Source organism: Nocardioides sp. InS609-2 (assembly GCF_023208195.1).
In the GTDB taxonomy this organism is placed as follows: domain Bacteria; phylum Actinomycetota; class Actinomycetes; order Propionibacteriales; family Nocardioidaceae; genus Nocardioides.
The window spans coordinates 2,067,561-2,180,366 of sequence record NZ_CP060034.1 but is presented as its reverse complement, the minus strand read 5'-3'; the positions used below and the strand labels follow the sequence as shown (position 1 = coordinate 2,180,366).

Genomic DNA, 112,806 nt, shown 5'->3' with positions numbered 1-112,806 from the left:
GGCTGCTGCGTTCTGCTTCTCGCTGTGGGTGACCACGATCGTGGCATCGACGTCGAGGACCACGACGTCGCCGAGGTCGGTGCCGGCGACCTTCGAGGCAGGGATGCCGTCACCGGCCGCCAGCTGCGACCAGACGTGGCGCCGAGCCCGGGCGCGGGCGACCGCGATCTGCTTCAACCGGCCGGGCGTGACCGCATTCAGAGTCCGCCACACCGTCGGCGGCGACGCGACCGCGCCGAGCACCGGTGCTTGATGGCGGAGCACGTCGATGTCGGCGATCGCCTCACCGCCGTCAGCGAGCATCACCGCGACGTCGACCAGCACCCGGCCGCGTCGTGGACCGGGGCGAAGGAGCGACGCGACATCGCCGCGGACAACTCCGTCGTGAGGCCGGTCCGGTCGGCCATGAGACGCAACGCGACGCTGCCCGCGTGAGCCACCACGCCGACACCATCAGCGGACACAGACAAGCCAGTCGACCACGAAGTACGCTTCACCTACGGAGTGCCTTCCAAGCAGAGAAACTTGAACCGTCGCAAGTCCAAGTTTCCCCTGCTGGGCAGGCACTTCCGTGCTTCTACACGCCGATCAGCCCACGGGCCCGTGAACGATCCGGGCTAGTGCGTCTATTCGCCGCGTAAGCACCCATATCTGCGAGCCGCGGGCTCTTGGCCAGCGGCGAGTGCTACCCCGCAAGCAGGACGAGTGCGAGCTTGGCGAGCCTCGTCGAGGACGTCGTTCGCCGGCCGCTCCTCGCGTGTGATCCATTCGTAAGCGGAGGCGTTGAAAGCGTCGGCAAGGCACATGGTCGTGGACCTGAAGTCGTGGTCGGTGATTTCGCCCCGTGCGAACGCAGGTCGGGATGTTGACTCGATGAAGGCGACTAGGGAGTCGGTTGACGAATCCCTGCCCATCAACAATAGTTAGACGTGTGCCTAAGTATTACGACGAGCTCGATTCCGTGCTCCGCGCTCTCGCGGATCCGACGCGCCGGGCCGTCGTGGAACGGTTGGCGCAGTCCCCAGCCGTCGTGTCCGAACTCGCGGCACCGTTCTCGATGGCGTTGCCCTCGCTCATGCAGCACCTGCGCGTCCTCGAGAACGCGGGACTGGTCACGTCGCAGAAGCACGGACGCGTCCGCACCGTGACCCTGCGACCGGGCGCCCTCGACGTCCTACACCTGTGGCTCGGCGAGCAACGAACCCACGCAGAACGCCAAGCCGACCGGCTCGGCATCCACCTGACCCGCACCCACCCGAAGGAAACCTGACATGACCCGCGTTCGCATCGACCTGTTCGCCTCACTGGACGGCTACACCTCGACGACCGACCACGCCCCCGAGAATCCGATGGGTGAGGACTGGGGGCGCCTCACGGCGGCCTACGCCGCGACCCGCACGTTCCACGAGCGCGTCCTCGGCGACACCAGCGGCACCGGCACGACCGGCATCGACGACTCCCACACCGCCGCGCACTTCGAGGGCATCGGCGCCGAGATCATGGGCGCGGCCATGTTCGGCCTGCACACGTTCCCCGACGATCCGGACTGGAAGGGATGGTGGGGTGACCAGCCGCCGTTCGGCAGCCCGGTCTACGTCCTCACCCACACCGCACCGCGTCCGTCGATCCCGATGCAGGGCGGAACGACGTTCCACTTCCGCAGCACCGCAATCGAGGACGTGCTCGCCGAGGCGACCGAGGCCGCCGGCGGCCTGGACGTGCGCGTCGGCGGTGGCGTCAGCACCGCGCGCGACTTCCTGCGCGCCGGCCTGGTCGACGACCTGCACGTCATGATCGCCCCGATCCTGCTCGGCCGGGGCACTCGACTGTGGGACGACCTGCGTGGCCTCGAACTCACCCACAAGGTGACGACCGAAGTGGCCGAGAGCGGCACGACCCACGTCACCTTCACGCGATAGGACCTACACATGACGACCGAACGCCGCCTCGCCCGCGCCGGGTTCACCCTGACCCGCGACTACCCCGTTCCCCCCGACCGCGTCTGGGCCGCGTTCGCCGAGGAGGACCAGAAGCTGGACTGGTTCGGCGCCGGCGACACCTTTGAGCCCGGCGAGTGGGCGTTCGACTTCCGCGTCGGCGGACGCGACGTCGCCGAGGGCACGTTTCACGACGGTCCGGTCTCGCGGTACGAGGCCACCTACACCGACATAGTCGAGCACGTCCGCATCGTCACGACCTACGACATGTGGCTCGACGGGGTCCACATGTCGACGTCGGTGGCGTCGTTCGAGTTCGAGCCGATCGACGAGGGCACCCGGTTCACGCACGTCGAGCACGGCGTCTTCCTCGACCAGTTCTGGCCCGACGGCCCGAACCGCGAGGAAGGCAGCCGGGGACTGCTCGACGCGCTGGGCAACCACCTCGCGTGACGCACCTCCCGCGATTGGGCGGTGGCTGAGCAACCAGTCCGAGCCGATTTCTCGGCCCATATGGTTGCTTGGCACCGCTCAACCTCACTTGACCCGAATCTCAGGAGCTAAGCCTCGATCCACCGATGGGCAGGGCTGAGCGTCCGCGGTCGCTGACGCGGAGTCCTCGAGTGTGTGGGCGTGGCCGGCCGTCTGGCCTCGCTGCCAGGTCGTTCCAGGTTGGTCCTCGTGCCGGTGGCGGCGGGGGTCAGGTCGTCGGTGCGGGTGGTGGTCCGCAGGCCCGGTTGAACAGGTCAGTCCAGGCGGTCTCCCAGGGCCATCCGGTCGGGAGGTGCAGCGTCACTCTTCGTGCCGATGACGCGACTCGGGCGGGCACGGCGATCAGCTTGCGGCGGATGGTCGCGGTGGTGGCCTTGGCGAGTCCCGGGCCAGTGATGGTCGCGGCTGCTCGGGTCAGGTTGAACGCCATCACAGCCAGCACGAGCCAGGCCGCGTTCGCAGTGAACTTGCCCGAGGGCAGGTGCGCCAGCGCTGCGTGCTTCAGGTCGGCGTGGACCTGTTCGATGATCGCGTGAGCGCGGTGGGTCTTGTCCGCGGCCACGGTGTCAGCAGTGTTCGGGTCTGTGGTGGTGAAGAAGGCGTGGAAGCGCCAGGTGTCGAACAACGTCTCCTGTCCGTTCTTGGCGCTCGGGTTGAGGTCGGGGATCCTGCGGACCACGAGCCGTCCGGTGACCTGATCGGCCTTCTTCTTGGAAGTGAACGCGGTGAACGCAATCTCGGCGACCTCGGCGCGGGAGACCCACGTGCCGGTGGGTTCATCGAAGACGGCGTCGGTGTAGGCGATGGGGGTCCACGCCCGGTCACCGATGGTGGCGATCGCCGCCTTGACCTTGGGATCCATTCGCACGGTGACCGAGACATCGGCGCCACCACGCAGGACGGCGTTGACGACCTCGGCGCCGTAGAACGCGGAGTCGGCGCGCACCAACGGGCGCAGATCGGACTCAGCGGGCAGTTTGCTGGTGGTCTTCAACGCGTCAGCGACCAGCCGTTTCGCGCCCCGCGGTGAACCACACGAGCCCTTCCGGAGCCGCTGGGCCACGATCACCGGCGCCGAGGTCTTCGTGCTCGCGGTGGCGAGGAGGGCGTTGAGCCCCCGGACGCCGGAGTAGCCGTAGCCCGAGCCCTGCTTGGCGTAGCCGTGGACCTCGATGATGGTGTCGTCGATGTCGATCATCACCCGCTCGCGGGTGTCAGTTGAGGTCGCGATCAGCGGTGCCTGCTCGGCCAGCCGGGCCAAGAACCTCGAGGCGACCGCGTCGAGCTGGCGGACGTGACCGAAGCTGAACGCGCGTAGGAACGAACCCAGCGTCGATGGCGCGTAGGCACCTACGAACACCCGGCCCATTCCGCCATGGCGGAGCAGGGCCATGTCATCGATGCTGTCCGCGCCGGCGACCATCCCGGCGACCAGGGAGGGCACCTTCAACCCAGCATTGGCGCCCTTGTCGGTCGGCACAGTGAGGTGCTGTTGGGCGAGCTCGTGGAGTCCTGCGGATCGGGCCAGCGTGAGAATGCCCTTACGTGCTGGGAAAATCGGACTTCTTCAGGGTCCCAATTTCACCAAGACGAAGGGCATCTCGTAGATGCAACTTTGCCACACGTCGGCCGCGACCTCAGCGGTGTTCGACGATCCGAATCTCGTGTCGTCGGCCGGGCTGGTCCCAGTCCTCGCTCTGGCCCGGTCCGCAGGACTCCAAGAGCTCGCCCAGAAGCATCTGAGCGTGCCGACCGACAAGGGCGCGAACGCCGGGTTGAAGGTGTCCTCGCTGGTCGCGGGGATGGTCGCCGGGGCGGACTCCATCGATGACATGGCGCTGCTGCGCCATGGCGGAACGGGCCGGGTGTTCGTAGGTGCCTACGCGCCATCGACGCTGGGTTCGTTCCTGCGCGCGTTCAGCTTCGGTCACGTCCGCCAACTCGACGCGGTCGCGTCCCGGTTTCTGGGCCGACTTGCTGCCCAGACACCGCTGGTTCAGGTCAGCGACGCGGTGCAGGAGCGGGTGATGATCGATATCGACGACACCATCATCGAGGTCCACGGCTATGCCAAGCAGGGCTCGGGCTACGGCTACTCCGGTGTGCGCGGCCTCAACGCCCTGCTCGCCACCGTGAGCACGAAGACCTCGGCACCGGTGATCGCGGCCCAACGACTCCGGAAGGGCTCGTGCGGCTCACCGCGGGGCGCGAAACGGTTGGTCGCCGACGCGTTGAAGACCGCCAAGCAGTCGTCGTCCGGGTCCAACCCGCGGCCGCTGGTGCGAGCCGACTCCGCGTTCTACGGCGCGGAAATCGTCAACGCCGTCCTGCGTGGTGGCGCCGACGTCTCGGTCACCGTGCGCCTGGACAAGCGTGTCAAAGCCAGCATCTCTTCGATCCCCGACGACGCCTGGACCCCCATCGAGTACACCGACGCCGTCTTCGACGAAACCACCAGCACGTGGGTCTCCCGCGCCGAGGTCGCCGAGGTCGTCTTCACCGCGTTCACCTCGAAGAAGATGGCCGATCAGGTCCCCGGTCGGCTCGTGGTCCGCCGCATCCCCGACCTCAACCCCGGCGCCAAGAATGGTCAGGACACACTGTTCGACACCTGGCGCTTCCACGCGTTCTTCACCACCACCGACCCCGAGGTGGCCGACACCGTGGCCGCGGACAAGACCCACCGCGGCCACGCGATCATCGAACAAGTCCACGCCGACCTCAAAGCATCCGCGTTGGCACACCTGCCGTCTGGGAAGTTCAACGCCAACGCCGCCTGGCTCGTCCTGGCCGCGATGGCGTTCAACCTGACACGCGCCGCCGCCACCCTCGCCGGCCCCGCATTGGCCAAAGCGACCACCGCCACGATCCGCCGCAAGCTGATCGCAGTCCCCGCCCGGATCGCATCCTCGGCCCGACGGGTCACCCTGCACCTACCGACCGCGTGGCCCTGGCAGGACGCCTGGCTACAACTCTTCGCCCACAGCCACGGCCCGCCGTTGACCGCGGCCAACTGACCACCGCCGACACCGGCACGACCAAGGACCCCAAGGACAACCCGGCAGCGAGGTCGGCGTTCAGCCACGCCCAGAATCTGCGCAGCCGCCGTCAACACCGCCGACTGACTCCCTCACAGCCGATCGGTGGATCGAGGCTAAGCCTCGATCCACCGATGAGCTTGAGGTTGTGAGCGCGTCGTGAAGTGAGAATGCCCTTACGTGCTGGGAAAATCGGACTTCTTCAGGGTCCCAATTCTCACCAAGACGAAGGGCATCTCGTAGATGCAACTTTGCCACACGCCCCGTGCCACGTCGGCAGTGTTCGATGATCCCAATCTCGTGTCGTCGGCCGGGCTGGTCCCGGTCCTCGCGCTGGCCCGATCCGCGGGACTCCAGGAACTGGCCCAAGCCCACCTCACTGTGCCGACCGACAAGGGCGCGAACGCGGGGTTGAAGGTGTCCTCGCTGGTCGCCGGGATGGTCGCCGGCGCGGACAGCATCGATGACATGGCGCTGCTCCGTCACGGCGGGATGGGCCGGGTGTTCACGAACGCCTACGCGCCCTCGACGCTGGGTTCGTTCCTGCGCACGTTCAGCTTCGGCCACGTCCGCCAGCTCGACGCTGTCGCCTCGAGGTTCTTGGCCGGGCTGGCCGAGCAGGCACCGCTGATCGTGACCTCACCTGACACCAGCGAGCGGGTGATGATCGACATCGACGACACCATCGTCGAGGTCCACGGGCACGCCAAGCAGGGCTCTGGCTACGGCTACTCCGGCGTGCGTGGGCTCAACGCGCTGCTCGCTGTCGTGTCCACGAGCCAGTCCGCGCCGGTGATCGTGGCCCACCGGCTCCGGAAGGGATCATGTGGTTCACCGCGGGGCGCGAAACGCCTGGTCGCCGACGCGTTGAAGACCACCAGCAAACTGCCCGCCAAGTCCGATCTGCGCCCGATGCTGCGAGCCGACTCCGCGTTCTACGGCGCCGAGGTGGTCAACGCGGCGTTGCGCGGTGGCGCCGACATCTCGGTCACCGTGCGAATGGATCCCAAGGTCAAGGCGGCGATCGCCACCATCGGTGACGATGCCTGGACCACCATCGAGTACACCGACGCCGTCTTCGATGAACCCACCAACACGTGGGTCTCCCGCGCCGAGGTCGCCGAGATTCCGTTCACCGCGTTCACTTCCAAGAAGAAAGCCGACCAAGTCACCGGACGGCTCGTGGTCCGCCGGATCCCCGACCTCAACACGTCCGCCAAGAATGGTCAGGAGACGTTGTTCGACACCTGGCGCTTCCACGCCTTCTTCACCACCACAGACCCGGCCGTGGCCGGCACGGTGGCCGCGGACAAGACCCACCGCGGCCACGCGATCATCGAACAGGTCCACTCCGACCTCAAGGGCTCCGCCCTCGCGCATCTGCCATCGGGAAAGTTCGCAGCGAACGCCGCCTGGCTCGTGCTGGCCGTCATAGCGTTCAACCTGACCAGAGCAGCCGCGACCATCACCGGCCCGGGACTCGCCAAAGCCACCACCGCGACCATCCGCCGCAAGCTGATCGCCGTGCCCGCCCGGGTCGCCTCCTCGGCACGAAGAGTGACTCTGCACCTCCCGACCGGATGGCCCTGGGAGACCGCCTGGAGCGACCTGTTCACCCGGGCCTGCGGACCACCACCGGCACCGACGACCTGACCACCCCCAGCCGACACCGGCACAACGACCAACCCGGAACAACCTGGCAGCGAGGCCAGACGGTCGGCCACGCCCACACACTCGAAGACCCCGCCTCAGCGACCGCGGACGCTCAGCCCCTGCCCATCGGTGGATCGAGGCTAAGGCATGAACGTCTGCTCGGTCATCGGCCGCCTGAGCGCCTGCGTCATCTCGCCGCGACACGCGCCGTCGGCCCTCCCATCGGCTGGCCGCGATTCGCGACGGCGTTAGGTTGGACCGGTGGCGCAGCTGGACGGGATCTGGTGGTCGGAGGCGGGCGATGGTCCGGCGGTGGTGGTGCCGAGACTCAACGTCGACTGGACCGAGATGAACCTGTCAGCGCTGACTGACCGGTTCCGGATGGTGATTGTGGCACCACAGGGCTTCGGGCCGAGCGCTCGGCCGGGCTCATATCGCGGGCCACGATTCGTCGCTGACATCCGGCGCGTTCTGGATCACCTCGAGATTGGGCGCTATGCCACGTTCGGGTACTCCATGAGCGGTGCGATGGCCGCGCGGCTGGCCGTCGGCAACCCGCGCGTTTCCGCCGTCGCCTGTGGCGGTTTCCCGCTCACCGCCGACCTCACCGACATGGCGGAACGGGCGCGCGGGCGCAACGCAGCTGCGCGCCAAGACCCGGAGGCTTGGGCGGAGCTGATGGCGGCCTACGACCCCGAAGCCGCGGTCGCGTTCTGGGACGACGTCGGACGACTGCCCCACGCAGCGCTGGCCGAGGTCGACTGCCCGGTCAGAGCCTGGTGGGGCGAGCGGGACGCGGTCTTGTCCTCACTCCTGTCCCCTGACGAACTGGGGCGCGACCTGGCCTCACGTGGCGTCGAGTACGACGTCATGCCCGGGCTCGACCACACCGGAATGCTCGACCGGCTCGACCTGGTCCTGCCGACCATCGCCTCTTGGCTCGCCGATCAGTCCAGTCGGTAGCGCCGCTCCACCGGCCGACCATCACCGCGCCTGCCAGGCAACGCCATCCGCCTCGGCTGCTGCCGGAAGCGTCTTGCCGCCGCGATACACGGTGAACTCGAAGTTGATCCAGCCGCGCACGAACGAGCCCATGGACACTGGGTGTCGGTGGCGGAACCCATGCTCGGGCGGCGAGTTCATCAACCTACTAAGCCTTCTCGGAGCGCTCGCCTTCGTCCGAAGCCATCCGCCTCTGTCGCGGGCCCCGCGCTCGAGGACGTGCATCAACCAAGCCGCGAGCTCGTGCGCTCCGCGCCGTCCCGCGCACGTCGGCGAGCTGAGCCGGTGCGCGCTGCCCCGACAGGTTTAAGAGACCGAAGAGCAGGGTCTAGCGTCTTCGCGCTCAGAGGAGTAAGCAGGGATCAACCGGCGGTGCCGGACCGGGCACTGTCCCGTCCCAGAGAGGAGTGGGCCGTGTACGCACGTTCCACCACATTCCACGGAAGGCCCGCCAACATCGATGCGGGCACTGCGTTCGTCAAGAACGAGGCTTCACCCATGCTCGAAAAGATCGAGGGCTGTCGAGGCCTCTCGATGCTGGTCGACCGCGAGACCGGGCATTGCATCGCAACCAGTTCATGGGAGAGCGAGGCCGCCATGCGCGCCAGCGACGAGCAACTTCGCCCGATCCGCGAGCGCGGGCGCGAGATCCTCGGCGGCTCCGTGGAGATGGACGAGTGGGAGATCGCCGTCATGCACCGCACCCATCACGGCGAATGCTGCCGAGTCAGCTGGCTGCAGGGTGACCTCGATGCCATGACAGAGACGTTCCGGATCGGGATCCTTCCCGAGCTCGAGCAGACCCCTGGATTCTGCAGCGCCAGTCTGCTGGTGAACCAGTCGGCCGGCTTGGGCTGCGCCACCACGGCCTGGGAGACGCGCGACGCGATGGAAGCTAGCCGCGTCTCGGCCGACGACATGCGCCGCCGGGCCGCGAGCGACGCAGGCGGCAAGATCGTCGACGTGCACGAGTTCGACCTCGCTTACGCGCACCTGCACGTCCCCGAGATGGCTTGACGACCGTCTACCTCGACCGAGCCCGTTTCCCTGCGGGCTCGGCCACCGCTAGTGGTAGCGCCGGCTGCTGGCGCGCGTCGCGCGGCCGGCGATGCATGCCTGGAGGAAGGCGAAACCCGGTCGGATACGACGCCAATCCGTTCTCAGGCCCGGCCGCGGCGACGGGTCGTCAGCCGCCGGGGTTGGGGGTATGCCGGACTCCGGCCACTTCTGCAGCGCGGCCACGAGCGAGGCGATCGGGCGGCCGTGCTCCTCGCGGAAGATCCGCTGGACGGCCGCCGTTCTGCCCAGCATCGATCAGTCGTCGGTCGGGCCGGCTCAGGCGAGGCCGTCGAACGGACGGACCTCGACCTTGCCCCGGCACGCCTTGGACCCCTCGGCCGCGAGCTTGAGCGCCACGTCGAGGTCGGGCGCGTCGATCACCCAGAAGCCCCCGATGAGCTCCTTGGTCTCGAGGTAAGGGCCGTCGGTCATCACCGGAGTCTCGCTCTGGCCGTCGACGACGGTCGCCGTCGACGCCGGCTGGAGTCCACCGGCGAAGACCCAGTAGCCATCGGCGTGCAACTTGTCGTTGAAGGCGCCGGTCGCGGCGAACGCCTCCTCCATCTCCTCCTTGGAGCCATAGTTGCCGAACTCGTTCATCTCGGCGGGGCCGTGCACGGTCAGCAGGTAGTGCGTCATCTCAGTTCTCCTCAGTTTCGGGGCGGTCCCGATGACCGCCTTCCACCATCACCACGAACGGCATCCCACCGATACGACAACCTGCCACAGCAACTTTGCGATCGGGTTCCTCCTAGGGAACTGCCCGTTCGATGCCCTGGCGCAGAAGCACCGGACGCTCTTGTGCGGGCTCCGCCACGACTTCGTCCAGGGCATCGCCGACGGGACCGGTTGCGCCGGGCGCCGCCGGGACTCGCCCCCGACCCGCCCCAGAACTGCGTGACCGCGCGTCGACCCGTTGAACGTTTCGTCTCGCGACCTGTCGGATCGGGACCCGCCCGTTCGTGGAGGGGGTATATGCGGGTCGCACCGGGCGGCCAGCCGAGGAAACGGAGCCCGACATGTCCATCACCCGCAGGTCCCCACCCACGTCACCACCACCGCGCCGGCGTCCACTTCCGAGCGGCAGCCGGTCTGGAAGCACGGCGTCGCCGTGGCCGTCGTCGCCTCGGTCGCCACGACCGTACTGGCGGCGGTCGCGTCGGCCGCCGGGGTCTCGTTCGCCGACAGCAAAGGCGCGAGCATCCCGATCGCCGGGTTCGCGCAGCTGACGCTGGCTTTCTCGCTCGTCGGCGTCGGCATCGCTGCCGTCATGGCGCGCAGGGCGCGCCGGCCACGGCCCACGTTCGTGCGGACAGCGGTCGCGCTGACCGCGCTGTCCTTCGTCCCGGACCTCACGTTCGGGTTCGACGCCAGCTCCGCGGCCACCCTGATCACGCTGCACACCGTCGCCGCAGCCATCGTGGTGCCGACCCTGGCGAGGCGGCTCACGCGCACCCGCTGACCAGGCTCGATCCGTGCCACTGCCCTTCTGCCAGCTCGACGCCCTCAGACACGTGGTGCCCGCTGGAGTTTGGAAGTACAACTCGTGGGGCGCTCGGACGCCGAAGGACGACCTGCGTGTGCTGCTGGCACGGCAGCCCGGCATGGTCGACGCAGGCCAGGAGGTCGCACCAGCCAGGCGGAAGGCACCCTCACCCGCGGCTGGATGCTCCGGGGCGCCAGCCGCGTGGGCGGCGACATGGTTCTCCCGCTCCGGCGCTCGCTCGGGGTGGTGTTCCGGAGTTGGGAACGGCAAATCGATCAGTGCCCGCCAACGTGTTGTCATGCCGCGATGAGGTGCGCCCTTCCGCCGCGAATGGTCCGGTCGGCGTCTCCTAGCCGCACGCAGAACGGGCAACGGCCGGGGGGCAGTCGCAGAGGAGCTCGACCAGCTCGACCACGCTGTCGCTGTCGACATGGTCGGCACGCGCGCCGAGCGCACCGGCGGCGGTGTACGGCGTGTGCATCCACGCCTCATTACCATCCGACGGTGTGTGTCCAATGAACGCTCGACCCTTCGCAGTGCGGGTCATGCCGCCCCTTGACATCTGGACCGACCCAGGAGCACTCTCCTAGTCATGTTAGGTACGCCGAACAGAGATAGGGTTTCCGAACGTCGTCAGGCGACCCGACGAGAGATCCTGGACGCTGCCTGGGACATGGCGCGGGAACACGGGCTCTCCCAGATCACACTCCGTGACGTCGCCGCCCGGGTGGGGATGCAGGCTCCTTCGCTGTACTCGCACTTCGCGTCGAAGAACGCCATCTACGACGCGATGTTCGAGCAGGCATGGACCGACTGCTACGAGACGATGCTTGCCATCCAGGACAGGCGCGCCAAGACACCGCGCGCCAAGCTGCGTCTCTACGCACACACGTTCTTTCGATTCGCCGTCGCTGACCTCGCACGCCACCAGCTGATGAACCAGCGGACGATTCCCGGCTTTGAACCCAGTGCTGCGGGGTACGCACCTGCGGTCGCTGTGATCGAGAGGCTCCGGGAACGACTGCGGGCGATCGGAATCACGCGCGACGAGGACGTCGACCTCTACACAGCACTGGTGGGCGGGCTGCTCGACGCGCAGTTCGCCAATGACCCCGGCGGCAATCGCTGGGCACGTCTGGTCGACCGCGCGGTCGACATGTTTGCCGACAACGTAGGCCTCCCCCGCGACAGTAGGGACACCAACCAGCCATGAGCAGCACACCGATCCAGGGCTCTCAGAAGGCCCCGTACACCCCCACCCTCGACCACGACGTCGCGATCCAACTGGCCACGACCGAGTACGAACGGGTGGTGACCACACTCGAACAGCTCACCCCAGGGCAGTGGGCGTCCGCCACCGACTGCTCCGCCTGGGACGTCCGCGCGATCGCTGGTCACGTCCTCGGGATGGCCCAGATGGCCGCCTCGATCCGCGAGACGATGCGCCAGCAGCTGACGGCCAAGCGACGTGCCAAACGCGACGGCGAACTGATGATCGACGCACTGACCGCGCTTCAGGTCGAGAAGAACGCGTCCCTCAGTCCGGGCGAGATCGTGGCGAAGATGCGCACCTACGGACCCAAGGCCGCCCGCGGCCGAGCACGTACGCCGGGCTTCGTTCGCAAGCAGACCGCAGCGCAGGAGGTGGACGGCCGCGAGGAGTGGTGGACCATCGGGTTCCTGATGGACACGATCCTGACCCGCGACCCGTTCATGCACCGGATCGACATCGCCCACGCGACCGGCGTCCTTGCGCCGGCGACGGCCGAGCACGAAGGCGTGATTGTCGACGACGTGGTCCGCGAATGGGCCCGACGCCACGGCGGGGCGTACACCCTCGAGCTCACCGGCCCGGCCGGGGGCACCTGGTCCCACGATGGCGGAGCCGGGCCGATCTCCATGGACGCCTTCGAGTTCTGCCGGGCGCTTTCCGGCCGCGCGCCTTCGCAAGGGCTGTTGAGCCAGCAGGTGCCGTTCTAACACACGCAATCTCGTCGACGCCGCCGTGGCATGGCCGTGTCATCGTCCTGAGCAGCGACAAAAGCGAACGGCGCGTCCGGACACTGCCTCGAGCGACATGACCTCGTCGTTGCGAAGCTTGTGACTGGGCGGATTAAGGACCTGGAATTCGCCGACGCACTCCTTCACGCGAATCTCATAGACGCTACGTTCTGCTTGCACGGGCCCAGATGCTCGAGCTGCCGGTCGCTGCAGGTCGGGTCACCAGGTGGGTCGTCGGCTGGATGCAGAAGCACCGATCGTGATCTCTGCCCCGGGCTAGTGGCGCCCGCCTGAGGCGTCGCCGCCCACTCACACCACGGATGATGTGGGAGCAGGCCGGCTAGGCCCCGTAGCCCGCCCGCTATTCCCGCCGATTGCGGGTGTGCGAGAGGCGCGCCATGCCACCGCGAATGCCGGTTAGAAGCGACGCCGGACGAAAGCCCCCGTCAGACCGGCCTGGCGAACCACAGCGTGCGGTGGCTCCAGTCGCCCGGCCCGCGTCGTACTCCCGAGCAGACGATGATGACCAGCTGCGGCGGCCCTTCGGTGCTGTAGATCTCCGGCATCCGGGTCTCGGCGGTGACCTCGTCGCGGCGGGCGACGTCGTAGCAGAGGTGCTCGCCCGTAGCGCCGCGGACGATGAGCCGGCCACCCGTCTGGAGGCCTTCGAGCAGCCGGTTGCCGAGCGCCGAGCCGTCGGGCCAGGTGTGGGCATCGAAGAGGGCCACTCCGGCCGGGCTGCCAGGGGCGACGCCGGGCTGGTCCCACGCGAACTGGGTCTTGCCTTCACTGGTGACCGGCGGCACCCCCAGCACACCGTTGCTGCCGCGGGGGACCGCAACGACGGGCGAGCCAGTGGTCACGCCGGCGATCGAGATGCTGGTGGGGGTGATGGCGTCCGACGTGGCGAGGCACTCGAACGGCGTCTTCGGCGGTTGCTTCACAGGCGTCGGAGAAGGCGTCGGAGCAGGCGTCGGAGCAGGAGTCGGCGTCGTCGGACTCGCGCTCGGGACCTCGGTGTCGACCGCAACCGGCCCGGCGGGCTCGTCGCCGTCGTCGAGCCAGGCCACCGCTGCCACAACCAGCACGGCGACCACGATCAGCGACACCAGCAGGCGCCGTACGGAAGAGCTCACACCCACACGCTATGCCTCCAGGGCAACGATCGCCTCGTGGATGCCGAGCGTGCGCTGGGCGGACTCGACGTGCAGGCTCTCGATCATCCGGCCGTTGTAGGTGACGACGCCGGAGCTGCGCGCCGCCCACGCCTCGAGGATGCCGCGGGCGTCCTCGACGGCCATCGAACTCGGCGCGAACGTCGTGTTGGCCCCCTCGACCTGGCCGGGGTGGATCAGCGTCTTGCCGTCGAAGCCCATCTCGCGCCCCTGCTGGCACTCGGCGAGGAACCCGTCGGTGTCCTTCACGTCGTTGTAGACGCCGTCGATGATCACCTTCCCCGTCGCGCGTGCGGCCAGCAGCGCCAGGCCGAGACCGGCGAGCAGCGGCTGGCGGCCGGGCACGTGCTCGGCGTACAGCTCCTTGGCGAGGTCGTTGGTGCCCATCACCAGCACGGTCAGCCGGTCGGCGGCCGACGCGATCTCCTCGGCGTGCAGCATGGCGTACGGCGTCTCGACCATCGCCCACAGCTTCGTGTGCTCGGGGGCGTCGTGCCGGGCCATCGCCTCGACGAGGGCGAGGACAGCGTCGGCGCTGTCGACCTTGGGTACGACGATCGCGGCCGGCCCGGCCTGGCAGGCTGCGGCGATGTCGTCGGCGTGCCACTCGGTGTCGGCCCCGTTGACACGGATCGTCACCTCGCGGCGGCCGTAGTCACCACTGGCCGCGGCGGCGCACGCGGCGTCGCGGGCCGCGGGCTTGTCGTCGGGGGCGACGGCGTCCTCGAGGTCGAGGATCAGCCCGTCGCACGGGATCGACTTCGCCTTCTCGAGCGCCCGTTCGTTGGAGCTGGGCATGTAGAGGACGGAACGGCGGGGCACGAGCTCCATGTCAGGCCTCCAGCGAGATCGCGTCGTACTGCTTCTCGAGCTCGGGGTCGATCGCGGCCAGCTCCTCAGCGAGAGCCACCATCACCTGGCACTGCTTGACCGACGCGTCGTCCTCCATCTTGCCGTCGAGCATCACCGCTCCGGTGCCGTCGCCCATCGCGGCGATCACGCGGCGGGCGTGCGCGACGTCCTCGACACTCGGGGAGAACACCCGGTTGGCGATGGCGATCTGCTTCGGGTGCAGGCTCCATGCGCCGACGCAGCCGAGCAGGAAGGCGTTGCGGAACTGGTCCTCGCAGGCGATCTCGTCGGCGATGTCGCCGAACGGCCCGTAGTAGGGGTAGATGCCGTGCATCGCGCAGGCGTCGACCATCCGCGCGATCGTGTAGTGCCACAGGTCCTGCTGGTACGTCGCCCGGTGGGCGTCGTACTGCGTCTGGCCGAGGTCGCCCTTCGGCGCGTCCTGGCGGACGAGGTAGCCGGGGTGACCGCCGCCGACGCGGGTGGTCTTCATTCGGCGGTCCGCGGCGAGGTCGGCCGGGCCGAGCGAGAGGCCCTGCATGCGCGGGGAGGCGGCGCAGATCTCCTCGATGTTGGCCACGCCGCGCGCGGTCTCGAGGATCGCGTGCACCAGCAGCGGCTTCTCGAGCCCGGCCTTCGCCTCGAGCTGGGCGAGCAGGCGGTCGACGTAGTGGATGTCCTCGGCACCCTGCACCTTCGGCACCATGATCACGTCGAGCTTGTCGCCGATGGCTGGCACCAGCGTGGTCAGGTCGTCGAGGGCCCACGGACTGTCGAGGCTGTTGATGCGGGTCCAGAGCTGGGTCTTGCCGAAGTCGGTCTCCTGGCCGATCCTCACCAGCCCCTCGCGCGCGATCTCCTTGTTCTCGGCCTTGACGGCGTCCTCGAGGTTGCCGAGGAGCACGTCCACCTTTCCGACCATGCCCGGCACCTTGTCGGCCATCTTGGGGTTGCCCGGGTCGAAGAAGTGGATCGCGCGGCTCGGCCTGGCCGGCACCTCGCGGACGGGAGCCGGGGCACCTACGGCGAGCGGGGCGAAGAAGTCCTTTGCTGAACGCATGCGTCGGAACTTATCGCTCCGTGACGCCGCACGGGTATGACGGATCCCACGGGGGGCTCGTCTCATGTAACGCGGAGTTAGGGCAACTGAGCGCCCGGTCTGCGGGGGTCCCAGTGGACTTAACTCCGCGTTACAAGGGGCGGTTCAGTCGTCAGGCAGCCCGAGGAGCTCGCCCGGCGTACAGCCGAGGGCTTCGCAGATGGCGGTCAGGGTGGAAAACCGGACCGCCTTGGCTCGGTTGTTCTTCAGCACGCTCAGGTTCACCACCGTGACGTCGATGGATTCGGCGAGCGCGGTCAGCGTCATGCCGCGCTCGGCGAGCAGGTCGTCGAGGTGGCAGACGATGCGGTGCGGCTCCTCGACGGGCACTAGACGAGCCCGGCGGTCTCATCCGCGAGGCGTCTGCCTTCGCCAAACGCCCGCGCAAACGCGGCCAGCAGCGCAGCCGGCAGGAGCCAGGGCACGACGCTCAGCCAGTCCGGTTTCCACCCGAGCCCCGACATCATGCCGCCCGCTTCCGCCGCCGCGTCGTACACCGCGACATCGGCCCACGAGGAGAGCATCGGGTGGGCCAGCGCGGTGACCAGGACGACGACCGAGCAGATCCTCAGGCGACGGGCAGCGTTGACCTCGAACGGGATGGCCCGCTGCACGTCGACGACGACGAACAGCAGCAGCCAAGCCGCGATGCCGACGGCCAGCACCACCAGGATGTCGGGCGCCAGGTTGGTGAGCGCGAGCCTCGTCGTCGGGTCATCGATGATGACTTCCGCGTTGCCGTTCCACCGGAATGAGGCTCCGGGCGCCGCAGGGATCACCTCCCCGGGGATCCCGTTCGCCTCGCTGAAGAAGCCCGTGTAGAAGTCTCGCCTGAGGTCCTGGCCGGTCAGGGCCTGCACGATCGCCAGAGGAATGCCCAGCACGGCGGACAGGACGCCGACCCCGAGGAGTCCCCGGGCGGCGATGAACGAGAGGGGCGTGCGACGAGACATTCGGGCTCCGAGCCGGCGGGGTGTCCCGGGACGAACACCCATCGAATCTCGATACTATCGAAATTCGATGTATCTTGCACGCGGTTTCATCAGGGTTTCCCTTGCCACCAGCGCCGGCGGGGCTCCGGCTGCTTCTCGGCGAGTGCCGCGCGCTGGGCCTCGACCCGCGCCGTACGACGCTCGCGCCAGGCCTCGACCTCAGCCTCGACGTCGCGCCGCTTCGTGATCACCGGGGGCGCGGTCGGTCCGGTGGGCGGGGTGTAGATGGCCTTGCGCACCCGTTCGTTGAACTCCTCGACCTCGCGGCGTACCTCGCGCTCGGTGGGGACCTTGTCGAGCCGGCCGTCGAGCTCGAGGTCGTCCTTGCGAATCGCCAGGGCCGGTGGCAGGACGCCGGTGATCTGCTCGCGCTCGATCAGCTTCTTGACCCACCAGTCGGGGTCGTGGCCGCTTCCGAGGTCGATGGGCTTGCCGCGGCCGGGCAGGTCGTCGAACTCGCCACGCTCCATCGCCTGCTGCACCTGCAGGTCGACCCAGCGGGACTGGTTGTGGATTCGGGCTGCGGCGGCCGATCGGCCCGTGCGTTCGTCACGCTCGGGCGAGCGGTCCGGCGCGGTGGGCTTCCGCTCCTCGCTCATGTCACGAGGGTACGTCGGCCGCCTGATCACGCGTGTCCGAGAACGCGTGCCGTGGAGCCGCCAGGAGGGCCAGTGCGGCAAGCAGGGCGGCACCCGCGCAGACGGCCCAAACGGTGAGGTAGCCCGACAACGGCGCCTCCGCCTGGGTCGCTCCCTCGATGGATCCGGTCGACGCCAGGGCGATCGCGAAGACCGCCGACGCGATGGCGGCGCCGAGAGTCTTGGTGCCGTTGGTGAGGCCGGTGGCGATGCCGGTGCGGTCGGGCGGCGCGGTCGCGGCGGCCGCGGCGGGCAGCGACGCGACGAGCGCTCCCGAGCCCACCCCGGCGATTGCCATGTTGGTCAGCGCCTGCCACGTCTCGTCGTGGAAGGGGATCCACAGGGCGTAGCCGAGGGCCACCAGCAGGTGGGCGAGCACCAGCGTGCGTCGTACTCCGAACCAGCGGGTGGTCAGCGGCAACGTGAACGCGCCGACCGCCAGCGTGATGACGTAGACCCCGATCAGGGTAGACACGAACGCCGAGTCGGCGCCGAGGCCGTAGCCGCGGACGGCCGGGTCGGCCTGCGCGAACGTCGACAGCGGGATCTGCCCGCCCAGCACCGGGATGCCGAACAGAAACGCGGTCAGCTGGATCGGCCACTGGCCGGGGGAGGCGACCAGGCGGACGTCGATGATCGGGTCGGGATGGCCCAGCTCGTAGCGGACGAAGGGCACGAACGCGAACAGTCCGAGCGCGACGAGAGCCCAGCCCAGCAAGGATCCAGCACCTTCGAGGCGGATCACGATCAGGCCGGCCATCAGGATGCCGATCGCGGCGGTGACGAGTGCCAGCCCACCCCAGTCGATGCCGCCCCGCGCGTCGCCGGGGGTGTCCTCGATGCCGACCCAGATGAGCAGGAGCACCACCGTGATCACGGCGGCCGGGACCGCGAGCACCACGGTCATGTCGAGGGACTCGACGACGGCGCCGCTGGTGAGTGCGCCGACGATGACGGCCAGCTCGAGGGCGCCGACGAGCACCGCGGCGCCGCGTCGGGTGAGCAGCTCCTGGCGACCGGAGTCGCGGGTACGACGGTGGATGATCGCCACCTCGAGCGGCAGCCAGATCACGGCCGCGCCCTGCAGCGCCCAGCCGACGAGGAACGTCGTGAACGACGGCGCGATGACGGTGATCCACGACCCGAGGGCCGTCACCGCGGTGGCCAGCACCAGCACCTTCTTGTGCCCGATGACGTCGCCGAGCCGCGCCAGGAGCGGGATGCAGAGCGCAGACAGGATCAGCTGTGCAGCCTCGAACCAGTTGATGTCGCCCTCGGAGATCGAGAGGTGGTCGGCGAGCTGCGGGAAGATCGGCGTGTAGTAGCCCTGCAGCACGCCCGATGCGATCTCGACCGCCACGAGGAACCCGACGATCGCGGCCAGCCCGGGAATCTTGACCGGCGGGCTAGAGATGGTGGTCACGCGATCCCCTCGATCAGGCGCTGGTACCAGAGCACGCCGTCGGCGAAGTCGTCGAGCCCGATGCGCTCGTCGTACGAATGGATCGACTCGCGCTGCTCCTTGGTCATCCGGAACGGTGCGAAGCGGTAGACGCGGTCACAGATCCCGGTGAAGGTGCGGCTGTCGGTGGCCGCCATCATCACGTACGGCGCGGGCACGGCGTCGTCGAAGGCGGCCCGGATGGTGCTCTCCAGCAGGGCGAACGCCTCGTCGTCGACGTACGGCGAGACGGGTGACGGCTCGTTGGCCTCGACGACGTCGATGCGCACACGGTCGTCGTGGATCGCCTTGCGGATGTGGTCGAGGACGCCGGCAACGGTGTCGCCGACCATGATCCGGATGTTGACGCCCGCAGTCGCGGTGGCCGCGATGACGTTCAGGGCGGGCGAGCCGGACAGCGTCGTGACCGCAACAGTCGTGCGCGTCATCGCCGCCGACTCCGGTCCGGCGGCGAGCAGGGCGCGGGTCAGCAGCGGCTTGATGCGCTCGGCGTTGGCCATCAGCGGCCGGAGCGCCCGAGGTGCGTGCGGAGCGATCCGGCGCATCAGCTCGAGGGTCGGTGCGGGCGTCGACCCGGGAACGGCGACTTCTCGAGCCGCATGATCGCCCGGGCGATCCGGGCCGTCGGGCCCATCTTCGCCGGAGTGGACGCGTGGCCGCCGCGGCCCTCGACCGTGAGCTCGAGGGAGGTGACGCCCTTCTCGGTCACGCCGATGACGCCGATCGGAGGATTGACGCCGGGGAACGCGTCGTAGGCGATCGCGCCGCCCTCGTCGAGCACGAACCACGGCCGGACGCCGCGTCGTACGAGCTCGGCAACGGCCTGGGGAGCAGCCTGCCCGAAGACCTCCTCGTCGCAGCCGAACGACAGCCAGATGTCCTGCGCGGGCGTGAGGTCCTGCTCCAGCAGGCGTTCGACGGCTTCGCAGATGCCGGCCAGGCAGCCCTTGTCGTCGAGGGTGCCGCGTCCCCAGAGCACGCCGTCCTCGATGACGCCGTCGAAGGGCGGGTGCCGCCACTCGCCTTCAACAGGTACGACGTCGAGGTGGGCCATCAGCACCACCGGCCGGTCGTCGGCGCGGCCGCGCCAGTGGAACAGCAGGCCGTGGGTGTGGATGCGGGTGAGGTCGAGGCGCTCGTGCAGCAGCGGGAACTGCGCGGCCAGCTCGACGACGAACGCGTCGAAGGCGTCGGTGTCGACCAGAGTGGGATCGCGGTGGGAGACGGTCGGGATGCGCACCAGCGCCTGGAGCTTGGCGACCGCACGGTCGCGAACCACGTCGAAGTCGGCGTCCCGCAGGGTCACTGGCGCAACCTACTCCGACCAGCCCCCGCGATGGACGACTTCCGACAGCGGAGTACGACGCCGTCGCCTCGGTGAGCCGGTCGCGCTGCCGTCGGCCCGGTGGCCGATCGTGATGGCGGCGATCGGCTCGTGCGTGTCCGGGATGCCGAACTCGCTGCGCACCTGGTCCAGCCGCTCCGGCGGGATCCCGAAGAAGCAGGCACCGAGGTCCTCGTCCGTGACCGTCTGGAGGATCAGCAGCGAGGCCATCGCGGCGTCCAGGTGCCAGAACGGCATCGACCAGCGGCTCTCGTCGCGGTCGGTCCAGCCCTTGTCGGGCTCGGTGTAGCGGTCGAGGTAGGCCGCCTTGCTGGAGCACGGGAGTACGACGATCGGGGCGCGCATCATGCCCGCGAGCCACGAGCTCGGGGCCGAGGGATCGGCCGTGCACTTCCAGAACCGGTCCACGCCGTCGGGGTCGTCGAGCACCACGAAGGCCCAGCCCTGGCTGAAGCCGGCACTCGGGGCATGGATGGCATTGGTGAGGCAGCGCTCGATGACCGCCGGGTCGACCGGACGGTCGTCGTAGCTGCGGACCATGTGTCGGCGTCGTACGACGTCCTGGAACTCCATGCGTGAAGCATGCCGTGTCGGACCTAGTCTCGTATCCGAGAGCCACGTCCCGGACGCGTGGTTGCCCGCTGGGCATCGAGAGGGTGGACTGCTGGAGTGAGCTTCGAACGCATGTGGCGCGACCTACGTCCGGTCGGCCGCGACGAGCGCAGCGGTGGCTACTTCCGGCAGCCGTGGACCAGCGCCGAGACCGAGCTGCGGGTGTGGTTCCGCGAGGAGGCGACGGCGCGTGGCCTCGACCTCGAGGCCGACGGCATCGGCAACATGGTTGCCTGGTGGGACCCCACCGGCCGTGGGCGTCGCGGCGGACTGCTGACCGGCTCTCACCTGGACTCCGTGCTCGACGGCGGGGCGTACGACGGCCCGCTGGGCGTCGTGTCCGCGCTCGCGGCGCTCGACCTGATGCGCTCGCGCGGCGACTCCCTCTCGACGCCGATCGGGATCGGCGTGTTCGTGGAGGAGGAGGGCTCGCGGTTCGGGCTGGCGTGCCTCGGATCGCGGCTGGCGACCGGAACCATGTCATGGGCCAAAGCTCGCGAGCTGCGTGACCGCGACGGCATCTGGCTGTCCGACGCGCTGTCCGACGCTGGGCTCGATCCGACCAGCGGGTTCGTAGACCTGTCCTCGGTGAGCTGCTTCGTGGAGCTGCACGTCGAGCAGGGCCGCGACCTTGTCGACCGTGGTGCGGCCGTCGGTGTGGCGAGCGAGATCTGGCCACACGGGCGTTACCGCTTCGACTTCCTGGGCGAGGCCAACCACGCCGGCACCACCCGGATGGAGGACCGCCGCGACCCGATGCTGACCTACGCGATGACCGCGCTGGCCGCCAACAAGCAGGCCCGGCTCGCCGGCCACCGGGCGACGTTCGGCCGGGTCGAGGTCACCCCCAACGGCACCAACGCCGTGCCCTCGCAGGTGACCGCGTGGCTCGATGCGCGGTGTGACACCGAGACGTCGCTCGCTGCTCTCGTCAGCGAGATCGAGCGACAGGGCGTCGACCGAGCCGGCCGCGACGGCACCCACCTGCGTGTCACGGCCGAGTCGGTCTCGGGTGCGGTCGGCTTCGACTCGTCGCTTGCTGCCCGCATCGCGGCAGACCACGAGGACGGCGACTGGCCCGTCATCCCGACCCAGGCCGGCCACGACGCCGGCATCCTGTCAGCCGCCGGAGTGCCCACCGCGATGCTGTTCGTACGCAACCCGACCGGCATCTCGCACTCGCCCGACGAGTCCGCCGACACCGCCGACTGCCTGGTCGGCGTCGAGGCACTGGCCGACACGCTCGCCCGGCTGGCCCGATGACTTCCTACCTGCTCGAACGGGCCTGGGTCGACGGCGCCGTGCGCGACGACGTACATGTGGAGATCGAGGACGGGCGGTTCACTTCCGTCACACCGGACTGGCAGTCCCTGAACTTGTCGGGGGGTGCACGGGCCGACAAGTTCAGGAATCCCCGGTCGACCGGGGATTCCGAACGACTCCCCGGCCTCACCCTCCCCGGCCTCGCCAACTGCCACAGCCACGCGTTCCACCGCGCCCTCAGGGGCCGCACGCAGCGCGAGCGCGGCACGTTCTGGACCTGGCGTGACCAGATGTACGCCGTCGCCGGGCGCCTGGACCCCGACTCCTACTACGCCCTGGCGCGGGCGACGTACCGTGAGATGCTCGCCGCCGGGATCGCCAGCGTGGGGGAGTTCCACTACCTCCACCACCAGCCCGACGGCACGCCGTACGACGACCCGAACGCCATGGGCCACGCCCTCATCGCCGCCGCACGCGATGCCGGGATCCGGATCGCGCTGCTCGACACGTGCTATCTGAGCAGCGGATTCGGGGAGCCGCCCACCGGCGCCCAGGTGAGGTACGACGACGGCAGCGCCGCCGCCTGGGGGGAGCGCGTGGCCGGGCTGAAGGACGAGGACGGCGTCACGATCGGTGCAGCGATCCACTCCGTGCGTGCCGTGCCGAAGGACCAGCTCGCCGACGTCGCTCGAGGGGCAAGAGGCAAGCCCCTGCACGTCCACCTCAGCGAGCAGGTCGCCGAGAACGAGGCCTGTCTCAACGCGTACGGCGTGACCCCGACGAAGCTGCTCCACGACGCAGGCGCACTCGGCCCGCTGACCAGCGCCGTCCACGCCACCCACCTCACCGACGACGACATCGCGCTCCTCGGCAGCACGCACACCGTCTCCTGCTTCTGCCCCACCACCGAGCGCGACCTCGGCGACGGCATCGGCCCGAGCCGCCGCCTGCACGACGCCGGCAGCCCGCTGAGCCTCGGCTCCGACAGCCACGCAGTCATCGACCTCTTCGAGGAGATGCGCGCGACCGAGCTCGATGAGCGACTCGCCACCCAGCGGCGCGGCCACTGGACCGCCGCCGAGCTGCTCGACGCTGCCACCCGGCACGACAGCCTCGGGTTCGACGACGCCGGCACGATCGCGGTCGGACATCGTGCCGACCTGGTCACCATCGCCACCGACACTCCGTCGACGGCCGGCACCGGCGCCGACGAGAACACCGCCGCCTTCGCAGCCACCGCCGCCGACGTGACGCACGTGGTGGTCGACGGCCGCGTCGTCGTACGACAGGGTGATCGCGACGAGATCGGCCGCGCCCTGGCCACCGCTATCGAGAGGGTGTGGGCATGACCACCACCGTGCTGACCCACATCGGCGAGCTCGCCACCTTGGACCCCGCGCGCGACGGCCTGCTCGGCCTCGTCGCCGACGCCGCGGTCGTCATCGAAGGCAGCCGCATCGCCTGGGTCGGCCCGTCCGACGAGGCGCCCGCGGCCGACCAGCAGTACGACGTGGGTGGCCGCGCCGTTCTCCCCGGCTTCGTCGACTCCCACTCCCACCTGGTGTTCGCAGGCGACCGGGCGCCGGAGTTCGCGGCCCGGATGACCGGCGAGGCCTACTCCGCTGGCGGCATCCGCACCACGGTCGCGGCCACTCGAGCGGCCACTGACGAGCAGCTCACCTCCCACGTCGCCCACCTCGTGCAGGAGATGGCCCGCCAGGGCACCACCACGCTCGAGATCAAGAGCGGCTACGGCCTCAGCGTCCACGACGAGGCGCGGAGCCTCGCGGTCGCGCGGCAGTTCACCGAGGAGACGACGTTCCTCGGCGCGCACGTCGTGCCTGCAGGCACCGATCCCGCGGCGTACGTCGACCTCGTCACCGGCCCGATGCTCGCCGCCGCCGCGCCACATGCGCGCTGGATCGACGTGTTCTGCGAAGAGGGTGCGTTCGACGCCGACCAGGCCCGCACGATCCTCGCTGCAGGGGCCGCGGCCGGCCTCCGCGGTCGCCTCCATGCCAATCAGCTCACGTACGGCCCGGGCGTGCGGCTCGCCGCCGAGCTCGGCCTGGTCGCGGTCGACCACTGCACCTACCTGGCCGACGAGGATGTCGACACGCTCCGCGACTCCGGCACCATCGCCACCCTGCTGCCCGGCGTGGAGTTCTCGACCCGCCAGCCGTACCCCGACGCCCGCCGGCTCATCGACGCCGGCGTGCGCGTCGCCATCGCGTCGGACTGCAACCCCGGCTCGTGCTTCACCAGCTCGATGCCGTTCTGCGTGGCGCTCGCCGTGCGCGAGATGCGGATGAGCCCCGCCGAGGCCGTGTACGCCGCCACCGCAGGCGGTGCCGCGGCCCTCGACCGGGACGACGTGGGCATGGTCGCGCCGGGCATGCGTGCCGACCTGACCGTGTTGGACGCCCCCAGTCACGTGCATCTGGCCTATCGCCCCGGCGTACCCCTCGTTTCGGGCGTCTGGCAGGCCGGGCGTCCGCTCATGTAACGCGGAGTTAGGGCAACTGGGACCCCCGCAGACCGGGCTCCCAGTTGCCCTAACTCCGCGTTACAAGGGCGCGCGACGCTCTCTGAGGTAGCCAGCCACCCACATCTGAGGTAGCCGGGCCGGCGTAGATAGGGCACGACCCCGATGTGCGGGGCTACCTCAGCGACGGAATCTCTACTCACTGCAGAAAGCAGCACTGAGAAGGGAACAAGATGTACACCACCGAGAACTACCTCAACGCCGAGATCGAGTACCGCGCCAACCGGGTGCGCAGCTCCTGGGGCGGGCGCAAGCGCCGGGGCGAGAGCAGGGACCGCATCCCTTCCACCCGCCCGGTCCCGGGTGAGTCCACCCGTACCACTCGCTGACGCGGGGCGCCACTCATGGCAAACCAGGCGACGCTGTCGGTGGGTCACGACATGATGGACACCGTGCCCACTCGCAGCGCCGATCTCGTCGGACGCGATGCCGAGCTGGAGGAGCTGAGCTCCCGGCTCGGCATCGTCACGTCCGCGCGCCCCAAGGGCGACACGCAAGACCAGCAGGACCAGCAGATCGTCCTTCTCGCCGGTGACGCCGGAGTCGGCAAGACCCGACTGCTCACCGAGCTCCGCGACCGCGCGCACGCAGCCGGCTGGCAGGTCGTCGCCGGCCACAGCCTCGACCTGGGCGACAGCGCGCTGCCCTACCTCGCCTTCTCCGAGATCCTCGGGCGCCTCGTGGTCGACCAGCCCGGCGTCACCGCAGACACCCTCGAGGACCACCCCGCTCTCGCTCGTCTCCAGCCCGGCCGCCGCATCCGCACGCTCGACGACGGACGCGAGGACGGAGGGCTCCATCGGGCCGACCTGTTCGAGGCGGTGCACGCGCTGTTGACACGCGCTGCCGCCGACGCGCCCCTGCTCGTCGTCGTCGAGGACACCCACTGGGCCGACCAGTCGACCCGCGACCTGCTCAGCTTCCTGTTCACCCGGCCCTTCGGGGCGCGGGTCCACCTCGTCGTGTCCTACCGCTCCGACGACCTCCACCGCCGCCACCCGCTCCGCCGCCAGGTCGCCGAATGGGCCCGCCTGCGCGGTGTCGAGCGCATCCAGCTCGACCCGCTCGCTGCCCCGGACGTACGCCGTCTCGTGCGCCTGCTGCACCCCGACCCGATGGCCGAGTCCGACGTGGTCGACATCGTGTCCAGGGCCGAGGGCAACGCCTTCTTCGTGGAGGAGCTGGTCGGTGCCACCTGGGCGACCGGCGGGGTGCCGGCCGACCTGGCCGACGTACTCCTCGTCCGTCTCGACCGCCTCGACGACTCCGCTCGCCAGGTGGTGCGCACCGCCGCGGTCGCCGGGCGCCAGGTTTCCCACCACCTGCTGGCCGCGGCCTCCGGCGTCGACCCGCGGGCCCTCGACGGCGCCCTGCGCGACGCGGTAGAGATGAACGTGCTGGTCCCGGTCCGTGAGGCCTACGCGTTCCGGCACGCGCTGCTGGGTGAGGCTGTCTACGACGACCTGCTGCCCGGCGAGCGGGTGCGCTTGCACGCGTCGTACGCCGCGGTGCTGCGCACGGGCGAGGCCATCGGCACCTCGGCCGAGCTGGCACGGCACGCGCGTCTCGGGCAGGATCCGCGCACCGCGCTGTTCGCCAGCATCGAGGCCGGCAACGACGCGATGCGGGTGGGTGGCCCCGAGGAGGCCGCGCAGCACTACGAGGCAGCGCTGACCCTGATCTGCGACCCGGCCGTCGGCGACCTTGCCGAGATCGATCTTCCCGACCTCGTCGTGCGCACCGCCGACGCACTCACCGCCGCCGGTCACGTGCCGCGCGGCAACGCCGTGCTGCGCGAGCAGCTGGAGCAGCTGCCTGCCGACGCTCCCAACGCCGACCGCGGTCGGCTGATGACCAGCCTCGCGCTGGGTCTCGCGATCACCGACCATCCGCTCGACGAGCTCGAGATGGCGCGCCAGGCGGTCGACCTGGTCGCCGACGCGAGTCCCAAGCAGCGGGCCCGCTCGCTGGCCGGCTACGCCCGCATCCTCAGCGCCCACCTGCGCCACGACGAGGCCCGCGACGCCGCCACCGAGGCGCTGGCCCTGACCCGCCAACTCGACATGCCTCGTCTGAGTGCCGACATCCACACCACCCTGGCCGGGCTCGACCGCCGCGCGCTCGTCGACGAGATCGGTGTCTCGCTGCGCGAGGTGATCGAGCAGGCCCGCGCCGCGGGCGCCGTCAACGCCGAGCTCAGGGCGCGATACCTGCTCGGCCGCTTCCACCAGGACCGCGCCGAGTTCGACGAGTCCGTCGCCGCGTACGCCGCCGCCCGAGGCCGCGGTGTCGAGGTCGGCACGCCCTGGTCGCCGTACTCGTTCGAGAGCCGCTTCATGGAGGTGGTGGTGCTCTTCGTCGCTGGCCACTGGGACGCCGCCGCTGACCTCGCCGACATGTCCGGCGAGTCACCGCCGCCGGTCTCGGAAGCGATGCTCACTGCCGTGACCGCCCAACTGATGGCGGGCCGCGGCGAGCCCGGCGCGAGCGAGCGCGCGCGCTCGGTGCGGGGCTACTGGCCGAAGGAGGGCATCGTCGCGATCACCGCCGCCACCGCCCTTCTCGAGCTCGCGGAGCAAGCTGCCGACGTCGGCCTCGCGATGACGACCTACGACGACATCGTCGGTGTGCTCTCGAAGACCTGGCACGACCGGTTCCAGGCGCGGCTCCGGCTCGCGAGCCAGGCTCTCGGCGTGCTCGGCACGGCTGCGGCTCGCCTGAGCGCGTCCGAGCGTGACGACCTTGCCCCGGTGGCCGCCGAAATGCTGGCCGACGGGCACCGCGTCTACGACTACCACCGCGAGCTGGGCATCGACTTCGGCCCCGAGGCGCTGGCCTGGATCGTCCGCCTCGACGCCGAGCACCTGCGCTGGCGCTGGGCGGCCCAGATCGACCCGCCCGACGAGGACCAGCTGGTCGAGGCCTGGCGTGAGACCGAGGCGAAGTTCGCCGTCTACGCCCACGCCCACGAGCTGGCGCGGGTGCGCGCCCGGCTGGCCGCGATCCTGCGGGGCAGCGACCCGGCCGCCTCTCGTGAGCTGGCCGACGCCGCCCGGGCCAACGCCCGCGAGCTGGGTGCCGCGCCCCTCGTTGCCGAGCTGGTCGCCCTCGGCTCGCAGGCCGTACGCCGCGAGCCCGCCGCCGTCGACGCGCTGACCCCGCGCGAGAAGGAGATCCTCGAACTGGTCGCCCAGGGCCGCAGCAACGGCGAGATCGGCAAGCAGCTGTTCATCAGCGCCAAGACGGTGTCGGTGCACGTCTCCAACATCCTCGGCAAGTTCGGCGCCGCCTCGCGCACCGAGGCCGCCGCCATCGCAAGGCGCCGCGGGCTGCTCGGCTGAGCGAGGCCCCCCGGCCGTTGTTGGAACGTTCGCGCAACGCCGGGTGGACGAACGTTCCAACAACGGCACAGACCTCACGCTCAGCGGACCGCACCGCGGACAGCGCCGACGCTCGCCCTGCCTCCCCGGGACTTCTCCTCACGGGTCAGCAGGGCGAGGCCCACGAGCACCAACGACGCCACCGACGCGCCGGTCCGGACGGCGTGCAGCCCGTTCCACGGCCCCTCGAAGTCGCTCCGGGCGGACGCCACCTCCGCGTCGCTCGCCGACGCGACATCGACATCGGCCAGCCGCTCGTTCAGGGGCACGTTCCCCGCCATGGTCACGCCCACCACGCCCACCACGCCGAGCACGTACACCGCCGACGCCGCGGCCAGGAGCCGGAAGCGCCCCCGCTCCTGCCGGTGAGCGGCGGCCGCCGCAACGACGAACGCCGCGCCGCCGAGGAAGGTGCCCCAGATGAAGAGCGGGTTCATGATCGCGCGGTCGAGTGCCTGGAACGCGCTGACGAACTCCCGGTCGGGGAGCTATCCGAGGCCGGGCATGACCGCCATCTGCCAGTCGAACATCACCCCGGACGTGAGCCCCACCGTCGTCGCGGCCAGTGTCATCAACGCCTTCCTGACCGTGCTCACGACACGGTCCAGACGCCGGTCGGGGCAGCCTGCACCGCGAAGTCGGCGAAGTCTCGGGCGGGCCGGCCCAGCGCTTCCTCGACGCCGGAGGCCAGCGATGAGTTGTGGCCGTCGAAGATGTCGGCGAACAGTGCGCCGAGCATCTCCGCCTCGTCACCCGGCACACCGGCCTCCTTGGCCGCGACGACGTACTCCTCCGTGCTCACGGGCAGGTAGGTGATCGTGCGACCGATCGCCTTGCTGAGGTCATCGGCCATGTCCTGGAAGGTCATCAGCCGCGGACCGGTGAGTTCGTACACCCGTCCCGACGGCACCTGACCGAGCAGGGCCGCGGCGGCGACCTCGGCGACGTCGTCGACGTCGACGATCGGCTCGGTGACGTCTCCCGCCGGCAGGGCGACCACCCCGTCCTGCACGGCGTCCACGAGGAAGTGCTCGCTGAAGTTCTGCGCGAAGAACGCGCAACGCACGATCGTGGTCGCCACCCCGCTGTCGGCGAGTGCGGCCTCGCGGGCCTGCGCCTGCTCCTCACCGCGCCCGGAGAGCAGGACGAGATGCTCGAGGCCCTGGTCGCGGGCCGCGACTCCGAACGCGGTGATGATCTCGATCGAGCCGGGCACGGCGAGGTCAGGCTGGAACGTCACGTAGGCGCTGCCGGTCCCGTCGAGCGCGGCGGTCCAGGTCGACTCGTCGTGCCACTCGAAGCGTGGGGTGGTCGACCGCGAGGCGACTCGCGTGGCCCGGCCGGCTGCGGCGAGCCGTTCGGCGACCCGACTGCCTGTCTTGCCGTGCCCGCCGATGACGAGGGTGATGGGTGGGTTGTCGGTATGTTCGCTCATGGGGCTATCAAGCCGGAGTCGCGTGAGACCTTCCATAGCTGTGATGGTCAGATACCTCTCTTATCGTCTACAGTACGACGATGGACCCGCTCGCCGGCTTCCTCGAAGGGCCTCGCGCCCGCAGCGCCTTCGTCATGCGGATCGTGCTCGAGCCCCCGTGGTCGATGCGGATCGACGACGAGGCGCCGCTCTCCGTCGTCGCCATCACCCACGGTTCGCAGTGGCTCCTGCCCGCCCCGTCCTGGGGTGGGCCCCAGGAGCCGCTCGAGCTGCGCGCCGGCGACGTGCTGATCATCCGGGCGTCCGAGCCGTACGTCGTCGCCGACCAGCCCGCAACAGAGCCCAGCATCGTCATCGACCCGGGTGGGCAGTGCCGCACGCTCGACGGCCGCAGCCTGGTGCAGTCGATGGAGCTGGGCGTTCGCACCTGGGGCAACGCGGCGACCGGCTCCGACGTGATGCTCGTCGGGACCTACCAGTCCGAGGGCGAGGTGAGCAGGCGGCTGCTCGACTCGCTGCCGCCGCTCGTTGTCCTACGAGCCGCCGACTGGGACAGCCCGCTGGTCGGCCTGCTGGCCTCCGAGATCGTCAAGGAGGAGCCGGGCCAGCAGGTCGTCCTCGACCGGCTGCTGGATCTGCTGCTCGTCAGCGCCCTGCGGGCCGCGTTCGCTGCCGAGAAGGTGGCCGTGCCGGCGTGGTTCCGGGCCGACGCCGACCCGACGGTCGGCCGGGTGGTCCGGATGATGCACGACGCCCCCGGCCACCCGTGGACGGTCGCCGAGCTGGCGGCCGCCGTCGGCGTCTCGCGGGCCTCACTGGCCCGACGCTTCCACGAGGTCGTCGGCGAGCCGCCGATGACGTTCCTGACCGGCTGGCGGATGGCCCTGGCCGCCGATCTCCTGCTCGCCGACGGCGCGACGGTGACGGCGGTCGCGCGGGCGACCGGCTACGGCAGCCCCTTCACGTTCAGCACGGCATTCAAGCGCACCTTCGGATCGAGCCCGCGGGCCTACCGCGACCAGGCACGGGCCGAGACCGGTGCGGTCGCCGTCGTCAGGTAGCCACGGGCCTCTTCATCGTCACCGGTGTATCCCGCCCTTGACGGGCGGGGTAGTACTGGTGACAGCGGTGGATCGGCCGCCGCGAATACCTAGGAGACAGCGATGACGACTCCCCAGAACCCCACCGGTGGCCTGAGCGACGACGAGATGGCCACCTCCGCAACCCCGGAGGCGGGTTCAGTGCCGAGTCCGGCAGACGCCGACGGCACTGATGGCACTGATGGCGGCGACGCTGACGGCACCGATGGCGGCGACGCTGACGGCACCGACGGTGACTCGACCGACGGTGACTCCACGGACGCTGACGGCACCGACGGCACGGACAGCTGAGGTCACTGTCCTGAGCGCTCTCGACCTGCTCAGCGGTGATGCCCAGGCCTTCGCGCACAAGGTCTGGGCGTCCCGCGTCCACCTGCACCAGACCGACCCCGAGCGGCTGGTCGGCATACTCTCGCTCGACGACGTCGACGCGCTGCTGACGAGTACGGCGATCCGCACGCCCGCCGTCCGGCTGGCCCACAACGGGTCGGTGCTGCCGGAGTCGTCGTACACGAAGGGCGGCACGTTAGCCGGCAAGCCGCTCACCGGGCTCGTGGACCCCCGCAGGCTCTTCGACCTCGTCGACGACGGCGCCAGCGTGGTGCTGCAGGGGCTCCAGCGTTACTGGCCACCGCTCACCCGGCTGGTCGGCGAGCTCGAGGCCGAGCTCGGGCACCCCTGCCAGGCCAACGCCTACCTCACGCCGCCCGGCTCGCAGGGGTTCGCGGTCCACTCCGACTCCCACGACGTCTTCGTCTTCCAGACCCATGGCAGCAAGCGCTGGGAGGTGCACACCGACGACGGCGTGCAGGACATCCTGCTCGAGCCCGGCCTCGTCATGTACCTCCCCACCGGCACTCCGCACGCCGCCCGCGCCCAGGACACCGTGTCCCTCCACGTCACTCTCGGCATCAATCAGCTCACCTGGCGTCATCTCGTACGCCGTGCGGTCACACCGCTGCTCGACGCCGTCGACGACGGACACCTGCCCGCGGCGTACGTCGACCAGCCGGGCACGCTGGGCGCCGGACTCGCCGACCGGCTGACCGCCCTGGCCGCCGCCGTCCGCGGACTCGACGCCGACGCGCTGGCCCGCGAGCAGGCCGAGGGGTTCCTGTCCTCACGTCCGATGTCGCTGGCCGGGGGGTTGCGCGACCGGTTCGCCCTGCCGGGTGTCAGGAGCGAGACCCTGTTGCAGAGACGCCGGGGCCGGCCGTTCACCCTGGTCGATGCACCGGAGGACAGGGTGCGGGTGCTGCTGGGCGACCGGCACCTCGACGTACCCGCCCGGTTGCGCCCGACCCTCGAGCGGGTCGCCGAACGACACGAGCTCCGCCCGGCCGACCTGCACGACCTGCTCGACCCCGAGAGCGCGCTGGTGCTCTGCCGGCGGCTCGTGCTCGAGGGCGCCTTCACGGTGCACGGGTGAGCCGCTGCTCGGCGGCGAGTCTCGAGCGCGGCGACGAGCTCGCGGGCACCGCGTCGACGGTGCGGGCTTTCCTCCTCGTGGAGGATCCCGGCCCGTGGGGCACCGCGATCCTGCGCGACAGCCGGCTCCCGGCGGACGTCCGGAAAGCACTCGGCGCGGTGCGCGGAGTGCGACCCCTGCTCATCCGGCGCACCGGCCGTCGGCAGACCGACGGAGTGCGGGTCTTCGGCGTCCGCGTCAACGCTGCCGGCGGTTGGGTCGAGTCGGCCCGTCTCGACTCGGTGCGCGACGTCACCACGCTCGACATCGCAAGCCTGGCCGCCGGCCGTTCGATGGGACTCACGCCGTACGACGACCCGCTAGTCCTGGTCTGCACCCACGGCCGGCACGACGCGTGCTGCGCCGAGCTCGGCCGGCCCGTGGCCCTCGCGCTCGCGGCCGCGGGCATCGACTCCTGGGAGTGCTCGCACGTCGGCGGTGACCGGTTCGCCGGCAACGTCCTGGTGCTGCCGGACGGCGTCTCCTACGGCCGCGTCGAGCCCGAGTCAGCGGCCGCTTTGGTCCGCGCCCACCTCACGGGCCACCTCGACCTCGACCTGATGCGCGGTCGCAGCAACCTGCCGATGTCGGTGCAGACGGCGGAGATCGCGCTCCGCCGCGAGCTGGGGGAGACGCGGGCGGGCCTTGTCCGCCATCTCGCGCACGACCACACCGACCTGCCCGGCGGCGACTACGTCGTGACCACGCGTTTCTCCACGCCCGATGGGGAGTTCAGCGTGCGCGTCGAAACGACCCACGGACCCGACCAGGCCCTCCTGACCTGCCAGGCGGGGCAAGCGTCTCGGGTGCTGCGTCATCGGGTCGCGCTCATCTCGCTAACGGAGTGAGTGCATGGGTGCGCGCCGTACCCATAGTATGCAAAACATGACTACTCGGATCGAGACCGACGAGGTCGCTGAGCTCGCGGCCCAGCGCTACCGCTCGATGAGTCCGTTCGGCGGGCGCATCCTGCCACCGATCGACCGCAGCGCCCTGCCGCCGGGCCCGGCGTGGCCGGTGTTCCTGCAGAGCCTCGGCCTGCTGCGCTTCCGGCACCGTTTCGTGCCGTGGCTGCACCGGCGCTACGGCGACGTCTTCACCGTCCGGCTGATCCCGCAGGGCCGGCCGCTGGTGCTGTTCACCCGGCCCGAGCACGCGAAGGAGATCTTCGCGGGCGACCCCGAGGTCTTCCACGCCGGCAAGGGCAACGCGATCCTCGGCCCGATGATGGGCGAGCACTCGCTGCTCCTCCAGGACTCCGGCGAGCACAGGCGCGCTCGTAAGCTGCTGATGCCGGCCTTCAACGGCCACGCCCTGCACGGGTACGCCGCCCTCGTCACCGAGGTGGCACGCGCGGAGGTCGGGTCGTGGCACCGCGGCCAGGAGCTGCGCGCGCTCGACCGGATGAACTCCCTCACCCTCGAGGTCATCCTGCGGGTGGTCTTCGGGGTCAGCGACGAGGCCCGGCTGACCGCTTTGCGGCCGCGCGTCAACCGCAGCGTCGACATCTCCCCCGTCGTGCTGCTCGGCTGGGGGTGGCCGAAGCTCCAGCGCTTCGGGCCTTGGAAACGGACGGTCGACAACGCCATCGAGCTCGACCGGCTGATCTACGCCGAGATCCGCGAGCGCCGCCAGGCGCCCGACCTGACCGAGCGCACCGACGTGCTCTCGCGCCTGATCTGCATCGAGGACAGCGGCGACGCGCTCACCGACACCGAGCTGCGCGACCAGCTGGTCACCCTGCTGCTCGCCGGCCACGAGACGACGGCTACGGCACTGGCCTGGGCGCTCTACGAGATCGGCCGCGACCCGGAGCTGCGGACCCGGTCGCGCGAGGCCGCGCGCAGTGGCGACGAAGTCTGGCTGGACGCCGTACTCAAGGAGTCGATGCGGCTCCACCCCGTCATCCCGATGGTCGTGCGCACCCTGATGAAGCCGGTCACGATCGGCGGCTGGGAGCTGCCCGCCGGCACCACGATCGGCCCGTCGATCCTGATCGCGCACTCGCGTGACGACAACCACGCCGACCCCGAGGTGTTCAGGCCGGAGCGTTTCTTGGGCCAGAACCCGCCCACCAACACGTGGATCCCGTTCGGCGGTGGAGTACGCCGCTGCATCGGCGCCGGCTTCTCGCTGATGGAGGGCGTCGCGGTGCTGCGCGAGGTGCTCACGGCGTACGACGTCGCCGCGGTCGGCGACGACGAACCGAAGGTCCGCAACATCACCAGCGTGCCACGCCGAGGCGCCCGCATCCGGCTCGGTTGAGACCGGTCAGCGGGTGAAGCCGATGGGCGGCAGCATCCTGAGCTGGGCGCCGTCAGTGAAGCGCGAGACCCGGACGACGTAGGCGCCTGGCTCCAGGCCTTCGGTGTCGAGCAGTAGCGCCTCGCCCTTCTCGCGGGCCTCCCGGATGACCGAGCCCTCGCGGTCGAGCAGTTCGATGCGCAGGTTGTCGGCCACTCCAGCGAAGGCCAGCAACGGCCCCTCGCCGCGGTCGCTGCCGACCTCGTGGAGGTAGTGGGTGATCGGGTCGAAGAGCTCGACCGGCGGCGGGTCGCCCCACCACTTCGGGATGAGTTCGAGCTCCTCCTCGAAGGGACCGGGGATCTTGGTGTGGTCGGCGGTCATCCGGGTCGAGATGCGATAGCGGGTGACCTTCTCGCCCGACACCCGCAGATAGCACGTGGTCCCGGGTGGCGGATGTTCGGTCATGTTGCGCACGCCCCTCCACGAGCGGATCACTGTGCGTGACGCGTCGTAGAGCTCGACGTCGACGGGCTGATCGGCGTCGAACACCGAGACCGTCGGCTGGCTGAAGATAAGCGCCGCAGGCACCTCGAGCCTGAACCAGTCGTCGTTGGTGCCCAACGTGATGCCGCCGCCGATCCAGGGCGACATGAACCGCTGCTGGTGGAGCGTCGCGTCATAGGTGCCCGGGCCCCAGGTGCGCAGCAGGAATGGCGACCAGTTCGACGCCTGGAACAGCATCCGGGCGGCGGACTCTAAGGAGTCGTTCACCTCGAACTGGTCCCGCGCCAGCGTGGCACTCGCCCGCATGACCTGGAGCCGGTAGCCCGTGACGCCGGTGCCGCCCACGCGCACTCGGTAGCCGCCGGGTGGCAGGAGCCCGGACAGCGTCGTCTTGCCGGCACCGGTCGACCCGCCCCTGGTCATCTCGTCGGGGCCGCGGGCGTCGGGGTTGTCCGACTCGACGGCGACGAAGAGCGTGCCGAGCCGCTCGTACCAGTCCACTGCGACGGTGACCGTCGAGAACCGGTCGACGGTGAAGTGCCAGTAGTCCGGGTCGTTGGCGGTCGACCTCGCCGTGAACGGACCGAGGCCGGGCTGGAGCGCACCGCCCGGGCCGGTCGGGATGAGCCCCCGTGCCGTCGCCGGGGTGTTGTTCGGTTCGCTGTCGTCGGGGAGGGTCTGCTTCACGGCGGCGAAGAGCGCGGCGTACGCGTCGAGGCCCTTGCCGACCGGCCCGGAGCCGTTCCACCCCGTCTCCACCAGCAGTCGCCGGATCTCGTGGGCGTTGAGCGCCGGGTTGGCACTGCGCATCATCGCTGCGACTCCCGCGACGATGGGTGAGGCGAAAGACGTGCCGCTCGGCCGGGAGCCCGCAGGGTTGTTTCCGTCGGGTGCCACCGGAATGGCGGTACCCGGTGCCCAGAGGTTGATCGAAGATCCGTGGTTGGAGAAGCTCGCCTTGTTGTCGGCCGCGTCGAGCGCCCCGATCGTGAGCACGCCAGGGGTGCGGGTGGCGGGCCGGACGTTTCGGTCATCGGGCAGGTCCAGGTTGTCGTTGCCGGCGGCCGCGACCATCACGACGTCGTTGTCGGCGGCGAACTGGAAGGTGTTGTTCCAGCTGCTCGTCGGAAACCACAGCTCGGTCTGGCCCCACGTGCCGATGCTCATGTTGAGTACGTCGATGCCCCAGGCCGCGCACATGCGCACGCAGCGCAGGATCTGGTCGATCGAGATGTCGGTGAGGAACAGCATCGGGGTGGCCACCGTGCCGCCGCTGCCGGCCGCTCCGGCCGCGTTGTTGACGAGTCCCGCGCTGGAGCTGGCCACGGCGTTGCCGTGCCACGCCATCCCGCTCGGGGCCATCCCACCAGCCGGAGTGCCTTCGTCGTTGAGGTTGATCTGCATGACCCCCGCACCGAGATCGGATGCGGGCTGGCCGGGCGCCACGTTGGGCGCGCCGGCGGCATCGAGCCAGAAACCGCGGTCGAGCACGGCCAGCACGACGAAGGGGTCCGTGCGCAGCTGCCGGATGGAGTCCATCAGCTGCCAGGCTTCGACCATCCGGGACCGTCCGGCGAACGCCGTCCAGGCGAAGGGGTTCGCCCCGACCCCCGGCACGTTGCCCTCGGTGGCGGTCTCGAGCGGCATCGACAGCGGCTCGCCGAGCAGGTTGAGGCCGATCGGCCGCTCGTCGAGGGCGAACTGCGTGACGACTGCGGCCACGGCGGCACCGATCTCCGAGGTGGCAACGACCTGACCGTCCACCTCGCGCCCGTCGCGGACGGCCCGCTGCAACAGATCGTCGCGGCCGTCGACCCGCGGCGGTGCGCTGAACCGCAGGCGGACGACCTGGGGAGCCTCGTCGGCTACGCCGCGCTGCTCCACGTGCAGCTGCTCCGGCGGATCGGGGAGCTCGCGGTCGGCAACGACCTCGGCGCCGTAGCGACCGACCAGCTCCTCCACCAGGTCGCGGTCGTCGCCGTCGCCGTCGACGATGACCTCGTCCGCGACGTACGACGTGGCGCTCAGATCTGCGGGCCCCAACGCAGCGATCTGACGTCCGGTCGTGCGACTGCGCCACTGCGCGTAGCGCGCCAGCAGTCCGTCCTCGTCGACGAGCACCCGCTCGTCCCGCGATCCATCACTCATCTGCGCCACCCGTCTCGCTGCCCCTCGAAACGCGGTGCGCCGGCGCGAAGAGTCGCGTGGAACCGGCGCATGCGGTGTCGGCATGGGGACCTGTATGGCCTTCAGAGTCTTCCTGACCCACGCACCCCGTCAAGAGCTTGATCCGACCTCGCGCGACCCCTTAGGAGCCGGCGAGCGGGCGCACGACGCTCGGCGGCCGGTCGGGCACGACCGGCTCCCAGCGACCGTCGACCCAGCGCGCCCTGGTGGCGCCGCTCGAGTGCTCGCCGGCATGCGGGTTGTCGGTCGCGAAGATGATGGTGCCGTGGCCGTCGGGACCGAACGGCTGCCAGTGGGCGTGCACCCACTCGCCGAGCTTGTTGCGGTGCCCCTCGATCCACTGGGCACGGGAGTCTGAGTCGAAGCGTCCACCCTCGTGGCGGCCAAGAAGCGCAGCGGCAACTTGCGACGGGACCTCCACCGGCGCGATCCTGTCGTGCATGACCGGGTTCTCGGGCAGCCCGTCACCCTTGTCGTGATGGGTGTCCGGGATCCACGCCCCCGCAGGCACGGAGTCGCGGGCCCACTCGCTGTAGCCGTAGTGCGCGATCGCCTGGACCCAGTCGTCGATGCTCTGGTGGTACGACGCGTCGACGGCCGCGCGGCGGGACGTGAGCTGGTCCCAGGCCCGCCAGCCCTGCACCAGCGCAGGAGTGTCCTCTCGGCGAACCGCGTTGTCGGGTGGGTGGATCGCGTCGCTGGAGACGACCAGTCCGCCGGTGTGGGCGATGGCGACCATCTCGTCGAGGAGGATGGCGATGTCGTGGGCGTCTCGTGCTGCCTCGCCGGCTGCCTCGCTGAGGTGGCCCATGTTGGCGCGGAGCTCTGCCGCAGCCAGCATGCGCGCCTTGCACTGGGCACGGAAGCTGTCGCCGGCCTCGCCCTCGAACTCGCGTCGGTCGAGGTTGAGTCCCACGGCGTAGGCGTCCTCGGTCTCGCCGGCGGCCTTGCCGAGCTCGCGCAGCTCCTGGGCGTAGGTCCTGGCGGGACCGGGCTCGCACCGGTACTTCCCCAGGTAGATCGCCTCGAAGGTCATTGCTGCCACCCCTTGTCGATGAACCGGTCGGAGATGAAGCCGTCCATGGCCTCGGCCTCCACGAGGAACATGTCGATGTCGGTCGACATCGCCTCGGCGTTCGCGCCGATCGACCGCGCGACCTGCTTGATGTTGGCCAGTGAGTCCTCGACGTACGGCAGGGCGAAGAGCTCACAGGGGGCGGCGATCCTCGCCGCCTTGGTCACCGAGGACCCGGTGACGTCGAGCTGGCGGGCCACGTTCTTCATGACCCCGGGACTGATGCGCACGATGTCTGTCATGCCGAGAAGTTTCCCGAGCAGCGCGGCCCCGAAACTGGCCGACGCTGGCCTGTGGACAACCGGTGTGCGCGACCGCCCTTGGCCATCGGGGACAATGGCGCCGTACGTGCGTCGAAGAGAACCTGGAGACCACCGTGGCGGACCGCCCGTCTGAGCCCACCGAACGACCCGTCCTGACCGGCCTCGTTGCGCTGGTCGGCGTCGGGCTCGTCGTGGGCCTGCTTGCCGGGCTGACGGCACTGATGGGCACCAAGGTGCTCGGCATCGGCGGGGGAGACGACGACTCGACCGAGCAGGCGTCGTCCGGCCAGTCGCTGTTCCTCCCGGACCCGGTCGAGACCGAGAAGCCCGCCGATCCGCTGCTGACCCTCGACCCCAACCTGCCGACGCCGTCGATCACGCCGAGCGGCGCCGCGTCCTCTACCCCGCCGGCAACTGGCATCACCTTGTCGGTCGGCCAGACGCAGGTGGCGGCGATGGGTCAGATCGACCTGACCGGCGTCTACCCCCAGGGTGACGGCGCGATCCTCCAGGTCCAGCGGTTCGAGGACGGCGCGTGGACAGACTTTCCCGTGACGGTCTCGGTCGGCGAACAGACGTTCTCGACGTACGTCATGACCAGCCGTTCCGGCAAGAACAAGTTCCGCGTCGTCGACACCGACACCGCCATGGAGTCCAACGAGGTCGTCGTCACCGTCGGGTGACGGCCCCTACCAACGCAGGCTCTCTCGGGGGGTCGAGCGGAGCTGCCGGCTCCTGGGTACGCCGCAGCAGCGCCACCACGGCTGGCTGCCCGGCCAGCACGCCACCGAGCACGAGGAGCATCCCGAACACCTGGGTGAGGCCGAAGGCCTCGGCGGCGAACGCGACCCCGAGCACGGTGCCGACGACCGGGTTGACGAGGCCGATCAGCGCGGTGCCGCCGGCGGGCATCCGGGTGAGGCCGCGGAACCAGCAGAAGTAGGCGAGGCCGGTGCCCACGATCGCGAGCCAGGCGTAGCCGAACGCGGCGCGGCCGTCGATGGCCGGCGGCGCGCCCTCGATCAGGAACGCGACCGGCAGCAGGAAGAGGCCGCCGACGACGAGCTGCCATGACATCAGCGTGAGCAGGTCGACCGGCGCCGGCCAGCGCTTGACCAGCACGAAGCCGAGGGCCGAGACCAGCACGGAGCCGAACGCGCCGGCGAGCCCCAGAGGCGTCACGCCGTCGGGGCTGCCCAGCACCAGGAAGGCAACACCGGTGAGTCCGACCAGGGCGGCCAGCACGCGAAGCACCCCGGCTCGCTCGCCGATCAGGAGCCAGGCGAGCGCCATCACAGCCAGCGGCGACAGCGCCTGGATCGTGGCGGCCAGGCCGCCGGGCAGGTAGTAGGCGGAGACGAAGATCAGCGGGAAGAACGCGCCGATGTTGCACAGCCCGAGCACCACGGCCTTCCACCACCAGTCGCCCTGCGGGAGCTGGCGGCGCCAGGCGAGGAGCACGAGGCCGATGGGCAGCGCCCGGACCAGCGCGGCGAACATCGGCCGGTCGGGCGGCAGGAACTGCTCGGTGACGATGTACGTCGTGCCCCAGGCCAGGGGAGCGACCGCAGTCAGCAGGATCGTGGAGAGTCCGGCGCGATTAGTTTCCATGGAAGAGATAATATCTTCCGAAGAAGATATAGTCCAGTCATGGAACCCGACCACGTCGCCAGGATCATGCAGCAGTGGCACGTCGAGCGCCCCGACCTCGACGTCTCCCCGATGGGCATCATCGGCCGCCTGCACCGGCTGTCCGACGCGCTGCACGAGCAGCTGCGCCAGGTGTTCGCCGCGGCCGGCCTGTCCGACGGCGACTTCGACATCCTGGCCTCGCTGCGTCGCTCCGGGGCGCCGTACGAGCTGACGCCCGGTGAGCTGAGCGCCACCACCGTGTTGACGTCAGGGGCCGTCACGAAGCGGCTCGACCGCCTCGAGGGTGCGGGCCTGCTCACCCGCGAGGTGTGCGCAGACGACGCCCGGTCGCGGCGGATCAGGCTCACCACGGCCGGGTTCGAGCTCGTCGACAGACTGGTCGGCGAGCACATGGCCAACGAGCACCGGCTGATCTCCGATCTCAGCGACCTGGAGCGCAGCCGGCTTGCCCACCTGCTGGAGCAGTGGGGCAGGAGCAGTCAGCTCGGAATGTAGTCGAAGACGTCCGGGTTCGGGCCGAGCCGGCCCGCTTCGCCGCGGTCGAGCTCGTCGAGGGTCGACATCGCGTTGGGCGACAGTTCGAAGTCGAAGATCTCGAAGTTCTGCTTCATCCGCTCCACCTTCGTCGACTTCGGGAAGATGACGTCGCCGCGCTGGATGTGCCAGCGCAGCGCCACCTGGGCCGGCGACCTGCCGACCAGAGTCGCGATCTCGCCGATGGTGTCGTCGTCGCTGACCGTGCCCTGCGCGATCGGCGACCACGCCTCGGTGACGACGCCGTGCTTGGCGTTGGCCGAGCGGACGCCCTCATTGGCGAAGAACGGGTGCACCTCGACCTGGTTGACCACGGGTACGACGCCTGTCTCGGCCACGATCTTGTCGAGGTGGTCGGGCTGGAAGTTCGAGACGCCGATCGAGGCGGCCCGACCGTCCTCCACGAACTCGCCCAGCGTCTTCCACGTGGAGACGAAGTCGCCGTCGTACTGCGTGGGCATCGGCCAGTGGATGAGGAACAGATCGATCCGGTCGAGACCGAGACGCTCCAGCGTCTCGCCGAAGCCGACCCGGGCGTCCTCGGGCCGGTGGAAGCCGGTGTTGAGCTTGGAGGTGATGTAGAGCTCGTCGCGGGGGATACCGGCGGCACGGATCGCCTCACCCACACCCGCCTCGTTCTCGTACATCTGCGCGGTGTCGATGTGGCGGTAGCCGACCTCGAGGGCCTTGCGGACTGTGTCGGCGGTGTCCTCCGGCGACACCTGGGCGACCCCGAAACCCAGCTGGGGGATGGACGTGCCGTTGATGAGCTCGATCCTTGGGACAGTCATACAGGGGCCTACAACGACCGGCGGGGAAACATTCCCCGCGGCGCTACTCCTCACTCAGCTCCGCGTCGGAGATCACGCCGATGGCGCGGTCGAACTCCACGACGTGGGTGCTGAGCGCCGCGACCGTGTCGACCGCGTGCAGGTAGTCGCGCACCTCGGGGCGGTCGTCGACGTCGACGCCGGGCGCCCCGGCAAGGACGCCCGCCAGGTCGGCGACCGCCAGCGGGGCCTCGCGCCGGGCGGTCGCGAACTCGCCCTCCAGCTCCGGTGACAGCTTGGTGGTGTGGTCGCGCTCGAGGGCGTGCAGGCGGTCGGCCTCGGCGCCGGCCAGGCTGCCGCGCGGGTCGACGTCGTACAGGTCGTACTGGAGGCCTTCGAGCCTTCTCCAGTGCTGACGGAAGGCCTTGAGCCGGGTCTGGCAGCTGGTCGCTCCGGCGTGCTGTCCGAGCCGGCCGGCCTTCACGTAGCGCGCCTTCCAGCGCTGGCTGAGGGCCGGCACCGGACCGCCGGGGTTGCCGTTCTCGCCATGGAAGGCCCGCAGGTCGATCCACTTCGACCGGCACTGCTTCGCGGTGAGCTCTGGCGGCGGGGCATCGGCGGAGCGCGCTGCCAGGCTCGCTGCCGGGGTGAGCAGGGCTCCGGTGAGGGCGAGGGCGACGACCAGTCGGGGACGCATGCGCGCCACCCTAAGCCCGTGCCCGTGCCCGCGCCCGCCGCCGGGCTTCAGTCGAACATCAGCCGGTCGTCAGTGAGACGTCGTCGACCACGAAGCTGGTCTGGAGCGAGGCGTCCTCGTTGGTCAGGAACTTCACCGACACCGTCTTCCCCTTGTACGACGACACGTCCAGAGTCTTCTGCACGTAGTTGCCCGTCGCGTTGGCGTTCGAGTACGTCCCGAGCGTCGAGGTCGTCGTCCCGCTGACCACCTGGACCTTGGTGGTGTCGTAGACCGTGGACCCCGACTCGGCGGTGTCGATGCGCACCCAGAACGACAGGGCCGCGGTGGTCGCAGAGGCCGGGATCGCCACCGACTGGGTGATGTTCTCGGTGGTGGTGCGGCCGTTGCCGCCGAGCCAAGCCTTCCACGTGCCAGTGCGCGCGGGCCGGCCGGTGTTGGTGGTGATCGCGCCCGAAGTGCCCGTCCAGCTCACCGCGCCGGACTCGAAGCTCGGGTTCTTGACGAGATTCTCGCCGGTCGGCGGCAGCGTCGTGCCGTATGTCTTCTGCGCGTAGCTCCACACCATGTGGCCGATCGCGTCGATGTTGCGATCGAGCGCGGTGGTGTTGACGTTGGCCCGGGTGTCGCAGGACGCGTGGTAGCACGGGTCGAACGGCGCGTTGGCCGTGCCGCCCCACTTCTGTGCCTGTGCCGCGGTCTTGTACTCCTCGGCGCCGGTGTAAGTGCCGGCGGTCGGGATGCCGTACGTGCGGAACGCCGCGTGGTCGGAGCGACCCTGCACGTCGATGTACTCCCACGGCACACCCACGGAGTCGAAGTACGACGTCAGGTCGTCGCGCGCTCCGTTGCCGGCCGCGTTGTCGTCGTACACGAAGTAGCCGGGGTTGGGCGAGCCGATCATGTCGAAGTTCAGGTAGAGCTCGATCTTGTCCTTCTCCGCGGTCGGCAGGTTGGCCATGTAGTTCTTCGAGCCGAGCAGGCCTTGTTCCTCGGCGCCCCAGAACGCGAACTTCACGCGGTTCCTCGGCACCTGGCCGCTCGCCGCCCACGCCAGCGCGGTCTCGAGGATGCCGGCCGAGCCGGTGCCGTTGTCGTTGATGCCCGGCCCCGCTGACACGCTGTCGAGGTGGCCGCCGGTCATCACGACGTGGTTGGCGTCGCCGGCGGGCCACTCCGCGACCAGGTTGTACGACGTGCCCGACGAGGTCGAGAACTGCTGCACGGTGGTCGTGTAGCCGGCGGCGTCGAGCTTCGACTTCACCCAGTTGACCGAGGCGAGGTAGCCCGGCCGGCCGGTGGCGCGGTTGCCGCCGTTGGCCGTAGCGATGGCCTGGAGCTGGTCGAGGTGGGCGGCGGTGTTGGTCACGGAGATGTCCGGGCCGGCGAGGGCAGCGGGGGTGGCCGGGACGGCGGCGGTGGTAGGCACACCGGCCGCGACGAGGGCCGTCGCGGCCGCTGCGACGGCGAAGGTGGTGCGGAGCGGGAGGCGCTTCATGGGTTCTCCTGGTTCGTGGAGCACAGGTGCGAGGACGACGAACGCCGGCGGCTGCTGCCCGAGCAACAACCGCCGGCGTTCGAGGTGAGGTGGATCAGGTCACGACACGTTGACCGCGGTGTCGTCGACCACGAAGCTCGTCTGCAGCGACGAGTCCTCGTTCATCAGGAACTTCACCGTGACCGTCTTGCCCTTGTAGGCGAGCAGGCTGTGGCTGAAGTTCGTGTACGTCGCGTTGGTGCCCACGTTGCTGAACGTCTTGAGCGTCGTGGTGACACCGTCGACGACCACCTGGACGCGCATCGTGTCGTAGGCCGTGGAGCCGGACTCGGCGGTGTCGGTGCGGATCCAGTAGGACAGCGCCGCCGCGGTGGCGGTCGAGGGGACGGTCACGTTCTGGGAGACCGTCTCGGTCGACGTCGAGCCGTTGCCGCCCAGCCAGGCCTTCCACGTGCCGGTGCGGGCCGGCCTGCCGGTGTTGTTGGTGATAGCGCCGGTCGTGCCGGTCCAGCTCGTTGCGCCCGACTCGAAGCCCGGGTTGAGCAGCAGGTTGCCGCCGGTGGGGGGCGGGGTGGTGCCACAGGTCGGGTCAGCGGTCTGCGCGGGCACCGAGACGGCGTCCCAGGCGGCCTTGACCTTGTTGAAGTTGGTGCAGTCGGTGGGCGTCAGGTTCTTCGCGGCCTGCAGCGTCCAGGTGCGGTACTTCAGGTAGTTGGCACCCGAGGTCTTGAGCAGCATGGCGTTGTAGAAGATCTTGCCGGCGGTCTGGATGCCGATGCCGGTCAGGCCGGTGGAGCCGTTGCAGGTGGTGCTGGCAGGCTTGCCGGAGGGGTTGGTGCCCTCGGCGAGCAGGTAGAACCAGTGGTTGCCCGGGCCGGCTGCCGCGTGCACCTCGGTGCTCGGGATCGAGCTCGAGTAGCAGTTGGGGTCGCCGACGGCCGACGGGTTGTACATGTTGCGGATCGGGCCCTGGCCGACGAGGTCGATCTCCTCGCCGACGGTGTAGTCGGGCACGTCGTACGAACCGGTCTGGTTGGAGTAGGCCTCGGTCAGGGCGCCGAAGACGTCACCGACGAACTCCTGCGTGCCGCCGCCGGAGATGCCGCCGGGGGTCTTGTCGTCGATGCCGTGGCCGTACTCGTGCGCAACGACGTCGAGCGAGCCGATCCAGTTGCCGGCCTGGCTGTGGCCGATCTGCACCTGGGTGCCGTCGTAGTAGGCGTTGATGTCGTTGAGGCCGACGCGCATCGGCACCCAGCCGCCGCTGCCGTTCTCACCGTTGCGGCCGAGCCAGGTGGTGAGCATGCCCTTCATGTCCTGCGTGGCCTTGAACGCGTCGACGCAGCCGGTCTCGCGGCTGGTGGCGACGCCGTTGCCCCAGACGTCGTCGGTGCCGGAGAAGGTCTGGTTGTTGGCGGCGTCCTGGCAGACGCGGGTCGTGGAGGCCGGGTCCGTCATCGAGTAGGTGCTGCCGGACAGGCTGGTGTTGAGGGTCAGCGGGTTCGGGCCGCTGTACGCCGCGTTGCCCTGGCCGTAGATGACGTGTTCGGTGGTGCTGAGCACCTTGGCGTCGCGGGCGTCGACGTAGACCGACTGGCGCGAGGCCTCGCCGTTGTCGGTGCCGCGGACGATGGTCTCCCAGGCCAGCTTGGAGGTCGCGCCGTCCTGTACGACGACGAGCCGGCTCGGCTCGGCTCCCTCGACGGTGTCGAGCTGGCCGCGGGACACGTCGGCAGCGCGGGCCGCGTCGACGGTCGCGGTGGTCGAGGCGACGTCGACGGTCTGGGTCTGCGCCACGGAGCTGCTGATGACCTGGCCGGCCTTGTCGGTCATGACCACGAAGTCACCGCCGATGACCGGCAGCCCTTCGTGGGTGCGCTCGTAGGCGACGGCAACGGTGCCGTTGTCGCCCCGGTAGGTGCCGGCCTTGCGGAACGCGTCGCCGTCGGCTCGCTTGAGCTTGGCGTCGTGCTTGCCGACCCAGGTCGACACGGCGTCCTGGGCGCCCTGCAGGGAGATGTTGTCGTCGGCCGCCTGGGCCGAGGTGGCGGGCAGGCTGAGGCCCAGGGTGGAGGCCGCGAGTGCGAGCGCCGCGAGGGCGCCCGTCTTGCGGACAGGTGATGTGGTCATGTGCATGTCTCTTCCGAGAGGCGGGTCGATCAGACCCGGGTGGGTGTCCCCGCTATAAGGGTGCGCGGGTCCTCTGCAGAAACTCGCAATCAACCGACGTGGCGTCAACGAACGCGTCCCCACAGGTTTGCGCAGTGCACGAACTTGCAACATGTTCGAGCCTCGAAGCCGATGCCGCGAACGTTCCACAGGGCGCCTTCCGCACCTCGACAGACTCCAATCAAGTGGATATAATCGAACATACGTTCGCATGCGCGGAAGCCGTTGAGGAGTTGCCGATGATCGACCAGCTCACCCGCCCTGTCCTGGGCCGCCTCGCCACTCTCGAGGCCGACGTCGCCGATATCGCGGCCGCGCCGGTTCACCTGCTTTCCGTAGCCGAAAGACGCGAGGCGTTGCTGCGACTGACCCGGCTCTGCGACCAGATCGCGGCCGCCCGGCTCCGGGTGATGGCAGCCGGAGATGACGTCGCCGCGGTCGATGGACACCACGGGATTGCGTCCTGGCTGGCGGCGCGCACCCGGGCCGACCGGGCTCGGCTGGCTCGCGAGACCCGGCTCGCCCAAACTCTGGACCGACGCTGGCCGCTGCTCGGAGCTGGGTTTGCCGATGGCGCGGTCAACCTCGATCAGGCTCACGTCCTGGTCGCGGCCCTCGATGCCCTGCCCGGCGACCTGCCCGCCGACACTGTCGAGCTGGCCGAAACGCACCTCGTCGCCCAAGCCGCCCGGTTCGGGCCGACCGACCTTAAGCGCCTGGGCCGCCGAGTCCTCGACGTTGTCGCACCCCAGATCGGCGAAGACCACGAACGCCGCGCCCTGGAAGTCGAAGAAGCTCGAGCCCGGCAAGCGGCCACGCTCTTCACCCGCCGGGTCGGTGACGGCACCACCGTGGTCAACATCCGCCTAGCCGACACCTTGGCTGACCGGCTCCTGACGTGTCTGAACGCCTTCACCTCACCCCGCCAGGCAACGGGTCAGCCCGGCGAGAAGGTGCCGCACTACCGCAAGCTCGGCAGCGCCTTCGGTGCCCTGATCGAAACTCTCGATCCGCACCGACTCCCCTTGCACGGTGGCGACGCCACCACCGTCATCGTCACCATCGACCACCAGGCGCTCCTCACCGGCCTCGGGGCCGCCGACGTCGGAGCCACCGGCCGGATCTCCGCCAGCGAAGCCCGCCGGCTCGCCTGCACCGCAAACCTCATCCCCGCCGTGCTTGGCACCGCGTCGGAGGTCCTCGACCTCGGCCGCACTGCCCGCCTCTTCACTCGGGCGCAACGCAAAGCCCTCGCCGTCCGCGACAGGACGTGCCGCGCCGAAGGCTGCACCATTCCCGCACCCTGGTGCGAAGCCCGCCACCGTGATTCATGGTCCCGAGCGGGCCCGACTGACCTCGCCAACGGAGTCCTCTACTGCTCCTGGCACCACCACCGCGCCCACGACCCCGGCTACACGCGCACCACCATGCCCAACGGCGACACCCGCTTCCACCGCCGCGAGTGAGGCGCGGCGCCGGCGTCACGCACTCTCGGCCCGTTGTAGGACTTGTGTCGAACTGTCAGGCCGGTGCCGCTCGCGGCGGGTACGGTCACACGATCGCGTCGGCTGCTGAAGCTGTGCGCGGACATCGGACTAGGGGGCGGCGTGGCCGAAGAGTCGTGGCATGAGGCAAGGCTGATTCCGACATCGGGCATCAACGGAGCCGAGGAGCAGGAACGACGCGCGACCTCGGCGCTGCTGGCGGTGCTCGGCGCTGTGAAGGAGTTCGGGCGCGGGTTCCTGAAGCCCTTCGGCGCACCGGCAGGCAGCCTGGAGTGCTACATCGAGGTCCCGTTCCTCCTCGGCGAGCAGCGCCTCTATCCCGATGGCCTCATCCGTGTGACTCGCGGGAGCACGTCCTGGACTGCGCTGGTGGAGGTCAAGACCGGTCCCAACCGCTTGGCCACCCAGCAGCTCGAGAACTACCTCGACATCGCCCGCAACGAAGGTTACGACGCGGTCATCACCATCTCCAACGAGATCCCCGCGATCGCCGGTCAGCACCCCACGCACGTGGATCGACGCAAGACCAAGAAGGTGGAGCTGCATCACATCTCCTGGTCGCAGGTGTTGGCCGATGCCGTCATGCAGAAGGAGTTCCGCGGCGTTGTCGACCCTGAGCAAGCGTGGATCTTGGGCGAGCTCATCCGCTATCTGGAGCACGGCAAGTCCGGGGCGCTGGAGTTCGACGACATGGGCGAGGCGTGGGTCACGGTTCGCGAAGCCGTCGCCGCGGGCACGTTGCGCCCTGGAGACAAGTCCATTCCAGAAGTCACCTCACGCTTCGACGCTCTCTTGCGATTCGCCAGCCTGCAACTCGGACGCCAGCTCGGAACCGAGGTCGTTCCTGTCCTGACTCGCAAGGAGATGGCCGACCCCGAACTCCGCAGCCAGGCGCTCGCCGAGTCTCTGTGCCAGACGGGAGTGATGTCCGGCCTGATCCGGATTCCGGACACCGTGGGCGCCTTGGTCGTCACGGCTGATCTGAGGGCGTCCACAGTCACATGCCACGTCGATGTCGACGCACCTGCCGAAGGGCGCGCGACGACCCGGGTGAACTGGCTTCTGCGACAGCTCAAGTCGTCGCCAGACGGGACTCGTGTCGAGGCGTTCGTTACTCACGGTCGGGGCTCGACGAGGGCTGCCCTTCTCGCTGCCGTGCGGGAGAACCCGACACTTCTCATTGCCGACCCCATGCGAGATCTGCGGGCGTTCCGGGTGGCGGCGACGAAGCCGCTGGGCAAGAAGCGCGGCCGCGGTCGTGGCAGTTTCATCGACTCGGTCCTCGACTCCGTCGATGGCTTCTACGCCGAGGTGCTCGGCTCGCTGCGCGCATGGTCCGCAGCCCCACCCAAGCTGCGCCCCACCCATGCGGCTCCGCCCGAGGTTGACGAGACGGTGCCGGCCGCGCTGAACTCGACTGACTACTCCTCGCAGGACGGCGCAGTCGATGCGCCTGCCCTGCATGTCGTTCCTGACCTGCCTGCGACCTCAGTAGCCACGAACGAGTTGGGCGACTATCCGAGCGGCTCGTAGTCGATCTCGAGGAAGTCCTCGACCTCGACAGCCCACCGGTCGGCGACGAACGCCGTGTGTGCCGGGTGCTCGTTGTAGGCGTCGTACGCCGCCTGGTCGGCGAACTCCATGGAGAAGCCGAACGTGAAGTCGTTCTTCGCGCTGGTCTGGCGTAGCTGCTCGAAGCGCTCGACGCCTGGGATGTCGGCGAGGGCGAGTGCGGCGTCGAGAAAGTCGGTCTCCCGGGCCGAGCCTGCGGGTGCTTGAGCCGAAATGTGACCGTGTGGCGGATCGCGTGCCGAACTCAAGTGCGGCCACCGGGAACAAAGACCGATCACCCATGCGTTGAGCCCCGTGAACGAACTTGAGTTGATTCGGCTCAACTTGTTTGCCAGACTCGCCGCAGCGGCGCAGGATGGCCGCATCCACAGACTCACACCGGAGGTAACCCATGGCTCGCGCGGTCGGCATCGACCTCGGTACGACGAACTCTGTCGTATCCGTCCTTGAAGGTGGCGAACCCACCGTCATCGCCAACGCAGAAGGCGCCCGCACCACCCCGTCGGTGGTCGCGTTCGCGAAGTCCGGCGAGGTACTCGTCGGCGAAGTGGCCAAGCGCCAGGCCGTCACCAACGTCGATCGCACCATCCGTTCGGTCAAGCGCCACATGGGCACTGACTGGAAGGTCGACATCGACGACAAGTCCTTCACCCCCCAGCAGATCAGCGCGTTCGTGCTGCAGAAGCTCAAGCGGGACGCCGAGGCCTACCTCGGTGAGCCGGTCACCGACGCGGTGATCACCGTCCCGGCGTACTTCTCCGACGCGCAGCGGCAGGCCACCAAGGAGGCCGGCGAGATCGCGGGCCTCAACGTGAGCCGCATCGTCAACGAGCCGACCGCGGCCGCGCTGGCATACGGCCTCGACAAGGGCGACGACCAGACGATCCTCGTCTTCGACCTCGGTGGCGGCACGTTCGACGTGTCCCTGCTCGAGATCGGCGAGGGCGTCGTCGAGGTCAAGGCCACCTCGGGCGACAACCACCTGGGTGGTGACGACTGGGACAACCGCGTCGTCGAGTGGATGGTCAAGAAGTTCAAGGACAACAACGGCGTCGACCTCGCGGCCGACAAGATCGCCAAGCAGCGCCTCCAGGAGGCCGCCGAGAAGGCGAAGATCGAGCTGTCGTCCTCGAGCGAGACCACGGTCCACCTGCCCTACATCACGCACGGCGAGTCCGGCCCGCTGCACTTCGAGGAGAAGCTGACCCGCAGCGAGTTCCAGAAGATGACCTCGGACCTGCTCGACCGCACCAAGTCGCCGTTCCAGAACGTCCTCAAGGACGGTGGCGTCGCCGTCGACAAGATCGACCATGTCGTGCTTGTCGGTGGCTCCACCCGGATGCCAGCCGTCAGCGAGCTGGTCACCGAGCTCCTCGGCGGCAAGCAGCCCAACAAGGGCGTCAACCCCGACGAGGTCGTCGCCGTCGGCGCGGCCCTGCAGGCCGGCGTGCTCAAGGGCGAGGTCAAGGACGTCCTGCTCCTCGACGTCACCCCGCTCTCGCTCGGCATCGAGACCAAGGGCGGCGTCATGACCACCCTGATCGAGCGCAACACGACTATCCCGACCAAGCGGTCCGAGATCTTCACGACAGCTGACGACAACCAGCCGTCGGTCGAGATCAAGGTCGCCCAGGGCGAGCGCCAGATGTGGGCGCAGAACCAGCCGCTCGGCAACTTCGAGCTCACCGGTCTGCCGCCCGCGCCGCGGGGCATCCCCAAGATCGAGGTCACTTTCGACATCGACGCCAACGGCATCGTGCACGTCTCCGCCAAGGACCACGCGTCCGGCCGCGAGCAGTCGATGACGATCTCCGGTGGCTCGGCGCTCGGCAAGGACGAGATCGACCGGATGGTCAAGGAGGCCGAGCAGTACGCCGAGGAGGACGCCCAGCGTCGCGCGGCCGTCGACGCTCGCAACCAGGCCGACGGGCTCGTCTACTCGACCGAGAAGTTCCTCGGCGAGAACGACGAGAAGATCCCCGAGGACGTCAAGACCGAGGTCCAGGCCGACGTCGACGCCCTCAAGGCGACGCTCGAGAACGCCGAGGCCTCCGGTGACGACATCACCGCCGGTGTCACCAAGCTCAACGAGTCCAGCCAGAAGATGGGCGCCGCGATGTACGCCGCCGCGGAGGCCGACCAGGCCGCTGCCGGTGGCAACAGCGAGGCCACGGGCGACGCCGACGACGATGTCGTCGACGCCGAGATCGTGGACGAGGCCGAGGAGCCGGCCGGCGACCGGCCCGCCGAGGGCGCGTCCGACGCCGAGGGTGAGAACAAGTGACCGATTCGTTCGGTGACGCTGCAGCCGAGATGGCTAATGAGTCCGAGGTCGAGGCGCCCGTGGATCCGTCCACGGGCGCCCCGGCCCGGCCGGGCGCCGGCGACGACACCAGCGGCGTCGACAACTTCCTCGAGGAGGGTGCTCCCCTGGAGCCCCAGGACCTCGCGGAGTTGGAAGACGTCGAGAGTGTCGAGTCGGCGGCGCTGGCCGAGCGCACCGCCGACCTGCAGCGGCTCCAGGCCGAGTTCCTCAACTACAAGCGCCGCGTCGACCGTGATCGCGACCTGATCCGCGAGAACGCGACGTACGCCGTGCTCGCACCGATCACCGAGGTGCTCGACACCATCGACCGCGCGCGTGAGCACGGGTCGCTCGACGATGGCTTCCAGACGGTGGCCGACCAGCTCGAACGGGTCGTGACCGGGCTCGGGCTGACGAAGTTCGGGACCGTGGGCGACCCGTTCGACCCGACGATCCACGAAGCACTCAGCCACATCGGCGAAGATGCCGAGGTCGAGGTGACCACCTGCAAGGTGATCGCCAAGGCGGGCTACAAGATCGGCAACCGCGTCGTACGCGCGGCGCAGGTCCTGGTCGTCGACCCTGCCGGCCCGGCCTGAAGCGCAAGACAGACGTGACGACAGCGAGGGGAGGCGCGCATGAGCGCAACTGACGGCATGCGTGCCGACTGGGCGAGCAAGGACTTCTACGCCGTGCTCGGCGTCAAGAAGGACGCCACGGCCGACGAGATCAAGAAGGCCTATCGCAAGCTGGCGCGCGAGAACCACCCCGACTCCAACCCGGGCGACGCGGCGAAGCACGACAAGTTCAAGTCCGTCGCCGAGGCGTACGACGTCGTGGGCGACGCCGAGAAGCGCGCCAAGTACGACCAGATGCGCGAGCTCTACCGCTCCGGAGGATTCGCGGGCGGCTCCTACGGCGAGGCCGGCGGGACCGGCTTCGACATCAACGACTTCCTGCGCGATCGGGGCGCTGGCGGTGGTGGCGGGTTCGGCGAGATGTTCGGCGACATCTTCGGCAACCGTGGCACCCGCACCCGGGCGCAGGAGAGGCCCCGCAAGGGCGCCGACGTCGAGACGACGGCCACCATCGGCTTCACCGACGCGATCCAGGGGGTGACCGTCTCGCTGCGGCTCACCTCCGACGCGCCCTGCCCCGACTGCAACGGCACCGGTGGCAAGCCCGGCACCCGACCGCACGTCTGCCCCGAGTGCGAGGGCGCCGGCTATGTCGTGGCCTCGGTCGGCGGGGCGTTCTCGATGAACGAGACCTGCCCCGCGTGCGGCGGTCGCCAGCTCGTGTACGACGAGCCCTGCCCGACCTGCCACGGCAACGGGCGCGGGCTCTCGGCGCGCACGATCCAGGCGCGCATCCCGGCCGGCGTGAAGAGCGGCCAGAAGATCCGCGTCAAGGGCAAGGGCGCCGTCGGCGAGAACGGCGGCCCGCACGGTGACCTGTTCGTGGTCGTCAAGGTCAGCGGTCACCGCCTGTTCGGTCGCAAGGACGACAACCTCACGATCGACGTACCCGTGTCGTTCGCCGAGGCCGCCCTCGGCGCCGAGATAACCGTGCCGACCCTCGGCGGCTCGCCGGTCACCCTGAAGATCCCGGCCGGCACGCCCAACGGGCGCACGTTCCGGGTCCGCGGCAAGGGTGCCACCCGCAAGGACGGCACGCTCGGTGACCTGCTCGCGACCGTGCAGGTGCAGGTGCCCGCCACTTTGGAACCGGCTGCGCGTGAGGCGATCGAGGCCTACCGCACCGCGACTGCGCGCATCCCGCTGCGCGCCAACCTCTTCGAGTCATGACCGGGTTCGCGGCGCCGCTGCCCGACGCGGCCGTCTACGTCATCTCGGTGGCCGCCGAGCTCACCGGGCTGCACCCGCAGACGCTGCGCACCTACGAGCGGATGGGGCTGATCACGCCGGGCCGCACCGGCGGCGGCGGGCGGCGCTACTCCCACCGCGACCTCGAGCTGCTGCGGCTCATCGCCAACCTGACGTCGCAGGGCATCGGCATCGAGGGCGTACGCCGGATCCTCGAGCTCGAGGACCAGGTCACCGCGCTCCGCGCTCGCAACGCCGAGCTCGCCGCCGAGCTGGGGTCCATGCGCGACGCGCTGCGTCGTACTCCCTCGGCGGTCAGCGCTCCCACCAGCCGGCTGCCGGTGCTGCGCACGCCATTGACCAGCAACCAGATGGTGGTCTGGCGCCGCCAGCGCTAGCCCCAGTGGCCCGGCCGCGACAGCCCGTCGGGCAGCCGAGTGTCCGCATCGCCGCGGGTCGCGTTGACCTGCGGCTGGGTGAGAAAGAGAGCGCCCGAGAGGTCGGCCCCGCAGACGTCGGCGCCCCGCAGGTCGGCCCCTAGCAGGTCCGTGCCCGTGAGGTCGCAGCCGGACAGGCCGGCGCCGAGCAGCAGGGCGCTGCGCAAGGTGACGAGACGCAACGGCACGTCGCGGAGGTCGTGGCCGGACAGGTCGGCGCCCGTGCGGTCGGTGCCGGCTTCGCCGCGGATGCGTGCACTGGCCGACCGCAGCTCTGCGGACACCTCGGCCAGCAGTTCGTCGATGTCGATGGCCAGCACGGCTTCGGGCGGCTGCGAGGTCATGGTGGTGATGCGCTCGACGAGCCGGGCCGCGACCGGTGACGGCGAGGTGCGCCCGACCTCGGTGAGGTGGACGAGCATCTCGTGCAGCTGGCGCATCACGGAGAGTACGGCGGCCATCTCGCCCAGGTTGTCGCTCTCGCGCCACGACGTGCCGGCGTACGTCACCTGCGAGACCTGCTGACCGGCGCCGAAGCACTCGAAGACGGTGCAGCCCGGCCAGCCGCGATCGCGCAGGTCGTCGTGGATGCCGCAGCCGTCGTCGGCGCCCAGGTGGCCGCAGGGGGTGCCGCTCTGCTTGTCCTCGCCGAAGCCCGACTCGGCGCGGAACGGCAGCAGCACGCAGCAGAGTCCGAAGCAGCGCGAGCAGTCGGACGCGAGCTCTAGCTGGGTCACCCGGCGGTAGGGGAGGTCGGCTCGACGTAGTCGCGGCCGAGCGGGTAGGGGCGCACCGGGCGCACGGGGCCGGCCTGCGCAACCCGGTGGAGGTGCGCGATCAGGGTCTTCGCCGAGACGCCCTTGATGATGTAGGCGTCGGCTCCCGCGTCGAGCGCGGCCTCGGTCATGTGGGTTGCGCTGATCGCCGAGCAGATGACGATCTTGGAGCGCGGCGACTGCTCCAGGAGCAGCGGCAGCACCTCGAGACCGGTCACCTCGGGCATGGCGAGGTCGAGCAGGATGATGTCGGGCTGTCCCTCGCGCACCACCTCGAGCGCGGCCATCGCGTCGGCGGTGTCGCCGAGGATGTCGAAGCCCCGCGACTCGAGCGCGATGCGCAGGACGCCGCGCAGGTCGTCGTCGTCGTCGACCACGACCACTCTGATCGGCTTCTCCTCGACCGGGGCGGGTGCCTCGACGGGGGCATCGACAGGACTCGCCTGTTTGCGAAACAGCTTCACCATCATCCTCCAGCCTGGACTGCGTGGTCATGCTAGTGGTCGTGGGTGTCCGTCGTGCGCTGTCGGGGTGCGCGCGCCCGATCTGATCGAGCCCAGAGTTGAGTGGAATGGACTCAACTTGTGGCGTGTTGAGCCGAGTGACGAGAGAGTGACCCGGGGGCACGCATGTGCCGCCGGTACGACAGGAGCAGGAGCCGCATTGAGCCAGTTCGGAGCCGAGAAGTTCACCACCCGTAGCCGCGAGGTCATCGAGGCCGCACAGCTCGCCGCCACCACGGCGGGCAACACGGTCACCGAACCCGTCCACCTGCTCGTGGCACTGCTCCGGCAGGACGGCGGTACGGCGCGGGCGCTGGTCACCAAGGCCGGCGTCGACGCCGACTCGCTGACCGCCCGGGCACAGGCCGGGCTGGACGCGCTGCCGCGCGCCACCGGCTCCACCGTGGCCCAGCCCTCCGCCTCCGCCGCTCTCACGCGGGTGCTGGCCGGGGCGCTGGACCTGGCCTCGTCGATGAAGGACGACTACGTCGCGACCGAGCACCTGCTCATCTCGCTGGCGACCGTCGAGTCGTCGGCGATGAAGGTGCTCACCGACGCCGGGCTCACGGCCGACGGACTGCGTGAGGGCGTGACCGCCGTCCGCGGCAACCGCCGGGTGACCAGCCAGGAGGCGGAGTCGACGTACGAGGCGCTCGACAAGTACTCCGTCGACCTCACCGAGGCCGCCGAAGAGGGCCGTCTCGACCCGGTCATCGGCCGGGACGCGGAGATCCGCCGGGTCATCCAGGTGCTGTCGCGGCGTACCAAGAACAACCCGGTGCTGATCGGCGAGCCGGGCGTCGGAAAGACCGCCGTTGTCGAAGGACTCGCCCAGCGTGTCGTGGCCGGAGACGTCCCCGATTCGCTCAAGGGACGGCGCGTGCTCAGCCTCGACCTGGCCGCGATGGTGGCGGGCGCGAAGTACCGCGGCGAGTTCGAGGAGCGGCTCAAGGCCGTGCTCGAGGAGATCAAGGACGCCGGCGGGCAGGTCATCACGTTCATCGACGAGCTGCACACGGTCGTCGGCGCTGGTGCCGGGGGCGACTCCGCGATGGACGCCGGCAACATGCTCAAGCCGATGCTCGCGCGCGGTGAGCTGCACATGATCGGCGCGACCACTCTCGACGAGTACCGCGAGCGCATCGAGAAGGACCCCGCCCTCGAACGCCGCTTCCAGCAGGTGTTCGTCGGCGAGCCGAGTGTCGAGGACACCATTCAGATCCTGCGCGGCATCCAGGAGAAGTACGAAGCGCACCACGGCGTGCGCATCACCGACGCCGCGCTCGTCGCGGCCGCGACGCTGAGTGACCGCTACATCACCGGCCGTCAGCTGCCCGACAAGGCGATCGACCTGATCGACGAGGCGGCCTCCCGGCTGCGGATGGAGATCGAGTCGTCGCCCGAGGAGATCGACCAGCTCCGTCGGCGGGTCGAGCGGCTCAAGATGGAGGAGTTCGCGCTGGCCAAGGAGTCCGACGACGCGTCGGTCGAGCGGCTGGCCGTCCTGCGCGCCGACCTTGCGGACCATGAGGAGGAGCTGCGTGCCCTGGAGGTCCGCTGGGAGCAGGAGAAGTCCACGCTCGAGGACGAGGGCGAGCTGCGTCGCCGGCTCGACACGGTGCGCGTGCACGCCGACAAGCTGGCGCGCGAAGGCAAGCTCGCCGAGGCCAGCGAGATCCTCTACGGCAAGATCCCCGAGCTCGAGAAGAAGCTGGCATCCGTCGAGGTGACCGAGAAATCCGACCTCGAGCCGCTCGTCGGCGAGGAGGTCGGCGCCGAGCAGATCGCCGAGGTGGTCGAGGCCTGGACCGGCATCCCTACCGGCAAGATGCTGCAGGGCGAGACCGCCAAGCTGCTGGAGATGGAGGGCGTCCTCGGTGAGCGGCTGATCGGGCAGCGCGAGGCCGTCGGCGCGGTGAGTGACGCCGTACGACGCTCGCGGGCCGGCATCAGCGACCCCAACCGGCCGACCGGTTCGTTCCTGTTCCTCGGCCCGACCGGCACCGGCAAGACCGAACTCGCGAAGGCGCTGGCCGACTTCCTGTTCGACGACGAGCGGGCGATCGTGCGGCTCGACATGAGCGAGTACTCCGAGAAGCACTCGGTGGCCAGGCTGGTCGGTGCACCTCCCGGCTATGTCGGCTACGACGAGGGTGGCCAGCTGACCGAGGCTGTCCGTCGCCGGCCCTACTCGGTGGTGCTGCTCGACGAGGTCGAGAAGGCTCACCCCGAGGTCTTCGACGTCCTGCTGCAGGTGCTCGACGACGGCCGGCTGACCGACAGCCAGGGCCGCACGGTCGACTTTCGCAACACGCTGCTGATCCTGACCAGCAACCTCGGCTCGGCGTTCCTCGTCGACCCGACGCTCGACCCGGTGGTCAGGAAGGAGTCGGTGATGGGCGTCGTCCGCGCGCACTTCAAGCCGGAGTTCCTCAACCGGCTCGACGAGGTAGTGCTGTTCGACGCGCTGAGCCGCGACGACCTGGCCCACATCGTCGACCTTCAGCTGGTGCTGCTCGAGAAGCGGCTGGCCATGCGGCGCATCACGCTGTCGGTGTCCGACGACGCCCGGATGTGGCTGGCCGAAACCGGCTACGACCCGGCGTACGGCGCCCGCCCACTGCGTCGGCTGATCCAGAGCGCCATCGGCGACCCGCTCGCCCGGCTGCTCATCGGTGGCAGCGTCCAGGACGGTGGCGCGGTCGCTGTCGAGCGGGGCGACGACGGGCTGGTGCTCAGCTCGGCGTGACCGTCCTCGCGCCGATTTTCCGGCGACGTTGGGGCCGCGCGCGTAGCAGGTCGGGTCTCGGCGTCAAGAGTTCCCTGCGGCGCCTTCGGCGCTCAAGACTTCGAGCCTCTCCCGACCTGCTGGTGCGGCGCACGGGGCGGCGGCAAGCCGCTGCCCCGTGCAAGCGCGGGCCCTCAGCATCCCTGGAAATGACACCCAACGATTGGGCGCAAACCGCATGGATCCGACGAAGTTTCATGCGGTTTTCGACCATTCGACGGGGTGATTTTGCGACCGCGGGAGGACGACGACACTAGCTCAGCGTCGCAGCGGGCCCGACCTGCTACGCGCGCCGGCGCCAGTCCCCCGAAAGGTCGGCCCGTTCGGCGGACGACGCAGCAGGCCACCCGCCCACAGGGCCCAGAGCACGAGCACTGGCTGGAAGAACAGCCGGATCAGTCGTGCGCGATCGGTGTCGAGGCCGAACGCGTCGGCGCCGTCGACGTACTGAGCGACGTTGCCCGGAAAGATCGCGACGAAGAACGCCGCGAGCAGCCCGCCCACCAGGCGCTGGTGCTTCGGCAGTGCCACGAACGCGGCGCCGAGCGCGATCTCGACGACGCCCGAGGCCACCACGGTGAGGTCCTCGTCGAGGGGGAACCAATCGGGAACCTGGGCGCCGAACTCCTGGCGTTGCGTGGTCAGGTGCAGCACGCCGGCGCCGACCATCGCCGATCCAAGCAACACGCGCGCGAGGGTCCGGACGGCAGCGGGCACCTGGAGAGCCTAGGGCCGCCGTCACCCCAGCGGCAGGACCTTGCCCAGGTTGTAGTGCAGGTTGCCGTCGCCGACGTGCCCGTAGGTCACCAGCCGTATGCCGGGGACCAGGTCGGTCAGCGCCCGCGGCCGCCCTTCGACACGGCGCTCCTGCAGTCACGCGTCGTGCTGCGCGAACCGCTGATGGCCATCGAGCCTGCCGACCATCCGCTGGCCTCCTTGAAGCGTCCGCTGACTCCGCAGGACTTCGAGGGCCAGCCCGTCATCGCTTACGACCCGCAGCAGTCGCGCTACTTCGACGAGCTCTCGGTGCGCTTCCTCGCCAACGCGCACCCGCGGATCGAGCAGCGCGTCCACCAGGTCCTCACCGCGATGCTCCTCGTCGCCGCCGACCGCGGCCTCGCCCTCGCGCCCGCATCAGCCGCCTCCCTTGCCGTCCCCGGCGTCGTCTTCAAGGAGCTCGTCCACGGTGGTGGCGACACCGCGCTCGACGCCGACCCCGAGCGGCCTGTTGAGCTGTACGCCGTCTGGTCCCGCGAGTCCGTGTCTCCGGTCGTACGCCGCGTGCTGGAAGTCATCTCCGCCAGGTTGAGCGATCCCGCTGTCAGGTGCAGTTCATGGACGCGGCGCCCCGCGAGTGCCACCGTGGACTCATGGCCCGCACCCTCGAAGCCGACTATCTCGTGGTGGGCGCGGGTGCCATGGGGATGGCCTTCACCGACGCGCTGATCGACCACGCCGACGTACACGTGGTGATGGTCGACCGGCGCCATGGTGTCGGTGGGCACTGGCTGGAGGCGTACCCGTTCGTCCAGCTGCACCAGTCCTCGGCGTTCTACGGCGTCGCCTCGACCCTGCTCGGTGGGGCAAAGCTGCAACAGAGTGGACCTGAGGCGGGGTTCCAGGAGCGCGCGTCCCAGTCCGAGATCACGGCCTACTACGCGCGGATGCTCGACCGGATGCTGAGGTCGGGCAAGGTCGAGTTCTTTCCCAACAGCGACTACCTCGGCGACCGCACCGTCGTCTCGCGCATCTCGGGCGAACGGTTCGAGGTGCCCGAGTCGTGCCGGATCGTCAACGCCCACTACCTGGCTCCGAGCATCCCCGCCGAGAAGCCGCCGCCGTTCGACGTTGACGGTGCCCGGGTGCTGCCGGTCAACGGCCTCGCGAGGCTGGAGGAAGCGCCGAGCCAGTACGTCGTCGTCGGGTCGGGCAAGACCGCGACGGACGCGTGCATCTGGCTGCTCGCCCGCGGTGTCGACCCCGATGCGATCTGCTGGGTGCGGCCACGCGACCCGTGGATGCTCAACCGGGCCCTCATCCAGCCCGATCCGGCGATCTTCCTCGGCATGGCCGCCGACACGATGCAGGCGGCCGCGGGGGCGGCCTCACTCGAGGGCCTGTTCCTTCAGCTCGAGGAAGCCAGCATCATGCTGCGCATCGACCGCTCGATCACGCCGACCATGGCCAAGACGCCCACCCTCGCCATCTGGGAACTCGAGCAGCTGCGCACCATCGAGAACGTCGTACGGCGCGGGCACATCGAGTCCGTCGGCCGCGGCAAGCTCAGCTTCGCCGACGGCGCGGTCGCCGTGGCGGACGACGCCCTCGTCGTGCACTGCGCCGCGGACGGCCTGAAGTACCCGCCTCTCGTCCCGGTCTGGCGCCCCGAGGACATCACGCTGCAGCCGATCAGGAGTGGGTTCCCGTGCTTCGGCGCGGCACTGGTCGGGTACGTCGAGGCGACCCGCGACGACGACGACGAGAGGAACCGGCTCTGCCCGCCGTCGGGCTACGGCAACTCCATGGCCGAGTGGGCGGGCATGAACGTGCTGGGCACCCGCGCCGCGCGGTCCTTCTCGGCCGAGCCCGACATCAAGGAGTGGTCGGACGGGGTTGCGCTCAACCCCTCGCGTATTCCGCCGGGGTACCCGCCGTCCGCGGCGTTGGATGACGCGCGCGAGCGGCTCGCCACCCACACGCGGCCCGCCTTGGCGAGACTCGCCGAGTTGATGTGAGTCAGGCTGAACCTGGTCCCGGCCGCGCATCCCGCGGTCCCTGGCCGCACGTGCATCGCGGCGATGGGACGCAGACGCGGCGGCCATGCGGTACCTCGTCGAGGGCTGGACATTCGACCCTAGGAAGCCCGCGCTGATGCGGTGACCCTTGGGTCGCAATGATGCAATGGGCCTGTGAGCGAGCCCGGGAAGACCCTGCCGCGGCCCCGTCAGGTGACGATGGCCGGCTGGATGATCATGCTCGGATCCGCGTTCGTGGTCGTCACCGGTTACGAGGTCATCTCCGGGCTGCGGTCGTTGCAGTCGCGCGACGCGGTCGAGAAGTTCCTGTCCGAGCCTCCGGGCGACGGGCTGGGTCTCTCGGTCGAGAGCGCGCTGTCGATCCTCCACGGCAGCGCCATGATCGCGGCCGGTTGCGCCACCGCTGCCGGAGTGCTCGGGTTCCACATCCTCAAGCGAAACCGCGGCGCCCGCATCGCACTCACCGTGCTGGCCGTGCCGTTGTTCCTGGCGGGCATCGTCACCGGTGGCTTCATGTCGTCACTGGTCGCGGTGGCTTCTGTGATGCTGTGGCTCCAGCCGGCGCGTGACTGGTTCGACGGCAAGGCGGCTCCACCGGTGGAGCGTGCACCCGAGCAGCGGGCGCCCGTCTGGCCGCCACCCGTGCCGCCGACCGAGCAGCCACCTGCTGACCCGCGCGCGTTCGACGGCTTCGGCAAGACGCTCACCGCCCCGTTCAGCACCGGTGCCGGCAAGCCCGTCACCGACGTACGACGCCCCGACATCCTCGTCGTGGCCGCGATCATCACCTGGGTCTTTGCCGGGTTCGCGCTGATCTCGTCGGTGATCGGGATCGCTGTCGTGGCGTCCTCACCCGACGTCCTGCTCGACCAGATCTCCGAGCAGAACCCCGAGCTCGCGAGCCAGGGCGTCACCGATGCGACGCTGATCGCGTCGACCTACTTCATGGGTGCGGTGACGGTGGCCTGGTCGGCCCTCGCCTGCGTCTGCGCGGCGCTGATGCTGCGTCGCAGTGCCCGGGCGGCACTCGCGCTGCTGGTCCTCTCGGCCTTCACCGCCGCAATCTGTTTCGTCTCCACCCTTGCCTCCGTCGTGCTGGCGCTGCCCGCATTGGCCGCGATCGTCGTGGTCGCACTGCTGCGCCGGGCCGACTCGCGTGCCTGGTTCGCGACCGGACCGAGCCCGGTCAGGCCGACATATCGGCCACCCGCAGGCGGCTGAGCCCCTCCTCGATCACGTCGGGCTGCTTGCAGAACGCCCAGCGCACCAGGTGGCGACCGGCCTCCTGGTCATCGTGGAAGCCCTGCGTCGGGATCGCCACGACTCCCGCACGCTCGGGCAGGGCGCGGCAGAAGGCCAGCCCGTCGGGCCAGCCCAGATGGCGGATGTCGGTGGTCGCGAAGTACGTGCCCTCCGGGACGCGCGGGGTCAGCCCGACCTCGGCCAGCCCGGCGCACAGCAGGTCACGACGTTGCTCGAGGGACGCGGCGAGCTCGGACGGGAAGTCGGGCTCCTCGGTCAGAGCCAGGGCCACCGCCGGCTGCAGCGGGGACCCGGAGGTGAAGGTGAGCCACTGCTTGGCCGCGAGTACGGCGCCGACCAGGTCCGCCGGACCCGTGGCCCAGCCGACCTTCCAGCCGGTGAAGGAGTAGCTCTTGCCCGCACTCGAGAGCGTCAGCGTCCGCTCGAACATCCCGGGCAGCGTCGCGAGAGGCACGTGCGTGCTGCCGGTGAAGACGAGGTGCTCGTAGACCTCGTCGGTGATGACGACTAGGTCGTGCTCGATCGCCACGTCGGCCACGGCCTGCAGCTCCGCACACGTCAGCGCGGTGCCGGTCGGGTTGTGCGGGCTGTTGAGCAGCACGAACCGGCTCCGCGGCGACACCGCCGCGCGGAAGGCATCGATGTCGAGGCGGAAGTCTGGGGCGCGCAATGTGACGGGTCGTCGTACTCCTCCGGCCATCTCGATCGTCGCCACGTAGGAGTCGTAGTAGGGCTCCAGCACGATCACCTCGTCGCCGGGCTCGACCAGGCCGAGCATGGCCGCGGCGATCGCCTCGGTGCAGCCGGTGGTGATCACGACCTGGCTGTCGGGATCGAGATCGAGGCCGTAGTGCCGGGCCTGGTGGGCGGCGACGGCCTGCCGGAGATCGGGAACTCCGATGCCGGGCGCGTACTGGTTGCGCCCGCCGTGCAGGGCGTGGACGGCTGCGGCGATCACCGACGGCGGGCCGTCGACATCGGGGAAGCCCTGGCCCAGGTTGACGGCGCCGGTCCGCACGGCAAGCGCCGACATCTCCGAGAAGATCGTCGGTGGGACATTGCGCAGTCGTGTGGCGACGGGTCGAGGCGTCTTCGCAGACATGCCCGCGAGACTAACGACCATCTGCCTATCCTTCTCGCATGTCCACCAAGCCCTCGGCGGCCCCGCGGCGCCGGGGCCGGATCCTCACCACCATCGGCCTGCTGATGGTCGTGGCCGGGGTGGCGATGCTGGGCTGGGTCGGCTGGCAGATGTACGGCACCAACTGGGTGTCGGCACGCAAGCACACCGAGCTCGTAGAGCGGGTCGAGACGACCTGGCGGCGGGGCAACGACACTGTCAAGGCGCCCGAGGGCAGCGTCGAGGCCGTCGTACGCATCCCGCGGTTCGGCAGGGGCTACGCCGTCCCGCTGATCGAGGGTGTCGCGGATGACGCGCTCGCGGCCGGCTTCGGGCACTTCAAGAGCTCGGCGTCGCCGGGGGGCAAGGGCAACTACGCGCTGGCCGCCCACCGCGTCACCCACGGTGAGCCACTACGTCGGATGCCGGACCTCGTGCCCGGTGACAAGATCATCGTCGACACCCGAAAGTGGACCTACACCTACCTCCTTGACACCGGCGGTGACGACCTGGTCGTGCCGTTCACGCAGACCTGGGTGATCGACCCGCTGCCCAACAACCCCGACCAGGGCGGCGTACAGCCTGCGCAGGAGACCGGTCAGCGGCTGATCACGCTGACGACGTGCGCGGAGCTCTTCCACACCGACAACCGGATGATCGCGTTCGGGCACCTGCTCACGAAGGAGCCGCGGACGACCTGAGCCGGTCGAGGCGGCGCGTCCAGTAGGTCACCCACCCGGTGCCTGCGATTCCGATCGCGCCCAGCGCGAGGCAGGCACCGGCCAGCGGCACCACCAGTGTCAGCGCGCCCAGCAGCACGGGCGCCGCGGTGTTGCCGAGGTCTCCGCACAACCGCCACCCGCCGAGAAACTGGGCGCGTCCGGCGGCGGGCGCGGTGTCGGCGCCCATCGTCATCACGATGCCGGAGCCGAGGCCGTTGCCTGCTGCGATGAGTACGGCGACCGCCAGCACCGATCCGAACGAGTCGGTCAGCGGCAGCAGCAAGGCGCCGGCCGCGACTGCGGCAACGACCGGGAACGCGACCCAGGCCCGCCCGTGCCGGTCCATCACCCAGCCAGCGGGGTAGAACAGCGAGACATCGACGGCGGCGGCGAGCCCGAAGACCAGCGACGTGGCCGAGCCCGAGAGACCGATGTGGTCGCACCACAGCGGGAGCAGCGCCAGCCGCAGGGACCGCGATGCCGAGATGACCGCGACCGCGCTGCCGAGCGTGACCAGCACGCGCCGGTGCTGGCGCAGCACCGACCACACCGACAGCGGGCCGTCGACGGCCTGCGCAGCCCGGGCGTCCGCACTCAGGTCCGGCATCGACTGCACCAGCGCCACTGCGGCGAGGCTGGCGACCGCACCCAGCGCAAAGACCGCCGACAGGCCGTAGACGTGGATCAGCAGCGCCCCGAGCAACGGCCCGGCGAGCATGCCGATGCGATGACTCCCGCCGAGGGCCGAGAGAGCACGTGCCCGGAGGTGGATCGGCACCGCGTCGATGATGTAACCCTGCCGGGCCAGCAGGAAGACCGTCCAGGCCACGCCGGTCAGCAGCACCAGGACCGAGAAGAAGACCAGGCTGTGGGTGCGCCAGGCGAGCAGGAACACCACGCACTCCACCAGCCCGGTCACCGTCAGCGCCCGCCGTTCGCCGATACGCGCCACGATCGCGCCGGCCGGCAGCGACATCACCAGCTGGCCGATGCCGACCAGCGCCACGATGAGCGCGGCCTGCCCGACGGTCGCGCCGAGTTCGCGCGCGTGCAGCGCCACGATCGGCAGAATCGCGCCGTGCCCCAGCCCCTCGACGATGCTCGGCCCGTACGCGGGTACGGCGATCTGGCGCAGACGGAAGTCGGAGGTGGAGGTCATCTGAGCATCGATCCTAGGAGTGGATAACCTGACGGGCATGAGCAACATCGACCCGCAAGACGCCAGCCCGTCCGACTCCGTTGACGCGTTGGCTGCCGACATCGACGCCTGCTGCCGGCTCCACGGCGAGTTCACGCTCCGCTCGGGCCAAGTCGCCAGCGAGTACTTCGACAAGTACCTCTTCGAGTCCGACCCGGCCCTGCTGGCCCGGGTCGTCGACCGGATGGTCGACCTGTTGCCACCCGACACCCAGCTCCTCGGCGGCCTCGAGATGGGCGGCATCCCGATCGTCGCCGTGCTCAGCGCCCGCACCGGCCTGCCCGCCCTGTTCGTGCGCAAGAAGGCCAAGGAGTACGGCACCTGCAAGCTCGCCGAGGGGCCGGAGGTCGCGGGCCGCCGGATCACGATCATCGAGGATGTCATCACGACGGGCGGCGCCGTACGCGATGCCACCCGTGGCCTGCGCGAGCGTGGCGCCACCGTCGGGACGGTCGTCTGCGCGATCGACCGCAGCCCGGCCGGCGAGAACCCGCTGGCCGACGTGGACCTCGAGGTCCGCCCGGTGTTCACCAGGGCACAGCTCGACGCTGCCCGCGCCGGCTGATCGAACGAGACCTACTCGACGTCCTGCCCGGCGATGTCGCGATCGGGCTGGTCGTCGTGGTCGCGGTCGGCCGCCTCGGGAGCAGTCGTGCGCTGGTGCCGCCACCACTCCCACACGATCGGCACGACGGAGAAGGCGAGGATCAGAATGATCGCGTAGTCGATGTTCTCGCCGAGCCAGGGGATGGCCGCCCCGAGGAAGTAGCCGAGCAGCGTGATCAAGACGACCCAGGCAACGGCCCCGACGAAGCTCCACAAGAAGAAGCGCCGACGATCCATCCGCGTCACGCCAGCCACGACCGTGATGTAGGTGCGGACGAACGGCACGAACCGGCCGATCACCAAGGCCTTGTTGCCGTGCTTGTCGAAGAACGCGGTTGTCTGGTCGAAATACTTGCGCTTGAGGATGCGGCCATCGCGTTCGTAGAGCGGCGGCCCGATGGCGCGCCCGATCTCGTAGCCCGCGACGTTGCCGCCCACGGCCGCGACGGAGAACAGCACGAGCGCCAGCAGCAGGTCGAGCGAGTGGTGGCCGGGCAGGATGCTGATCTGGTCGCCGGCGATGAACAGACCCATCGCGAAGAGCAACGTGTCACCGGGCAGGAACGGGAAGAAGAGGCCGCACTCGACGAAGATGATCGCCAGGCTGAGCCAGAACAGCGTCTCCCCGAAGCGGTCCAGCAGCCAGTTGGGATCCATCCAGTCCATCCCGAGCAGGAGGGGGTGGAGGTCCAGCAGTACGGTCACGCGCGCAGCCTAACCGGCGCATCCACATACCCTGCGGGCATGGACGACGAGGAGCGGGCGCCGTACGACCCGATGCCGCACGGGCCGCCGGAGGTCGGGGTCGGGCCATGGTCCGGACCGTTGCCGACAGGTCCCGGCAGCGAGGTGTACGACGCGGTGCTACTGGCCGAGGGCGACCGCCGCAACGTGGTGGACCGCTACCGCTACTGGACGATGGCCGCGATCGTCGCCGACCTCGACACCCGGCGCCACGACTTCCACGTCGCGATCGAGAACTGGCAGCACGACTTCAACATCGGCACGATCGTGAGGTCCGCCAACGCGTTCATGGCCGCGGAGGTGCACATCGTGGGCAACCGGCGCTGGAACCGGCGCGGCGCGATGGTGACCGACCGTTACCAACACGTCCGGCACCACGAGACCGCAGCCGACCTGGCGGCGTACCTCCACGAAGCTCCCGGTGGCGGAGTCCGGCTGCTCGGCATCGACAACCTGCCCGGCTCCGAGCACCTCGAGACCATGGACCTTCCGCGCCGGGTGTGCTTCCTCTTCGGGCAGGAGGGGCCAGGTCTTTCCGAGGGCGCGCGCGAGGCCTGCGACGGCACCTTCTCGATCGCGCAGTTCGGCTCCACGCGCTCCATCAACGCCTCCGCCGCCGCGGCCATCGCGATGCACACCTGGATCAGGGCGTACGCCGACCTCGACGACGGCGCCTGGCGTGGCTAGACCCCTCTAGTAGTCGAACCGCACATCGGCGTAGAAATTGACCCCACGATCTACCCGCTTGGGGAACCGGCTCTTCGACGAGAACACGTAGCGACCGTTGTCGGACCTGTCGGCTCGCAGCGGTCCCGACTTCCACGCCTTCTTCTTGTAGAAGTCGGGCGTGCGGGCGGCGCTGCCGGCCGGCAGGTGGTACGACGCGACGTAGGACCGTCCCGCCCGCATTGTGACCGGGTCACCGAGGACGACGGTCCGCCAGCCGGCCTTCTTCGACTTGGCGCCTTTGCGTGGGATCTTCGCGCGGGCCAGCTTGGCACCCTTGTCGGACCAGAGGGTCACCGATCGCGGGGCCGTTCGACCGCTCACCTGGAAGTAGCGGACCGCCACCACCGAGCCGGCCCTGTTCGGGGTGAACTCCACACCCAGCTCGATCCCTGCCCTGGCCCTGAGCGTCCTGCGGGGCTTCCGGCCACCGAACAGCGTGGCCGTGCGGACGTTGCCCGGGGGTCCGACACGAGGCACTGCCGCCGTGGTGAACGACCAGGACAGGGGTGCGAGGTCGATGCCCTCGGTGGAGGTGACGCCGCCGAGACTCGCGGTCACGCCGGTCGCAGGTGGCAGTGCGGCAGCCGGGGTGAACCTCAGCGTGCGCCCACCGTCGGAGGCAGCGACGGTGCCGGGGATCGGCGTCGAGCCCTGGCTCAGCGTCAGCGAGGAGCCGGGCTCGACCGGCGCCGAGAAGCCGACGGTCACCGTGGTGTTGGTGGGTACGCCGGTCGCGCCAGGCGCGGGCTGGCGGTTCGTCACGGCGAGGGTCGGCGTCGGGTCGGGCGGCCCACCCGCGTTGAAGAGCACGTCGACGTAGTAGTTGGAGTTGCGTCCGCCGACGGACTGGTTCGGGAAGCTGCCCGGCGAGGCGTAGACGCCCGAGTCGGGGGACGCGAAGCCCCCGGGGACCGACAGCGGGTCGGCTTCGACCCCGAGCAGCTCGAACGCGTCGTACCGGAGGGCGTAGCGGCCGGACGGGGCGGTGTAGGAGACGACGTAGGTCTGGCCGGCCTGCACGGCGACCGGGCTGCCGAAGGTCACGGACTGCCAGCCGGTGCCCGTCTCGCCGATGAAGGTGGCCCGGGCAAGCTGGTTGCCGCTCGCGCTCCACAGCGTTCCGACGTGGGTGCCTCCATTGCCGGCGCCCTTGTAGAAGCGCACCCCGGTGACCTGCCCGTCGCGCATCGGGACGAAGCGGAGTCCGAGCTCGGTGCCCGACGCGTCGTTGACGGCGGGGACGGCTGGCACCTCGGCGCCGAAGATCGAGCACGGGCAGCTGGCCTCGGGGTACCGGACCTCGTCCGGCCCGATGTTGGCGCTGTCGTCGACGGCACGTACCCGCACCGCGCGGGCACCATACCCGTGCTGCGTGTAGGTGTAGTTCCAGCTCGTCGTGCCGGTCGCCGGGTGCCAGGTGACGGCCTTGTCGGTGGACACCTCGACGGCGGCGACCTGGCCGCCGCCCACGTCCTGGGCGGTGCCTCCGATCGTGACGCGGGCGCCGTTCGGTTGGGGTCCGCCGGGAGAGGTGATGGAGACCGTCGGCCCGACGGAGTCGGGCGAAGCGGTGGCGGGCGTCAGCCCAGGCATCAGCGTGGCGGGTTGGGCGCCCATGTCGGCGAGCAGGTTGACCTGGGCCTGCTGCATCGCCGGATCGGGTGCGGGAGGGGCGCCGGGAGCGTCGTGCGTGCCGTCGAGCCCCCACGTCCACTGGATGCTGCCAGCGCTGAAGACCAGCGCTCCGCTGGCAGCCCGGTACATCGTCAGGTGGTGGGTCGTGGTGCCTGGCACGACCCACTGCAGGTTGCCGAACCCGGGGACGTACTCCGGCGTGGGGCCGACAGTCGTGGAGAGCCTGATCAGACCCGGCGGACGGAAGCCGTTGTCCAGGTCCTCGTTCGACTCGTATCCCACCGTGGACGGGGTGAGTTGACGTGACCCCCCGGCAGGCAGGTTCGCCAGTGCGGTGTTGCGCCACAGTCGCAGCCGGCCTTCGCGTGCGTCGACCGTGACCGCCAGGTCGTTGAGGTTTGCCATGAACATCGTGCCGGTCGTGGCGTTCTCCGGCACACCGGCACCGTTCGCCTGCGAGGCGTAGCGGGGATCGCGGAACGTCCCGGTCCATTCCGCCGCGGGGTCGACCTTGGCGTACTCCCACGTCTCCTTGTAGCTGGTCATGGTCCGGTACGAGGCACCGGTGACGTCGTTCTGCCAGCGGACCCGCCAGTACATCTCGTTGCCGGAGAGGAACATCAGGTTGACCCCGGCGTCGCGCGCAGCTTCGACGTTCGCGCGTTGCCGCCCGCTCCAGTACTCGTCGTGACCGACGGAGAGGTAGGTCCCGTGGTTCTGCAGCAGGTTCCCGCGACGGTCGGTGTCGGGGCCGGCGATGTAGGAGACGTCGTAGCCGTTGCGCTCGAGGAAGCGCACCAGCGGGAACTCGTTGGCGAAGTAGTAGCCGCGCCCCCACGGCACCGCGCTCCGCGTCACCATCGGCCGGTTGTAGGAGACCTTGTAGGCCCGGGCGGGTACGCCGCGCGAGCCGCCGCCGTAATAGTCCGCGCTGTACCTGTTGTAGGCCTGCCACGTGGTGTCGGAGGTCTGGAACACCAGGTCGGAGTGGCTGGCGTCGTCGCGCACGATGAAGGTGATGTGGCTGGCTCCTCCGGTGTCGGACCGGGTCAGCCTGGCGATGTAGACGCCGGAGACCGCGTCCGCCGGCACGTTCCACGAAGCTGAGACGGCCCAGTTGCCGCAGTCGACGAGGTCGGTGGCGACGTCGTTGATGCACTGTGGCTGGGTCTGCGGCAGGACGGCGCTCGGGCTGACGGTGCCGACCTGGCGCGCGCCCAGGCCCTGGTAGTAGCCGGTCCGGTAGATCTTGATCGTGTACGCCGCGGCGTTCGTGGCGATCTTGAAGTCGACTCGAGTGCCACGGTTGACCGAGATCTCGGTGGCGAAGCCCTGAATGGTGGCGTCGCCGGCGCCGCTGATCTGCCAGACCCTGGGGTCGGTGCCCGGGAGGGCGTTCTCGCACGCGATCTCATTGGCACATGCCGCGGCGGCGGGCGGTGCGACGGCTGCATGAGGTATCGCGAGCAACGTCACCGCCAAGGCGACCACCAGCAGCGTCGACGACCATCTGATTCGGGCTAGCCCACCCCTGAGCCCCCCGAGGCTCTCACTCACCGGTTGATGGCAACACGAACCCGGGCGCGGCGAATCCCCACAATTGATGGATCGTCAGACCGACGGCTCGGCCTGGGCCTGCTGGAGTGCGTTCGGGCCGCGCGTGGAGGAGATCGTCATGGTGCCTTCGCCGATGCCGGAGCACGACCACCGTGCGTTGCTTCCCCGGCAAGAGCTGATGCTTTCAGGACTGGGACTCGGCGAGCGCCGCCTTCAGCTTCTCGACTCCGCGTGACGTGTGGCTCTTCACCGTGCCTTCGCCGATGCCGAGCTCGTCGGCGGTCTCGGCCACCGACAACCCCAGCCAGTGCCGCAGCACCACGACCTTGCGCTGCATCAGCGGCAGCTGCTGCAGGGCGTCGAACAGCGCCGACCGCTCCTCTGTGGGCAGGTCCGCGCGAGCCACCGGGTCGTGCCCGTCGAGGCCGGCCACCTCTCGCCGCCACGGTCGCCGGGTCTCGTCGATGTGGGCGCGCACCAGGATGCGGCGTACGTAGGCCTCCTCCTTGCCCTGGTGCTGCACGCGCGGCCACGCGACGTACAGCTTCACCAGTGCGGTCTGCAGCAGGTCGTCGGCGCGGTGCCAGTCGCCGCAGATCGCATACGCGATGCGCCGCAGATGGGTCTGCCGGGCGGCCACGAAGTCCGTGTACGCCTCGTCGCGGGAGCTCATCGCAGCCCCTCGCCGCTGGCACCCTGGGCAGCCAGGTGACGCAGGAATGCCGCCATTGTCGGAGCGTCCAGGACCGCGGGATCCACCACGGTGGTGCCGGAGGGGCCGGTGTCCTCGAGCACGAGCGCGAAGCGGATCCGCCCGTCGGGGAGGCGGATCTTCGCCGCGACCGCGTCCTCGACGGGTCCGTAGGCGGCGGCCTCGGCCGGTGCCTTGACCTTCTCGAGGAGCGTGACACCGGCGGTGACCGCGAGTGACCCCATGGCGATCGAGACGGGCGACTTCTCGAGCGCACCCTTCTGGAACTGCACCTGATCGGCAAGCCAGTCGTCGAAGGTCGCGAAGCGTTCGCCGGCAACGTCGGAGGTGGTGAAAGCCGTCCGGCCCTGTTCGTCGGAGCCCATGAGGAACCACTGCTCCTCACCGTCCTTGACCATTCTGAGACCCACCGACCTCGAGGGCGCCGCGTAACCCAGCGGGTTCTCCGTCCTCTGCAGGATGGTCGTGCCGGGTTGGAACGCGATGCCGCCGGGCTCGAACTCCGCCCACGGCCCCATCGCGGTGATGGGTTCCGAGGCGGTGCCCTTCGACGGGGCAGGGTCCGGTGAGGGCGAGGTGGCTGTCGCTGGGCCGGGCGGCTCGATGGCCCGGTCGTTGCCGCCCGCCAGGGCGTACGACGACCCGACGACCACCACGACGGCGAGGGCCGCGAGGCTCGTGCCGATGCGCCGTCGGAACAGAGCCCGGTGGCCGGCGACGAGGCGGTCGTCGAGCGGCCGGTGGGAGGGACCGTCCCCGAAGGAACGGCCGAGACGATCGCGCAGGTCTGCGTCGAAGCGGTCGGTGTCCATACCTCTCCTACGGAACCGGACGAGGAACGGTTGTCACGCCCGGAGGGTCGCTACTGGTGCAGTAGGGCGATCGCGTACAGCACTCCGCCGACGACGGCCACCGCGCCGAGCACGGCCCCGACCTTGCCGATCGGGGCGTTGAGCGGGTCGCGCAGGGCGGCCGCCTGCAGGCCGAGCACGAGCGCCGCGGCACCGATCAGCACGGGCACGCCGCCCATCACGATCGTGAAGAGGTCATTCGGGTAGCTGGAGCTGTCCGAGGCGTATACGAGCCACTGCGCCGCCGTACCGACGACGCCGCCGCCGAGGGCACCCAGGACGCCGAGCGCCAGGGCGAGGAAGGCGTTGAACCGCTGGCGCTGGGCAACGTCGCCGTACGTGTCGACGCTGCCCTGGGTGATGATCTCCGGCTGGTCGTCGTTCATGTGATCCCCCGATCGGACGCGAGCGCGCCTCGCGTGCTGGCTCGACCTTAGCCAGCCGGAGCCGACCCGCGGGTAGCCACTAGGGTTGAAACGACGCCCAGCAGACGTTTTCGCCTGACTTCGAGGAGCTCCCGATGCCCATCGCCACCCCCGAGCGCTACGCCGAGATGCTCGATGCGGCCAAGGCCCGCTCGTTCGCCTACCCGGCCATCAACGTGTCGTCCTCGCAGACGCTGAACGCCGCGCTGCAGGGCTTCGCCGATGCCGGGTCCGACGGCATCATCCAGGTCTCGACCGGCGGCGCGGAGTACCTGTCCGGCCCCGGCGTGAAGCACATGGTCACCGGCTCCGTGGCCTTCGCGGCGTACGCCGCCGAGGTGGCCAAGAACTACCCGGTCAACATCGCGCTGCACACCGACCACTGTCCCAAGGACAAGCTCGACGGTTTCGTGCGCCCGCTGATCGACATCTCGGTCGAGCGAGTTGCGCGCGGCGAGGCGCCGCTCTTCCAGTCGCACATGTGGGACGGCTCGGCCGTGCCGCTCGACGAGAACCTCCAGATCGCGCAGGAGCTGCTCGCCAAGTGCGCGGCGGCGCACATCATCCTCGAGGTCGAGATCGGTGTCGTGGGTGGCGAGGAAGACGGAGTGGCCAACGAGATCAACGACCAGCTGTACACCACCCCGGAGGACGCGCTGGCCACCGTCGAGGCGCTCGGCAACGGTGACAACGGGCGCTACATGGCGGCCCTGACGTTCGGCAACGTGCACGGTGTCTACAAGCCCGGCAACGTCAAGCTCCGCCCCGAGATCCTCAAGGACTGCCAGGAGGCCGTGGCCGGCAAGCTCGGCCTCGACGCCGGCGCCAAGCCCTTCGACCTGGTCTTCCACGGTGGTTCGGGCTCGACCGCCGAGGAGATCTCCGCCGCCGTCGACTACGGCGTGATCAAGATGAACGTCGACACCGACACCCAGTACGCCTTCACCCGCCCGGTCGCCGCCCACATGTTCGCCAACTACGACGGCGTGCTCAAGGTCGACGGCGAGGTGGGCAACAAGAAGGTCTACGACCCTCGCGCCTGGGGCAAAGCCGGCGAGGCCGGCATGGCCGCCCGCATCGTGGAGGCCTGCGAGAACCTGCGCTCCGCCGGCACCACCCTCGGCGCCTGACCGCTGCCGCCTCACCGCGCATGTAACGCGCGGTGGGCTACAAGCGGTGGGGCCGGCGCGCGGGGGTCGCCCAGCGAGAGGTCGGTGGCCCGAGCCCTCAGCCCTGCGGCGCGAAGTGCCGCGGGCGCTCGAAGAACACCACGGCCAGCAGCCCGAGGGCGAGCACGACCGGCACGAGCAGCAGCGACTGCGACATCGCATCGCTGAACGACGTGGCGAGTCGGGCGGGCAGCTCGCCGGCGGCGGAGGGTTCGCCGCCGGTCGCGCCGAGGCCGTTGGCGGCCAGCCGGGCGTCGATGAGTACGGCGATCGCGGCGGACCCCAGGACGGCACCCACCAGGCGGTTGGCGTTGTAGACCCCCGCGCCCGCACCGGCCTGCTGGATCGGGAGGTTGCGGTTGGCGGTGGTGCTCAGCGGCGCCCAGAGGAACGAGCTGCCGGCGCCGAGGACGGCCAGCGCGAGCAGGATCTTCCACAGGGCCGCGTCGGGCGCCATGAACCACGAGAGCAGCATCATCGCGGCCATCAGGAGGAGGAAGCCCGCGACGGTGAGGATGCGCGGGTGCACCCGGTCGCTGAGGTTGCCCACCCATGGCGCGAGCGCGATCGACACCAGGGCCATCGGCACGAGCAGCAGACCCGACTCGGTGGGGGAGTAGCCGCGCACCACCTGGGCCCACAGCATCAGCGGGAAGCCCATCGCGGTGAAGGCGAAGCTGACGGTGGCGATGCCGAGGTTGGCCAGCGAGAAGTTGCGGTCGGTGAACAGCCCGAGCGGCATCAGCGGCTCGCGCTGGTTGCGGGCCTGCCACCACACGAAGGCGACCAGGACGATCATGCCGACGACGATCAGCCGCCAGACGGTGATGGGCCCGGTGATGGTTGACCAGTCGTACTGGTGGGCGTCCTGGATGCCGAACACCAGCAGGAACATGCCGGCGCCGCTGAGCGCGACACCGAGCCAGTCAAACTTGTGGGCGTGCGTCTCGAGCCTCGGCACCAGCCGCAGCGCCAGCCCGAAGGCGATCAGGCCGACCGGCACGTTGACGAAGAAGATCCACTCCCAGCCGAGAGAGTCGACGAGCACGCCGCCGAGGATCGGGCCCACCAGGGTGGCCACACCGGCGGTCGCACCCCACAGCGACATGGCCCGGCCGCGGTTGTCGCGCGGGAAGACGCGGGTGATGATCGCCATCGTCTGCGGCGTCATCATCGAGGCGCCGAAGCCCTGGAACACCCGGGCCACGATCAGGCCCTCGATCGAGTTGGTCAGGCCGCACCACAGCGACGCGGCCGTGAACACCACCAGCCCGATGAGGTAGAGCCGGCGCGGACCGAAGCGGTCGCCCAGCCGGCCCGTGATGAGCACCGGCACGGCGTAGGCCAGCAGATAGGCACTGGTCACCCACACCACGGAGTTCACCGGAGCGTTGAGGTCGTCGATGATCGCCGGCGTCGCGACCGAGACGATCGTGGTGTCGACCAGGATCATGAAGAATCCCAGGCAGAGCGCGAACAGCGCCGGCCACGGGCTCTCGCTCGTCTCGACGGGGGACTGTGTGCTGGCTTCGGTCATGTGGGCACTCAACCACGCGCCGCCGACACCGATTCCCCGCGCACTAGTGTGACCTTCATGAACCACCTGGACCTGATGGCCGGCCCGCCCCCCACCCACCTGCCGGTCGACCCGGCCGCCGCCGAGGTCGACCGCGGTGACGCCCCGATCGACGTCGTACGCCGGCACCCGGCGTCGCCCGTCGCCTGGGCCGCCCTCGCGGGGCAGGCGCAGGAGCAGGGCGCCGACGACGTGACCGTCTACGCCTACGCCCGCGTGGGCTACCACCGCTCGCTCGACATGCTGCGCCGCAACGGCTGGAAGGGCCACGGCCCGGTGCCGTGGGAGCACGAGCCCAACCGCGGTTTCCTGCGCGCGCTGGCCCTCCTGGCCTCGTCTGCACGCGCCATCGGCGAGGCCGACGAGTGGGAGCGCTGCTCCGAGTTCCTGCGCGACTCAAGCCCCACGGCGTACGCCGCGCTGCTCGGCTGAGGCAGGCCAGCTAGGGCTGGCCGGCCCCCAGCAGCTCACGCACGCGTTCCATGCCGAGCGCGACGACCAGCGTGGGCAGCCGGGGGCCGCGGTCCTTGCCGACGAACAGGTTGTAGAGCAGCCGGAAGAAGTCCTTCTGGTCACTCTTCACCTGGTCGGTCGGTGCGTCGTCGAAACCGAGCCCGCGGGCGACCTTGGGCGTGCCGTAGACGACCGACGTGACCTCGTCGAGACCCATCGAGGCCGGCAGCCGGTCGAGGAAGATCCGCAGCCACAGCTCCTCGTCCTCCGACAGCGCGGCGAGCCGTTCGGCGTCGGGCGCGTCGCGCACGATCGTGCGATCCTCGTCGGGCACGAACTCGGCGGTCCACTGCATCGCCTTCGCCAGCCGGGGCTCGAGGTCGTCGACCGAGTCGTGCTCGTGGCCGACGTGCGAGATGACGGCGCTGATGAGGTCGGCCGAGCCTGCGGTCACGTCCGCGACCGACGACAGAGTGCGGAACGGCACCACGACCTGCGGGGTCGGCAGCGCGCCGGCTGCCGCGGTCATGGAGGCCCGTTCCCATGCCAGCACCGCGAGGTCGCGCTTGGCCGGGTCGCCGGCCTTGCGACCGAGCGCGTCCCACTCGTCGTACAACCTGACGACCTCGGGCCCGAAGTCGATGGTGAACGCCTGCTTGGGCTGCCGGCGGACGTAGAGCCAGCGCACGATCGGCGCCTCGAGCACCCGCAGTGCGTCGGCGGCGGTGGGCACGCCCCCGGCGGACGACGACATCTTCTGCACGCCCGCGAAGCCGACGAACGCGTAGGTGACCCGCGACGGCGCCCGCCAGCCGAAGATCGTGCCGACCAGCTCCTGGCCGACGGTGTACGACGATCCGGGGGTCATGTGGTCGAGACCGGCCGGCTCGAAGTCGACCTTCTCGAAGGCCCACCGCATCGGCCAGTCGACCTTCCAGACCAGCTTGCCGCCGTCCTCGTGTGTGAGGTTGGTGCTGCCAGTGTGGCCGCACACGTCGCAGGTGTAGGCGAGATCGGTCGTCTCGTCGTCGTACGACGTCACGGTGGTGGTGTCGCGCCCGCACTCGGCGCACCACGGCTTGAACGGGAACCGGGCCAGGTCGCCCGAGCCGGTCGACTCGTCCTCGTTGGCGACCGAGTCGGCCAGCGCCGAGGCCTCCTCGTCGGACTCGGCCGACGCTGCGGCCGAGGCCTTCGTGCGGTGCCCGGCCAGCACGTCCTCGATCTCGTCTCGGCGGCGTACGGCGAGCAGGATCTGCTCGCGGTAGGTGCCCGCGGAGTACATCTGCGTCTGGCTGATCTCGTCCATCTCGACGCCCAGCTCGACCAGCGCCTCGCGCAGCGGAGCCTTGAAGTGCTCGGCCCACGACTCGTGGCAGCCCCACGGGTCCGGCACAGCGGAGAGCGGCCGGCCGATGTGCTCGGACCACGAGCCGTCGACGCCCTGCGGCACCTTGCGGAACCGGTCGTAGTCGTCCCAGCTGTGCAGGTGGCGCACCGCGATACCGCGCCGGCGCAGTTCCTCGGCGACGAAGTGCGGGGTCAGGAACTCGCGCAGGTTGCCCAGGTGGATGGGGCCGGACGGCGAGGCGCCGGAGGCGACCGTGACGAGGTTGCCCTCGCCGGCGTGCCGGATCGCGTCGTCCGCGGCGCGGGTCACCCAGTCGACGGGCTCGGACTGACTCTTGCCTCGTGCCATCGGTGGTGGGCCCCTCCCGGATCGTGTGCAGATGATCGGGCGGTCACGCTACCTGGGAATGGTTGCCGGGATATGGGTAGGGCGTCGGAATCGATCCCCTGCGACGATCCCGACGCCCCGCGATTGTGGTCGACGAGTCGAGTCCCCCGATCCGCTCGTCGGCACATTCATTGCCGAGTGTGTCAGGCGGGTTCGTGCGGCATGTGGCTCCAAATGGCCAGTGGCATTAACCTGCCACCATGCCCATGCGCCCCGTGGCGGCGGCCCTCGGGATCCCGCCCGCCGTCGACCGCCTCTACCGGCAGGTCTACGCCGCCCGCGGCACGCCCGTCGACGACGTCGCCCGGAGCCTGATGCGCACCCGCGAGGAGCTGCTGGCCGAGCTCGCCGCCATGATCTCGTCGGGCGTCGTACGCATCGAGAACGACGTCCTGTACGTCGCGTCGCCGGCCGAGTCGCTCGGGCTGATGGTGGCCAAGGAGAGCCGCACGGCCCAGGCGACGGCGAGCCGCCTCGAAGCCCTGTCGCGCGCGGTGCCGTTCCTCGGCGAGGGCGCCTCCCAGGTCCAGGAGGCCGCCGACTCGCTGGCCATCGACGGCGAGGTCTTCACCGGCGGCAACGTGCCGCAGACCCTGGTGCGGTGGATCGAGGAGACGTCGGGGGAAGTGCTGTTCCTCCGGCCCGACCAGTGGCGGATGTCGAGCGAGTCGATGATGTTCCAGGCCACGATGAGCGCGGTGCGCGCCGGCCGCGTGGTCCGCGCGATCTACCCGGCCCGGGCGCTCGAGGAAGCCCCCGACGTGCTGGTCGGCCGCGCACGCGCCGGTGAGCAGATCCGCGTCGTACCCGAGGTGCACACCCGGCTCGCCATCGTCGGCGCCGCCCGCGCGATGCTGCCCGACCCGCCCGGCGTGGCCAACGACCGCCGGCTGGTCATCCGGCAACAAGGGCTGGTCGAGATGCTGGTCGCCTACTTCGACGCGCTGTGGGACTCCGCCGCCGCCGTACCCCATCTCGACACGGGCGACGCGCGCCCCGACCTCAGGCGGCTGCTGCTCACCCAGCTGGCCGCGGGGTCGAAGGACGAGCAGATCGCGCGCACGCTGGGCATGAGCCTGCGCACGATCCGGCGCCGCATCCACGCGCTGATGAGCGACCTGGGCGTCGATACGCGCTTCGCGGCCGGCGTCGAGGCCGTCCGCCGCGGCTGGATCTAACTAGGGCTGGTCCTCCGGGGCGACCCCGTGCCCTGCTGCCGGCAGCACCATGGAGTACGCCGCCCGCTCGACGCGCCACGAGCGCGACCGTTCCGGCCCGTAGATCTCGCCGTCGGCCGAGACGTAGAACGGCTCACCGGCGACCGTGATCGTCGTCCCCCGCAACGTCTGCACGTCATCGCGCTCATGGTGCTCGCCGCGGCGCAGGGCCAGCACGTAGCCGAGCTTGGCCATCGGGCGTACGGCGCGGGAGATCATCACCTCGGCCGTGCCCGTCTCGGGGTCGGCGTCGGGCGTGAGCTCGGTGCCGCCGCCGATGAAGGCGCCGTTACCGACCGCCACCATCAGTACCGGGTGGGCCAGGTCGTTGACGACCTCGCCGTCGACCTCGACACGCACCCGCAGCTGGGGCGGGTGGAACGCCGCGAGCGCGGTGCCGATCGGGTAGCCGACCTTGCCGAGGTTGACCTTGCCGATCCCCACGGCGTGCAGTCGCCTCTTCCAGCGGTGGCCCTTGCGGCTGGCCTGGGCCCCGGTGCCGACGTGCACGTTGTTGACCACGACCTCGCCGGTCTCGTCGACGATCAGGTCGACCGGTCGCACCTCGCCCTCGAGCACCAGCCGGGCCGCCGCCTCGATGTCGATCGGGATGCCCGCGATGCGGGCGAAGTCGTTGCCGGTGCCGAGGGGCAGCAGGGCGAGCACGCTGTCGGTGAGGTCGTTGCGCCGGTGCAGGGCCGAGACCACGGCGTGCAGGCTGCCGTCGCCGCCGGCCACCACGATCCGGCGGGATCCGGCCCGGTGCAGGACACCGTCGAGCTCTCCGGGGTTGGCCGTGGACGCGACCTCGATCGACGCACCGTCCCGGAGGATGGCGAGAGCCAGGTCCAGTGCTTCCTGGTCGGCCGTGCCAGCGCCGCTGTTGGTGATCACGAGGAGGGGGTCCACCGGCGGGACACTACCCGGCTGTCCCGACCGCCCTTTGGTAGCGTTGCGATGCAAGAGCCCCCGCGGACAAGTTGGAACTTGTGGCGGGGCCCTTTGTGTTTGCAGAGTGCTTTCCAGATGCCATCCGATGAGGCCCGACGGAAGGGGCTGCGATGCCCGCGATCATTGTTCTGGGTGCCCAGTGGGGCGACGAGGGCAAGGGCAAGGCGACCGACCTGCTCACCACGACCGAGACGATCGACTACTGCGTCCGCACCAGCGGCGGGCACAACGCAGGTCACACGATCGTGGTCGACGGCGAGAAGTTCGCGACGCACCTACTGCCCAGCAGCATCCTCACCGAGGGCACCACGTCGGTGATCGCCAACGGCGTGGTCGTCTCCCCGGAGGCGCTGTTCCGCGAGATCGACGGCCTCGAGGCGCGCGGCGTGCCGGCCGGCGAGCGCCTGGTGGTCTCGGCCAACGCGCACGTCATCGCGTCGTACCACTCGACGGTCGACAAGGTCACCGAGCGCTTCCTCGGCAAGAACAAGATCGGCACCACCGGTCGCGGCATCGGCCCGGCCTACGCCGACAAGATCAACCGCCTCGGCATCCGCATCGCCGACCTCTTCGACGAGAAGATCCTGCTCGCCAAGGTCGAGGCCTCGCTCGAGATGAAGAACCATCTGCTCGCGAAGGTCTACAACCGCCGCGCGGTCGAGGCCGAGGCGGTCGTCGAGGAGCTGCTGTCGTACCTCGACCGGTTGCGCCCGATGGTCATCGACTCCTCGCTGCTGCTCAACACGGCGCTCGACGACGGCAAGACGGTGCTGTTCGAGGGTGCCCAGGCGACGATGCTCGACGTCGACCACGGCACATATCCGTTCGTCACGTCGTCGAGTGCGGTCGCCGGTGGCGTGTGCACCGGCGCCGGCGTCGGCCCGACCCGCATCGACCGGGTCATCGGTGTCATCAAGGCCTACACCACCCGCGTCGGCTCGGGCCCGTTCCCGACCGAGCTGTTCGACGCCGACGGCGAGAAGCTGTGGAAGGTCGGCGGTGAGGTGGGCGTCTCCACCGGTCGCGACCGCCGCTGCGGCTGGTACGACGCCGTCATCGCCCGCTACGCCACCCGCGTCAACGGTCTCACCGACCTGTTCCTCACCAAGCTCGACGTGCTGTCGAGCTGGGAGACGGTGCCGGTGTGCGTCGCCTACGAGATCGACGGCGTGCGCCACGACGAGATGCCGATGACCCAGACCGAGTTCCACCACGCGAAGCCGGTCTACGAGCACCTCGACGGCTGGTGGGAGGACATCTCCGGCTGCCGCACGTTCGCCGACCTGCCCAAGAACGCGCAGGCCTACGTGCTCGCGCTCGAGGAGATGTCGGGCACCCGCATCTGGGGAGTCGGCGTCGGCCCGGGCCGCGAGCAGACACTCGTCGTGCACGACTGATCGGAGTCAGCCAGTGAAGATCCTCGTCATCGGCACGGGCGGCCGCGAGCACGCGCTCGCCCTCGCGTTGTCCCGTGATCCCGGCACCACGGAGGTGCACGCAGCCCCCGGCAACCCGGGCATCGCCGAGGTGGCCACCCTCCACGAGGTCGACCCGATGGACGGTGCTGCTGTGGCCGACCTGGCCGAGACACTCGGGGTCGACCTGGTGGTCGTCGGCCCAGAGGCGCCGCTGGTCGCCGGCGTCGCTGACGCGGTCACCGGCCGTGGCATCGCCTGCTTCGGTCCGTCGCAAGCAGCAGCCCGACTCGAGGGTTCCAAGGCGTTCTCCAAGGAGGTCATGGCCGCCGCCGGCGTGCCCACTGCAGCGTCATACTCCTGCAGCAGCGCCGACGAGATCGAGGCCGCGCTCGACGCCTTCAGCCCGCCGTACGTCGTCAAGGACGACGCGCTTGCAGCAGGCAAGGGCGTCGTCGTCACCACCGATCGCGACGAGGCCCTGGCCCACGCCCTCTCGTGCGACCGAGTGGTCATCGAGGAGTTCCTCGACGGGCCCGAGGTCTCGCTCTTCGCGGTGTGTGACGGCACGACCGCGCGGGCGCTCCAGCCCGCCCAGGACTTCAAGCGCATCTTCGACGGCGGCCTCGGCGCCAACACCGGCGGCATGGGCGCCTACTCGCCGCTCCCGTGGGCGCCGCCTGACCTCGCCGAGCGCGTGCTCGCCACCGTCGTCCAGCCGACCCTCGACGAGATGGTGCGCCGCGACACCCCCTTCGTCGGCACGTTGTACGTCGGCCTGGCGCTGACCGCAGCCGGCCCGCGGGTGATCGAGTTCAACTGTCGCTTCGGTGACCCCGACATCCAGCCGGTGCTGGCGTTGCTCACCTCCCCGCTCGGCGCGCTGCTCAAGGCCGCTGCTGACGGCCACCTTGGCGTGGCACCCGCCCCGAAGTTTGCCGACGGGGCGGCGGTGACCGTCGTGATGGCGAGCGCCGGCTACCCTCAGTCGTCCTCGGCGGGCGACGTCGTCGTCGGCACCGAGACGCTGGCGGGGGAGCCCGACGTCCAGGTGATCCACGCCGGTACGTCGCGCACCGACGACGCGCTCGTCACCGCCGGTGGCCGGGTGCTCGCCGTCACCGCGACCGGCACCGACGTGGCCGACGCCCGCGCGAAGGCCTACGAGGGCATCGCCTCCATCTCGTTCCCCGGCGCCCAGTGGCGCCGCGACATCGCCGCCGAGCCGTTGGGTGTCGTCGAGGGCGCTTCCCTGACCCAGGAGTCCACATGACAACGACCCCAACGGCTGTGCCGAATGTCTTGGCCGCCCGCTACGCCGGCGCCGACCTTGCCGCGATCTGGTCGCCGGAGCACAAGATCGTGCTCGAGCGGCAGCTCTGGATCGCGGTGCTCAAGGCCCAGCGCGACCTCGGCATCGACGTGCCCGACGGCGTCGTCGAGGCCTACGAGCAGGTCGTCGACAAGGTCGACCTCGACTCGATCGCCGCGCGCGAGCGGGTGACCCGGCACGACGTGAAGTCCCGCATCGAGGAGTTCTCCGCCCTCGCCGGCCACGAGCACATCCACAAGGGCATGACCTCGCGAGACCTCACCGAGAACGTCGAGCAGCTGCAGATCCTCTCCTCCTTGCGGCTGGTGCGCGACCGCGCCGTCGCCGCGCTGGCCCGGCTCGCGCGGCTGGCCGCCGAGCACGAGTCGACCGTGATGGCCGGTCGCTCCCACAACGTCGCCGCCCAGGCCACCACCCTCGGCAAGCGCTTCGCCACCATCGCCGACGAGATGCTGGTCGGACTCCAGCGCGTCGAGGAGCTGATCGCCCGCTACCCGCTCCGTGGCATCAAGGGCCCGGTCGGCACCTCGCAGGACATGCTCGACCTCCTCGACGGCGACGCCGCCAAGCTGGCCGACCTCGAGTCGCGGATCGCGGCACACCTCGGCTTCGAGCAGGTCTTCACCAGCGTCGGGCAGGTCTACCCGCGCTCCCTCGACTTCGACGTCGTCTCGGCCCTCGTGCAGCTCGTCGCGGGCCCGTCCAACCTGGCCACCACGATCCGCCTGATGGCCGGCATAGAGCTCGTCACCGAAGGCTTCAAGGACGGGCAGGTCGGCTCGTCCGCCATGCCCCACAAGATGAACACCCGATCCTGCGAGCGCGTCAACGGCCTCGCCGTGATCTTGCGAGGCCACCTCTCCATGGTCGGCGAGCTGGCCGGTGACCAGTGGAACGAGGGCGACGTCTCCTGCTCCGTCGTACGACGCGTGGCACTGCCCGACGCGTTCTTCGCCGCCGACGGGCTCTTCCAGACCTTCCTCACCGTGCTCGACGAGTTCGGCGCCTTCCCGGCGGTCATCCAGCGTGAGCTCGACCGCTACCTGCCGTTCCTCGCCACCACCAAGGTGCTGATGGCCGCGGTGCGCAACGGCGTCGGCCGCGAGGTCGCCCACGAGGCGATCAAGGAGGCCGCGGTCGGCGTGGCGCTCGCCATGCGGCAGGGCCAGGCCGTCAACGACGTCTTCGAACGGCTCGCGGCCGACGAGCGGCTGGCGCTCAGCGCCGAGCAGCTCGCCGCGCTGGTCGCCGACCCGATCACGTTCACCGGTGCGGCCGTCGACCAGGTGCAGACCGTCGTACGACGCGTCGAGGAGGTCGCGCTGCGCCACCCCGACGCCGCGGCGTACTCACCCGGCGCGATCCTCTGAGCCGCGCATGAGCTGGGCGCCGGAGCCCCGCCTCATCCTTCCCGGCCTCGGCTGGGGAGCAGCCGTCGGCGTGCTGAGTGCGTGGACGATGTTCGGCTGGTCGTTCCTGACCGGGGGAGCCGCGTGGCCCGACGTGCTGCCCCTGCTCCTGGCCGGTCTCGTGTACGGCTCCACCCCGACGAGCGTCCCGACCAAGGTGCCGGTCACGATCACCACGGCCGGCCAGCCGACGGCCCCGACCGCGCCGGTGCCGTCGGGGATGTCGTCGGGGTCGAGCCGCTCGTCCATGGTGGCTAGTCCGCGGTCCGGGCGGCCAAGCCGACACTCGCGGCGAGCACGAGTCCGACAAGGATTATGCCGGCCAGTAGACGCCCTCGCGTCGGCTCAAGAGCTGTCGCCTCGCATCGCCTTGCGGATCTCATCGTCCTGCCGCGCGACGATCTTGCGGGCAGCATCAAGAGTTGCCTGCTCGCCTGCTGCTGGCAGCATGCCCGGACCGATTCGAAGCATGGCGTCTCCCAGATCGTGTCTGTCCCCGGCATCTCGACCTTGGCTTCGAGACGAGCGCCAGAGCGCTCACCTCAATCGAAGCTCAGAGGTAGTTCCCCTTCTCCTCCTCCTCGTCGAGGAGGTCCTCCCATGCTTCGGCGATCTCGAGCTCGTGCTCGGCGACGAGCCTAGAGAGGTTGTTCTGGAGGAGGGCCCCGTTGGGTGACTCACCCGAGAAGACGGCGTCCCAGGTGTCCTCGCCGTCCTTGACCTTCGTCACCAGCGCCGTCATGTCGTCGTCGAGCTCGCCCTTCTCGGCCAGCTCCTCGAGTGCCTTGCGCTCCTCGTCGGAGAGCAGTGGCTGTGCGCGCATCTTGTCGAGGTGGGACTGCAGATCGGCCTGGGCGACGTTGAACTCGGCGTGTGCCTTGGCCAGTTCGGCCAGGATCTCTTCCTCGCGGGTCATGCCCGAAGGCTACTCAGGCGGTGGCGGTCGACGAGGGCAGTTCCTCGGGGTTGAAGAAGTCCTTGACCAGCTCGATGTAGCTCTTGATGGTCTTGAGGATGCTGAGGAACTTCTTCAGCACGTTGAGCGCCTTCATCAGTGCCTGGAATGCCTGGTAGCAAGCCTGTACGACGCGGGCCCACCCGACGCCGGGGATGCTCATCGTGGCCAGCGCCGACGACACGGCCTGCACAGCCGACTTGATCGTCTCGACCACGCTCATCGCGGTCTGCCAGGCGTCCTTGCAGATCTGGACGAGGTTCTGGCCCATCTCGACCATCTTGCCGGCCTGCGAGTTGAGCGCGCCGACCCACTGGCCCATGTTGTTGCGGGCGGAGGTGGAGGCGGTGCCGCTCCACGTGCCGGAGATGGTCTGGCTGCCGGAGTCGAGGTTCGTGGCGACGGAGCTCACGGAGTTGCCGAGGGAGCCCCACGAGGAGCCCTGGGTCGAGGCGCCGACGGTGTCACCACCGATCTTCTCGGCCAGCTCGGCGCGGATGTCGAAGCCCGTGAGCATGGCGATCAGGTCGCACACGATGTCGTAGGGCTGGCCGAAGCTCACCTTGGGCAGCTCGCCCTGCGTGGCCTTGGGACGGGCGATGGTGGTCTCGACCGCATCACCGAAGGCAGTCGACCCGTCGCGACCGTCGTGGGCCTTGGCGCCGTAGGTCTGCGAGACACCTGCCTCGGTCAGGGTGAAGTCGCGCGCGGTCGCCTTGAGGGCCTCCGCGTGGTCGGTCATCCGGGTGCCGTTCTCGTCGAGGGTGTTGTGCACCTTCGGGACGAGAGAGTTGTAGGAGCCCATCATCAGCTCGAGGATCGGCCCGAAGTCCGACTGGGTGACACCCGACGAGGCGCTCGACTTCACGGCCTTGAGGTCGTCGCTCGCTCGCTGCACCAGTGCGACGTAGCCGTCGAGCTCGGAGAGGTCGACCTGCATCTCGCGGCCACCGCGGAGGCTGCTGTCGAGCCGCCCGTCGTGCTGGGTTCCGACGTAGTTCTCGAGGGTGGTGTCGTACTTCATGGAGGCCTCCGACTCAGGACTGGTGACCGCCTCCTGCCCCGGTCGTGCCGGCTCGAAACCTCCGGGCAGACCCTTTCTCCCGCGGCGTCGATATGGTTTCGGCATGCCTGACGTCTCGCTGCCCCCAGCACCGGCCATCGCAGGGGCCACCCACCTGCACTCGGGCAAGGTCCGTGACCTGTACGTCGTCGACGAGGGCGGCCACTCCGGCGCGCTGCTGATGGTCGCCTCCGACCGCATCTCCGCGTTCGACCACATCCTCGACACGGAGATCCCGGACAAGGGCCGGATCCTCACGGCGCTGTCCCTGTGGTGGTTCGACCAGCTCTCACACCTGGTGCCCCACCACGTGCTGTCCACCGACGTGCCGGCCGAGGTTGCGGGCCGCGCCGTCGTCTGCGAGAACCTCACGATGTTCCCGGTCGAGTGCGTGGCGCGGGGCTACCTCACCGGCTCCGGTCTGCTCGACTACCGGCGGACCGGTGAGGTGTGCGGCATCGCGCTCCCGGCCGGGTTGCAGGACGGCTCCCGGCTGCCCGAGCCGATCTTCACGCCGGCCACCAAGGCAGCGCTCGGCGACCACGACGAGAACGTCGACTACGAGGCCGTCGTCGAGGAGATCGGTGACGACTTCGCCGCCGAGCTGCGGATGCTCACCCTCGCTGTCTACGCTCGCGCCGAGGTCGTCGCCCGGGAGCGCGGCATCATCCTGGCCGACACCAAGTTCGAGTTCGGCCGCCGGGCCGACCACACCATTGTGCTGGCCGACGAGGTGCTCACGCCCGACTCGAGCAGGTTCTGGCCGGCCGTTGACTGGCAACCTGGCCGCGCGCAGGCGTCGTACGACAAGCAGGTCGTGCGTGACTGGCTCCTCTCGCCGGCATCCGGCTGGGACCGCGCTTCGGGCTTGGTGCCGCCCCCTCTGCCCGATGAGGTCGTCGAGCTCACCCGTGCCCGTTACGTCGCGGCGTACGAACTGCTGACCGGGGAGTCGTTCTGAGCGCGTCGCGCTTCTCCGGTGTGGTCGACGTGCCACACCCGCCAGAGGTCGTGTTCCGCTATCTCGCCGACCCGCGCAACCGCCCCGAGTGGCAGTCGTCGCTGCTGTCGGTACAGCTCGAGGACGGCGACGCCGAGCCGCGACTCGGGCTCTCCTGGAGCGAGACCACGGTCATCGGGATGCGGGCACACCTCGAGATCACCGAGCTCGTCCCGTACCGCGTCCTGGGCGAGAGTGCCCGGATGGGCGGCATCGACGGCACGCTCGTCCTGCGCTTCAAGGCACGCACTGGAGGCTGTCGGATCGAGGTGGAGGGCGTGATGTCGGCGGGTGGCCTGATGCGGTACGCCGCCGCTGCCGCGGCCAGGGTCGCGAGTCGCGTGGCCATCTCCGATCTCAAGAGGGCTGGGCGAGTGCTGTCCACGCGCGGGCAGGGCGGCTAGGTTTCCGAGAGCGACGCCGACCCGAGGAGACAGCCGTGGACAACCTCTCGAAAGTGCTCGAGAACTCAGCCGACAAGTACGCCGACCGCGAAGCGGTGGTCCTCGGTGACACCCGGCTGACCTTTGCCCAGGTCAACGGGGCCGCCAACCAGGTCGCCAACCTGCTGGTCTCGCGCGGCATCGAGCCGGGCGACAAGGTGGCTCTGAGCTGCGCGAACCTGCCGTACTTCCCGATCGTCTACTTCGCCATCCTCAAGGCCGGTGCGGTAGTGGTGCCGCTCAACGTGCTGCTGAAGGGCCGCGAGGTCGCCTATCACCTGGCCGACTCCGAGGCGAAGGCCTACTTCTGCTTCGAAGGCACCAAGGAGCTGCTGATCGGAGAGGCGGGGCACGAGGGCTTCTCCCAGACCGACGGCTGCGAGCACTTCTTCATGATCACCGTCGACCCGGCCGCCGCGTCGCCGATCGACGGCACCGAGACCCTGGGGCAGGGCATGAACGGCCAGCCGCCCACGTTCGACACGGTCGCCGTGGGCGACGACGACACGGCGGTCATCCTCTACACCTCCGGGACGACCGGTCAGCCCAAGGGCGCCGAGCTGCGGCACCGGAACATGCTGTCCAACGCGCTGGCGGCCAAGGACCTCTTCGGCGCCGACGCGGAGAAGCCCGACACCTTCTTGTGTGTGCTGCCGCTCTTCCACTCCTTCGGCCAGACGGTGATCCAGAACGCCGGCTTCGCCTACGGCGGCACTGTCGTGATGCTGCCGCGCTTCGAGGCCGATGCCGCCCTCAAGACGATGGCGAAGGAGAAGGTGACCTTCTTCGCCGGCGTACCCACGATGTACTGGGGTCTGCTCGGTGCGCTCGACGACTCCGGCGTGGACGTGCAGGCGCTGGCCGCCAACCTCCGGATCGCCGCCGCCGGCGGGTCGGCACTCCCGGTCGAGGTGCACAAGGACTTCCAGAAGCGGTTCGGCGTCACCATCCTCGAGGGTTACGGCCTCTCGGAGACCTCGCCGGTCGCGAGCTTCTCGCCGTACGGCGAGGACGTCCGGGTCGGCTCCATCGGCGTCCCGATCCCCGGCGTCGAGATGAAGCTGCTGGCACCGGAGACCTGGGACGAGGTCGAGGACGGTCCCGACGCGCTCGGCGAGATCGCGATCAAGGGCCCGAACATCATGAAGGGCTACTACAACCGCCCGGAGGCAACCGACGACGCGATCCAGGACGGCTGGTTCCGCTCGGGTGACCTCGGCAGGCGCGACGCCGACGGCTGGTACTACATCGTCGACCGGTCCAAGGACATGATCATCCGCGGCGGCTTCAACGTGTACCCGCGTGAGATCGAGGAGGTCCTGATGACGCACGACGACGTCAGCCTGGCCGCCGTGATCGGCGTACCCCATGACAGCCACGGCGAGGAGATCAAGGCGTTCGTCGTGCTCAACGCCAACGCCTCGGTGACCGAGGACGAGCTGGTCGCGTGGGGCAAGGAGCAGATGGCGGCGTACAAGTACCCCCGCGAGGTCGTGTTCATCGACGCCCTTCCGATGACGGCGACGGGCAAGATCCTCAAGCGTGAGCTGAGCTGACGTGCCGATCCTGCTAGTCCTGATCGGCGGTGCGCTGCTGCTGATGGGTGGGGTGTGGACCGCCCAGGGACTCGGCTACCTCGAGGGCAGCCCGATGACCGGCGAGGAGATGTGAGCCGTCGTCGGCCCGATCGTGGCCGGGCTCGGGCTGGCGCTGATGATCGTGGGGGCGCAGCGGCGGAGCCGATCCGACCGTCGATAGACTCGCTCACGCATCAGCCCCCGAACTCTTTGGAGTGTCCCAGTGGCCCGCTACGTGGTCGATGTCATGCCCAAACCCGAGATCCTCGACCCGCAGGGCAAGGCCGTCCTCGGCGCGCTGCCGCGGCTCGGCTTCGACGGCGTCGCCGATGTGCGCCAGGGCAAGCGTTTCGAGATCGAGATCGACGGTGACGCCACCGACGAGCGTCGCGCCGAGGTCGAGAAGATGGCCGAGACGCTGCTGTCCAACCCGGTCATCGAGGACTTCGCCGTACGCGTCGAGGAGACCGTCGCGTGAAGGTCGGTGTCGTCACCTTCCCGGGGTCACTCGACGATGCCGACGCGCAGCGCGCCGTACGCCTCGGTGGGCATGAGGCGATCGCCCTCTGGCACGGAGACCACCACCTGCAGGGCGTCGACGCCGTGGTGCTGCCCGGTGGCTTCTCGTACGGCGACTACCTGCGCTGTGGCGCCATCTCGCGGTTCGCGCCGGTGATGACCGAGGTCATCGAGGCGGCCGGCCGCGGCCTGCCGGTGCTCGGCATCTGCAACGGCTTCCAGATCCTGTGCGAGTCGCACCTGCTGCCCGGCGCGCTGATCCGCAACGACCACCGCAAGTTCGCCTGCCGTGACCAGCGCCTGCGCATCGAGAACAACCGCACCGCGTGGACCGGCGGCTACGCCGAGGGCGCCGAGGTGACCATCGTGCTCAAGAACGGCGAGGGCGGCTACGTCGCCGACGACGCCACCCTCGACCGGCTCGAAGGCGAGGGCCTCGTCGTCGCGCGCTACCTCGACGACAACCCCAATGGGTCGATGCGCGCCATCGCCGGCATCACCAACGACCGCGGCAACGTCGTCGGCCTGATGCCCCACCCCGAGCACGCGGTCGAGGACCTCACCGGGCCCGGCACCGACGGGCTCGCGTTCTTCACGGGGCTCGCCGTCGCCACCTTCGCCTGAAACCGGAAGGTTTCGGCCCCTGCCGACCTGGGTAGGCACCGAAGGTTTCCTGTCGTCGGCTTGGGAGAGTGGCATGGAGGTCAACCCCGACGAGCTGGTCAAGCTCGCCGCTCAGTCGCAGTCCGCTGCCCAGGTGCTGTCCAGCCAGTGGGCCGAGGCCCAGCTCTCGCTCGCCGTGGCGCACGACTCCCTCGGTGACTCCCCGGCGGCCGGCGCCCTCGCCGACACCTACGACACCGCCACCGCCGCCGCTGACCAGGTCGTGAAGTCGCTCTCGCAGGTCCTGATGAACGGCGTACAGGCGCTCGAGCAGGCGGCGTACGACGCGCGCGAGGCCGATGACAAAGCCACCGAGGCGTTCCTGTCGGTGCGTGACAGCGGCGCCGATGACGGCAAGAGCAGCGGCAAGGGCCACGGCAACGGTCACGGGAAGGGCGGCCACTGATGGTCGCCAACCTGTGGCAGCTCCGCGCCGACGTCACGGCGCTCGACGTGGCCGCCCAGACCTGGGCCGAGATGAGCGCCGCGTTGACGTCGGCGGCGGACCAGCTGGTGGTCACGGCCCAGAAGGCGTTCAACGGCGGCTGGGACTCCGTCTCCGCGGAGGGCTACGACGCCCACCGCAAGCAGGTGGTCGGCAGCCTCGACAGCCTCTCGGCGGTGGCCGAGAACATCTCCGACGCACTGGTCAAGGTGTCCGGCAGCCTGACCGCCGCGCAGCGCCGGCTCGACCGTGAGTGGTCGTTCGTCGCACTGATCCCGCATGCGGTAGTCGGGCCCGACCAGATGATCGTCTTCAACCCCGGCTCCGACGAGCAGAACACCCAGATCAAGATGGCCGAGGCCAACGCCGCGACCATTCGCAGCGACCTCGACCACACCTTGTACGGCGACGCCGACACGTTGCGACGGGCCAAGACCGAGTTCGAGTGCACCTCCCGTCAATGGGCCGAGGTGGTCTCCCGGGGCCCCGAGGCCATCAACGTCGTGGGCTGGGTGGCCACCGAGAACTACGTCCCGTCCGCGACCACCACAGTGGCGGGCGAGACCCAGTCCGGCTCCGGCTCCGGCTCCGGCTCAGGCTCCGTCACCGCCGGCGCGGCCGGGGCAGCGGGCGGCGTCAGCGCCGGTTCCCTCGCCCCGGTCAACGTCAGCTTCACCGCCCCGACGCTGGGTGGCGCTGGCCTGGCCGGCGCTGCGCTCATTGCCGCCGGTCGTAGCTCCCGCAAGGGTCCCGTGCAGTCGACGGCGGGCACCGGAGCCATGGGTGGTGGTGCGCCGATGGCCGGCGCCGCGGCAGGGCGTGGAGGTGGCGCGATGCTGGCGGGCAAGGCCGGCGCAGGCGGCTCCCGTACGGGCCTCCGCGGGGCGCAGTCGGCCAAGGCCACTCCGAGCGACCCCGACTCTGCCGAGGTCCGCGAAGCGCGGGAGGCGAAGCAGAAGGCGCTCGCCGAGCGGAAGGCAGCCCGCGAGGCCCGCAAGGCGGCCCGCGAAGCCCGAAAGGCTGACCGCGAGGGCGAGGGTGACGGAGACGAGAGGCCGACCGCCAACATCGTCGACGACTGAGGCCTCAGTCCCGGACAGCCGCCGGCGCGCCGTCGAAGGACGCGTCAGGGCGCGAAAGCGCGACGACGACGGCGACGACAGCCAGGCCGAGCAGCACGATCGGAGGCGCGGGAAGCAGTCGCACCGCGATCCCCAGGGCTGTGAGCACCACCGCCAGGTCGAGCCAGAGCACCACCCGGCTCTCCAGGAGGACGCCGGGATGACGCCGCACGAGCAGCAGGTTCAGCGCTCCGAAGCCCACGAGGAGCAACGCCATCACCAGGCTGAACCCGGAGAACAGCTGCCAGAGGCTGCGGTCGAGCCCGGCCACCCGGGTCGTCGTCTCGACCATGGCCTGGCGCACGTCGAGCTGGTCCCGGGGAGTCTCCGAGACAGCTGAGACCACCACGAGCACGGTGTGACCGACTCCGGTGACGAGCAACGCCCAGGCGGCGACGGCTGTGCAGGTCAGCCGCGTGGTCCTGCTGGTGGTGTGCTCTTGGTTCATCGGTGCTCCTGGGAGGTGGGTCTCGGTGGGCGCCAGCCGGCGGCGCCGGCTGCTGCGTTGCGGGCCAGGCGGTCAGGGGTGAGGGCGATCAGCGCGTCGCGGGCGGAGACGAGGATGGGCTGTTCCAGCTGGGCCACGCGGCCCATCCGGCGCGCGAGTCGCGATAGTGCTGCGACCCGTGGCACTCTCGCCCGGCTGTAGCGGATCACGGCGGTGGCGATGTCGGCGTTCTCGCCGAGGCAGTGCGCCAGCACGACCGCGTCCTCCAGGGCGGTGCCGGCGCCCTGGCCGAGGTTGGGTTCCATGGCGTGCGCGGCATCGCCGACCAGGACCACCTCCGTGGACCCCTGCTCGGGTGAGTGGTGCAGGTCGGTCAGCGATGGGTGGAGGTCGTACACGTCGTGATGAAGAACCGTTGCGCCGTCCAGGGCATCGAGCAGCGTGGGGATCGGCGCGTGCCACCGTCCGAAGCGTCTCCTGAGCTCGTCTACGGAGTTGCCGTGGTCGGCGTCCTCGGCGCAGCTCGCGGTGGCATAGAGGTAGGCCTGGTCGCGCCCGACCGGCACCACCCCGAAGCGCTGGCCTCGTCCCCAGGTCTCGCTCGCGACGTACGACGCAGGATCGGGATGAGGGACGAGCGCACGCCAGGCGGCGTACCCGGCGTACCGGGGAGGTGGGTGGTCCGGCCACATCGACCGGCGCACGTGGGAGCCGATGCCGTCGGCGCCGACGACCAGGTTGGTGGCCAGCTCGGACACGTCCGTGATCTCCGAGCCGAGCTCGATCAGCTCGCGGCCCAGTGCCCCGGCCAGCCCGTCGACCAGGTCGGAACGCAGGACGCCGAGCGCGGGAGCGCCGGTGCGGTGCGCCACTGCTTCTGCGTCGACCCGGGAGATCCACGTCCCGTCGGGGCGCCGGAGGCCGGACCCCTCGAGTGCCGTCGCCCGGGCACCGACGGCGTCCGCGAGGTCGAGGGACCGCAGTGCCCAGACAGCGTTGGGCGCGAGCACCAGCCCGGCGCCACCGTGGTCCAGGCGTGGTGCTCGCTCATGGACGGCGACCTCCCATCCGAGCCGTTTCAGGGCCAGGGCGCTGGCGAGCCCGCCTATCCCTGCTCCCACGACGGTGGCGGTCCTACGGTCCTGTGCGGTCACCACGTGGACACTACGGGTGTAGAGGATCGGCCGGCAACTCTACGGCGGTAGAGTTCCAACGCATGAGGCCGGACCGTAGACAGGTGATCGCCCGTGCGGCGCTGCACGTGCTCGCGACCGCAGGCGCACGCGGGCTCACCCACCGTGCGGTTGATGCGGCAGTGGGCCTGCCGACGGGGTCGACGTCGTACTACTTCCGATCGCGCCTGGCGCTGCTGAAGGCGTGTGTCACCGAGCTCGTCGACCAGGACCACGCCGACCTCGATGTCATGCATCCGCTCGCGACCTCGCGCGACGAGGCGATGCTCGCGAAGGCGCTCGGCGACGTCCTGTACAGGTGGCTGAGCACGGATCGACAGCGCCACCTGGCCCGCTACGAGCTGTCGATGGAGGCGGTACGCCGACCCGATCTCGCCCGTGTGCTGCACCATGGCGGCGTCGCCATCCGCGAACGGATCGCGGGCGTGCTAGCTGGTCTCGGGGCCAGCGATCCTGTCGAGCAGGCGTACTGGCTGGTCGCGTGCATCGACGGGATCCTGTTCGACCGCATCGCCGGAGCCAATGCCGGCGCTGTGGTCGATCGCGCCGAGATCGATCGGATCTCCCGACGACTCGCCAGCGTGGCCGTCCGCTGACCCTGGCGCTACCTCCGACCGGCAGCCAGGGCCGCCCACACCTCGGGGGTCGTCGTACCCGTCACCGACAGGCGGCGTGCCTTCTGGTACGCCCGCACCGCCGACTCCGTCTTCTGGTCGTAGACGCCGGTGCCGGCGAGCTTGCCGCGCCCGGTGGCGTTGAGCGCGCGCTGGAGACGGAAGACGTCGGCGCCGGCCGAGCCCACCTTGAGCACGGGCGCCGAGCCCTCCGCGAGCAGTGACACCCAGTGGCTGCGAGTGAACGCCTTGGCGGCCTTCCGGCCGCGAGCGGCCTGCCACTGCGCGATGCCGTTGCGGGTGCGCTTGTTGTAGCGGCCGTTGACCTTGCCGTCGTACAGGCTGCGTGCGGCGAGCATGCACTGGAGCACCTTGACGCGATTGACCTTGGCCTTCTTGGTAGTCAGGCGCGGATAGCTCCAGAAGCTGGTCTTGAGGCCACCGCACCAGCTCTCCGGGTCGGCGACGGAGCCGCGACCGAGATCGAGGAAGTTGCTGTCGATGTTGATCGTGGCGCCGCCCCACGTCTCGTTGTGGCCGCCGAGGTACTGCTTCATCCGGCCGCCGGGCCGCCAGCCGTCCTCGCGGATGTACGACGTGGACGTGTTGGCGATGCCGTCCCAGCGCGCGATCCAGATGCGCGACGGCAGAGTGAACTGGCCGGGTCGCTCCGCGCGGGCGTCGTCGATCATCTTGATGCCGGAGCCGGCGCTGGAATACATGCCGGCCACGAAGCCGCGCGCTGTCACGCGCGTGGTCCAGCCGTGGATGAAGCGCAGCGCGGACTCGCGGCACTGCGTGTCGGTGAGGTCGAAGCCCTCGAGGTCGTACCAGATCGTGCTGCCCGGGGCGATGCCGAGCACGAGGGCGTCGTCGATGTTCTTGTCGGCCTCGGTCGAGCCCTGCCCCTGCGCGATGGAGTAGGTGCCGCTCGCGCCCGGGCTCGGGTTGATCTTGAAGTCGTCCTTGTAGCGCGGGAACCGGGGCTGGCACGACGCCTGCGGACCGAGTGCGATCGGGAGCAGCCGCCAGCCGTTGGCCAGCTGGGTGGAGATCCAGGTGGGGCTGAGGTTCGGCTGGTCCCGGCAGGCCCGTGAGTCACCGGAGATGTAGATCCCGGCCGCGAGGAAGGGCGAGTGCTGCAGCCAGATGTCCATCTTGGCCTGGTCCGGCGCCAGACACTGGTCGAAGCCGTAGCCGGTGAAGTCACCCGGGGTGACGACGTTGGCCCGGCGAGCGGCCTGGGACTTGATGTTCTCGGACTGGGCCGGCGTCGAGGTGACGGCCAGCAGGCCGGCGGTCAGGACCAGCCCGGCGAGGGGCGCAACGACGGAGAACAGGCGGGCGTGAAAGCGCATCGGGATGCTCCAACGACGGGGGAAGGTCCGCCTGGGGGTCAAGAGGTCAGGCTCACCATAACCTCACGCATCACTTCCGTCACAGACTTCGTGGCAACTCGCGCATGGTCGGCCGCCGCGGCGGCCGACCATGCGCGAGCTCACGCGGACCCGGCGCGACGGCCGCGGATGAGCGTGAGCGTCGCCACCAGGGCCAGGACGGCGAAGGTCGCGGAGGTGAGGAACGCCCCCTGGGCGCCCGGCAGGAACTGACCGGGCACCGACCCCGCGGCGTACACGGAGACCACCACGGCGAGGCCGATCGCGCCACCGAGCTGCTGGAACGTCTGCAGCAGGCCGGAGGCCGACCCGGCGTGCTCCGGCTCGACGCCACCGAGCGCCGTGGCGGTGAGCGGCATGAAGACCAGGCCGGCCGAGAGCCCGTTGAGCAGCATCGGCCCGAAGACACCGTCGATGTAGCCGTCGCCCGCGGCGACGGTGCTGAGCCAGGCAAAGCTGGCGGCCAGTCCGAGCGTCCCCGTGACGATCATCGGCGTGGCTCCGAGGCGCCCCAGCAGCCTGGGGGTCACCCGTGACATCCCGAAGATGCCCAGGGTCAGCGGCAGGAAGGCCAGGCCGGTCGCCATCGGACCGAAGCCCAGCTCACCCTCGATGAGCTGTACCGCGAGGAAGAACATCGACAGCTGGCCGCCGACGACCAGGGCCATGACGGCGAGTGCGCCGACCCGCGGCCGGCTGCGGAGCAGCTCGGGGCGCAGCATCGGGTGCGGAACCCGTCGTTCGGTCACGGCCAGTACGGCGAGTGCGGCCGCGCCGACCGCCAGCCCGAGGATCGTGCGCGCGGAGGTCCAGCCCTGCTCCGGCGCGCCGATGAGCGACCAGACGATCGCGACCGCGCCGAGCGTCGCCGTACCGGCGCCCACCAGGTCGAAGCGACCCGGACGACGGGCGGTCTCGTCGAGGAACCGTCGCGTCAGGAGCAGCACGGCCAGCCCGATCGGCACGTTGATGATGAGGGTCCAGCGCCACGAGCCGACGTCGGTGAGGAACCCGCCGAGGAGGAGGCCGAGGGACATGCCTCCGGAGGAGACGGCGCCGAAGAGAGCCAGTGCGCGGTTGCGGGCCGCCTCGTCGGGCGCGCTGGTGGTGAGCAGGGCGAGCACACCGGGCGCGGCCAGTGCGGCGCCGACCCCCTGGGCCGCCCGGCTCATGACGAGCATGTCGGCGGACTGGGCGAGGCCGCCCATGAACGAGGCGGCGGTGAAGATGGCGATGCCGGCCTCGAACATCCGGCGCCGGCCGAAGACGTCGCCGAGCCGGCCGCCGAGGAGCAGCAGGCCGCCGAAGGCCAGCGTGTAGGCGTTGAGCACCCAGGACAACGACGCCGGCCCGAAGGACAGGTCGGCCGCGATGTGCGGCAGTGCGACATTCACGACCGTGGCGTCGAGGATCAGCATCAGCTGGGCGACCAGCACGATGGCGATGCCGGCGGCAGCCCGGCCGGCGTTGTCGGGGAGCTCGGTGGGGAGCTCGGTGGAGGAGTGGAGGGTGGCCGCACGGGTGGCGCGGTCGGAGGTGGTGACTGTGTCGGTGGACATCGAGGAAGTCCTGTTCTGGCCGGAGAGGCCGAGGTACTGTGTATCCGGAGGATGACTCCGCTTCCTCCAGAATAATACGGAGACGCTCTCCGTTTAGCAAGTGAAAGGCGTGGAGATCTCGTGCGTTCCGACGCGAAGCGCAACTACGACCGCATCGTCGACGTTGCTCGTCAGGTCTTCCGCGAGCAGGGGTACGACGCCTCGCTCGACCTCGTCGCCAAGCGCGCGGGAGTCGGCGCCGGCACCCTCTACCGCCACTTCCCGACCCGCGATGCCCTGCTCGATGCGATCATGCAGAGTTGGGTCGACCGGGTGGAGGTGGCGGCCGAGAAGGCCGTCGCCCACGAGGGGTCGCCGCGCGACGTACTGCTGACGTGGTTCGACGAGTACGTCGTACTGATCAGCCTGCACAAGGGTGGGCCGGCCAAGATCACCTCGGCGATGGGCGACCCGGACTCCCCGATCCGCACCAAGTGCGAGGTGCTGCGCGGCGCCGGTGAGCGCGTGATCAGCCGCCTGCAGGACGAGGGCGCGCTGCGCGAGGGAGTCGACTCCCTGAAGGTGGCGCGGCTCGTGGGCGGCATCGCCGCGGTCGCCGACCAGGCCGAGCTCGACCGCTCCGCCGTACGCCCGATGCTCGAGGTCGTCGCCGACGGTCTCCTCCGCTGACGCGGTGGTCGGTGCGGCCCGTCGCGCCGGTAGATTGACCGCGTGCCTGAGACGTCCGTGCCGCACCAGTCCAGCCTCGACACCGTCACCGCCGCAGCAGCCGACCCCGATCGCGAGCAGCCCTGGGCCGACCTGGGGCTGAAGGCCGACGAGTACTCCACGATCCGCGCGATCCTCGGGCGGCGCCCGACCAGCAGCGAGCTGGCGATGTACTCGGTGATGTGGAGCGAGCACTGCTCCTACAAGTCGAGCAAGGTGCACCTCAAGCAGTTCAGCGAGATCCCGCAGGAGACGCCTGTCGGCAAGATGCTCGCGGGCATCGGCGAGAACGCCGGGGTCATCGACATCGGCCAGGGCTACGCCGTCACGTTCAAGGTCGAGAGCCACAACCACCCGTCGTACGTCGAGCCCTACCAGGGCGCGGCGACCGGCGTCGGCGGCATCGTCCGCGACATCCTCGCCATGGGCGCCCGTCCCGTCGCCGTGATGGACCCGCTCCGCTTCGGCCCGCTCGACGCCGACGACACCCACCGGGTGCTGCCCGGGATCGTCGCGGGCGTGGGTGGCTACGGCAACATGCTCGGCCTGCCCAACATCGGCGGGGAGGCCGTCTTCGACGAGTCCTACCTCGGCAACCCACTCGTCAACGCCCTGTGCGTTGGGGTGCTCCGCCACGAGGACCTCCACCTCGCGAAAGCCTCGGGTGCGGGAAACCTTGTGATCATGTACGGCTCTCGCACCGGCGGCGACGGCATCGGAGGCGCTTCGATCCTCGCGTCCATCGAATTCGAGGAAGATGGCCCGGCCAAGCGGCCCAGCGTCCAGGTCGGCGACCCGTTCATGGAGAAGCTGCTCATCGAGTGCACCCTCGAGCTCTTCGCCTCCGGCATCGTCCGCGGCATCCAGGACTTCGGCGCCGCCGGCATCTCCTGTGCCACCTCCGAGCTGGCAAGTGCCGGGGACGGCGGCATGCACGTCGAGCTCGATCTGGTGCCGCTGCGCGACTCCACCCTGGCGCCCGAAGAGATCCTGATGAGCGAGTCCCAGGAGCGGATGATGGCCGTCATCGCTCCGGAGGACGAGCCGAGGTTCATGGCTATCTGCGCCAAGTGGGACGTCGAGGCAGCGACCATCGGCGTGGTCACCGGCGACGGCAGGCTCGTGATCGACTGGCACGGCGAGACGATCGTCGACGTCGACCCCAAGACCGTCGCGCATGAGGGCCCTGTCTACAACCGTCCGTTCGCCCGCCCGTCGTGGCAGGACGCGCTCCAGGCCGACGGTGCCGAGATGCTGGCCCGACCCTCGACCGGGGACGAACTGCGCGAGACCCTGCTCCGCCTCGTCGCCAGCCCCAACCTGTGCGACAAGTCCTGGATCACCGACCAGTTCGACCGCTATGTCCGAGGCAACACCGTGCTCGCCCAGCCGTCCGACAGCGGCATGATCCGCGTCGACGAGGACACCAACCTCGGGGTCGCGGTCTCGACGGACTGCAACGGCCGCTTCGCGAAGCTCGACCCGTACGCCGGCGCGCAGCTGGCGCTCGCCGAGTCCTACCGCAACGTCGCCACCGGGGGAGCGCGGCCGCTCGCGATCTCCGACTGCCTCAACTTCGGCTCGCCCGAGGACCCCGACGTCATGTGGCAGTTCGCCGAGGCCTGCCGCGGTCTCAAGGACGCCTGCCTCGAGCTCGGCATCCCGGTCACCGGCGGCAACGTCAGCCTCTACAACCAGACCGGCGAGACGCCGATCCTCCCCACCCCGGTGGTGGCCGTCCTCGGCGTGATCGACGACGTCACGCGGCGTACGCCGTCGGCCTGGGCTGCCGAGGGCGAGCGCATCTTCCTGCTGGGTCAGAGCCGCGAAGAGCTGTCGGGCTCCGAGTGGGCGCACGTGGTGCACCGCCACCTCGGCGGTCTCCCGCCGGCCGTCGACCTGTCCGCCGAACGGTCGCTGGCCGAGCTGCTGGCCGAGGGAGTCGGTCTGCTCACCAGCGCCCACGACATCTCCGACGGCGGCTTGGCGCAGACGCTGGTCGAGGCCGCGCTGCGTCACGACATCGGCGCGTCGGTGGCACTGCCCGGAGACGCGTTCGTCGACATGTTCGGCGAGTCCACGGCCCGAGTGGTCGTCACGGTGTCCGACGCCGACGCCGACGCGCTCGTCGACCTGGCCAAGCGCCACGGCGTACCCCTCACCCCCCTCGGCCGCACCGGTGGCACCGACCTGTCCATCGAGGACCAGTTCACCGTCCCGCTGGCCGACGTGCGCGAGGCCTGGACCGCCACGCTGCCCGCCGCGCTCGGCTGATGGGGTGCGCCTGTCCCGCCGGACCTTGCTCGCCTCGGTGGGCGTCACCGCGCTCGTCTCGGGTTGCGGCGGCGATGACGTGACGGGCGTCGAGAAGATCACGTACGGCGACGACGCGTCGCAGTTCGGTGAGCTGACCCGTCCCTCGGGCACCTCGCGCGGTGTCGTGGTCGTCATCCACGGCGGGTTCTGGAAGGCGGCGTACGACCTCGACCTGGGCCGGCCGCTGGCGGCCGACCTGGTCCAGCGCGGCTGGACCACCTGGAACATCGAGTACCGCAGGGTCGGCAGCGGCGGCGGGTTCCCGGCCACCTTCGACGACGTGCACACAGCGATCGAGAAGCTGGCCGACGTCGACGTCGACACCGGCCGGGTCGTCACCCTCGGGCACTCGGCCGGCGGCCACCTGGCCACCTGGGCCGCGGCGCGCGGCCGGTTCGACGAGTGGCAGACGACGGTCCCGGTCACCGAGGTCATCTCGCAGGCCGGTGTCCTCGACCTCACGAGCGCCTTCGTCCAGAACCTCGGCGACGGCGCGGTCGGTGCGCTCATGGACGGCCCGCCCGGACCCGACTACGACCTGGGCGACCCCACCCGGCAGATCCCCCTCGACGTACCCGTCTGGTGCGTGCACGGCCGCTCCGACACCGTCGTGCCGCCCGACCAGTCGGTGAAGTACGTCGAGCAGGCCCGCGCGGCCGGGGCGACCGCCGAAGACGTGTCGGTCGACGGCGACCACTTCGTCGTCATCAACCCGAATTCGCCCGCCTGGTCGCGGACCGTGGAGATCCTCGACCAGATCGGGTGAGCGAAGTCGGACGTCCCAGTCTCAGGTCGCCAGCGAGCGGTCGCGCCACTCGCCCGGGCGCGGGACGGAGCGGACCGACCTGCTGGCCGTGAGGTAGGCCGCCAGCAGCAGCGTGGCGACCAGCAGGATCGCGACCGCCCACTCGCCGCCGAAGCGGTTCAGCAACCCGGCGCCCAGGATCGGCGCCAGCGGCATGATCGCGACCGCGAGGAACTGCGCGCTGGCGGCAACCCGGCCCTGCAGCTGGTCCGGCGTCTGGGAGAGCCGGTAGGCGCCGATGCCGGCATTGCCGATCGGGTTGAGGAACAGGAAGAAGAACGAGCAGGCGCCGACGGCCAGCGGCGTCGCCCACCAGATCATCGGCACGAGCGGCAGCGCGAGACCCCAGGCCACGAGCACCGTCAGCCGGCCGGTGGGCATCCGGTCGATGACGTACGGCGCAGCGAGGGCGCCGAGGATGCCGCCGATGCCGGCCGCGGTCTCGACCAGGCCGATGTGGGCGGGGTGGAAACCCGCCTGGATCATCCGCAGGAGCACCACGAACATCAGCGCGTTGGTGACCAGGTTGACCAGCGATGCCCACGACATCAGCACCCGGAAGAACGGCCGGGCCAGGACGAAGCCGATGCCCTCGCCGATGTCGGAGAGGACCCTGGTGCGGGCAGTTCGCGGGGGAGCCGACAGGTCGGTGCGGATGCGGCTCAGCGTCAGGCAGGAGATCGCGAAGGTGATCGCGTCGAACGCGAACGGCAGCCACCGGGTCAGCGAGAAGAGCGCGCCGCCGAGCGGCCCGCCGAGCAGCGAGGCCACGTGTCGTCTGGCCTGGTTCTGGCTGAGCGCGGTGGGCAGGTCGTCGGTGGTGACGACCGAGCGGATCGCGGACATCTGAGCCGGCCCGAACACACCGGCGGATGCCCCGGTCAGCAGACCGACCACCGCCAGGTGGGGGATCGTGAGGTGGCCGAGCACGCCGGCGACGACCAGGGAGGTGTAGAGAACCGCACCCGAACCGCTCGCGACCAGCATCAGGATGCGCCGGTTGAGCCGGTCGGCCAGCGCGCCGGCGGGCAACAGCACGACTGCTGTGCCGAACAGGTGGGCGGCCTCGACCCAGGCCGCGACGAGAACCGATCCCGACAGCGCGTAGGCAATCAGCGGGAAGACGAAGATGGAGACGCGACTGCCGAGCTGGCTGATCGTCTCGCCGATCCACAAGACGGTGAAGTCCCGGTTGCTGGCGAGACTGCGGAACCCGGGCACGACCTACCGCCCCGCATGCTGCGGCGTGGGCTGGCGCCGGCGCCCCGGCGGCAGCCACAAGTGACCAGACTCGGTCATGAGGCCCTCCCGAGACACCCGATACTGGAGTGGTGAGTGAAACACCAACCACCTCGCTGGGCAAGCCCGGTGCGCTGCCCTGTGGATTGTCAGATGCACGAGGCGACTCCTGATGCCGCCCCGCTTGCGCAGGCTCGACGAGACCGACCTGGCGGCGGCCCTGGCAGACCACGACGTACGCGCGTTGACCAAGCACTTCATGGCGGTGCTTTCCGAGCGCGCGCCGGGGCGCTCGGTCGAGGTCCGGGTGCCGCCGTACGCCGCGGTGCAGGTTGTCGAGGGCATCCGGCACACCCGGGGCACACCGCCCGCCGTCGTCGAGATGGACGCCGAGACCTGGCTGGCGCTGGCGGTCGGTGAGCTGACGTGGGCGGCGGCCGAAGAGTCCGGCCGGGTCCGGGCCAGCGGCGAGCGGGCCGACCTCACGCCGTACCTCCCCCTTGCATGAAGATGGACACATGCAGCTGCGCTCCCTGGCCTTCCGGACCGACCTCCGCCTCCTCGAGCTCGCGGGCAGCGAGATCGACGACCGGGGCACCCACCTGGTGGTCCGTACGCCCGCGAACCCGACGTACTTCTGGGGCAACTTCCTGTTCCTGGCCCGGCCGCCGTTCCCGGGTGGCGCCCGTGAGGTGCTGGCCGCCTTCGACGCGGAGTTCCCCAAGGCTCACCACCGCGCGGTCGGCATCGACGGCACGGAGCCGCACGACGTGGCGGAGTTCGTCGCCGCCGGAATGACCGCTGACATCGGCGTGGCCATGACGGCCTCGTCGGTCCTCGAGCCCGCCCGCCCGGCCGGGAGTGCGACGTACCGACCGCTGGCGACCGACGAGGACTGGGAGCAGCGCATCGCCCTGACCGTCGCGACCAACCCCGGCGACCACCCTGATCGGCTCGCCGCGTTCGCGCGCGGCAAGGTCGAGCAGGAGAAGTCCCTGACAGAGCAGGGATACGGCGCCCGCTGGGGCGCCTTCGAGCAGGACACCCTCGTGTCCACGGCAGGCCTCTTCCGCACCGACGACACGACCGCCCGGTTCCAGTCCGTCGAGACGCACCCCGACGCGCGTCGTCGCGGGTATGCCGGCACTCTCGTGCACCGGCTGGCCACGCACGGGCTCTCCGACCTCGGAGCATCGACGCTCGTCATGGTCGCGGACCCCGAGGACGATGCCATCCGCATCTACCGGGCGCTCGGGTTCGAGGTCACCGAACACGTCACCGAGCTGTCGCAGACCCGCTGACCACCCCAGCAGGTGGGGGGCTTGGGACCCAGGTCCTAGGGTGACGCCATGGCATTGAGTGACAGCGAGATCCGCGACCGTGTCCAGTCCGTGCTGCCGGGCATCCGCAGTGATCTGGAAGACCTGGTCCGCATCCAGTCGGTGAGTGCCGACCCCGCCCGAGCGGGCGAGGTCCAGCGCAGTGCCGAGGCCGTCAAGGCACTCTTCGAGGCCGAAGGATTCACGGCCACGATCACCACCGCCGACGGCGGCGCCCCGGCCGTCATCGCGCACAAGGCCGGGCCCGAGGGTGCACCGACCGTGCTCCTCTACGCCCACCACGACGTGCAGCCCGAGAACGACCACGCCGACTGGGACTCGCCGCCGTGGGAGCCCACCGAGCGCGACGGCCGGCTCTTCGCGCGTGGTGCCGCCGACGACAAGGCCGGCATCGCCGCCCACCTTGCCGCGGCCCGCATCTTCGGCGACGACCTGCCGGTCAACGTCGTCATGTTCATCGAGGGCGAGGAGGAGGTCGGCTCCGACACCCTCGTGCCGCTGCTGCGCCAGCACCACGACGAGCTCGCCGCCGACGTCATCGTCATCGCCGACTCCGGCAACTGGGACATCGGCGTCCCGGCACTGACCACCAGCCTGCGCGGGCTGGTCCGTGTCGACATCGAGGTCCGCACCCTGGCCCACGCCGTGCACTCCGGCATGTGGGGCGGCCTCGTGCCCGACGCGATCATCGCCCTCTCACGGGTGATCGCCAGCCTGCACGACGACCGCGGCAACGTCGCGGTCGCCGGTCTGAAGTCCAGCCCGGCCGCCGACGTGGTCTATCCGGAGGAGCGCCTGCGCGCCGAGTCCGGCGCCGTGCCCGGCATCGAGTGGATCGGCGACGGCAGCGCCGTCGAGCGTCTCTGGACCAAGCCCTCGCTCTCCATCACCGGCCTCGACGCCCCCAAGGTCGAGGGCGCCAGCAACACCCTCGTGCCCGCTGCCCGGGCCAAGATCAGCCTGCGCGTCGCCCCCGGCGACACCACCGCCAACGCCCTCGACTGCCTCCGCAAGCACGTCGAGAGCCACCTCCCGTGGGGCGCCGAGCTCACCTTTACGGTCGTCGACACCGGCGAGGCGACCAGCATCAACGCCCAGGGACCGGCGTACGACGCGGCGCGCGCCGCGTTCGCCACCGCCTGGGACGGCACCGAGCCGATCGACATGGGCGTCGGTGGCTCGATCCCGTTCATCGCGGAGTTCCTCGAGGCGTTCCCGCAGGCGAGTGTGCTCGTCACGGGCGTCGAGGACCCCGACACCCGGGCGCACGGTGCCAACGAAGGACTCCACCTCGCGGAGTTCGAGCGCGTGATCCTGGCCGAGGCCCTGCTCCTGCAGAACCTCGCCGCCGGCGCCTGAGACTCAGACCGGGACGCTCGCAGCCGGGAGGATCACCCGGAACGTCGTGCCCTTGCCGAGGTCGGACTCGACCTCGATCCGACCGGAGTGCCGGGTGACGATGCGCTGCACGATTGTCAGACCGAGGCCGGTGCCCGGAAGGGCGACCGCCTCGGGGTTGGTGGACCGGAAGAACTCCTCGAAGAGGTGCTCCTGGTCGTGGGTGGAGATGCCCATGCCCTCGTCGGACACCGTGAAGATGACGTCGCGACCCCGACGATCGACGGTGATGGTGATGGCCCGGCCGTCGGGGGTGTACTTGACGGCGTTGCTGATCAGGTTGCTGCACACCTGGTCGAGGTCGCTGGTGTCGCCGAGGGCGACGACCGGCCTGGTGGGCGGGTCGTAGCTGATCGCCAGGCCCTTGCGGCTGGCGGTGAGCGAGATCAGGTCGAGGGCTTCGTCGACGAGCCGGCCCATCTCGACCGGCGCCGCGATGAGGGCGTTGTTGGGGTCGCCGACCTTGGCGAGCGTGAGCATGTCCTCGATGACCCGCTCCATGCGCATCGCGCCGCGCTCGATCGAGCCGACCGATCGCTGCGCCATCGGGGGCACGTCGGTGGCGGCCTCGAGCATCTCGACGTGGCCGAGGATCGAGGTGAGGGGGTTCTTGAGCTCGTGGGCGACCGTCGCGATCAGCTGGCTCTTGTAGGTGTCGAGCTCCCGCAGCTCGGAGACGAGCTGCTGCTCGCGCTCGAAGTTGCGGGCATTGAGCAGGGCGCGGCCCAGGTCGTGGGCGATGTCGAGCGCCGTCGAGGTCTCAACGGGCGTCCACTCGACGTCGGTGCCGCGCCGGGTGAGCACCAGGTTGCCGAGGCACTCCGGGCCGGCGCCGAGCGGCACGAACAGCATCGAGGTCACGCCGAGGGTGTCTAGGAACTCGAAGATCAGCTCACGCTGCCCGGCGGTGACGATCGCGGGAGCGGGCCGGTCGCGGGCGATGATGGTGACTTCCTGCGCCTTCCACAGCAGCCCGGCCGCGGCCCGGCCGATGCGCACCAGCTCGGCGGGCATCTGGGCGTCGGTGCCGGCGTTGGAGTAGAGGGCGCCGCGGCCCTCGCCGTCCTCGTCGAAGGTCTGGATCCACAGGCCGATCACGCCGAGGCCAGAGGTGATCGCCGACTGGGAGACCTCCATGATCCGGTCGACCGTCATCTCCGAGCTGACGTCGCGCACGATGTTGCGGGCCGCGGTCGCGAGTCTGACCTGCTCCTCGAGCCGGCGGCGCGCCACCTCGGTGAGTACGGCGCGGCCGGCCTGGGCGGCGTACTTGTTGAGCACCGCGCGCTTGGCCTCGTCGGGGCGGCGACCGTCCTCGGGCACGTCCATGGAGAGCGTGCCCAGCATCCGACCGCTCTCGTCGTACAGGGGCGCGATCAGCAGGTCCATCGGGTCCCAGGCGTCGGGACCCTCGCCGACCTCGATGTCGGGGATCCAGGAAGTGACGTCCTCCTCGTCGGCGACGCGATCGGCCGGGACGAAACGCAGCATCCCCCAGGTGTCGGCGCGCTCGATCTCCATCTGGATCGACCTGACGCTCTGCCGGAGGCCGAGCAGCTGCTCGCGGGCCTCGTCGTTGCCTGCGACGGCCACGGTCTCGAGCTTGTCGTCCTCCTCGCGCAGGACGTTGATGACGGCCACGCCGAAGCCGACCAGGTCGACGACCCCCTCGGCGATCAGCTGAAGGGCGTCGTGAACCACCGGCGCGGTGCGGCCGTCGCTCATGTGTCCCCCAAGTGTCCCCGTAGGCTCGGATGCGCCCCCTGCGCAAGTCCGACCCACCCCGAACTTCGGCCAGTCTAGGCGGGTTGAGAGATGAACGACGCGTTATCCACAGAAGTCGCTCAGCCGACCCGGACTGGTACAGAACATCCTGCCGCGTCCAGCCTCCGGTCGTACGCCGCCTCGATGAGGCCTTGGCGCCCGCGCCCCCTAGACTCGGGGCGTGCCGCAGTCCAGCAGACGCAAGGGCGGCGACGGCCGCCTCACCGATGCCGTCGATCCTCACGACCAGGGACCCCAGGACGCCTGCGGGGTGTTCGGAGTCTGGGCCCCGGGTGAGGATGCCGCCAACCTCACCTTCTTCGGCCTCTACGCGCTCCAGCACCGTGGCCAGGAGTCGGCCGGGATCGCCGTGAGCAACGGTCGCCAGATCCTGGTCTACAAGGACATGGGTCTGGTCTCGCAGGTTTTCGACGAGTCGACGCTGGCGTCGCTCAAGGGCCACGTGGCGATCGGGCACACCCGCTACTCCACGACCGGCGCCTCGACCTGGCAGAACGCCCAGCCGACGTTCCACCCGACCCAGGACGGCTCGATCGCGCTTGCCCACAACGGCAACCTGATCAACACCGCCGAGCTGGCCGAGCTGGCCGCCGTCGAGTCGTACGACGACGAGCTCGACCTCCACGTCCGGATGGACGCCGCGCCCACCAACGACACCGCGATCGTCACCGCGCTGCTGGCCCGCCACCCCGACACCTCGCTCGAGGAGCGTGCGGTCGAGGTGCTGGCCAAGGTGACCGGTGCGTTCTCGTTCGTCTGGATGAACGAGGACACCCTCTTCGCCGCGCGTGACCCGCAGGGTGTTCGCCCACTCGTGCTCGGCCGCCTCGAGCGCGGCTGGGTGGTCGCCAGCGAGGACGCCGCCCTGGCCACGATCGGCGCCAGCCGCGTCCGCGAGGTCGAGCCCGGCGAGATGCTCGTCATCAACGAGAACGGCCTGGTCTCCCGGCGCTTCGCCGAGGCCGACCCCAAGGGCTGTGTCTTCGAGTTCGTCTACTTGGCCCGCCCCGACGCCAAGATCAGCGGTCGCAGCGTGCACGAGGCGCGCGTCGAGATGGGCCGCCAGCTCGCCCGCGAGTTCCCGGTCGACGCCGACCTCGTCATGCCGGTGCCCGAGTCGGGCACGCCCGCCGCCACCGGGTACGCAGAGGAGAGCGGCATCCCGTTCGGCCTCGGGTTCGTCAAGAACTCCTACGTCGGCCGCACCTTCATCCAGCCCAGCCAGACCTTGCGTCAGCTCGGCATCCGGCTGAAGCTGAACGCCCTCGACCACATGATCCGAGGCCGTCGCGTCGTGGTCGTCGACGACTCGATCGTGCGCGGCAACACCCAGCGCGCCCAGGTCCGGATGCTGCGGGAGGCCGGCGCGGCCGAGGTGCACGTGCGGATCTCCTCGCCGCCGGTCAAGTGGCCGTGCTTCTACGGCATCGACTTCGCGACCCGCGCCGAGCTGATCGCCAACGGTCTGGCCATCGAGGAGATCCGGGAGAGCATCGGCGCCGACTCCCTGGGCTACATCTCGCTCGAGGGCATGGTCGAGGCGACCGGGCAGGCCACCGAGCGGCTGTGCAAGGCCTGCTTCACCGGCGACTACCCGATCCCGCTGCCCGACGAGTCGAAGCTGGGCAAGCACCTGCTCGAGTCGTCGATGACGTCCGCGCAGCTGCCCGTCCTCAACAACCCGTGACAGGAGCACCTGTGAGCTCTTCAGGTAACGCGTACGCCGAGGCAGGCGTCTCCATCGAGGCGGCCGACACCGCCATCGAGCTGATGAAGGGCTGGATCGAAAAGGCCCGTCGCCCCGAGATGATCGGCGGCCTGGGCGGCTTCGCCGGGCTCTTCGACGCCGCTGCCCTCACCCGCTACAAGCACCCGCTGCTCGCCACCTCCACCGACGGCGTCGGCACCAAGGTCGCCATCGCGCAGGCCATGGACCAGCACGACACGATCGGGTTCGACCTGGTCGGCATGGTCGTGGACGACCTCGTCGTGTGCGGCGCCGAGCCGCTCTTCATGACCGACTACATCGCCACCGGCCGGGTCGTGCCCGAGCGCATCGCCGCCATCGTCAAGGGCATCGCCGAGGCCTGTGTCGTGGCCGGCTGCGCGCTGATCGGTGGAGAGACCGCCGAGCACCCCGGACTCCTCGAGCCCGACGAGTACGACGTCGCCGGCGCCGCCACGGGCGTCGTGGAGGCCGACCGGCTCCTCGGTCCGGCGCGGGTCCGCCCGGGAGACGTCGTACTCGCGATGGAGTCGAGCGGCCTGCACTCCAACGGCTACTCCCTCGTGCGGCACGTGCTGCTCGAGAAGGCCGGCTGGGCCCTCGACCGCGACGTGCCCGAGTTGGGCCGCGCGCTGGGCGACGAGCTGCTCGTGCCGACTCGCATCTACGCCAAGGCGTGCCTCGACCTGGCCGACCACACCGCCGTGCACGCGATGTCCCACGTCACCGGTGGCGGGCTGGCGGCCAACCTGGAGCGGGTGCTGCCCCTCGAGCTGACCGCGACCGTCGACCGCGGCACCTGGACGCCGCAGCCGATCTTCGACGTGGTGCGCGAGGTGGGGTCCGTCTCGCGGGCCGACCTGGAGGCAACGCTCAACTGCGGCGTCGGCATGATCGCCCTGATCACGCCCGATGACGTCGACAAGGCGGTCGAGGTGCTGGCCGGCCACGGCATCCGGGCATGGGCTGCTGGAGAGGTTGCCGGCGCCTCCGACGACACCGCCGGCCGCGTCGTACTCACGGGCGATCACCCGGCCTGAGTCGCCGGGATGTTCGCTGCTGGAGAAATCTGGCAATCCGGAGGACGAAACGACTGCCTCGGTGTGCGGGAACACCCAGGCAGCAGGTAGCGTTGTGCCCACGAGAAAACTTTGGAACAGCCCGGGAGCCATGGTTGCCCCGGCCGACTTGCGAGGGGGCTGACCCTATGGGGCGCGGCCGAGCTAAAGCCAAGCAGACGAAGGTCGCACGCGACCTGAAGTACCGCACGCACGAGACGGACTTCGGGGCACTTGCCAGTGAGCTACATGGCGACAGCGGCAAAGAAGAGCAGGTCGATCCCGAGGTGCTCGAGAAGTGGTCCGACGTCATCGAGCCCTCGCGCCGCGACTGACCTCGCACCCGCAAGTCCGACGGCTCCACCGGTTCGCCCGGTGAAGCCGTCTCGACTTGTCGGCCGAGCAGTCAGCCGTTGAGCCAGATCCCGCGCAGGCGACCGACGTCGCGCATGCGGCGCTCGGCGAGGCGGTCGGCCGCGATTGCCGGCGGCACACTGTCGGTGCGAGCCAGCTCGAACACGGCCCGCGTGGTGTCGAAGATGCCCGTGGCGCGGTGTTCGGCGCGCTCGAACGAGAAGCCTTCGAGCTCGTCGGCGACCTGGATCACGCCGCCGGAGTTCACGCAGTAGTCGGGGGCGTAGAGGATGCCACGGTCCTCGAGTGACTTCTCGACGCCGGGGTGCGCGAGCTGGTTGTTGGCGGCGCCGCAGACGATCTTCGCGCTGAGCACGTCGACGACCTCGTCGGTGAGCGCGCCACCGAGTGCGCAGGGCGCATAGACATCGAGCGGGCTCGCGACCAGCTCCTCGGTGGAGCCGACGACCTGCACCTGCGGGTACTCGTCACGGATCCGGTCCAGCGACGGCGCGTGCACGTCGGTGACGATCACGGTGGCGCCGTCCTCGATGAGGTGCCGCACCAGGTGGCGGCCGACCTTGCCGACGCCGGCCACGCCGACAGTGCGGCCACCCAGCGTGGGCTCGCCCCAGACGACCTCTGCGGCGGCGCGCATGCCCTGGTAGGTGCCATAAGCCGTGAGCACGGAGCTGTCGCCCGCGCCGCCGTGGGCGACGGTGCGGCCCGTGACGAAGGAGCACTCGCGGGCGATGTGGTCCATGTCCTCACTGAAGGTGCCGACGTCGCAGGCGGTGTAGTAGCGACCGTTGAGCGACTGCACGAAGCGGCCGTAGGCACGCAGCAGCGCCTCGGACTTGAGGGTGCGGGGGTCGCCGATGATGACAGCCTTGCCGCCGCCGAGGTCGAGTCCGGCGAGCGCGTTCTTGTAGGACATCCCGCGCGAGAGGTTGAGGACGTCGGTGACCGCCTCGGCCGTGGAGGAGTAGGGGTAGAACCGGGTGCCGCCGAGGGCGGGACCCAGGGCCGTCGAGTGGATGGCCACGATCGCCTTCAGGCCGCTGGCGGGGTCGTTGGCGAAGACGACCTGCTCGTGCTCACTGCCTTGCTCGAAGACGTCTCCGGACGCGGTGACGGACATGCGCGGTGCCTCTCTCTGGGTGTCAGCCACGGGGGGTGGTGTGGCTTTCAGGGGTGCCACGGGGTGATGTGGCGCTCCTCGCCAGCGTATCCACCCCTCACCGTCGCTCGCGCATCACCACGAGGTCGCCGTGCGTGCCGTAGCCAGGCAGGCGCCCACCGCTACGGGTCGCGTTGAACGTCGCCATCAGCCAGCCATCGTCTAGGTGCACGAGGGTTGGCCACGGGATGTTGGTGGGGTACGGCGCGGTCAGCGCGCCGATCTCGGTGAGGTCGAGGTCGAAGACCGGGAACTGCTCGCGCTGCCCGCGCTTCCCGTCTCGCCCGTCGCTGGCGAAGACCCGCCAGTGCCCGTCCTCCAGGCGCAGCAGGGTCACGCCCTCGGTGGCCCGCCGATCCATGGTCGCCGACTTCAGGGCCAGGTCGTCGAGCGACGGGCCGGTCGCCAGCGCCGGGTGGAAGCGGAAGAACTTGCGGGCCGACGCGAACCCGACGTGCCACGTCTCGTCGATCCGCACCAGGTGCGGGTCCCACTGGCCGCGGGAGCGCAACCCCTCGAGCGGCAGGTCCAGCGTCGTCGTGTCGAGCACGTGCCGGCCGGCCGTCAGGTCGGCTTCGGTGCGGGCGAGGGTGATGCCGACCGCGGGTCTGCGACGGTCGAAGTCGCCCCAGGTGCTGGTGGCCACCAGCCACCCGTCACCGTCACGCACCAGGTGCGTCGCGTGGTCGCCGTACACGCCGCGGACGGTGGGGCGACGGAAGAACAGGTGCGCGCGGTGCTCGAGCGTCAGGGTCTTCGGCTCGAGACGCCAGACGCCGGTGTGGGCTGTGTCGAAGAAGCCGGGGCCGGCATGGGTTGCGGTCAGCCACACCCAGCCGTCCGGTGAGTACGGCGTGCCGTCGGCGCAGGTGACCACGCGGGTGTCGCGCAGCCCGAGCTGACCGAAGTCGCCGTGCTCGCCCGAGCCGCCGTCGTACTCCACGGTCAGGGAGGCCAGCCACGCCTCGTCGCGGGTGTCGACCAGCTCGAGCAGGCCGACCCGGCCGCGCACGACCCACTCAGCGCCGTCTCGTGACCAGACGGTGAGGTGGATGCCGGTGAGGGTGAGTGCGATGGCGTCGGGCCGCGTGGGCAGCGTGCCCATCCGCCGGCTGCGATGCGTGCTCTCGACGCCCGCGGCCGTGCGGACCGAAAGGCCGATCGCGCCGTCGGCGTAGCTGCCGGCCAGCCGCACGCCGTCGCTCGCCACCATCGTGATCCCGGCGGACTCCGCCTCGAGCACCAGCGTCGCCGCGACGTACGGCGCGACGGCGTCGAGCGGGTGCGGACCGGCGCCCGCGTCGGGGGTGCGCGAACCCGGAGCGATCAGGTCGATCGGGCGCAGCCGCGCCACGATCTCGAACGGGGGGAGCACTCGCGCATCCTCTCGGTCCGCTTCGGTCCGCGTCGAGTCGGGCCCCCGGACCAGACGAAAGCGCCCGGTCGGGACGTGACCGGGCGCTTCGTGTGCTTGTGGCCAGGGGCGGGGTCGAACCGCCGACCTTCCACTTTTCAGGCGGACGCTCGTACCGACTGAGCTACCTGGCCAAGCGGGGGAAACCATACACGGGGCGGACCGGCCGAAGAAAAACGCCGAACGGCTCAGACGAGCATGATGACGGCGGCCGTGACACCGGCCAGCACGGTGAGCACGCGCAACACCGTCGCGGGGATCTTCCGACCGAGGTGCGATCCCACGTAGCCGCCGATGCGGAGCCCATCGCGAGCAGCACGACCGCCCGCCAGTCGACGTCGGCGAGGAACACGAAGATCACGCTGGCCACCACGTTGGCCGCCATCACGGCGAGCGTCTTGAGGGCGTTGAGGATGCGCATCTCGATGTCGAGTCCGAGCCCCAGCACGGCCATCGCCATCACTCCCGAGCCGGCGCCGAAGTAGCCGCCGTACACGCCGGTCAGGGTGGCGAAGAACGTGGTGACCGGCGACATCCGGGTGCGAGGCTCGGGCGCCTCGCCCCCGTGGCGGGACCGTACCCAGCCGGAGATGCTCGGCTGCGTGCCGACGAGCAGGCAGGTGAAGAGGATCAGCCAGGGCACGACGGCCTCGAAGACCCCGGGCGGCAGGGCCAGCAGCAGGAACGCGCCCGCAACCGCACCCGAGCCGCACGTCACCAGGACCGCAAGAGTGACGCGTGGGTGCTCGCCCAGCTCCTCGCGGTAGCCGAAGGAGCCGCTGAGTGCGCCCGGGGTGAGGCCCATCGTGTTGGAGGCGTTGGCGACGACGGGAGGCAGGCCGACGGCGACCAGGATCGGGAAGCTCAGCAGCGAGGCGACGCCGACAGTGGAGGTGAGCACCCCGGCGCCCAGCCCCGCAGCGAGGACGACCAGCTGCTCCAGGCCGGTCACCGCTGGTCGTCGCGCAGGACGGCCACGTCGCTGACCATCTCGACGTGCTCGTGCATGGCCGTCGCGGCGCCCGCCGCGTCGCCGGCGGCGATCGCGTCGGCAACGGCACGGTGGCCGGCGAGGGAGTCGCGTGGCCGCCCGGGTTGCGAGAGCGACTCGATGCGCGACTCCTTGATCAGGTCGCCGATCTCGTCCATCAGCCTCGCGAGCAGGCGGGAGTGGGCCGCGGCGGTGACGGCCCCGTGGAAGCGCTCGTCACCCTCGACGCCGCGCCCTCCGGCCCCGACGTCTTCCTCCATCACCTGGAGTGCGTCATTGATGCGGGCCAGGTCCTCGTCGGTACGGCGTACGGCGGCCAGCGCGGCGATCTTGGTCTCGAGCGCGTCGCGGGTCTCGATGATCTCGGGCAGCCGGTCGGCATGCGCGCGGATCGCGTCGGCGATGCGGGACGCGCCGGGGGAGCCAGTCACCACGGTGCCGTCGCCGTGGCGGACGGCCACGACGCCGATCACCTCGAGGGCGACCAGGGCCTGGCTGAGCGTCGCGCGGCTCACCCCGAGCCGGGAGGCGAGCTCGCGCTCGGGGGGCAGCCGGTCGCCCGTGGTCAGCCCG

111 protein-coding genes and 1 tRNA gene (2 of these 112 running past the window's edge) are annotated in these 112,806 nt (G+C 70.0%); 58 read left to right on the top strand and 54 right to left on the bottom strand.

Features of this window, described 5'->3' with window-relative positions; genetic code table 11:
- On the bottom strand, positions 1–324 hold the beginning of the coding sequence (locus H4Q84_RS11395) for an IS1380 family transposase (RefSeq protein ID WP_248583502.1). The gene continues 900 nt to the left of window position 1, outside the view; the window shows 324 of its 1,224 coding nt (coding positions 1–324); it begins with the start codon at positions 322–324; the stop codon falls past the left edge of the window.
- A gap of 607 nt (positions 325–931) precedes the next feature.
- On the opposite strand from H4Q84_RS11395, the gene H4Q84_RS11390 reads away from it, so the two are divergent.
- Genes H4Q84_RS11390 through H4Q84_RS11380 form a run of 3 tightly spaced genes read left to right on the top strand, consistent with a single transcriptional unit; the run spans position 932 to position 2,390 of the window.
- Positions 932–1,270 carry a metalloregulator ArsR/SmtB family transcription factor gene (locus tag H4Q84_RS11390; RefSeq protein WP_248579473.1) on the top strand — a complete coding sequence of 113 codons (339 nt, stop codon included), beginning with the start codon at positions 932–934 and terminating at the stop codon, positions 1,268–1,270.
- Between the two features lies 1 nt (position 1,271).
- A complete protein-coding gene (locus H4Q84_RS11385) occupies positions 1,272–1,919 on the top strand; it encodes a dihydrofolate reductase family protein (protein ID WP_248579474.1) in 648 nt (215 codons plus the stop codon).
- Positions 1,920–1,928: 9 nt separating this feature from the next.
- Complete coding sequence (locus H4Q84_RS11380) at positions 1,929–2,390, top strand: SRPBCC domain-containing protein (RefSeq protein ID WP_248583501.1); 462 nt, start codon at positions 1,929–1,931, stop codon at positions 2,388–2,390.
- Positions 2,391–2,637: 247 nt separating this feature from the next.
- Here H4Q84_RS11380 and H4Q84_RS11375 read toward each other — a convergent pair whose 3' ends face one another.
- On the bottom strand, positions 2,638–3,987 hold the full coding sequence (locus tag H4Q84_RS11375; RefSeq protein ID WP_248583641.1) for an IS1380 family transposase: 1,350 nt from the start codon (positions 3,985–3,987) through the stop codon (positions 2,638–2,640).
- Between the two features lie 49 nt (positions 3,988–4,036).
- Here H4Q84_RS11375 and H4Q84_RS11370 point away from each other — a divergent pair, with 49 nt between their 5' ends.
- The 4 genes from H4Q84_RS11370 to H4Q84_RS11355 all read left to right on the top strand — a co-directional run bounded on the left by H4Q84_RS11370 (position 4,037) and on the right by H4Q84_RS11355 (position 9,139).
- Positions 4,037–5,446: an IS1380 family transposase gene (locus tag H4Q84_RS11370; RefSeq protein WP_248583500.1), complete on the top strand. Its 1,410-nt coding sequence runs from the start codon at positions 4,037–4,039 to the stop codon at positions 5,444–5,446.
- 264 nt (positions 5,447–5,710) lie between these two features.
- Positions 5,711–7,120: an IS1380 family transposase gene (locus H4Q84_RS11365; RefSeq protein ID WP_248579608.1), complete on the top strand. Its 1,410-nt coding sequence runs from the start codon at positions 5,711–5,713 to the stop codon at positions 7,118–7,120.
- Between the two features lie 261 nt (positions 7,121–7,381).
- Entirely contained in the window at positions 7,382–8,083 is a 702-nt protein-coding gene (locus H4Q84_RS11360) for an alpha/beta hydrolase (RefSeq protein WP_248583499.1), read from the top strand.
- A gap of 573 nt (positions 8,084–8,656) precedes the next feature.
- Positions 8,657–9,139 carry a hypothetical protein gene (locus H4Q84_RS11355; RefSeq protein ID WP_248583498.1) on the top strand — a complete coding sequence of 161 codons (483 nt, stop codon included), beginning with the start codon at positions 8,657–8,659 and terminating at the stop codon, positions 9,137–9,139.
- Between the two features lie 48 nt (positions 9,140–9,187).
- Here H4Q84_RS11355 and H4Q84_RS11350 read toward each other — a convergent pair whose 3' ends face one another.
- The gene (locus H4Q84_RS11350) at positions 9,188–9,433 is read right to left on the bottom strand and encodes a hypothetical protein (protein WP_248583497.1); all 246 of its coding nucleotides are present in this window, start codon (positions 9,431–9,433) and stop codon (positions 9,188–9,190) included.
- A 24-nt stretch (positions 9,434–9,457) separates the two neighbouring features.
- Entirely contained in the window at positions 9,458–9,820 is a 363-nt protein-coding gene (locus H4Q84_RS11345) for a YciI family protein (protein WP_248583496.1), read from the bottom strand.
- Positions 9,821–10,097: 277 nt separating this feature from the next.
- Between H4Q84_RS11345 and H4Q84_RS23160 the strand changes: the two genes are divergently transcribed.
- A complete protein-coding gene (locus H4Q84_RS23160) occupies positions 10,098–10,643 on the top strand; it encodes a DUF6069 family protein (RefSeq protein ID WP_282580334.1) in 546 nt (181 codons plus the stop codon).
- A 373-nt stretch (positions 10,644–11,016) separates the two neighbouring features.
- Here the strand turns inward: H4Q84_RS23160 and H4Q84_RS23155 are convergent, their stop codons facing one another.
- Positions 11,017–11,148, bottom strand: a complete 132-nt coding sequence (locus H4Q84_RS23155; protein ID WP_282580333.1) for a hypothetical protein — start codon at positions 11,146–11,148, stop codon at positions 11,017–11,019.
- A 111-nt stretch (positions 11,149–11,259) separates the two neighbouring features.
- Here H4Q84_RS23155 and H4Q84_RS11335 point away from each other — a divergent pair, with 111 nt between their 5' ends.
- Positions 11,260–11,880: a TetR/AcrR family transcriptional regulator gene (locus H4Q84_RS11335; RefSeq protein WP_248583494.1), complete on the top strand. Its 621-nt coding sequence runs from the start codon at positions 11,260–11,262 to the stop codon at positions 11,878–11,880.
- The gene (locus H4Q84_RS11330) at positions 11,877–12,647 is read left to right on the top strand and encodes a maleylpyruvate isomerase family mycothiol-dependent enzyme (protein ID WP_248583493.1); all 771 of its coding nucleotides are present in this window, start codon (positions 11,877–11,879) and stop codon (positions 12,645–12,647) included. The genes H4Q84_RS11335 and H4Q84_RS11330 overlap by 4 nt, the downstream gene beginning before the upstream one ends.
- A 467-nt stretch (positions 12,648–13,114) precedes the next feature.
- Here the strand turns inward: H4Q84_RS11330 and H4Q84_RS11325 are convergent, their stop codons facing one another.
- From H4Q84_RS11325 to H4Q84_RS11280, 10 genes are all read right to left on the bottom strand, one after another.
- A complete protein-coding gene (locus H4Q84_RS11325; protein WP_248583492.1) occupies positions 13,115–13,804 on the bottom strand; it encodes a class F sortase in 690 nt (229 codons plus the stop codon).
- Between the two features lie 9 nt (positions 13,805–13,813).
- Positions 13,814–14,674 (bottom strand): CoA ester lyase, encoded by an 861-nt coding sequence (locus H4Q84_RS11320; RefSeq protein ID WP_248583491.1) that lies wholly within the window; start codon positions 14,672–14,674, stop codon positions 13,814–13,816.
- A 1-nt stretch (position 14,675) separates the two neighbouring features.
- Positions 14,676–15,755 carry a CoA ester lyase gene (locus H4Q84_RS11315; protein WP_248583490.1) on the bottom strand — a complete coding sequence of 360 codons (1,080 nt, stop codon included), beginning with the start codon at positions 15,753–15,755 and terminating at the stop codon, positions 14,676–14,678.
- A 144-nt stretch (positions 15,756–15,899) separates the two neighbouring features.
- On the bottom strand, positions 15,900–16,124 hold the full coding sequence (locus H4Q84_RS11310) for a helix-turn-helix transcriptional regulator (RefSeq protein ID WP_248583489.1): 225 nt from the start codon (positions 16,122–16,124) through the stop codon (positions 15,900–15,902).
- Positions 16,124–16,747, bottom strand: a complete 624-nt coding sequence (locus H4Q84_RS11305; RefSeq protein ID WP_248583488.1) for a hypothetical protein — start codon at positions 16,745–16,747, stop codon at positions 16,124–16,126. The genes H4Q84_RS11310 and H4Q84_RS11305 overlap by 1 nt, the downstream gene beginning before the upstream one ends.
- A gap of 89 nt (positions 16,748–16,836) precedes the next feature.
- Positions 16,837–17,385 (bottom strand): DUF1992 domain-containing protein, encoded by a 549-nt coding sequence (locus tag H4Q84_RS11300; protein ID WP_248583487.1) that lies wholly within the window; start codon positions 17,383–17,385, stop codon positions 16,837–16,839.
- Between the two features lies 1 nt (position 17,386).
- Positions 17,387–18,847 carry an MFS transporter gene (locus tag H4Q84_RS11295; protein WP_248583486.1) on the bottom strand — a complete coding sequence of 487 codons (1,461 nt, stop codon included), beginning with the start codon at positions 18,845–18,847 and terminating at the stop codon, positions 17,387–17,389.
- Positions 18,844–19,431: a M20/M25/M40 family metallo-hydrolase gene (locus tag H4Q84_RS11290; RefSeq protein WP_248583485.1), complete on the bottom strand. Its 588-nt coding sequence runs from the start codon at positions 19,429–19,431 to the stop codon at positions 18,844–18,846. The genes H4Q84_RS11295 and H4Q84_RS11290 overlap by 4 nt, the downstream gene beginning before the upstream one ends.
- On the bottom strand, positions 19,431–20,192 hold the full coding sequence (locus H4Q84_RS11285; protein ID WP_248583484.1) for a M20/M25/M40 family metallo-hydrolase: 762 nt from the start codon (positions 20,190–20,192) through the stop codon (positions 19,431–19,433). Before H4Q84_RS11285 ends, H4Q84_RS11290 begins: the two co-directional genes overlap by 1 nt.
- A gap of 9 nt (positions 20,193–20,201) precedes the next feature.
- Positions 20,202–20,804, bottom strand: coding sequence for a nitroreductase family protein (locus H4Q84_RS11280; protein ID WP_248583483.1), 603 nt, complete (start codon positions 20,802–20,804; stop codon positions 20,202–20,204).
- Between the two features lie 96 nt (positions 20,805–20,900).
- Here H4Q84_RS11280 and H4Q84_RS11275 point away from each other — a divergent pair, with 96 nt between their 5' ends.
- The 5 genes from H4Q84_RS11275 (at position 20,901) to H4Q84_RS11255 (ending at position 27,992) form a co-directional block, all read left to right on the top strand.
- Positions 20,901–22,106, top strand: coding sequence for an allantoate amidohydrolase (locus tag H4Q84_RS11275; RefSeq protein WP_248583482.1), 1,206 nt, complete (start codon positions 20,901–20,903; stop codon positions 22,104–22,106).
- Positions 22,103–23,455 carry a formimidoylglutamate deiminase gene (locus H4Q84_RS11270; protein WP_248583481.1) on the top strand — a complete coding sequence of 451 codons (1,353 nt, stop codon included), beginning with the start codon at positions 22,103–22,105 and terminating at the stop codon, positions 23,453–23,455. The genes H4Q84_RS11275 and H4Q84_RS11270 overlap by 4 nt, the downstream gene beginning before the upstream one ends.
- On the top strand, positions 23,452–24,612 hold the full coding sequence (hutI, locus tag H4Q84_RS11265; RefSeq protein WP_248583480.1) for an imidazolonepropionase: 1,161 nt from the start codon (positions 23,452–23,454) through the stop codon (positions 24,610–24,612). The genes H4Q84_RS11270 and hutI overlap by 4 nt, the downstream gene beginning before the upstream one ends.
- 212 nt (positions 24,613–24,824) lie before the next feature.
- Positions 24,825–24,980 (top strand): hypothetical protein, encoded by a 156-nt coding sequence (locus H4Q84_RS11260; RefSeq protein WP_248583479.1) that lies wholly within the window; start codon positions 24,825–24,827, stop codon positions 24,978–24,980.
- Positions 24,981–24,995: 15 nt separating this feature from the next.
- Positions 24,996–27,992: a helix-turn-helix transcriptional regulator gene (locus tag H4Q84_RS11255; protein WP_248583478.1), complete on the top strand. Its 2,997-nt coding sequence runs from the start codon at positions 24,996–24,998 to the stop codon at positions 27,990–27,992.
- Positions 27,993–28,072: 80 nt separating this feature from the next.
- On the opposite strand, the gene H4Q84_RS11250 is transcribed toward H4Q84_RS11255, so the two are convergent.
- Both H4Q84_RS11250 and H4Q84_RS11245 read right to left on the bottom strand, forming a co-directional pair.
- Complete coding sequence (locus H4Q84_RS11250) at positions 28,073–28,468, bottom strand: DUF1772 domain-containing protein (protein ID WP_248583477.1); 396 nt, start codon at positions 28,466–28,468, stop codon at positions 28,073–28,075.
- A gap of 155 nt (positions 28,469–28,623) precedes the next feature.
- Complete coding sequence (locus tag H4Q84_RS11245) at positions 28,624–29,466, bottom strand: NmrA family NAD(P)-binding protein (protein ID WP_248583476.1); 843 nt, start codon at positions 29,464–29,466, stop codon at positions 28,624–28,626.
- Positions 29,467–29,546: 80 nt separating this feature from the next.
- Between H4Q84_RS11245 and H4Q84_RS11240 the strand changes: the two genes are divergently transcribed.
- From H4Q84_RS11240 to H4Q84_RS11220, 5 genes are all read left to right on the top strand, one after another.
- A complete protein-coding gene (locus H4Q84_RS11240) occupies positions 29,547–30,527 on the top strand; it encodes an AraC family transcriptional regulator (protein WP_248583475.1) in 981 nt (326 codons plus the stop codon).
- 102 nt (positions 30,528–30,629) lie between these two features.
- Positions 30,630–30,857 (top strand): hypothetical protein, encoded by a 228-nt coding sequence (locus H4Q84_RS11235; RefSeq protein ID WP_248583474.1) that lies wholly within the window; start codon positions 30,630–30,632, stop codon positions 30,855–30,857.
- Complete coding sequence (locus tag H4Q84_RS11230) at positions 30,814–31,995, top strand: cupin domain-containing protein (protein ID WP_248583473.1); 1,182 nt, start codon at positions 30,814–30,816, stop codon at positions 31,993–31,995. The genes H4Q84_RS11235 and H4Q84_RS11230 overlap by 44 nt, the downstream gene beginning before the upstream one ends.
- A complete protein-coding gene (locus H4Q84_RS11225) occupies positions 31,992–32,882 on the top strand; it encodes a sucrase ferredoxin (protein ID WP_248583472.1) in 891 nt (296 codons plus the stop codon). Before H4Q84_RS11230 ends, H4Q84_RS11225 begins: the two co-directional genes overlap by 4 nt.
- 37 nt (positions 32,883–32,919) lie before the next feature.
- Entirely contained in the window at positions 32,920–34,299 is a 1,380-nt protein-coding gene (locus tag H4Q84_RS11220; RefSeq protein WP_248583471.1) for a cytochrome P450, read from the top strand.
- Between the two features lie 6 nt (positions 34,300–34,305).
- Here the strand turns inward: H4Q84_RS11220 and H4Q84_RS11215 are convergent, their stop codons facing one another.
- From H4Q84_RS11215 to H4Q84_RS11205, 3 genes are all read right to left on the bottom strand, one after another.
- Entirely contained in the window at positions 34,306–36,933 is a 2,628-nt protein-coding gene (locus H4Q84_RS11215) for a S8/S53 family peptidase (protein WP_248583470.1), read from the bottom strand.
- A 160-nt stretch (positions 36,934–37,093) separates the two neighbouring features.
- Positions 37,094–38,008 carry a hypothetical protein gene (locus H4Q84_RS11210; RefSeq protein ID WP_248583469.1) on the bottom strand — a complete coding sequence of 305 codons (915 nt, stop codon included), beginning with the start codon at positions 38,006–38,008 and terminating at the stop codon, positions 37,094–37,096.
- The gene (locus tag H4Q84_RS11205; RefSeq protein WP_248583468.1) at positions 38,005–38,289 is read right to left on the bottom strand and encodes a hypothetical protein; all 285 of its coding nucleotides are present in this window, start codon (positions 38,287–38,289) and stop codon (positions 38,005–38,007) included. The genes H4Q84_RS11210 and H4Q84_RS11205 overlap by 4 nt, the downstream gene beginning before the upstream one ends.
- Positions 38,290–38,423: 134 nt before the next feature.
- Here H4Q84_RS11205 and H4Q84_RS11200 point away from each other — a divergent pair, with 134 nt between their 5' ends.
- Entirely contained in the window at positions 38,424–38,993 is a 570-nt protein-coding gene (locus tag H4Q84_RS11200; protein WP_248583467.1) for a hypothetical protein, read from the top strand.
- Here H4Q84_RS11200 and H4Q84_RS11195 read toward each other — a convergent pair.
- A complete protein-coding gene (locus H4Q84_RS11195) occupies positions 38,980–39,921 on the bottom strand; it encodes an EamA family transporter (RefSeq protein WP_248583466.1) in 942 nt (313 codons plus the stop codon). The two genes, H4Q84_RS11200 and H4Q84_RS11195, sit on opposite strands and share 14 nt — an antisense overlap.
- A gap of 39 nt (positions 39,922–39,960) precedes the next feature.
- On the opposite strand from H4Q84_RS11195, the gene H4Q84_RS11190 reads away from it, so the two are divergent.
- Positions 39,961–40,458 (top strand): MarR family transcriptional regulator, encoded by a 498-nt coding sequence (locus H4Q84_RS11190; RefSeq protein ID WP_248583465.1) that lies wholly within the window; start codon positions 39,961–39,963, stop codon positions 40,456–40,458.
- Here the strand turns inward: H4Q84_RS11190 and H4Q84_RS11185 are convergent.
- The 4 genes from H4Q84_RS11185 to H4Q84_RS11170 all read right to left on the bottom strand — a co-directional run bounded on the left by H4Q84_RS11185 (position 40,443) and on the right by H4Q84_RS11170 (position 45,592).
- Positions 40,443–41,288 (bottom strand): aldo/keto reductase, encoded by an 846-nt coding sequence (locus H4Q84_RS11185; protein WP_248583464.1) that lies wholly within the window; start codon positions 41,286–41,288, stop codon positions 40,443–40,445. The genes H4Q84_RS11190 and H4Q84_RS11185 overlap by 16 nt on opposite strands.
- Before the next feature lie 43 nt (positions 41,289–41,331).
- A complete protein-coding gene (locus tag H4Q84_RS11180) occupies positions 41,332–41,964 on the bottom strand; it encodes a hypothetical protein (protein ID WP_248583463.1) in 633 nt (210 codons plus the stop codon).
- A 58-nt stretch (positions 41,965–42,022) separates the two neighbouring features.
- Positions 42,023–43,462 (bottom strand): M28 family metallopeptidase, encoded by a 1,440-nt coding sequence (locus tag H4Q84_RS11175; protein ID WP_248583462.1) that lies wholly within the window; start codon positions 43,460–43,462, stop codon positions 42,023–42,025.
- 99 nt (positions 43,463–43,561) lie between these two features.
- Positions 43,562–45,592 (bottom strand): M4 family metallopeptidase, encoded by a 2,031-nt coding sequence (locus H4Q84_RS11170; RefSeq protein WP_248583461.1) that lies wholly within the window; start codon positions 45,590–45,592, stop codon positions 43,562–43,564.
- A gap of 134 nt (positions 45,593–45,726) precedes the next feature.
- Here H4Q84_RS11170 and H4Q84_RS11165 point away from each other — a divergent pair, with 134 nt between their 5' ends.
- Both H4Q84_RS11165 and H4Q84_RS11160 read left to right on the top strand, forming a co-directional pair.
- Positions 45,727–47,097: a DUF222 domain-containing protein gene (locus H4Q84_RS11165; protein WP_248583460.1), complete on the top strand. Its 1,371-nt coding sequence runs from the start codon at positions 45,727–45,729 to the stop codon at positions 47,095–47,097.
- Between the two features lie 63 nt (positions 47,098–47,160).
- Positions 47,161–48,669, top strand: a complete 1,509-nt coding sequence (locus H4Q84_RS11160; RefSeq protein ID WP_248583459.1) for a hypothetical protein — start codon at positions 47,161–47,163, stop codon at positions 48,667–48,669.
- Here H4Q84_RS11160 and H4Q84_RS11155 read toward each other — a convergent pair.
- Positions 48,651–48,956, bottom strand: a complete 306-nt coding sequence (locus H4Q84_RS11155; RefSeq protein WP_248583458.1) for a Dabb family protein — start codon at positions 48,954–48,956, stop codon at positions 48,651–48,653. The two genes, H4Q84_RS11160 and H4Q84_RS11155, sit on opposite strands and share 19 nt — an antisense overlap.
- A 143-nt stretch (positions 48,957–49,099) precedes the next feature.
- Between H4Q84_RS11155 and dnaK the strand changes: the two genes are divergently transcribed.
- Genes dnaK through H4Q84_RS11135 form a run of 4 tightly spaced genes read left to right on the top strand, consistent with a single transcriptional unit; the run spans position 49,100 to position 53,237 of the window.
- A complete protein-coding gene (dnaK, locus tag H4Q84_RS11150) occupies positions 49,100–50,992 on the top strand; it encodes a molecular chaperone DnaK (protein WP_248583457.1) in 1,893 nt (630 codons plus the stop codon).
- A gap of 29 nt (positions 50,993–51,021) precedes the next feature.
- Positions 51,022–51,612 carry a nucleotide exchange factor GrpE gene (gene grpE, locus H4Q84_RS11145; RefSeq protein WP_248583456.1) on the top strand — a complete coding sequence of 197 codons (591 nt, stop codon included), beginning with the start codon at positions 51,022–51,024 and terminating at the stop codon, positions 51,610–51,612.
- 39 nt (positions 51,613–51,651) lie between these two features.
- Positions 51,652–52,821, top strand: coding sequence for a molecular chaperone DnaJ (dnaJ, locus tag H4Q84_RS11140; RefSeq protein ID WP_248583455.1), 1,170 nt, complete (start codon positions 51,652–51,654; stop codon positions 52,819–52,821).
- Positions 52,818–53,237, top strand: a complete 420-nt coding sequence (locus H4Q84_RS11135; protein ID WP_248583454.1) for a MerR family transcriptional regulator — start codon at positions 52,818–52,820, stop codon at positions 53,235–53,237. Before dnaJ ends, H4Q84_RS11135 begins: the two co-directional genes overlap by 4 nt.
- On the opposite strand, the gene H4Q84_RS11130 is transcribed toward H4Q84_RS11135, so the two are convergent.
- The gene (locus H4Q84_RS11130) at positions 53,234–54,013 is read right to left on the bottom strand and encodes a pentapeptide repeat-containing protein (RefSeq protein WP_248583453.1); all 780 of its coding nucleotides are present in this window, start codon (positions 54,011–54,013) and stop codon (positions 53,234–53,236) included. The genes H4Q84_RS11135 and H4Q84_RS11130 overlap by 4 nt on opposite strands.
- Entirely contained in the window at positions 54,010–54,522 is a 513-nt protein-coding gene (locus tag H4Q84_RS11125; RefSeq protein ID WP_248583452.1) for a response regulator, read from the bottom strand. Before H4Q84_RS11125 ends, H4Q84_RS11130 begins: the two co-directional genes overlap by 4 nt.
- A gap of 193 nt (positions 54,523–54,715) precedes the next feature.
- Here H4Q84_RS11125 and clpB point away from each other — a divergent pair, with 193 nt between their 5' ends.
- Positions 54,716–57,304, top strand: a complete 2,589-nt coding sequence (gene clpB / locus H4Q84_RS11120; protein WP_248583451.1) for an ATP-dependent chaperone ClpB — start codon at positions 54,716–54,718, stop codon at positions 57,302–57,304.
- Positions 57,305–57,601: 297 nt separating this feature from the next.
- Here clpB and H4Q84_RS11115 read toward each other — a convergent pair whose 3' ends face one another.
- On the bottom strand, positions 57,602–58,012 hold the full coding sequence (locus H4Q84_RS11115; RefSeq protein ID WP_349238425.1) for a hypothetical protein: 411 nt from the start codon (positions 58,010–58,012) through the stop codon (positions 57,602–57,604).
- Positions 58,013–58,114: 102 nt separating this feature from the next.
- On the opposite strand from H4Q84_RS11115, the gene H4Q84_RS11110 reads away from it, so the two are divergent.
- From H4Q84_RS11110 to H4Q84_RS11100, 3 genes are all read left to right on the top strand, one after another.
- Positions 58,115–58,789, top strand: a complete 675-nt coding sequence (locus H4Q84_RS11110; RefSeq protein ID WP_248583449.1) for a LysR substrate-binding domain-containing protein — start codon at positions 58,115–58,117, stop codon at positions 58,787–58,789.
- Complete coding sequence (locus tag H4Q84_RS11105; RefSeq protein WP_248583448.1) at positions 58,714–60,078, top strand: NAD(P)-binding protein; 1,365 nt, start codon at positions 58,714–58,716, stop codon at positions 60,076–60,078. The genes H4Q84_RS11110 and H4Q84_RS11105 overlap by 76 nt, the downstream gene beginning before the upstream one ends.
- Before the next feature lie 174 nt (positions 60,079–60,252).
- Positions 60,253–61,320, top strand: coding sequence for a hypothetical protein (locus H4Q84_RS11100; protein ID WP_248583447.1), 1,068 nt, complete (start codon positions 60,253–60,255; stop codon positions 61,318–61,320).
- On the opposite strand, the gene H4Q84_RS11095 is transcribed toward H4Q84_RS11100, so the two are convergent.
- The gene (locus H4Q84_RS11095; protein ID WP_248583446.1) at positions 61,286–62,464 is read right to left on the bottom strand and encodes a pyridoxal phosphate-dependent aminotransferase; all 1,179 of its coding nucleotides are present in this window, start codon (positions 62,462–62,464) and stop codon (positions 61,286–61,288) included. The genes H4Q84_RS11100 and H4Q84_RS11095 overlap by 35 nt on opposite strands.
- 38 nt (positions 62,465–62,502) lie before the next feature.
- On the opposite strand from H4Q84_RS11095, the gene H4Q84_RS11090 reads away from it, so the two are divergent.
- Complete coding sequence (locus tag H4Q84_RS11090; protein ID WP_248583445.1) at positions 62,503–63,183, top strand: class E sortase; 681 nt, start codon at positions 62,503–62,505, stop codon at positions 63,181–63,183.
- Here H4Q84_RS11090 and H4Q84_RS11085 read toward each other — a convergent pair.
- Positions 63,158–64,363, bottom strand: coding sequence for an MFS transporter (locus H4Q84_RS11085; protein WP_248583444.1), 1,206 nt, complete (start codon positions 64,361–64,363; stop codon positions 63,158–63,160). The genes H4Q84_RS11090 and H4Q84_RS11085 overlap by 26 nt on opposite strands.
- 37 nt (positions 64,364–64,400) lie before the next feature.
- Here H4Q84_RS11085 and pyrE point away from each other — a divergent pair, with 37 nt between their 5' ends.
- Entirely contained in the window at positions 64,401–64,967 is a 567-nt protein-coding gene (gene pyrE, locus H4Q84_RS11080) for an orotate phosphoribosyltransferase (protein ID WP_248583443.1), read from the top strand.
- An 11-nt stretch (positions 64,968–64,978) separates the two neighbouring features.
- On the opposite strand, the gene H4Q84_RS11075 is transcribed toward pyrE, so the two are convergent.
- The gene (locus H4Q84_RS11075; protein ID WP_248583442.1) at positions 64,979–65,713 is read right to left on the bottom strand and encodes a VTT domain-containing protein; all 735 of its coding nucleotides are present in this window, start codon (positions 65,711–65,713) and stop codon (positions 64,979–64,981) included.
- A 39-nt stretch (positions 65,714–65,752) separates the two neighbouring features.
- Here H4Q84_RS11075 and H4Q84_RS11070 point away from each other — a divergent pair, with 39 nt between their 5' ends.
- Entirely contained in the window at positions 65,753–66,439 is a 687-nt protein-coding gene (locus H4Q84_RS11070; RefSeq protein WP_248583441.1) for a TrmH family RNA methyltransferase, read from the top strand.
- 6 nt (positions 66,440–66,445) lie between these two features.
- On the opposite strand, the gene H4Q84_RS11065 is transcribed toward H4Q84_RS11070, so the two are convergent.
- The 4 genes from H4Q84_RS11065 to H4Q84_RS11050 form a co-directional block, all read right to left on the bottom strand.
- Positions 66,446–69,673, bottom strand: coding sequence for a N,N-dimethylformamidase beta subunit family domain-containing protein (locus H4Q84_RS11065; RefSeq protein ID WP_248583440.1), 3,228 nt, complete (start codon positions 69,671–69,673; stop codon positions 66,446–66,448).
- A 184-nt stretch (positions 69,674–69,857) separates the two neighbouring features.
- Complete coding sequence (locus tag H4Q84_RS11060) at positions 69,858–70,346, bottom strand: SigE family RNA polymerase sigma factor (protein WP_248583439.1); 489 nt, start codon at positions 70,344–70,346, stop codon at positions 69,858–69,860.
- On the bottom strand, positions 70,343–71,197 hold the full coding sequence (locus H4Q84_RS11055) for a hypothetical protein (protein WP_248583438.1): 855 nt from the start codon (positions 71,195–71,197) through the stop codon (positions 70,343–70,345). Before H4Q84_RS11055 ends, H4Q84_RS11060 begins: the two co-directional genes overlap by 4 nt.
- 50 nt (positions 71,198–71,247) lie before the next feature.
- Positions 71,248–71,622 carry a hypothetical protein gene (locus H4Q84_RS11050; RefSeq protein ID WP_248583437.1) on the bottom strand — a complete coding sequence of 125 codons (375 nt, stop codon included), beginning with the start codon at positions 71,620–71,622 and terminating at the stop codon, positions 71,248–71,250.
- Between the two features lie 134 nt (positions 71,623–71,756).
- Here H4Q84_RS11050 and fbaA point away from each other — a divergent pair, with 134 nt between their 5' ends.
- Positions 71,757–72,791: a class II fructose-bisphosphate aldolase gene (fbaA, locus tag H4Q84_RS11045; protein WP_248583436.1), complete on the top strand. Its 1,035-nt coding sequence runs from the start codon at positions 71,757–71,759 to the stop codon at positions 72,789–72,791.
- Between the two features lie 97 nt (positions 72,792–72,888).
- Here fbaA and H4Q84_RS11040 read toward each other — a convergent pair whose 3' ends face one another.
- Positions 72,889–74,367 (bottom strand): DHA2 family efflux MFS transporter permease subunit, encoded by a 1,479-nt coding sequence (locus tag H4Q84_RS11040; protein ID WP_248583435.1) that lies wholly within the window; start codon positions 74,365–74,367, stop codon positions 72,889–72,891.
- Positions 74,368–74,424: 57 nt separating this feature from the next.
- Here H4Q84_RS11040 and H4Q84_RS11035 point away from each other — a divergent pair, with 57 nt between their 5' ends.
- Positions 74,425–74,838, top strand: a complete 414-nt coding sequence (locus H4Q84_RS11035) for a DUF3151 domain-containing protein (RefSeq protein ID WP_248583434.1) — start codon at positions 74,425–74,427, stop codon at positions 74,836–74,838.
- A gap of 10 nt (positions 74,839–74,848) precedes the next feature.
- On the opposite strand, the gene lysS is transcribed toward H4Q84_RS11035, so the two are convergent.
- The gene (gene lysS, locus H4Q84_RS11030; protein WP_248583433.1) at positions 74,849–76,558 is read right to left on the bottom strand and encodes a lysine--tRNA ligase; all 1,710 of its coding nucleotides are present in this window, start codon (positions 76,556–76,558) and stop codon (positions 74,849–74,851) included.
- A 239-nt stretch (positions 76,559–76,797) separates the two neighbouring features.
- Between lysS and H4Q84_RS11025 the strand changes: the two genes are divergently transcribed.
- Positions 76,798–77,775 (top strand): DNA-binding response regulator, encoded by a 978-nt coding sequence (locus H4Q84_RS11025; protein ID WP_248583432.1) that lies wholly within the window; start codon positions 76,798–76,800, stop codon positions 77,773–77,775.
- Here H4Q84_RS11025 and H4Q84_RS11020 read toward each other — a convergent pair whose 3' ends face one another.
- Complete coding sequence (locus H4Q84_RS11020; RefSeq protein ID WP_248583431.1) at positions 77,776–78,723, bottom strand: diacylglycerol kinase family protein; 948 nt, start codon at positions 78,721–78,723, stop codon at positions 77,776–77,778. It lies immediately after the preceding gene.
- 152 nt (positions 78,724–78,875) lie between these two features.
- Between H4Q84_RS11020 and H4Q84_RS11015 the strand changes: the two genes are divergently transcribed.
- Genes H4Q84_RS11015 through purB form a run of 3 tightly spaced genes read left to right on the top strand, consistent with a single transcriptional unit; the run spans position 78,876 to position 82,883 of the window.
- Positions 78,876–80,162: an adenylosuccinate synthase gene (locus tag H4Q84_RS11015; protein ID WP_248583430.1), complete on the top strand. Its 1,287-nt coding sequence runs from the start codon at positions 78,876–78,878 to the stop codon at positions 80,160–80,162.
- 13 nt (positions 80,163–80,175) lie between these two features.
- Complete coding sequence (purD, locus tag H4Q84_RS11010; protein WP_248583429.1) at positions 80,176–81,453, top strand: phosphoribosylamine--glycine ligase; 1,278 nt, start codon at positions 80,176–80,178, stop codon at positions 81,451–81,453.
- A complete protein-coding gene (gene purB, locus H4Q84_RS11005) occupies positions 81,450–82,883 on the top strand; it encodes an adenylosuccinate lyase (RefSeq protein ID WP_248583428.1) in 1,434 nt (477 codons plus the stop codon). Before purD ends, purB begins: the two co-directional genes overlap by 4 nt.
- Here purB and H4Q84_RS11000 read toward each other — a convergent pair.
- From H4Q84_RS11000 to H4Q84_RS10990, 4 genes are all read right to left on the bottom strand, one after another.
- The gene (locus H4Q84_RS11000; RefSeq protein WP_248583427.1) at positions 82,863–83,171 is read right to left on the bottom strand and encodes a hypothetical protein; all 309 of its coding nucleotides are present in this window, start codon (positions 83,169–83,171) and stop codon (positions 82,863–82,865) included. The genes purB and H4Q84_RS11000 overlap by 21 nt on opposite strands.
- 96 nt (positions 83,172–83,267) lie before the next feature.
- Positions 83,268–83,393 (bottom strand): hypothetical protein, encoded by a 126-nt coding sequence (locus tag H4Q84_RS23150; RefSeq protein ID WP_282580332.1) that lies wholly within the window; start codon positions 83,391–83,393, stop codon positions 83,268–83,270.
- Positions 83,394–83,475: 82 nt separating this feature from the next.
- Positions 83,476–83,838, bottom strand: coding sequence for a hypothetical protein (locus H4Q84_RS10995; RefSeq protein WP_248583426.1), 363 nt, complete (start codon positions 83,836–83,838; stop codon positions 83,476–83,478).
- Between the two features lie 13 nt (positions 83,839–83,851).
- Positions 83,852–84,901: a hypothetical protein gene (locus tag H4Q84_RS10990; protein ID WP_248583425.1), complete on the bottom strand. Its 1,050-nt coding sequence runs from the start codon at positions 84,899–84,901 to the stop codon at positions 83,852–83,854.
- 103 nt (positions 84,902–85,004) lie between these two features.
- Between H4Q84_RS10990 and H4Q84_RS10985 the strand changes: the two genes are divergently transcribed.
- The 7 genes from H4Q84_RS10985 (at position 85,005) to H4Q84_RS10955 (ending at position 90,669) form a co-directional block, all read left to right on the top strand.
- A complete protein-coding gene (locus H4Q84_RS10985; protein WP_248583424.1) occupies positions 85,005–85,901 on the top strand; it encodes a phosphoribosylaminoimidazolesuccinocarboxamide synthase in 897 nt (298 codons plus the stop codon).
- Between the two features lie 20 nt (positions 85,902–85,921).
- Entirely contained in the window at positions 85,922–86,344 is a 423-nt protein-coding gene (locus tag H4Q84_RS10980; protein WP_282580331.1) for an SRPBCC family protein, read from the top strand.
- Positions 86,345–86,379: 35 nt separating this feature from the next.
- Entirely contained in the window at positions 86,380–87,939 is a 1,560-nt protein-coding gene (locus H4Q84_RS10975) for a long-chain fatty acid--CoA ligase (protein WP_248583422.1), read from the top strand.
- Between the two features lie 244 nt (positions 87,940–88,183).
- Positions 88,184–88,438, top strand: coding sequence for a phosphoribosylformylglycinamidine synthase subunit PurS (purS, locus tag H4Q84_RS10970; RefSeq protein ID WP_248583421.1), 255 nt, complete (start codon positions 88,184–88,186; stop codon positions 88,436–88,438).
- Positions 88,435–89,103, top strand: a complete 669-nt coding sequence (gene purQ / locus H4Q84_RS10965; RefSeq protein ID WP_248583420.1) for a phosphoribosylformylglycinamidine synthase subunit PurQ — start codon at positions 88,435–88,437, stop codon at positions 89,101–89,103. The genes purS and purQ overlap by 4 nt, the downstream gene beginning before the upstream one ends.
- A 73-nt stretch (positions 89,104–89,176) precedes the next feature.
- Entirely contained in the window at positions 89,177–89,548 is a 372-nt protein-coding gene (locus H4Q84_RS10960; RefSeq protein WP_248583419.1) for a hypothetical protein, read from the top strand.
- Positions 89,548–90,669, top strand: coding sequence for a hypothetical protein (locus H4Q84_RS10955; protein ID WP_248583418.1), 1,122 nt, complete (start codon positions 89,548–89,550; stop codon positions 90,667–90,669). Before H4Q84_RS10960 ends, H4Q84_RS10955 begins: the two co-directional genes overlap by 1 nt.
- 4 nt (positions 90,670–90,673) lie before the next feature.
- Here H4Q84_RS10955 and H4Q84_RS10950 read toward each other — a convergent pair whose 3' ends face one another.
- Positions 90,674–91,156 (bottom strand): hypothetical protein, encoded by a 483-nt coding sequence (locus H4Q84_RS10950; protein WP_248583417.1) that lies wholly within the window; start codon positions 91,154–91,156, stop codon positions 90,674–90,676.
- On the bottom strand, positions 91,153–92,310 hold the full coding sequence (locus tag H4Q84_RS10945; RefSeq protein WP_248583416.1) for an FAD-dependent monooxygenase: 1,158 nt from the start codon (positions 92,308–92,310) through the stop codon (positions 91,153–91,155). Before H4Q84_RS10945 ends, H4Q84_RS10950 begins: the two co-directional genes overlap by 4 nt.
- Positions 92,311–92,372: 62 nt before the next feature.
- Between H4Q84_RS10945 and H4Q84_RS10940 the strand changes: the two genes are divergently transcribed.
- Positions 92,373–92,945: a TetR family transcriptional regulator gene (locus H4Q84_RS10940; protein WP_248583415.1), complete on the top strand. Its 573-nt coding sequence runs from the start codon at positions 92,373–92,375 to the stop codon at positions 92,943–92,945.
- An 8-nt stretch (positions 92,946–92,953) separates the two neighbouring features.
- Here the strand turns inward: H4Q84_RS10940 and H4Q84_RS10935 are convergent, their stop codons facing one another.
- Together H4Q84_RS10935 and H4Q84_RS10930 are read right to left on the bottom strand one after the other, a co-directional pair.
- A complete protein-coding gene (locus tag H4Q84_RS10935; RefSeq protein WP_248583414.1) occupies positions 92,954–94,321 on the bottom strand; it encodes a glycoside hydrolase domain-containing protein in 1,368 nt (455 codons plus the stop codon).
- Positions 94,322–94,461: 140 nt separating this feature from the next.
- Complete coding sequence (locus tag H4Q84_RS10930) at positions 94,462–95,919, bottom strand: MFS transporter (protein WP_248583413.1); 1,458 nt, start codon at positions 95,917–95,919, stop codon at positions 94,462–94,464.
- Between the two features lie 120 nt (positions 95,920–96,039).
- On the opposite strand from H4Q84_RS10930, the gene H4Q84_RS10925 reads away from it, so the two are divergent.
- The 3 genes from H4Q84_RS10925 to H4Q84_RS10915 are packed head-to-tail and all read left to right on the top strand — an operon-like array spanning position 96,040 to position 99,709.
- Positions 96,040–96,588: a TetR/AcrR family transcriptional regulator gene (locus tag H4Q84_RS10925; protein WP_248583412.1), complete on the top strand. Its 549-nt coding sequence runs from the start codon at positions 96,040–96,042 to the stop codon at positions 96,586–96,588.
- A gap of 42 nt (positions 96,589–96,630) precedes the next feature.
- Positions 96,631–98,901, top strand: a complete 2,271-nt coding sequence (gene purL / locus H4Q84_RS10920) for a phosphoribosylformylglycinamidine synthase subunit PurL (RefSeq protein ID WP_248583411.1) — start codon at positions 96,631–96,633, stop codon at positions 98,899–98,901.
- Between the two features lie 4 nt (positions 98,902–98,905).
- Positions 98,906–99,709 carry an alpha/beta hydrolase gene (locus H4Q84_RS10915; protein WP_248583410.1) on the top strand — a complete coding sequence of 268 codons (804 nt, stop codon included), beginning with the start codon at positions 98,906–98,908 and terminating at the stop codon, positions 99,707–99,709.
- A 21-nt stretch (positions 99,710–99,730) separates the two neighbouring features.
- On the opposite strand, the gene H4Q84_RS10910 is transcribed toward H4Q84_RS10915, so the two are convergent.
- The gene (locus tag H4Q84_RS10910) at positions 99,731–100,969 is read right to left on the bottom strand and encodes an MFS transporter (RefSeq protein ID WP_248583409.1); all 1,239 of its coding nucleotides are present in this window, start codon (positions 100,967–100,969) and stop codon (positions 99,731–99,733) included.
- 190 nt (positions 100,970–101,159) lie between these two features.
- Between H4Q84_RS10910 and H4Q84_RS10905 the strand changes: the two genes are divergently transcribed.
- From H4Q84_RS10905 to H4Q84_RS10895, 3 genes are read left to right on the top strand one after another with little or no spacing between them, the layout of a single operon-like run.
- Positions 101,160–101,495, top strand: a complete 336-nt coding sequence (locus H4Q84_RS10905; protein WP_248583408.1) for a sterol carrier family protein — start codon at positions 101,160–101,162, stop codon at positions 101,493–101,495.
- 10 nt (positions 101,496–101,505) lie between these two features.
- Positions 101,506–102,288: a GNAT family N-acetyltransferase gene (locus H4Q84_RS10900; protein ID WP_248583407.1), complete on the top strand. Its 783-nt coding sequence runs from the start codon at positions 101,506–101,508 to the stop codon at positions 102,286–102,288.
- A 48-nt stretch (positions 102,289–102,336) separates the two neighbouring features.
- Positions 102,337–103,686, top strand: coding sequence for a dipeptidase (locus tag H4Q84_RS10895; protein WP_248583406.1), 1,350 nt, complete (start codon positions 102,337–102,339; stop codon positions 103,684–103,686).
- A 3-nt stretch (positions 103,687–103,689) separates the two neighbouring features.
- Here H4Q84_RS10895 and H4Q84_RS10890 read toward each other — a convergent pair whose 3' ends face one another.
- A complete protein-coding gene (locus H4Q84_RS10890; RefSeq protein ID WP_248583405.1) occupies positions 103,690–105,450 on the bottom strand; it encodes a HAMP domain-containing sensor histidine kinase in 1,761 nt (586 codons plus the stop codon).
- 220 nt (positions 105,451–105,670) lie between these two features.
- On the opposite strand from H4Q84_RS10890, the gene purF reads away from it, so the two are divergent.
- The 3 genes from purF (at position 105,671) to H4Q84_RS10875 (ending at position 108,629) form a co-directional block, all read left to right on the top strand.
- Positions 105,671–107,197, top strand: a complete 1,527-nt coding sequence (purF, locus tag H4Q84_RS10885) for an amidophosphoribosyltransferase (RefSeq protein WP_248583404.1) — start codon at positions 105,671–105,673, stop codon at positions 107,195–107,197.
- 11 nt (positions 107,198–107,208) lie between these two features.
- A complete protein-coding gene (gene purM, locus H4Q84_RS10880) occupies positions 107,209–108,276 on the top strand; it encodes a phosphoribosylformylglycinamidine cyclo-ligase (protein ID WP_248583403.1) in 1,068 nt (355 codons plus the stop codon).
- A 167-nt stretch (positions 108,277–108,443) separates the two neighbouring features.
- The gene (locus H4Q84_RS10875) at positions 108,444–108,629 is read left to right on the top strand and encodes a DUF3073 domain-containing protein (protein WP_248583402.1); all 186 of its coding nucleotides are present in this window, start codon (positions 108,444–108,446) and stop codon (positions 108,627–108,629) included.
- A gap of 71 nt (positions 108,630–108,700) precedes the next feature.
- Here the strand turns inward: H4Q84_RS10875 and H4Q84_RS10870 are convergent, their stop codons facing one another.
- From H4Q84_RS10870 to H4Q84_RS10850, 5 genes are all read right to left on the bottom strand, one after another.
- Positions 108,701–109,789, bottom strand: coding sequence for a Glu/Leu/Phe/Val dehydrogenase dimerization domain-containing protein (locus H4Q84_RS10870; protein WP_248583401.1), 1,089 nt, complete (start codon positions 109,787–109,789; stop codon positions 108,701–108,703).
- A 97-nt stretch (positions 109,790–109,886) separates the two neighbouring features.
- A complete protein-coding gene (locus H4Q84_RS10865) occupies positions 109,887–111,203 on the bottom strand; it encodes a hypothetical protein (RefSeq protein ID WP_248583400.1) in 1,317 nt (438 codons plus the stop codon).
- A 99-nt stretch (positions 111,204–111,302) separates the two neighbouring features.
- A tRNA-Phe gene (locus tag H4Q84_RS10860) sits at positions 111,303–111,376 on the bottom strand.
- Positions 111,367–112,194 (bottom strand): sulfite exporter TauE/SafE family protein, encoded by an 828-nt coding sequence (locus H4Q84_RS10855; RefSeq protein ID WP_248583399.1) that lies wholly within the window; start codon positions 112,192–112,194, stop codon positions 111,367–111,369. The genes H4Q84_RS10860 and H4Q84_RS10855 overlap by 10 nt, the downstream gene beginning before the upstream one ends.
- Positions 112,191–112,806: the 3' portion of an FCD domain-containing protein gene (locus tag H4Q84_RS10850; protein WP_248583398.1), read on the bottom strand. It continues 119 nt past the right edge of the window; only the last 616 of its 735 coding nucleotides appear in the window; the start codon falls outside the window, past its right edge; the stop codon is at positions 112,191–112,193. The genes H4Q84_RS10855 and H4Q84_RS10850 overlap by 4 nt, the downstream gene beginning before the upstream one ends.

Coding starts and splice junctions, on each gene's coding strand:
- H4Q84_RS11385 (WP_248579474.1), top strand. CDS start 1,272: ATGACCCGCGTTCGCATCGACCTGTTCGCCTCACTGGACGGCTACACC.
- H4Q84_RS11380 (WP_248583501.1), top strand. CDS start 1,929: ATGACGACCGAACGCCGCCTCGCCCGCGCCGGGTTCACCCTGACCCGC.
- H4Q84_RS11370 (WP_248583500.1), top strand. CDS start 4,037: ATGCAACTTTGCCACACGTCGGCCGCGACCTCAGCGGTGTTCGACGAT.
- H4Q84_RS11365 (WP_248579608.1), top strand. CDS start 5,711: ATGCAACTTTGCCACACGCCCCGTGCCACGTCGGCAGTGTTCGATGAT.
- H4Q84_RS11355 (WP_248583498.1), top strand. CDS start 8,657: ATGCTGGTCGACCGCGAGACCGGGCATTGCATCGCAACCAGTTCATGG.
- H4Q84_RS11350 (WP_248583497.1), bottom strand. CDS start 9,433: ATGCTGGGCAGAACGGCGGCCGTCCAGCGGATCTTCCGCGAGGAGCAC.
- H4Q84_RS11345 (WP_248583496.1), bottom strand. CDS start 9,820: ATGACGCACTACCTGCTGACCGTGCACGGCCCCGCCGAGATGAACGAG.
- H4Q84_RS23155 (WP_282580333.1), bottom strand. CDS start 11,148: ATGCACACGCCGTACACCGCCGCCGGTGCGCTCGGCGCGCGTGCCGAC.
- H4Q84_RS11335 (WP_248583494.1), top strand. CDS start 11,260: ATGTTAGGTACGCCGAACAGAGATAGGGTTTCCGAACGTCGTCAGGCG.
- H4Q84_RS11330 (WP_248583493.1), top strand. CDS start 11,877: ATGAGCAGCACACCGATCCAGGGCTCTCAGAAGGCCCCGTACACCCCC.
- H4Q84_RS11320 (WP_248583491.1), bottom strand. CDS start 14,674: ATGGAGCTCGTGCCCCGCCGTTCCGTCCTCTACATGCCCAGCTCCAAC.
- H4Q84_RS11315 (WP_248583490.1), bottom strand. CDS start 15,755: ATGCGTTCAGCAAAGGACTTCTTCGCCCCGCTCGCCGTAGGTGCCCCG.
- H4Q84_RS11305 (WP_248583488.1), bottom strand. CDS start 16,747: ATGTCTCGTCGCACGCCCCTCTCGTTCATCGCCGCCCGGGGACTCCTC.
- H4Q84_RS11300 (WP_248583487.1), bottom strand. CDS start 17,385: ATGAGCGAGGAGCGGAAGCCCACCGCGCCGGACCGCTCGCCCGAGCGT.
- H4Q84_RS11290 (WP_248583485.1), bottom strand. CDS start 19,431: ATGCGCCGGATCGCTCCGCACGCACCTCGGGCGCTCCGGCCGCTGATG.
- H4Q84_RS11280 (WP_248583483.1), bottom strand. CDS start 20,804: ATGGAGTTCCAGGACGTCGTACGACGCCGACACATGGTCCGCAGCTAC.
- H4Q84_RS11270 (WP_248583481.1), top strand. CDS start 22,103: ATGACTTCCTACCTGCTCGAACGGGCCTGGGTCGACGGCGCCGTGCGC.
- hutI (WP_248583480.1), top strand. CDS start 23,452: ATGACCACCACCGTGCTGACCCACATCGGCGAGCTCGCCACCTTGGAC.
- H4Q84_RS11260 (WP_248583479.1), top strand. CDS start 24,825: ATGTACACCACCGAGAACTACCTCAACGCCGAGATCGAGTACCGCGCC.
- H4Q84_RS11255 (WP_248583478.1), top strand. CDS start 24,996: ATGGCAAACCAGGCGACGCTGTCGGTGGGTCACGACATGATGGACACC.
- H4Q84_RS11250 (WP_248583477.1), bottom strand. CDS start 28,468: ATGAACCCGCTCTTCATCTGGGGCACCTTCCTCGGCGGCGCGGCGTTC.
- H4Q84_RS11245 (WP_248583476.1), bottom strand. CDS start 29,466: ATGAGCGAACATACCGACAACCCACCCATCACCCTCGTCATCGGCGGG.
- H4Q84_RS11240 (WP_248583475.1), top strand. CDS start 29,547: ATGGACCCGCTCGCCGGCTTCCTCGAAGGGCCTCGCGCCCGCAGCGCC.
- H4Q84_RS11235 (WP_248583474.1), top strand. CDS start 30,630: ATGACGACTCCCCAGAACCCCACCGGTGGCCTGAGCGACGACGAGATG.
- H4Q84_RS11220 (WP_248583471.1), top strand. CDS start 32,920: ATGACTACTCGGATCGAGACCGACGAGGTCGCTGAGCTCGCGGCCCAG.
- H4Q84_RS11215 (WP_248583470.1), bottom strand. CDS start 36,933: ATGAGTGATGGATCGCGGGACGAGCGGGTGCTCGTCGACGAGGACGGA.
- H4Q84_RS11210 (WP_248583469.1), bottom strand. CDS start 38,008: ATGACCTTCGAGGCGATCTACCTGGGGAAGTACCGGTGCGAGCCCGGT.
- H4Q84_RS11205 (WP_248583468.1), bottom strand. CDS start 38,289: ATGACAGACATCGTGCGCATCAGTCCCGGGGTCATGAAGAACGTGGCC.
- H4Q84_RS11195 (WP_248583466.1), bottom strand. CDS start 39,921: ATGGAAACTAATCGCGCCGGACTCTCCACGATCCTGCTGACTGCGGTC.
- H4Q84_RS11190 (WP_248583465.1), top strand. CDS start 39,961: ATGGAACCCGACCACGTCGCCAGGATCATGCAGCAGTGGCACGTCGAG.
- H4Q84_RS11185 (WP_248583464.1), bottom strand. CDS start 41,288: ATGACTGTCCCAAGGATCGAGCTCATCAACGGCACGTCCATCCCCCAG.
- H4Q84_RS11180 (WP_248583463.1), bottom strand. CDS start 41,964: ATGCGTCCCCGACTGGTCGTCGCCCTCGCCCTCACCGGAGCCCTGCTC.
- H4Q84_RS11175 (WP_248583462.1), bottom strand. CDS start 43,462: ATGAAGCGCCTCCCGCTCCGCACCACCTTCGCCGTCGCAGCGGCCGCG.
- H4Q84_RS11170 (WP_248583461.1), bottom strand. CDS start 45,592: ATGACCACATCACCTGTCCGCAAGACGGGCGCCCTCGCGGCGCTCGCA.
- dnaK (WP_248583457.1), top strand. CDS start 49,100: ATGGCTCGCGCGGTCGGCATCGACCTCGGTACGACGAACTCTGTCGTA.
- grpE (WP_248583456.1), top strand. CDS start 51,022: ATGGCTAATGAGTCCGAGGTCGAGGCGCCCGTGGATCCGTCCACGGGC.
- dnaJ (WP_248583455.1), top strand. CDS start 51,652: ATGAGCGCAACTGACGGCATGCGTGCCGACTGGGCGAGCAAGGACTTC.
- H4Q84_RS11135 (WP_248583454.1), top strand. CDS start 52,818: ATGACCGGGTTCGCGGCGCCGCTGCCCGACGCGGCCGTCTACGTCATC.
- H4Q84_RS11125 (WP_248583452.1), bottom strand. CDS start 54,522: ATGATGGTGAAGCTGTTTCGCAAACAGGCGAGTCCTGTCGATGCCCCC.
- H4Q84_RS11115 (WP_349238425.1), bottom strand. CDS start 58,012: ATGGTCGGCGCCGGCGTGCTGCACCTGACCACGCAACGCCAGGAGTTC.
- H4Q84_RS11105 (WP_248583448.1), top strand. CDS start 58,714: ATGGCCCGCACCCTCGAAGCCGACTATCTCGTGGTGGGCGCGGGTGCC.
- H4Q84_RS11095 (WP_248583446.1), bottom strand. CDS start 62,464: ATGTCTGCGAAGACGCCTCGACCCGTCGCCACACGACTGCGCAATGTC.
- H4Q84_RS11090 (WP_248583445.1), top strand. CDS start 62,503: ATGTCCACCAAGCCCTCGGCGGCCCCGCGGCGCCGGGGCCGGATCCTC.
- H4Q84_RS11085 (WP_248583444.1), bottom strand. CDS start 64,363: ATGACCTCCACCTCCGACTTCCGTCTGCGCCAGATCGCCGTACCCGCG.
- pyrE (WP_248583443.1), top strand. CDS start 64,401: ATGAGCAACATCGACCCGCAAGACGCCAGCCCGTCCGACTCCGTTGAC.
- H4Q84_RS11070 (WP_248583441.1), top strand. CDS start 65,753: ATGGACGACGAGGAGCGGGCGCCGTACGACCCGATGCCGCACGGGCCG.
- H4Q84_RS11060 (WP_248583439.1), bottom strand. CDS start 70,346: ATGAGCTCCCGCGACGAGGCGTACACGGACTTCGTGGCCGCCCGGCAG.
- H4Q84_RS11055 (WP_248583438.1), bottom strand. CDS start 71,197: ATGGACACCGACCGCTTCGACGCAGACCTGCGCGATCGTCTCGGCCGT.
- H4Q84_RS11050 (WP_248583437.1), bottom strand. CDS start 71,622: ATGAACGACGACCAGCCGGAGATCATCACCCAGGGCAGCGTCGACACG.
- fbaA (WP_248583436.1), top strand. CDS start 71,757: ATGCCCATCGCCACCCCCGAGCGCTACGCCGAGATGCTCGATGCGGCC.
- H4Q84_RS11040 (WP_248583435.1), bottom strand. CDS start 74,367: ATGACCGAAGCCAGCACACAGTCCCCCGTCGAGACGAGCGAGAGCCCG.
- H4Q84_RS11035 (WP_248583434.1), top strand. CDS start 74,425: ATGAACCACCTGGACCTGATGGCCGGCCCGCCCCCCACCCACCTGCCG.
- lysS (WP_248583433.1), bottom strand. CDS start 76,558: ATGGCACGAGGCAAGAGTCAGTCCGAGCCCGTCGACTGGGTGACCCGC.
- H4Q84_RS11025 (WP_248583432.1), top strand. CDS start 76,798: ATGCCCATGCGCCCCGTGGCGGCGGCCCTCGGGATCCCGCCCGCCGTC.
- H4Q84_RS11015 (WP_248583430.1), top strand. CDS start 78,876: ATGCCCGCGATCATTGTTCTGGGTGCCCAGTGGGGCGACGAGGGCAAG.
- purB (WP_248583428.1), top strand. CDS start 81,450: ATGACAACGACCCCAACGGCTGTGCCGAATGTCTTGGCCGCCCGCTAC.
- H4Q84_RS11000 (WP_248583427.1), bottom strand. CDS start 83,171: ATGGACGAGCGGCTCGACCCCGACGACATCCCCGACGGCACCGGCGCG.
- H4Q84_RS23150 (WP_282580332.1), bottom strand. CDS start 83,393: ATGCTTCGAATCGGTCCGGGCATGCTGCCAGCAGCAGGCGAGCAGGCA.
- H4Q84_RS10995 (WP_248583426.1), bottom strand. CDS start 83,838: ATGACCCGCGAGGAAGAGATCCTGGCCGAACTGGCCAAGGCACACGCC.
- H4Q84_RS10990 (WP_248583425.1), bottom strand. CDS start 84,901: ATGAAGTACGACACCACCCTCGAGAACTACGTCGGAACCCAGCACGAC.
- H4Q84_RS10985 (WP_248583424.1), top strand. CDS start 85,005: ATGCCTGACGTCTCGCTGCCCCCAGCACCGGCCATCGCAGGGGCCACC.
- H4Q84_RS10960 (WP_248583419.1), top strand. CDS start 89,177: ATGGAGGTCAACCCCGACGAGCTGGTCAAGCTCGCCGCTCAGTCGCAG.
- H4Q84_RS10955 (WP_248583418.1), top strand. CDS start 89,548: ATGGTCGCCAACCTGTGGCAGCTCCGCGCCGACGTCACGGCGCTCGAC.
- H4Q84_RS10950 (WP_248583417.1), bottom strand. CDS start 91,156: ATGAACCAAGAGCACACCACCAGCAGGACCACGCGGCTGACCTGCACA.
- H4Q84_RS10940 (WP_248583415.1), top strand. CDS start 92,373: ATGAGGCCGGACCGTAGACAGGTGATCGCCCGTGCGGCGCTGCACGTG.
- H4Q84_RS10935 (WP_248583414.1), bottom strand. CDS start 94,321: ATGCGCTTTCACGCCCGCCTGTTCTCCGTCGTTGCGCCCCTCGCCGGG.
- H4Q84_RS10930 (WP_248583413.1), bottom strand. CDS start 95,919: ATGTCCACCGACACAGTCACCACCTCCGACCGCGCCACCCGTGCGGCC.
- H4Q84_RS10905 (WP_248583408.1), top strand. CDS start 101,160: ATGCCGCCCCGCTTGCGCAGGCTCGACGAGACCGACCTGGCGGCGGCC.
- H4Q84_RS10900 (WP_248583407.1), top strand. CDS start 101,506: ATGCAGCTGCGCTCCCTGGCCTTCCGGACCGACCTCCGCCTCCTCGAG.
- H4Q84_RS10895 (WP_248583406.1), top strand. CDS start 102,337: ATGGCATTGAGTGACAGCGAGATCCGCGACCGTGTCCAGTCCGTGCTG.
- H4Q84_RS10890 (WP_248583405.1), bottom strand. CDS start 105,450: ATGAGCGACGGCCGCACCGCGCCGGTGGTTCACGACGCCCTTCAGCTG.
- H4Q84_RS10875 (WP_248583402.1), top strand. CDS start 108,444: ATGGGGCGCGGCCGAGCTAAAGCCAAGCAGACGAAGGTCGCACGCGAC.
- H4Q84_RS10870 (WP_248583401.1), bottom strand. CDS start 109,789: ATGTCCGTCACCGCGTCCGGAGACGTCTTCGAGCAAGGCAGTGAGCAC.